This is a genomic window from Mycobacterium sp. Panama NTM2 (genome assembly GCF_054355555.1).
In genome coordinates, this window is record NZ_CM135953.1 from 1,879,095 (window position 1) to 1,993,803 (window position 114,709).

At 68.3% G+C, this 114,709-nt stretch carries 108 protein-coding genes and 4 pseudogenes (2 of these 112 only partly in view); 81 read left to right on the forward strand and 31 right to left on the reverse strand.

The features are described 5' to 3' along the window. From ACXYX3_RS08900 to car, 3 genes and pseudogenes are all read left to right on the forward strand, one after another. Positions 1-941, forward strand: the 3' portion of a protein-coding gene (locus ACXYX3_RS08900; RefSeq protein WP_458611441.1) for a DMT family transporter. Its footprint begins 52 nt before the window's first position; the window shows 941 of its 993 coding nt (coding positions 53-993); the start codon falls outside the window, past its left edge; it ends in the stop codon at positions 939-941. A gap of 107 nt (positions 942-1,048) precedes the next feature. After that, positions 1,049-2,272, forward strand: a complete 1,224-nt coding sequence (locus tag ACXYX3_RS08905) for an amidohydrolase (RefSeq protein ID WP_458612024.1) — start codon at positions 1,049-1,051, stop codon at positions 2,270-2,272. Positions 2,273-2,450: 178 nt separating this feature from the next. Next, a pseudogene (car, locus tag ACXYX3_RS08910) lies at positions 2,451-5,929 on the forward strand (carboxylic acid reductase). Between the two features lie 10 nt (positions 5,930-5,939). Here car and ACXYX3_RS08915 read toward each other — a convergent pair. Further along, complete coding sequence (locus ACXYX3_RS08915) at positions 5,940-6,851, reverse strand: ketopantoate reductase family protein (RefSeq protein WP_458611442.1); 912 nt, start codon at positions 6,849-6,851, stop codon at positions 5,940-5,942. A gap of 101 nt (positions 6,852-6,952) precedes the next feature. Here ACXYX3_RS08915 and ACXYX3_RS08920 point away from each other — a divergent pair, with 101 nt between their 5' ends. From ACXYX3_RS08920 to ACXYX3_RS08945, 6 genes are all read left to right on the forward strand, one after another. Further along, positions 6,953-7,474 (forward strand): DUF302 domain-containing protein, encoded by a 522-nt coding sequence (locus ACXYX3_RS08920; protein ID WP_458611443.1) that lies wholly within the window; start codon positions 6,953-6,955, stop codon positions 7,472-7,474. Then, the gene (locus tag ACXYX3_RS08925) at positions 7,458-8,618 is read left to right on the forward strand and encodes an alpha-hydroxy-acid oxidizing protein (RefSeq protein WP_458611444.1); all 1,161 of its coding nucleotides are present in this window, start codon (positions 7,458-7,460) and stop codon (positions 8,616-8,618) included. The genes ACXYX3_RS08920 and ACXYX3_RS08925 overlap by 17 nt, the downstream gene beginning before the upstream one ends. Positions 8,619-8,635: 17 nt before the next feature. Continuing rightward, positions 8,636-9,742 carry an enolase C-terminal domain-like protein gene (locus tag ACXYX3_RS08930; protein WP_458611445.1) on the forward strand — a complete coding sequence of 369 codons (1,107 nt, stop codon included), beginning with the start codon at positions 8,636-8,638 and terminating at the stop codon, positions 9,740-9,742. Next, the gene (locus tag ACXYX3_RS08935) at positions 9,739-10,302 is read left to right on the forward strand and encodes a TetR/AcrR family transcriptional regulator (protein ID WP_458611446.1); all 564 of its coding nucleotides are present in this window, start codon (positions 9,739-9,741) and stop codon (positions 10,300-10,302) included. The genes ACXYX3_RS08930 and ACXYX3_RS08935 overlap by 4 nt, the downstream gene beginning before the upstream one ends. A 51-nt stretch (positions 10,303-10,353) precedes the next feature. After that, a complete protein-coding gene (locus ACXYX3_RS08940; protein WP_458611447.1) occupies positions 10,354-11,445 on the forward strand; it encodes an NmrA family NAD(P)-binding protein in 1,092 nt (363 codons plus the stop codon). Between the two features lie 226 nt (positions 11,446-11,671). Continuing rightward, on the forward strand, positions 11,672-12,613 hold the full coding sequence (locus ACXYX3_RS08945) for an NmrA family NAD(P)-binding protein (RefSeq protein ID WP_458611448.1): 942 nt from the start codon (positions 11,672-11,674) through the stop codon (positions 12,611-12,613). A gap of 25 nt (positions 12,614-12,638) precedes the next feature. Here the strand turns inward: ACXYX3_RS08945 and ACXYX3_RS08950 are convergent. The 6 genes and pseudogenes from ACXYX3_RS08950 to ACXYX3_RS08975 form a co-directional block, all read right to left on the reverse strand. Continuing rightward, positions 12,639-12,884: pseudogene (locus tag ACXYX3_RS08950) on the reverse strand (transposase); the annotation flags it as partial. Next, positions 12,873-13,552, reverse strand: a pseudogene (locus ACXYX3_RS08955) (transposase); the annotation flags it as partial. The pseudogenes ACXYX3_RS08955 and ACXYX3_RS08950, both read right to left, overlap by 12 nt. Before the next feature lie 93 nt (positions 13,553-13,645). After that, positions 13,646-14,125, reverse strand: a complete 480-nt coding sequence (locus ACXYX3_RS08960) for a hypothetical protein (protein WP_458611449.1) — start codon at positions 14,123-14,125, stop codon at positions 13,646-13,648. Then, the gene (locus ACXYX3_RS08965) at positions 14,122-16,242 is read right to left on the reverse strand and encodes a hypothetical protein (RefSeq protein WP_458611450.1); all 2,121 of its coding nucleotides are present in this window, start codon (positions 16,240-16,242) and stop codon (positions 14,122-14,124) included. Before ACXYX3_RS08965 ends, ACXYX3_RS08960 begins: the two co-directional genes overlap by 4 nt. Further along, a complete protein-coding gene (locus ACXYX3_RS08970; RefSeq protein WP_458611451.1) occupies positions 16,239-17,921 on the reverse strand; it encodes a hypothetical protein in 1,683 nt (560 codons plus the stop codon). Before ACXYX3_RS08970 ends, ACXYX3_RS08965 begins: the two co-directional genes overlap by 4 nt. 34 nt (positions 17,922-17,955) lie before the next feature. Further along, positions 17,956-19,482 (reverse strand): site-specific integrase, encoded by a 1,527-nt coding sequence (locus ACXYX3_RS08975; protein ID WP_458611452.1) that lies wholly within the window; start codon positions 19,480-19,482, stop codon positions 17,956-17,958. 58 nt (positions 19,483-19,540) lie between these two features. Between ACXYX3_RS08975 and ACXYX3_RS08980 the strand changes: the two are divergent. Next, positions 19,541-19,990, forward strand: a pseudogene (locus ACXYX3_RS08980) (HNH endonuclease family protein); the annotation flags it as partial. A gap of 2 nt (positions 19,991-19,992) precedes the next feature. Here ACXYX3_RS08980 and ACXYX3_RS08985 read toward each other — a convergent pair. The 4 genes from ACXYX3_RS08985 to ACXYX3_RS09000 form a co-directional block, all read right to left on the reverse strand. Next, positions 19,993-20,262, reverse strand: a complete 270-nt coding sequence (locus ACXYX3_RS08985; RefSeq protein ID WP_458611453.1) for a hypothetical protein — start codon at positions 20,260-20,262, stop codon at positions 19,993-19,995. Between the two features lie 55 nt (positions 20,263-20,317). Further along, positions 20,318-21,733 carry a PepSY-associated TM helix domain-containing protein gene (locus ACXYX3_RS08990; protein WP_458611454.1) on the reverse strand — a complete coding sequence of 472 codons (1,416 nt, stop codon included), beginning with the start codon at positions 21,731-21,733 and terminating at the stop codon, positions 20,318-20,320. 118 nt (positions 21,734-21,851) lie between these two features. Next, the gene (locus tag ACXYX3_RS08995; RefSeq protein WP_458611455.1) at positions 21,852-22,385 is read right to left on the reverse strand and encodes a hypothetical protein; all 534 of its coding nucleotides are present in this window, start codon (positions 22,383-22,385) and stop codon (positions 21,852-21,854) included. A 19-nt stretch (positions 22,386-22,404) separates the two neighbouring features. Next, positions 22,405-23,244 (reverse strand): aldo/keto reductase, encoded by an 840-nt coding sequence (locus tag ACXYX3_RS09000; RefSeq protein ID WP_458611456.1) that lies wholly within the window; start codon positions 23,242-23,244, stop codon positions 22,405-22,407. A gap of 137 nt (positions 23,245-23,381) precedes the next feature. Between ACXYX3_RS09000 and ACXYX3_RS09005 the strand changes: the two genes are divergently transcribed. From ACXYX3_RS09005 to smc, 14 genes are all read left to right on the forward strand, one after another. Beyond that, the gene (locus ACXYX3_RS09005) at positions 23,382-24,485 is read left to right on the forward strand and encodes an alpha/beta hydrolase (protein ID WP_458611457.1); all 1,104 of its coding nucleotides are present in this window, start codon (positions 23,382-23,384) and stop codon (positions 24,483-24,485) included. Positions 24,486-24,540: 55 nt separating this feature from the next. Beyond that, the gene (locus ACXYX3_RS09010) at positions 24,541-25,308 is read left to right on the forward strand and encodes a DsbA family protein (protein ID WP_458611458.1); all 768 of its coding nucleotides are present in this window, start codon (positions 24,541-24,543) and stop codon (positions 25,306-25,308) included. Continuing rightward, on the forward strand, positions 25,305-25,940 hold the full coding sequence (locus ACXYX3_RS09015) for a vitamin K epoxide reductase family protein (RefSeq protein ID WP_458611459.1): 636 nt from the start codon (positions 25,305-25,307) through the stop codon (positions 25,938-25,940). Before ACXYX3_RS09010 ends, ACXYX3_RS09015 begins: the two co-directional genes overlap by 4 nt. 40 nt (positions 25,941-25,980) lie before the next feature. After that, positions 25,981-29,409, forward strand: coding sequence for a pyruvate carboxylase (locus tag ACXYX3_RS09020; RefSeq protein ID WP_458612025.1), 3,429 nt, complete (start codon positions 25,981-25,983; stop codon positions 29,407-29,409). Then, positions 29,406-29,972: a 16S rRNA (guanine(966)-N(2))-methyltransferase RsmD gene (gene rsmD, locus ACXYX3_RS09025; protein WP_458612026.1), complete on the forward strand. Its 567-nt coding sequence runs from the start codon at positions 29,406-29,408 to the stop codon at positions 29,970-29,972. Before ACXYX3_RS09020 ends, rsmD begins: the two co-directional genes overlap by 4 nt. Positions 29,973-30,018: 46 nt before the next feature. Continuing rightward, the gene (gene coaD, locus ACXYX3_RS09030) at positions 30,019-30,495 is read left to right on the forward strand and encodes a pantetheine-phosphate adenylyltransferase (protein ID WP_458611460.1); all 477 of its coding nucleotides are present in this window, start codon (positions 30,019-30,021) and stop codon (positions 30,493-30,495) included. 75 nt (positions 30,496-30,570) lie between these two features. Beyond that, the gene (locus ACXYX3_RS09035) at positions 30,571-31,137 is read left to right on the forward strand and encodes a hemerythrin domain-containing protein (RefSeq protein ID WP_458611461.1); all 567 of its coding nucleotides are present in this window, start codon (positions 30,571-30,573) and stop codon (positions 31,135-31,137) included. Between the two features lie 91 nt (positions 31,138-31,228). Next, positions 31,229-31,966 carry a cell division protein SepIVA gene (gene sepIVA, locus ACXYX3_RS09040; RefSeq protein WP_458611462.1) on the forward strand — a complete coding sequence of 246 codons (738 nt, stop codon included), beginning with the start codon at positions 31,229-31,231 and terminating at the stop codon, positions 31,964-31,966. Between the two features lie 63 nt (positions 31,967-32,029). Next, positions 32,030-32,620, forward strand: coding sequence for a YceD family protein (locus tag ACXYX3_RS09045; RefSeq protein ID WP_458611463.1), 591 nt, complete (start codon positions 32,030-32,032; stop codon positions 32,618-32,620). Continuing rightward, positions 32,617-33,336 (forward strand): ribonuclease III, encoded by a 720-nt coding sequence (rnc, locus tag ACXYX3_RS09050; protein ID WP_458611464.1) that lies wholly within the window; start codon positions 32,617-32,619, stop codon positions 33,334-33,336. The genes ACXYX3_RS09045 and rnc overlap by 4 nt, the downstream gene beginning before the upstream one ends. Further along, positions 33,329-34,180: a bifunctional DNA-formamidopyrimidine glycosylase/DNA-(apurinic or apyrimidinic site) lyase gene (gene mutM / locus ACXYX3_RS09055; protein ID WP_458611466.1), complete on the forward strand. Its 852-nt coding sequence runs from the start codon at positions 33,329-33,331 to the stop codon at positions 34,178-34,180. Before rnc ends, mutM begins: the two co-directional genes overlap by 8 nt. A 92-nt stretch (positions 34,181-34,272) precedes the next feature. Beyond that, positions 34,273-34,689, forward strand: a complete 417-nt coding sequence (locus ACXYX3_RS09060; RefSeq protein ID WP_458611467.1) for an OsmC family protein — start codon at positions 34,273-34,275, stop codon at positions 34,687-34,689. After that, entirely contained in the window at positions 34,673-34,957 is a 285-nt protein-coding gene (locus ACXYX3_RS09065; protein ID WP_458611468.1) for an acylphosphatase, read from the forward strand. Before ACXYX3_RS09060 ends, ACXYX3_RS09065 begins: the two co-directional genes overlap by 17 nt. Positions 34,958-34,983: 26 nt before the next feature. Further along, positions 34,984-38,571: a chromosome segregation protein SMC gene (gene smc / locus ACXYX3_RS09070; protein WP_458611469.1), complete on the forward strand. Its 3,588-nt coding sequence runs from the start codon at positions 34,984-34,986 to the stop codon at positions 38,569-38,571. 67 nt (positions 38,572-38,638) lie between these two features. Here smc and fni read toward each other — a convergent pair whose 3' ends face one another. Next, positions 38,639-39,667: a type 2 isopentenyl-diphosphate Delta-isomerase gene (gene fni / locus ACXYX3_RS09075; RefSeq protein ID WP_458611470.1), complete on the reverse strand. Its 1,029-nt coding sequence runs from the start codon at positions 39,665-39,667 to the stop codon at positions 38,639-38,641. A 39-nt stretch (positions 39,668-39,706) separates the two neighbouring features. Here fni and ftsY point away from each other — a divergent pair, with 39 nt between their 5' ends. The 4 genes from ftsY (at position 39,707) to ACXYX3_RS09095 (ending at position 45,547) form a co-directional block, all read left to right on the forward strand. Next, on the forward strand, positions 39,707-41,116 hold the full coding sequence (gene ftsY / locus ACXYX3_RS09080; RefSeq protein ID WP_458611471.1) for a signal recognition particle-docking protein FtsY: 1,410 nt from the start codon (positions 39,707-39,709) through the stop codon (positions 41,114-41,116). A gap of 171 nt (positions 41,117-41,287) precedes the next feature. Next, a complete protein-coding gene (locus ACXYX3_RS09085; RefSeq protein ID WP_241204092.1) occupies positions 41,288-42,670 on the forward strand; it encodes an ammonium transporter in 1,383 nt (460 codons plus the stop codon). A 5-nt stretch (positions 42,671-42,675) separates the two neighbouring features. Then, positions 42,676-43,014, forward strand: a complete 339-nt coding sequence (locus tag ACXYX3_RS09090; RefSeq protein WP_011779408.1) for a P-II family nitrogen regulator — start codon at positions 42,676-42,678, stop codon at positions 43,012-43,014. Between the two features lie 76 nt (positions 43,015-43,090). Then, positions 43,091-45,547 (forward strand): [protein-PII] uridylyltransferase, encoded by a 2,457-nt coding sequence (locus tag ACXYX3_RS09095; protein ID WP_458611472.1) that lies wholly within the window; start codon positions 43,091-43,093, stop codon positions 45,545-45,547. A 4-nt stretch (positions 45,548-45,551) separates the two neighbouring features. Here the strand turns inward: ACXYX3_RS09095 and ACXYX3_RS09100 are convergent, their stop codons facing one another. Further along, entirely contained in the window at positions 45,552-47,744 is a 2,193-nt protein-coding gene (locus ACXYX3_RS09100; protein WP_458611473.1) for a molybdopterin-dependent oxidoreductase, read from the reverse strand. 112 nt (positions 47,745-47,856) lie between these two features. Between ACXYX3_RS09100 and ffh the strand changes: the two genes are divergently transcribed. Genes ffh through ACXYX3_RS09115 form a run of 3 tightly spaced genes read left to right on the forward strand, consistent with a single transcriptional unit; the run spans position 47,857 to position 51,227 of the window. Continuing rightward, the gene (ffh, locus tag ACXYX3_RS09105) at positions 47,857-49,413 is read left to right on the forward strand and encodes a signal recognition particle protein (protein ID WP_458611474.1); all 1,557 of its coding nucleotides are present in this window, start codon (positions 47,857-47,859) and stop codon (positions 49,411-49,413) included. Further along, positions 49,413-50,522 carry a metal-dependent hydrolase family protein gene (locus tag ACXYX3_RS09110; RefSeq protein WP_458611475.1) on the forward strand — a complete coding sequence of 370 codons (1,110 nt, stop codon included), beginning with the start codon at positions 49,413-49,415 and terminating at the stop codon, positions 50,520-50,522. Before ffh ends, ACXYX3_RS09110 begins: the two co-directional genes overlap by 1 nt. A 30-nt stretch (positions 50,523-50,552) precedes the next feature. Then, on the forward strand, positions 50,553-51,227 hold the full coding sequence (locus ACXYX3_RS09115; protein ID WP_458611476.1) for a cyclase family protein: 675 nt from the start codon (positions 50,553-50,555) through the stop codon (positions 51,225-51,227). 4 nt (positions 51,228-51,231) lie between these two features. Here ACXYX3_RS09115 and ACXYX3_RS09120 read toward each other — a convergent pair whose 3' ends face one another. Then, complete coding sequence (locus ACXYX3_RS09120) at positions 51,232-52,068, reverse strand: D-alanyl-D-alanine carboxypeptidase family protein (protein ID WP_458611477.1); 837 nt, start codon at positions 52,066-52,068, stop codon at positions 51,232-51,234. 144 nt (positions 52,069-52,212) lie between these two features. Further along, positions 52,213-53,091, reverse strand: coding sequence for a D-alanyl-D-alanine carboxypeptidase family protein (locus tag ACXYX3_RS09125; protein ID WP_458611478.1), 879 nt, complete (start codon positions 53,089-53,091; stop codon positions 52,213-52,215). 45 nt (positions 53,092-53,136) lie between these two features. Between ACXYX3_RS09125 and ACXYX3_RS09130 the strand changes: the two genes are divergently transcribed. From ACXYX3_RS09130 to trmD, 5 genes are all read left to right on the forward strand, one after another. Continuing rightward, positions 53,137-53,568 carry a nuclear transport factor 2 family protein gene (locus ACXYX3_RS09130; RefSeq protein ID WP_458611479.1) on the forward strand — a complete coding sequence of 144 codons (432 nt, stop codon included), beginning with the start codon at positions 53,137-53,139 and terminating at the stop codon, positions 53,566-53,568. A gap of 154 nt (positions 53,569-53,722) precedes the next feature. Then, the gene (gene rpsP, locus ACXYX3_RS09135; protein WP_458611480.1) at positions 53,723-54,232 is read left to right on the forward strand and encodes a 30S ribosomal protein S16; all 510 of its coding nucleotides are present in this window, start codon (positions 53,723-53,725) and stop codon (positions 54,230-54,232) included. Positions 54,233-54,240: 8 nt separating this feature from the next. Beyond that, the gene (locus tag ACXYX3_RS09140; protein ID WP_003928628.1) at positions 54,241-54,483 is read left to right on the forward strand and encodes an RNA-binding protein; all 243 of its coding nucleotides are present in this window, start codon (positions 54,241-54,243) and stop codon (positions 54,481-54,483) included. Then, positions 54,484-55,005: a ribosome maturation factor RimM gene (rimM, locus tag ACXYX3_RS09145; RefSeq protein WP_458611481.1), complete on the forward strand. Its 522-nt coding sequence runs from the start codon at positions 54,484-54,486 to the stop codon at positions 55,003-55,005. Positions 55,006-55,016: 11 nt separating this feature from the next. Continuing rightward, positions 55,017-55,703, forward strand: coding sequence for a tRNA (guanosine(37)-N1)-methyltransferase TrmD (gene trmD, locus ACXYX3_RS09150; RefSeq protein ID WP_241204103.1), 687 nt, complete (start codon positions 55,017-55,019; stop codon positions 55,701-55,703). A 7-nt stretch (positions 55,704-55,710) separates the two neighbouring features. Here trmD and ACXYX3_RS09155 read toward each other — a convergent pair whose 3' ends face one another. Beyond that, a complete protein-coding gene (locus ACXYX3_RS09155) occupies positions 55,711-56,625 on the reverse strand; it encodes a serine hydrolase (protein ID WP_458611482.1) in 915 nt (304 codons plus the stop codon). Between the two features lie 17 nt (positions 56,626-56,642). Then, the gene (locus ACXYX3_RS09160) at positions 56,643-57,584 is read right to left on the reverse strand and encodes a serine hydrolase (protein WP_241204105.1); all 942 of its coding nucleotides are present in this window, start codon (positions 57,582-57,584) and stop codon (positions 56,643-56,645) included. Between the two features lie 358 nt (positions 57,585-57,942). On the opposite strand from ACXYX3_RS09160, the gene rplS reads away from it, so the two are divergent. From rplS to ACXYX3_RS09200, 8 genes are all read left to right on the forward strand, one after another. After that, the gene (rplS, locus tag ACXYX3_RS09165; RefSeq protein ID WP_143819229.1) at positions 57,943-58,284 is read left to right on the forward strand and encodes a 50S ribosomal protein L19; all 342 of its coding nucleotides are present in this window, start codon (positions 57,943-57,945) and stop codon (positions 58,282-58,284) included. Between the two features lie 115 nt (positions 58,285-58,399). After that, positions 58,400-59,179: a signal peptidase I gene (gene lepB / locus ACXYX3_RS09170; protein WP_241204216.1), complete on the forward strand. Its 780-nt coding sequence runs from the start codon at positions 58,400-58,402 to the stop codon at positions 59,177-59,179. A 35-nt stretch (positions 59,180-59,214) separates the two neighbouring features. Further along, positions 59,215-59,958 (forward strand): ribonuclease HII, encoded by a 744-nt coding sequence (locus tag ACXYX3_RS09175; RefSeq protein WP_458611483.1) that lies wholly within the window; start codon positions 59,215-59,217, stop codon positions 59,956-59,958. Next, on the forward strand, positions 59,955-60,260 hold the full coding sequence (locus tag ACXYX3_RS09180; RefSeq protein WP_043407609.1) for a DUF2469 domain-containing protein: 306 nt from the start codon (positions 59,955-59,957) through the stop codon (positions 60,258-60,260). Before ACXYX3_RS09175 ends, ACXYX3_RS09180 begins: the two co-directional genes overlap by 4 nt. A 2-nt stretch (positions 60,261-60,262) precedes the next feature. Then, positions 60,263-61,525 carry a lipase family protein gene (locus tag ACXYX3_RS09185; protein ID WP_458611484.1) on the forward strand — a complete coding sequence of 421 codons (1,263 nt, stop codon included), beginning with the start codon at positions 60,263-60,265 and terminating at the stop codon, positions 61,523-61,525. 52 nt (positions 61,526-61,577) lie between these two features. Next, a complete protein-coding gene (locus ACXYX3_RS09190) occupies positions 61,578-62,351 on the forward strand; it encodes an HAD-IIA family hydrolase (protein WP_241204108.1) in 774 nt (257 codons plus the stop codon). Between the two features lie 27 nt (positions 62,352-62,378). Then, positions 62,379-63,572, forward strand: coding sequence for a CoA transferase (locus tag ACXYX3_RS09195; protein ID WP_458612027.1), 1,194 nt, complete (start codon positions 62,379-62,381; stop codon positions 63,570-63,572). Further along, positions 63,569-64,387, forward strand: a complete 819-nt coding sequence (locus tag ACXYX3_RS09200) for an acyl-CoA thioesterase (protein ID WP_458611485.1) — start codon at positions 63,569-63,571, stop codon at positions 64,385-64,387. Before ACXYX3_RS09195 ends, ACXYX3_RS09200 begins: the two co-directional genes overlap by 4 nt. Here ACXYX3_RS09200 and ACXYX3_RS09205 read toward each other — a convergent pair. Beyond that, positions 64,347-66,836 carry an AMP-binding protein gene (locus ACXYX3_RS09205; RefSeq protein ID WP_458611486.1) on the reverse strand — a complete coding sequence of 830 codons (2,490 nt, stop codon included), beginning with the start codon at positions 66,834-66,836 and terminating at the stop codon, positions 64,347-64,349. The genes ACXYX3_RS09200 and ACXYX3_RS09205 overlap by 41 nt on opposite strands. 21 nt (positions 66,837-66,857) lie before the next feature. Further along, complete coding sequence (locus tag ACXYX3_RS09210) at positions 66,858-67,682, reverse strand: DUF1206 domain-containing protein (RefSeq protein WP_458611487.1); 825 nt, start codon at positions 67,680-67,682, stop codon at positions 66,858-66,860. A 142-nt stretch (positions 67,683-67,824) separates the two neighbouring features. Between ACXYX3_RS09210 and ACXYX3_RS09215 the strand changes: the two genes are divergently transcribed. The 4 genes from ACXYX3_RS09215 to ACXYX3_RS09230 all read left to right on the forward strand — a co-directional run bounded on the left by ACXYX3_RS09215 (position 67,825) and on the right by ACXYX3_RS09230 (position 71,280). Further along, positions 67,825-68,196 (forward strand): YraN family protein, encoded by a 372-nt coding sequence (locus tag ACXYX3_RS09215; protein ID WP_458611488.1) that lies wholly within the window; start codon positions 67,825-67,827, stop codon positions 68,194-68,196. Then, complete coding sequence (locus ACXYX3_RS09220; RefSeq protein WP_458611489.1) at positions 68,196-69,707, forward strand: YifB family Mg chelatase-like AAA ATPase; 1,512 nt, start codon at positions 68,196-68,198, stop codon at positions 69,705-69,707. Before ACXYX3_RS09215 ends, ACXYX3_RS09220 begins: the two co-directional genes overlap by 1 nt. After that, positions 69,704-70,855, forward strand: coding sequence for a DNA-processing protein DprA (dprA, locus tag ACXYX3_RS09225; RefSeq protein ID WP_458611490.1), 1,152 nt, complete (start codon positions 69,704-69,706; stop codon positions 70,853-70,855). Before ACXYX3_RS09220 ends, dprA begins: the two co-directional genes overlap by 4 nt. Before the next feature lie 101 nt (positions 70,856-70,956). Then, the gene (locus tag ACXYX3_RS09230) at positions 70,957-71,280 is read left to right on the forward strand and encodes an MGMT family protein (RefSeq protein WP_458611491.1); all 324 of its coding nucleotides are present in this window, start codon (positions 70,957-70,959) and stop codon (positions 71,278-71,280) included. On the opposite strand, the gene ACXYX3_RS09235 is transcribed toward ACXYX3_RS09230, so the two are convergent. Together ACXYX3_RS09235 and ACXYX3_RS09240 are read right to left on the reverse strand one after the other, a co-directional pair. Further along, positions 71,271-71,927: an enoyl-CoA hydratase-related protein gene (locus tag ACXYX3_RS09235; RefSeq protein ID WP_458611492.1), complete on the reverse strand. Its 657-nt coding sequence runs from the start codon at positions 71,925-71,927 to the stop codon at positions 71,271-71,273. The genes ACXYX3_RS09230 and ACXYX3_RS09235 overlap by 10 nt on opposite strands. Further along, positions 71,924-72,580, reverse strand: a complete 657-nt coding sequence (locus ACXYX3_RS09240; protein ID WP_458611493.1) for a TetR family transcriptional regulator — start codon at positions 72,578-72,580, stop codon at positions 71,924-71,926. Before ACXYX3_RS09240 ends, ACXYX3_RS09235 begins: the two co-directional genes overlap by 4 nt. Positions 72,581-72,703: 123 nt before the next feature. Between ACXYX3_RS09240 and ACXYX3_RS09245 the strand changes: the two genes are divergently transcribed. The 3 genes from ACXYX3_RS09245 to ACXYX3_RS09255 are packed head-to-tail and all read left to right on the forward strand — an operon-like array spanning position 72,704 to position 75,690. Next, positions 72,704-73,549 carry a siderophore-interacting protein gene (locus ACXYX3_RS09245; RefSeq protein WP_458611494.1) on the forward strand — a complete coding sequence of 282 codons (846 nt, stop codon included), beginning with the start codon at positions 72,704-72,706 and terminating at the stop codon, positions 73,547-73,549. A gap of 44 nt (positions 73,550-73,593) precedes the next feature. Continuing rightward, the gene (locus ACXYX3_RS09250) at positions 73,594-74,754 is read left to right on the forward strand and encodes a lactate 2-monooxygenase (RefSeq protein WP_458611495.1); all 1,161 of its coding nucleotides are present in this window, start codon (positions 73,594-73,596) and stop codon (positions 74,752-74,754) included. 33 nt (positions 74,755-74,787) lie between these two features. Next, the gene (locus tag ACXYX3_RS09255) at positions 74,788-75,690 is read left to right on the forward strand and encodes a tyrosine recombinase XerC (protein WP_458612028.1); all 903 of its coding nucleotides are present in this window, start codon (positions 74,788-74,790) and stop codon (positions 75,688-75,690) included. Positions 75,691-75,693: 3 nt separating this feature from the next. Here ACXYX3_RS09255 and ACXYX3_RS09260 read toward each other — a convergent pair whose 3' ends face one another. Continuing rightward, positions 75,694-76,194 (reverse strand): M23 family metallopeptidase, encoded by a 501-nt coding sequence (locus ACXYX3_RS09260; RefSeq protein ID WP_458611496.1) that lies wholly within the window; start codon positions 76,192-76,194, stop codon positions 75,694-75,696. A 275-nt stretch (positions 76,195-76,469) separates the two neighbouring features. On the opposite strand from ACXYX3_RS09260, the gene rpsB reads away from it, so the two are divergent. The 9 genes from rpsB to ACXYX3_RS09305 all read left to right on the forward strand — a co-directional run bounded on the left by rpsB (position 76,470) and on the right by ACXYX3_RS09305 (position 87,589). Continuing rightward, entirely contained in the window at positions 76,470-77,339 is an 870-nt protein-coding gene (rpsB, locus tag ACXYX3_RS09265) for a 30S ribosomal protein S2 (protein WP_458611497.1), read from the forward strand. Positions 77,340-77,349: 10 nt separating this feature from the next. Beyond that, entirely contained in the window at positions 77,350-78,165 is an 816-nt protein-coding gene (gene tsf, locus ACXYX3_RS09270; RefSeq protein ID WP_241204122.1) for a translation elongation factor Ts, read from the forward strand. A 379-nt stretch (positions 78,166-78,544) separates the two neighbouring features. Then, positions 78,545-80,035, forward strand: coding sequence for a sugar transferase (locus tag ACXYX3_RS09275; RefSeq protein WP_458611498.1), 1,491 nt, complete (start codon positions 78,545-78,547; stop codon positions 80,033-80,035). 49 nt (positions 80,036-80,084) lie between these two features. Then, a complete protein-coding gene (locus tag ACXYX3_RS09280) occupies positions 80,085-81,491 on the forward strand; it encodes an amidase (protein ID WP_458611499.1) in 1,407 nt (468 codons plus the stop codon). Between the two features lie 123 nt (positions 81,492-81,614). Further along, a complete protein-coding gene (locus ACXYX3_RS09285; RefSeq protein ID WP_458611500.1) occupies positions 81,615-82,790 on the forward strand; it encodes an FtsX-like permease family protein in 1,176 nt (391 codons plus the stop codon). After that, a complete protein-coding gene (locus ACXYX3_RS09290) occupies positions 82,787-83,353 on the forward strand; it encodes an FtsX-like permease family protein (RefSeq protein WP_241204126.1) in 567 nt (188 codons plus the stop codon). The genes ACXYX3_RS09285 and ACXYX3_RS09290 overlap by 4 nt, the downstream gene beginning before the upstream one ends. Position 83,354: 1 nt before the next feature. Beyond that, positions 83,355-84,056: an ABC transporter ATP-binding protein gene (locus tag ACXYX3_RS09295; protein WP_241204127.1), complete on the forward strand. Its 702-nt coding sequence runs from the start codon at positions 83,355-83,357 to the stop codon at positions 84,054-84,056. 15 nt (positions 84,057-84,071) lie between these two features. Beyond that, positions 84,072-85,583, forward strand: a complete 1,512-nt coding sequence (locus tag ACXYX3_RS09300) for an APC family permease (RefSeq protein ID WP_458611501.1) — start codon at positions 84,072-84,074, stop codon at positions 85,581-85,583. Beyond that, positions 85,583-87,589: a primary-amine oxidase gene (locus tag ACXYX3_RS09305; RefSeq protein WP_458611502.1), complete on the forward strand. Its 2,007-nt coding sequence runs from the start codon at positions 85,583-85,585 to the stop codon at positions 87,587-87,589. Before ACXYX3_RS09300 ends, ACXYX3_RS09305 begins: the two co-directional genes overlap by 1 nt. A gap of 18 nt (positions 87,590-87,607) precedes the next feature. Here the strand turns inward: ACXYX3_RS09305 and ACXYX3_RS09310 are convergent, their stop codons facing one another. Next, positions 87,608-88,033: a MarR family winged helix-turn-helix transcriptional regulator gene (locus tag ACXYX3_RS09310; RefSeq protein WP_458611503.1), complete on the reverse strand. Its 426-nt coding sequence runs from the start codon at positions 88,031-88,033 to the stop codon at positions 87,608-87,610. A 37-nt stretch (positions 88,034-88,070) separates the two neighbouring features. Between ACXYX3_RS09310 and ACXYX3_RS09315 the strand changes: the two genes are divergently transcribed. From ACXYX3_RS09315 to rlmN, 5 genes are all read left to right on the forward strand, one after another. Next, positions 88,071-88,760 carry a class I SAM-dependent methyltransferase gene (locus ACXYX3_RS09315; RefSeq protein ID WP_458611504.1) on the forward strand — a complete coding sequence of 230 codons (690 nt, stop codon included), beginning with the start codon at positions 88,071-88,073 and terminating at the stop codon, positions 88,758-88,760. Positions 88,761-88,867: 107 nt separating this feature from the next. Beyond that, a complete protein-coding gene (gene pyrH / locus ACXYX3_RS09320) occupies positions 88,868-89,620 on the forward strand; it encodes a UMP kinase (protein ID WP_241204132.1) in 753 nt (250 codons plus the stop codon). A gap of 43 nt (positions 89,621-89,663) precedes the next feature. After that, the gene (frr, locus tag ACXYX3_RS09325; RefSeq protein WP_241204133.1) at positions 89,664-90,221 is read left to right on the forward strand and encodes a ribosome recycling factor; all 558 of its coding nucleotides are present in this window, start codon (positions 89,664-89,666) and stop codon (positions 90,219-90,221) included. Position 90,222: 1 nt separating this feature from the next. After that, positions 90,223-91,104 carry a phosphatidate cytidylyltransferase gene (locus ACXYX3_RS09330; RefSeq protein ID WP_241204134.1) on the forward strand — a complete coding sequence of 294 codons (882 nt, stop codon included), beginning with the start codon at positions 90,223-90,225 and terminating at the stop codon, positions 91,102-91,104. Positions 91,105-91,120: 16 nt separating this feature from the next. After that, positions 91,121-92,230: a dual-specificity RNA methyltransferase RlmN gene (gene rlmN / locus ACXYX3_RS09335; protein ID WP_458611505.1), complete on the forward strand. Its 1,110-nt coding sequence runs from the start codon at positions 91,121-91,123 to the stop codon at positions 92,228-92,230. Positions 92,231-92,232: 2 nt separating this feature from the next. Here the strand turns inward: rlmN and ACXYX3_RS09340 are convergent, their stop codons facing one another. Then, positions 92,233-93,246, reverse strand: coding sequence for an NADP-dependent oxidoreductase (locus ACXYX3_RS09340; RefSeq protein WP_241204136.1), 1,014 nt, complete (start codon positions 93,244-93,246; stop codon positions 92,233-92,235). Positions 93,247-93,291: 45 nt separating this feature from the next. After that, positions 93,292-94,086, reverse strand: a complete 795-nt coding sequence (locus ACXYX3_RS09345) for an acyl-CoA thioesterase (RefSeq protein WP_458611506.1) — start codon at positions 94,084-94,086, stop codon at positions 93,292-93,294. An 88-nt stretch (positions 94,087-94,174) separates the two neighbouring features. On the opposite strand from ACXYX3_RS09345, the gene ACXYX3_RS09350 reads away from it, so the two are divergent. Beyond that, positions 94,175-95,599: a WS/DGAT/MGAT family O-acyltransferase gene (locus ACXYX3_RS09350; RefSeq protein WP_458611507.1), complete on the forward strand. Its 1,425-nt coding sequence runs from the start codon at positions 94,175-94,177 to the stop codon at positions 95,597-95,599. A gap of 1 nt (position 95,600) precedes the next feature. Here ACXYX3_RS09350 and ACXYX3_RS09355 read toward each other — a convergent pair whose 3' ends face one another. Beyond that, positions 95,601-95,855, reverse strand: coding sequence for a DUF2631 domain-containing protein (locus ACXYX3_RS09355; protein ID WP_458611508.1), 255 nt, complete (start codon positions 95,853-95,855; stop codon positions 95,601-95,603). A gap of 60 nt (positions 95,856-95,915) precedes the next feature. Between ACXYX3_RS09355 and ACXYX3_RS09360 the strand changes: the two genes are divergently transcribed. Then, positions 95,916-96,764, forward strand: coding sequence for a mycofactocin-coupled SDR family oxidoreductase (locus ACXYX3_RS09360; RefSeq protein ID WP_458611509.1), 849 nt, complete (start codon positions 95,916-95,918; stop codon positions 96,762-96,764). Here the strand turns inward: ACXYX3_RS09360 and ACXYX3_RS09365 are convergent. The 3 genes from ACXYX3_RS09365 to ACXYX3_RS09375 form a co-directional block, all read right to left on the reverse strand. After that, a complete protein-coding gene (locus ACXYX3_RS09365) occupies positions 96,761-98,095 on the reverse strand; it encodes a cryptochrome/photolyase family protein (protein ID WP_458611510.1) in 1,335 nt (444 codons plus the stop codon). The two genes, ACXYX3_RS09360 and ACXYX3_RS09365, sit on opposite strands and share 4 nt — an antisense overlap. Positions 98,096-98,239: 144 nt before the next feature. Next, on the reverse strand, positions 98,240-98,821 hold the full coding sequence (locus tag ACXYX3_RS09370) for a fasciclin domain-containing protein (protein WP_458611511.1): 582 nt from the start codon (positions 98,819-98,821) through the stop codon (positions 98,240-98,242). A gap of 36 nt (positions 98,822-98,857) precedes the next feature. Beyond that, positions 98,858-99,544 (reverse strand): fasciclin domain-containing protein, encoded by a 687-nt coding sequence (locus ACXYX3_RS09375; RefSeq protein WP_458611512.1) that lies wholly within the window; start codon positions 99,542-99,544, stop codon positions 98,858-98,860. 163 nt (positions 99,545-99,707) lie between these two features. Between ACXYX3_RS09375 and dxr the strand changes: the two genes are divergently transcribed. From dxr to ACXYX3_RS09425, 10 genes are all read left to right on the forward strand, one after another. Continuing rightward, positions 99,708-100,865 (forward strand): 1-deoxy-D-xylulose-5-phosphate reductoisomerase, encoded by a 1,158-nt coding sequence (dxr, locus tag ACXYX3_RS09380; protein ID WP_374238338.1) that lies wholly within the window; start codon positions 99,708-99,710, stop codon positions 100,863-100,865. A 20-nt stretch (positions 100,866-100,885) separates the two neighbouring features. Further along, complete coding sequence (locus tag ACXYX3_RS09385) at positions 100,886-102,121, forward strand: M50 family metallopeptidase (RefSeq protein WP_241204144.1); 1,236 nt, start codon at positions 100,886-100,888, stop codon at positions 102,119-102,121. 10 nt (positions 102,122-102,131) lie between these two features. After that, positions 102,132-103,298 (forward strand): flavodoxin-dependent (E)-4-hydroxy-3-methylbut-2-enyl-diphosphate synthase, encoded by a 1,167-nt coding sequence (gene ispG, locus ACXYX3_RS09390; protein WP_241204145.1) that lies wholly within the window; start codon positions 102,132-102,134, stop codon positions 103,296-103,298. 50 nt (positions 103,299-103,348) lie between these two features. Next, positions 103,349-104,212 (forward strand): GNAT family N-acetyltransferase, encoded by an 864-nt coding sequence (locus ACXYX3_RS09395; RefSeq protein ID WP_241204146.1) that lies wholly within the window; start codon positions 103,349-103,351, stop codon positions 104,210-104,212. Then, positions 104,212-104,886 carry a GNAT family N-acetyltransferase gene (locus ACXYX3_RS09400; protein ID WP_241204147.1) on the forward strand — a complete coding sequence of 225 codons (675 nt, stop codon included), beginning with the start codon at positions 104,212-104,214 and terminating at the stop codon, positions 104,884-104,886. Before ACXYX3_RS09395 ends, ACXYX3_RS09400 begins: the two co-directional genes overlap by 1 nt. A gap of 127 nt (positions 104,887-105,013) precedes the next feature. Next, complete coding sequence (locus tag ACXYX3_RS09405; RefSeq protein WP_458611513.1) at positions 105,014-106,837, forward strand: penicillin-binding transpeptidase domain-containing protein; 1,824 nt, start codon at positions 105,014-105,016, stop codon at positions 106,835-106,837. 33 nt (positions 106,838-106,870) lie between these two features. Continuing rightward, positions 106,871-107,449 carry a DUF1707 SHOCT-like domain-containing protein gene (locus tag ACXYX3_RS09410; protein ID WP_458611514.1) on the forward strand — a complete coding sequence of 193 codons (579 nt, stop codon included), beginning with the start codon at positions 106,871-106,873 and terminating at the stop codon, positions 107,447-107,449. A gap of 52 nt (positions 107,450-107,501) precedes the next feature. Beyond that, the gene (gene map / locus ACXYX3_RS09415; RefSeq protein ID WP_241204150.1) at positions 107,502-108,359 is read left to right on the forward strand and encodes a type I methionyl aminopeptidase; all 858 of its coding nucleotides are present in this window, start codon (positions 107,502-107,504) and stop codon (positions 108,357-108,359) included. A 20-nt stretch (positions 108,360-108,379) separates the two neighbouring features. Beyond that, a complete protein-coding gene (locus tag ACXYX3_RS09420; protein ID WP_241204151.1) occupies positions 108,380-109,042 on the forward strand; it encodes a hypothetical protein in 663 nt (220 codons plus the stop codon). A 62-nt stretch (positions 109,043-109,104) separates the two neighbouring features. Then, complete coding sequence (locus tag ACXYX3_RS09425; protein WP_241204152.1) at positions 109,105-109,668, forward strand: alpha/beta fold hydrolase; 564 nt, start codon at positions 109,105-109,107, stop codon at positions 109,666-109,668. Positions 109,669-109,684: 16 nt separating this feature from the next. Here the strand turns inward: ACXYX3_RS09425 and ACXYX3_RS09430 are convergent, their stop codons facing one another. After that, a complete protein-coding gene (locus ACXYX3_RS09430) occupies positions 109,685-110,452 on the reverse strand; it encodes an SDR family NAD(P)-dependent oxidoreductase (protein WP_458611515.1) in 768 nt (255 codons plus the stop codon). Further along, positions 110,449-111,222, reverse strand: coding sequence for an IclR family transcriptional regulator (locus ACXYX3_RS09435; protein ID WP_458611516.1), 774 nt, complete (start codon positions 111,220-111,222; stop codon positions 110,449-110,451). The genes ACXYX3_RS09430 and ACXYX3_RS09435 overlap by 4 nt, the downstream gene beginning before the upstream one ends. A gap of 152 nt (positions 111,223-111,374) precedes the next feature. On the opposite strand from ACXYX3_RS09435, the gene ACXYX3_RS09440 reads away from it, so the two are divergent. The 4 genes from ACXYX3_RS09440 to ACXYX3_RS09455 form a co-directional block, all read left to right on the forward strand. Further along, on the forward strand, positions 111,375-112,337 hold the full coding sequence (locus ACXYX3_RS09440; protein WP_458611517.1) for a hypothetical protein: 963 nt from the start codon (positions 111,375-111,377) through the stop codon (positions 112,335-112,337). A 16-nt stretch (positions 112,338-112,353) separates the two neighbouring features. Continuing rightward, positions 112,354-113,289, forward strand: coding sequence for an acetaldehyde dehydrogenase (acetylating) (locus ACXYX3_RS09445; RefSeq protein WP_458611518.1), 936 nt, complete (start codon positions 112,354-112,356; stop codon positions 113,287-113,289). Positions 113,290-113,342: 53 nt separating this feature from the next. Beyond that, the gene (gene dmpG, locus ACXYX3_RS09450) at positions 113,343-114,302 is read left to right on the forward strand and encodes a 4-hydroxy-2-oxovalerate aldolase (RefSeq protein WP_458612029.1); all 960 of its coding nucleotides are present in this window, start codon (positions 113,343-113,345) and stop codon (positions 114,300-114,302) included. A gap of 74 nt (positions 114,303-114,376) precedes the next feature. Then, positions 114,377-114,709, forward strand: partial view of an APC family permease gene (locus tag ACXYX3_RS09455; RefSeq protein WP_458611519.1) — the start only. 1,245 nt of this gene lie beyond the right edge of the window; the window shows 333 of its 1,578 coding nt (coding positions 1-333); its start codon is at positions 114,377-114,379; the stop codon falls past the right edge of the window.

Here is a 114,709-nt window from a genome sequence, read left to right on the forward strand (position 1 = left end):
TGGTTCTGTTGTGGGCCAGTGCTTTTCCCGCGATCAGGGTGGCGGTGCCCGATCTCGGTGCCGTCGGCCTGTCCTTCGCGCGGCTGGTCGTGGCAACCCTGGTTCTGCTGATGGTGGCCGTCGCGACCAGGGCGCGCATCCCGCAGCGTTGCGACCTGGGCTGGATCATCGGCTGCGGCTTCTTCGGGATGACCGCCTATCAGGTGTTGCTCAACGAGGCCGAGGTGCACGTCCCAGCGGGCACGGCCAGCATCATCGTCGCGGCGGCGCCGCTGGTGTCGGTCGCCGTGGCGCGGTTGCTGTTCGCCGAACCGGTCACCGTCTTCGTCGTCGTGGGCTCGGCCATCGCGCTGACCGGCGTTGTGGTCGTGTGTGTGGCGCGCACTGGCGCGTCGTTGTCGGCGGCGGTGTGGCTGGCGGTCGGCGCTATGGTGGTCCAGGGCATCTATCACCCGCTGCAGCGCCCACTACTGCGCACCTACACCGGCCTGGAAGTCGCCACCTACGCGATGGTGGCGGGCACGATCATGACCGTGCCGATCGCCCCCTTCGGCTGGTCGGACCTGGCCGACGCGACATGGTCTGGCTGGTTGGGCGCGGTGTACCTGGGTGTACTGCCCTCAGCGCTGGGATTCGTGCTGTGGGGTTACACGACCTCTCGGCTGCCCGTCGCCGTGTCGACGTCGCTGTTGTATCTGGTGCCACCGGCCGCGGTGCTGATCGCCTGGCTGTGGCTTGGCGAAATCCCCACAACCACCGAGCTTGTCGGCGGTCTCGTGGTGGTCGCCGGTGTCCTCACAGTGTCACAAGGACGCGCAGTCACGGCATGGCTGCAGTCGCCCGGTCTTCGGCGTGTAGCGCCGCCAAACCAGTTGAGATCTGTCACCGCTACGGCGGGACGCGATTCAGGCCAGCGGCGTCTTCATCCGGAGAATCCCTGAACAGAGAACGGATCGCGATGAATGCCACTCGTCACCCACATTCGGCAACGTCCCGCGACGTCGACCCCGAGTCGGTGAACGCCGTATTTGGCCGCTGGGCCGAGGGGATGGCTGACCGCTACGCCGCGTTCTACCGGGATCTGCATGCACACCCCGAATTGTCGGGGCACGAACATCGGACGGCCGCCGCCGTGGCCACAGCATTGCACGCACTCGACGGGACCCACGTCACCCCCGGAGTAGCCGGTACCGGCGTGGTCGCGGTGCTGGAAAACGGCGACGGGCCGGTGGTGATGATGCGCGCCGACATGGACGCCCTGCCGATGGCCGAGGCGACCGGCCTGCCGTATGCGAGTACCGATCACGGGATCCACGCAGACGGACGATTAGTCCCGGTCGCCCACGCCTGTGGACATGATGTGCACACGACGGCGCTGGTCGCGGCAGTGCACCTGCTCTCAGCAGCACGGGCACAGTGGTCAGGGACCGTGGTCGCCGTCTTTCAGCCGGCAGAGGAACTGCTGACCGGCGCCGCCGACATGATCGCCGATGGATTGTTCGAACGCTTTCCGAGGCCAGGCATCGTTCTCGGACAGCACGTCGGCGCAAGTGAAGCAGGAACGGTGCGGTACGCCCTCGGCCCGGCGATGGCAGGTATCGACTCGGCGAAGGTGACCCTGTACGGCCGGGGCGGCCATGCAGGGTGGCCGGAGCACACCGTGGACCCCCTCGTCATGGCGGCGGCTGCCGTCCTGCGCCTTCAAACGGTCGTTGCCCGGGAGGTTCCCAGCACCGAGCAAGCGGTCCTGACCGTAGGAACGCTGCATGCCGGCACCAAGGACAACATCATCGCCGACACGTCGGTCATGGGAATCACGTTGCGCAGCTACACGCCTGCCACGCGGACGTTGTTGCGTGCAGCCACCGAGCGAATCGTTCGCGCCGAGGCACACGCCAGTTCCGCTCCCCGCGACCCCGACATCGACTGGTATCAGGGTGCGCCGGCCTTAACCAATGACACCGCCGCCATGACAACCACCGTCGAAGCCTTCAGAACGCATCTGGGCGCTGGCAACGTCACCGAGGCGGCCCCCATCGCTGCCAGCGAAGACGTGGGCGCCTACGGGGCAGCGCTGTCGATCCCCACCGTCTACTGGTGGCTGGGCGGCACGGACCCCCACGGCTTCGCCGACGCTCAACGAACCGGCGAGGCGCTACCGTTCAATCACTCTCCGCGCTTCGCCCCGGTGATCGAACCGACGATCAGCACCGGAGTCAAAGCACTCGCCGTGGCCGCGCTCACCTGGCTGGGCGCACCGCGGCCAACATAAGAACTCACCGCGCACCCTGGGTGCCGACGCCGTATCGGCTAATGGCTGCGCCGTCGCACCACCCGGCTGTATATAGCCCACTATACCCAGGTGAGATTTGTCACCACGCGAAACGGGAAGCGATCAGGCCATCGATGTCCTTATCCGGAGAAAAGGCACGACACAGAGAGGACATCTCATGACCGAGCTGCTGGCACAACTGGATAGGCTGTACCACAACGACTTACAGGCCGCAGCTGCGGCACCACGACCCCAGGTGATCGCCGCCGCACGTCGGCCCGGACTACGGTTGGCTCAGGTGCTCGAGACACTGGTCGGCGGATACGCGGAGCGACCCGCGCTGGGACAGCGGACCACGACCGTGCGGGCCGACCCGGTGAGCGGGCGCATGGTCCGGCACCTGGAGCCGGCGTTCGAGACGGTCAGCTACGGTCGCCTGTGGTCGGACGTGGCGGCCATCGCCGCGGCCTGGGCCGGGGGCGACGATCCCGTCGGGCCGGGTGACTTCGTCGCCACCATCGGATTCGCCAGCTCCGATTACCTCACCATCGACCTGGTGGCCGGCTACATGGGCCTGGTAGCCGTTCCGCTTCAACATAATTCACCAGTCTCGCGGCTGCGACCCATCCTGGTCGAATCAGAACCTCAGGTGGTCACGGTCGCCGCCGACTACCTCGACCTCGCCGTCGCAGCGATCCGCGACGTGCCGTCGGTGCGGCGACTGGTGGTGTTCGATCTCGACACCAGGATCGACGACCACCGCGAAGCCCTCGAGCGTGCGCAGCAGGCACTGGCCGACACCCCGGTGCGCGTCGACACTTTGGCCGCGGTCATCGAACGCGGCCGCAGGCTGCCCACCCCGCCGCCGTACACCGGCGGGTCGGATGATCGGCTGGCCCTGATCCTGTACACCTCGGGCAGCACCGGTACACCGAAGGGTGCCATGTGGACCGAGGCGATGGTGGCGACCCTGTGGACCACCGACTTCTTCGGCAGCGCCGGTGCGCCGGTGATCGAGACCTCGTTCATGCCGCTCAACCACCTGGGCGCCCGGATCCCGCTGTCGGCGGTGTTCCAGAACGGCGGTATGAACTTCTTCGTCCCCGAAAGCGACCTGTCCACGCTGCTCGACGATTTCACGCTGGTACGCCCTACCCACCTGACGCTGGTCCCGCGTGTGGTGGACATGCTCTATCAGAGATACCAGACCCGCGTCGAACGCCTGATCGCCGACGGGAAAGACCCGGCCACCGCGGACGTCGGCGCGAAGGATGAGATTCGCGACGATCTGCTCGGGGGCCGGGTGCTCGGCGGATTCATCAGCACCGCACCGCTTCCGCGGAGATGCGACTGTTTCTGGAGTCGACGCTGGGTATCCACCTGGTGGACGGGTACGGGTTGACCGAGACCGGCGGTGTCACCAGTGACGGTGCGGTGCTGCGGCCACCGGTGCTCGATTACAAGCTCGTCGATGTCCCTGAGCTTGGGTACTTCACCACTGACCGGCCCCATCCTCGTGGGGAGCTGCTCGTCAAGACCCAGACCGCAACGCCGGGATACTACAAACGCCCGGAGGTGACGGCCGAGGCGTTCGATGCCGACGGCTATTACCGCACCGGCGATGTGATGGCCGAGACCGGGCCCGACCACCTGGTGTACGTCGACCGACGCACCAACGTCATCAAACTCTCCCAGGGTGAGTTCGTCGCGGTGGCCAACCTCGAGTCGGTCTACGCAGCAGCTGCGCTGGTGCGGCAGATCTTCGTCTACGGCAACTCCGAACGCGCCGCGTTGCTCGCGGTCATCGTCCCAACACCGCAAGCATCCGAACGCTACGCGGGCGATCCCGCAGGGCTCAAAGAGGCACTGTGGCAGTCTCTGCGCGCGACCGCGGCAGACGCCGAGTTGGCGTCCTACGAGATCCCCGTTGACTTCGTTGTCGAACCGGAGCCGTTCACCGCTGCGAACGGTTTGCTCTCCGGAGTGGGAAAGCTGTTGCGCCCCAACCTCAAGAAGCACTACGGCGATCGACTGGAGCAGCTGTATCGGAATCTCGACGATGCCCGCTCCGATGAGCTGCGCGCCCTGCACAGCGTCGCCGCACGCCAACCCGTCATCGACACCGTCATGCAGGCCGCGGCCGCACTGTTGGGCCTGCCCGGCGCGACCCCGACCCCGGAGGCGCACTTCACCGACCTTGGCGGCGATTCGCTGTCGGCGGTGAGCTTTTCGACCCTGCTCGGTGAGGTGTTCGCAGTGCAGGTGCCCGTCGGCGTGATCATCTCCGCCACCGCCGATCTGGCGACCGTGGCGGCCTACATCGACGACGCCCGGTCGACCCAGGTGCGGCGCGCCACCGCGGCGACGGTGCACGCCACCCCCGCCGATGCGGTGCTGGCCTCCGAGCTGACGTTGGACAAGTTCATCGACGAGACGACCCTCAATGCGGCACCGGAGCTTGCTGCGCCGGCCGGCCGGCCGCGCACCGTGCTGCTCACCGGGGGCAACGGCTACCTCGGCTGGTTCGTGCTGCTGGAATGGCTGCGCCGGATGGCCGCCGACGATGGCACCGTGATCGCCCTGATCCGCGGCGCGGATCGGGAGGCCGCGCATGACCGCCTCGCGCACGCCTTCACCGACACGGACCCGGCGCTGCGCCGGGAGTTCCACGCGCTGGCCCGAAAGCACCTGGAGGTGATCAATGCCGACGTCGCCGAGGACGGACTGGGGCTGAGTCGCCAGACGTGGGACCGGCTCGCCGTCGAGGTTGACCTCATCGTGCACTGCGCCGCACTGGTCAATCACCGGCTGCCCTACGACCAGCTGTTCGGCCCGAATGTGGTGGGCACCGCCGAGGTGATCCGGTTGGCGATCACCGAGCGGATCAAACCAGTCAACTACATCTCCACGGTGGCCGTCGCGCTGGGGGTATCCGGGTTCGTCGAGGACGGCGACATCCGGGCGATCAGCCCGCGCCGGGTCGTGGACGACGGCTATGCCAACGGGTACGGCGTCAGCAAATGGGCCGCAGAAGTGCTGCTGCGCAACGCACACGACCTGTGCGGGCTACCGGTGAGCGTGTTTCGCTCCGACATGATCCTGGCCCACCGCGAAGTCGCCGGGGCAATCAATGTTCCTGACCAATTCACCCGCCTGATCATCAGCCTGCTGCTGACCGGCATCGCGCCGCGCAGCTTCTACGTCGAGGGGGCCGACGGCGCCCGCCCGCGCGCGCATTATCCCGGCCTGCCCGTCGACTTCGTCGCGACCGCCATCAGCGCGATCGGATCCCGGACGCAGGGCGGCTTCCGGTCCTATGACGTGATGAACCCGCACGACGACGGCGTCTCCTTGGACGTGTTCGTCGACTGGCTCATCGACGACGGCGCGACGATCACCCGTATCGACGACTACACCGCATGGCTGGCCCGGTTCGAGGCTGCGCTGCACGCCCTGCCCGAGCGGCGCCGCCAAAGCTCGCTGCTGAACCTGCTCGACGCCTACCGCGCCCCGCAGCAACCCGTGGCGGGCGCGTTGATGCCGACGGCGGTCTTCCGCGAGGCCGTACGGTCGGCCCGGATCGATGACATACCGCACCTGGACCGCGCGCTGATCCGCAAGTACGTCATCGACCTGACCTCGCTCGCCGCGATCTGATGACCACGGCTCAGACTTCGGCGTTGTGCACCTGAATCCCCGCCAGCGCGGCATCGAGCAGCGGGGTCGCAAGCCCTGCGCCGCGAGCCAGGGCGGTCAATTCGCCCAGAACCGATGCTTCCACGCGACGGCCGGCCACGAGATCCCGGAACATCGACGGACCGAACGTCGACGTCCGATCGGTCAACGTAGCGCGCAGCGCGGCGCGTGACTGCGGGTCGAGGCCATGACCAGCCGTGTCCATGACGGCGGCGATCTCGTCGAGCAGCGTATCTGCGGTGGCGAGACCGCCCGGTGTGCGCGCGATGGGCCCGATCGTGGACCGCAGCAGACAGGTCAGTGCGGCCGTCGCCGTGATGAACGCGAACTTTGTCCACATCACCGCGACGATGTCGTCGCTGACGGTCGTGGTGACCTGCTCGACGGTCAGCGTGGTGGCGACCTCAGCGAGGCGGCCCACCGGACCGGAGTCGAGTTGGCCGATCTGAATGGTCGCACCGGGGCGGATCTCCTGGACCACCCCGGCGTCCAGCGAGGTGACCAGTTGCGCCGCGCCGCCGCAGACCCGGCGGGCGCCGAAGCGGGCGGTCAGCAGGTCCAGGTGCGCCACCCCGTTGACCACCGGCACGATAATGGAATCCGCCCCGAACGCGCCGGCAAAGTCGTCGATAGCTGCCGGCACGGCGTCGCTGCGCACCGCCAGAATCACCACATCGTAGGTCCGGTCCAGCATGTCCGCCGTGACCGCACGGACCGAGACGGACGTGGTCGTCCCATCAGCCGAGCGGATCTGGACTCCGGAACGCGTGAGTCTGTCCCGGGTTGCGGGATGGACCAAGAACGTCACCTCCCGCCCAGCCCGGGCCAATTGGGCCCCGATATAACCGCCCGTCGCGCCCGCACCCACCACCAACATCTTCATCTGCTACTCCGTCCGGTCAACCTCTATGACGATCATCATAGCCACCGCTATGACGGTTGGCATAGTCTGGAGGTACGACCCCATCCATCAAAGGAAAGATCATGAGCGACATCGACATCGACACGACCGAACACGCTATGACCCGGCTGAACATCCACACCGGGATCCCGTTCACCGAGTTCTGTACGGCGTTCGAGGCGGCCGCGCCGGCCTACGACCCGGCGGTCTTCGCGGACTGCCACACCTGGGCGAAAGTGGTCGAGACAATGCAGCGATTCGCCCCGCACGGCCTGACCGTCTACGCCCGACTGGATGCCACACCAATGCTGGCGCTGACCGGCACACCGGTCCGGTCGGTCGAATATCTCCTGGGCAACCACGTCATCGCCGAGACGATGTTCCGCCATGACCCGAATGCCCTGCTGTACGCGCCGCTGCGCGTGCTGGTGTTCAGCGATGAGCGCGGAGATGCGGTGTTCGCCATCGACCGGCCGTCGACGGTCTTCGCCGGGCTCGGCAACGACGCCATCAGCGAGACGGGGCAGCTGCTCGACAGCAAGGTCGCCGGCCTGCTTGATGCGATCGGCGTCACGATCGGTGCGGGTGATGACGAACTACGGTGACTATCAGAACGACATCTACCGCGGTGGGCTGCAGGGTCGGCTCCCGACCTACCCGGTGGACTATCCCTCGCTGGAACACAAAGCAGCACAAGCCCTCCCGGCCTCGGTGTACTCGTACGTAGCCGGCGGGTGCGGAGACGAGCACACCCAGCGCGCCAACGTCGCGGCGTTCCACCGGTACGCGCTGACCCCACGCATGCTGGTCGGCGCCGCCGACCGGGATCTGTCGGTCTCCCTGTTCGGGATGTCGCTGCCCACCCCGATCTTCCTCAGCCCGATCGGCGTCATCGGCTTGTGCGCCCAGGACGGGCACGGCGACCTGCACGCCGCGGAGGCGTCGGCGCGCACCGGCGTGCCGATGATCGCCTCCACACTGAGCCAGGACCCTCTGGAGGAAGTCTCGGCGCACACCGCGGACACCCCGACGCTCTTCCAGCTCTACCCACCCCATGATCGCGATATCGCGGCCAGCCTGATCCGACGCGCCGAACATGCCGGGTACCGGGCCATCGTGGTCACGCTCGACACCTGGGTCACCGGGTGGCGCCCCCGCGACCTCAACACCGCGAACTTCCCTCAACTGCGCGGATACGCCCTGGCCAACTACTTCAGCGACCCGGTGTTCCGGGCCCGACTCGCCCAACCACCCGAGGCCGACCCACCCGCGGCGATCGCCTACTGGAGTGCGGTGTTCGGCAACCCGCTGCGCTGGGAGGACCTGCAGTGGTTGCGCGAAGCCACGTCGCTACCGTTGCTGCTCAAAGGTATTCAGCACCCCGATGACGCACGCCGAGCCCACGACTACGGCATCGACGGCATCTACTGCTCCAACCACGGCGGCCGCCAGGCCAACGGCGGGCTGCCCGCGCTCGACGCGCTCCCGGCGGTGGTTGAGGCTGCCGGGGATCTGCCGGTGCTCTTCGATTCCGGCGTCCGCAGCGGATCGGATGTGGGCAAGGCGCTGGCCCTTGGGGCGACCGCTGTGGGAATCGGGCGGCCCTACGCCTATGCCATGGCCCTCGGCGGGGCCGACGCCGTGGTGGCGCTGTTGCGGGCGATGCTGGCCGAGCTGGATCTCTTGATGGCGGTCGACGGCTTCCCAACCCTGGCCGACCTGCGGCACGCCGGGGCGGGTCGGCTATGAACAGCGCCGAACCGCTCGTGACACACATCCGGACCCGCGGGGTGCTCGCCCCGCTCGACCGGCCGCTGCGCACCGCCGCCGGCAGTACCGACGCCGCACCGCTGGTCCTGGTGGACATCACCAGCAGTGCAGGCGTGGTCGGTCATGCCTACGCCTTCGCCTACCGCGCCGACCTGCTCGAAACAGTGACGTGCCTCGTGCGGAACCTGTCCGCGGCGCTGCTTGGCGACCCGATCGCCCCGCAGGCGGCGGCCGCCCGTCTTCGCGCGGGTCTGACGCTGCTCGGCACCGCCGGCTTGGCGCAGATGGCGCTGGCCGTCGTGGACACCGCGCTGTGGGACCTGCTCGCCCGCACGGCCGGCATGCCCCTGGTGCGGCTGCTAGGCGGTCACCCGCAACCGGTGCGCGCCTATGCCAGCTTCGGGATGGACGGCGCGGACTGCGCGGCCCGACTGGCCGTGACCGCTGCGGAGTCCGGATTCGGCAGTGTCAAGGTCAAGATCGGCTATCCCACCCTCGCGGAAGATCTGGCAGTGATCGATGCCGTGCGCCGCGAGGTCGGCGACGGCGTCGACATCATGGCCGACTACAACCAGGCCCTCACCGTGCCCGAAGCGCTGCGACGGTGCCGCGCACTCGACACCCGTGACCTTGCCTGGATCGAAGAGCCGGTGGCCGCGGACGATCTGGACGGGCACGCCCGCATCGCCGAGCAGATCCGTACACCCATCCAGATCGGCGAGAATGCTTGGGGGGCAGCCGGTATCAGTGACATCCTGAACCACCGAGCCAGTGACCTGGTGATGATCGACCTGGTCAAGGTCGGCGGCATCAGCGAATGGCTCACCGCCTCCGCGCTGTGCACAGCAGCCCGTGTCCCATACTCCGATCACTTCTATCAGGAGACCAGCGCGCACCTGATGGCACTCTCACCCGGCGCCCACCTGCTCGAGTTCTACGGCCCCGCCGACGCGATCCTGACCCAACCACTCACCGCCGTCCAGGGGCACGTTGTCCCCGGGGAAGCCCCGGGCAGCGGTGTCGACTGGGATGAAGCCGCGGTCACCCGGTATGCCCGATACGGATACGACGTCGGCTCCCCGGCGCGAAAGGTGCACACGTGAGCGACGACACCAAATCGCGGATGATCGCCTCGGCGATGTACCTGCTGGCCCGCGAGGGTTACCAGGGGACGTCGTTCACCGCGGTACTGGAGCACTCGGGTGCCCCGCGCGGATCGATTTACCACCACTTCCCGCGCGGCAAGGATCAGATGATCGCTGCGGCCCTCGATGCGACGCTGCGCCGGGGACTGGAACCGTTGGACGCCCTGCGCGGCAAGTCGTTGGCAACCGTGCTGCGCGGCATCTCCGATCACTGGCGCCACCTGCTGGAACGCAGCCAATGCCAGGCCGCCTGCCCGGTGATCGCCACTTCGGTCGGCGCGACCAATCCCGAACTGCTGGCGCACGTGGCGCAGGTGATGCGCCAATGGCGCGACCACTACCGAACAGCGCTCGAAGAGGCCGGCGTACCCCGCCGAAGCTCCGAACCGCTGGCGGCGATGCTGCTGTCCGGGTTCGAAGGCGCCCTGCACCTCGCGCGTGCCGAGGGCTCGATCGACGTCTTCGACCACACCAGTCGCGCACTGCGCCGCAGCGTCACCCTCGCCGCCGCGGCCTGACAGCCGAACCACCTGACCCACAACGCAATCCATTGGACTGGAGTGACTATCATGCCGAACTCACCGAGAATCTTCGTCATCGGCGCAACCGGTGCACAAGGGACACCCGTCGTGGCGGGGCTCGTCGCCGACGGGAAGTACTCAGTTCGCGCGCTGACCCGGGATGCTACCTCTGCCCGCGCAACCGCACTGACCGCACTGGGCGACGTGAGCCTCGTCGAAGGATCGTTCGCCGACGAGGACGTGCTCCGCGACGGGCTGCGCAGCTGCCACGGGGTGTTCGTCAACATCGATGGATTCAACACCGGCGAGAAGACGGAAACCTACTGGGCCATGCGCCTCTACGAGATCGCCATCGAGGAAGGTATCGAGTTCTTCGTGTATGGCAACCTCGACTACGTGACCAAGAAGACCGGCTATGACGCGCGGTTCCGCACCGGGCATTATGACGGAAAAGGGCGCGTGGGTGAGTGGATTCTGTTGCAGAACAACGACAACCATCAGCGGATGGGTGCAGCATTGTTCACCACAGGGCCCTACGTCCAGATGGCGCTGTCACCCAAGACGCCGATGACGCCGACCCTGGAGGACGGCATCCTCACCTGGCGAGTCCCGCTCGGAGGCGGGGCCGTCCCGCACGTCGCCCTCGATGACTGCGGTCATTACGTGCGGTGGCTCTTCGACAATCCCGAACGCGCGAACGGAATGGAGTTGGCCGTTGCGATCGAACAAGTCAGGTACGCCGACCTGGCGGCCGCCTTCGAGACGGTCACCGGTCACCCGGCCCGCTACATCGACACCGACCTCGACGACTACTGGCGCACTGGGCCGCTCGCGGCCCGCGCCGACAGTCCAGCCGGATACAACGCCGATCCCACCGACAAGAGCACCATGACCGTCCGGGAGAACTTCACCGGGTTCTGGAACAACTGGAAACACGAAACCGTCACCCGCGACTACGCGCTCCTCGACGAGATCCACCCACACCGGATACGAACCGTCGAACAATGGCTGCGACACGAAGACCAACGCGGACGCACCGACGGCAGAGGCACCCTGACCGAACGCGTATCACCCGAGAACTGGGCACATCAAATCCCAGTACTGAAAAACTCTCAAGACGGCCGACGCGGACGGCTCTAATCACACTCGCTCGCGCCTGCCACGTGACAGCCAGGTCCACCACCCTCCAGCGGTCACGACCGACGCCGACGTCACCCTCGCAACACCGACCCGCGCCGAGGGGCGGGCGAACAGTGCCACATGGGGGCGATGTCGCGCACCAGACCTTCTTCGACCGACACGAAACCGCACTGGCGCAACAACACTGAACCTCGACGACAACCACCACAAGACAAAGGAAACGATGATGGCGAACGGGAAATCACAACACGCTACGAGGATCCTGGTACTGGGTGCCAGCGGCACCGTCGGCGGCGGCGTCGCCGACGCACTCGACGCCACCGACGCCATCGCCGTGCGGGCCTCGCGCAACCATGACACCGTGGCTCTGTGGCTCCAGCAGGGTAAAGAGGCGGTATATCTCGACCTCGACAACCCCGACACATTCCCTGAGGCCCTGAGCGGCATCGACAGGGTGTTCCTGATCGCCGGCTACACCGTGAAGATGACCGAACAAGCCAAGACCATGGTCGACGCCGCCGAAGACGCCGGTGTCGACTTCATCGTCCACCTCGGAGTCTTCGGCAACGGACGATCCACCGATCAACACTTCGCCTGGCACGAGATGATCGAGCGCTACATCAAAGGCAGCGCCCTGGCCTGGGCCAACGTGCATCCACACGTCTTCATGGAGAACCTCCTCAGCGTCAACCGGCTGCAGCAGGGCGCGTTCGTCTGGGCCGCCGGCGACGTTCCCGTCGGCTGGGTCGCTGCCGCCGACATCGCCGCGGTTGTAGCCCTAATCCTTGCCGAGGGACCCACCATCCACGCCGGCAAGGACTACTACCTGTCCACAGACCTGCTCAACGCCACCGACGTCGCCGCGACCCTAACCCGAGCACTGCAGCGAGACATACCCGCCTTCATCCTCACCCCCGAGGACATGCGCAACCTGGTCCAGAGCGGCCAGGTGACACCACCAGACTTCTACGACGAGGCCTACGCGGTGAGCGCGCTGAACTGGCTGCAACAAACCTACGACGGCCGGATGAACTACTCGGCAATTACCACCGCCACCGTGGCCGAACTTCTCGGCCGCGAACCACTACACCTACATCGCTGGGCAATTGAGCATCGCGACCAACTCCTGGCCCAGCTCGGCTCGATGGCCAACGCAACGCAGAACTGACGCCGTTGGCTAAAAGGCATACTTCACGGTCACGGGGAGCTTCGATCTCGACGCCGCCGCAGGAGTCGGTGAGAACCGTCTTGGATCGGGTCGGTTGCGCGAGTTGCCACTTCCGTGACCAGCGGGGTCGTGACGGTCATACCCGAGGTGCCTAGAGAGTTTCTCATCCAAGGCGGTCTCGATGACCGTCTTGGTCATCGCCTTGAGCAGTCCGCGGGCCAGTGAGCGCGACGCCGGCTTCGCGGGCTTGGCGCACCAGATCCCGGGCCACGCGGTTGCGGAGATCGGTGAGCACGCTCATCCAGAACTTCGCGCCTTTACGGCCGGTGCCGGCCCACAAACCGAGGATGTCGCGTTCCCCGCCCAGGTTGGGTTTGGCCCCGATGGCGGCGTGGAAGGGCCACTTGGCGACTTGGCCGTCGAGGACCTCGAACCACCATCGCGTCTATGAAGATCGCCGCGTAGGGCGCATCCGGTGGCCGCACCGCCCAGTCGTTCATCTCCTGGATCACCTTGTTAGTGATCCGCTGATCGTCTCCTTGGACACCGAGGCACCGTAGATGTTGGCGAAGTGCGCGGAATCTCCCGAGCGGTACGCCCTTTGGCGTATTACGAAAACACCACTTCGTCGACCCACGGACAGCCGGCGCTGGTGCTGTTGACGATCTGCGGCCGCCCGATCCCGGGGCTCGTCGATCTCCACCGCGCCGGTGGTGTCGGTCAACACCGCCTTAGATCGGGTGCCGTTGCGGATGTTCCGTCTCCGAATCGGGCGTGACGTGTTCTTCATAGCCCAGATGCTCGGTCATCTCCTCGTTGAGAGAGGTTTCGAGCAGGTTCTTGGTGAGCTGTTCTGAGCAGCACATCAGGTCCGGTCAGAGACAGTCCCTGTTCTTGGCACAGCCGGACCAGCGTGACCGCAGGTTCTGCTGTGCGGACTGCTGAACCGCCTTCTTCTTCGCCACTCCCAGTGTCGTCATCACGGCACCTTTGTCGCGAGCGTCGCTCAGCGTGTTAGTGCCGGAAACACCACTATTTCCACAGTCCCTCTTCCTCTTTCGAAGCGTACGGTGTGGTCGTGCGGTGCGTCGTGTCGACCGCGCGTAGGCGGGTGACGGCGCTGCTGTGTTGCGAATTCTCCACGGTAAGAATGTGAATGGCCCGTGCGTACGCTTCTGCGGTTGCCTTCCATTTGCGGCGTTGGGCATTGGCTTCGGTGAGTCGTCGCTTCAGGTCTTCGATCTCGGCGCGGAGTTGGTCGGCGTCGTGTTTGACGGGATTCTGATGGTGGTCGCGCAGCTGATAGAAGAGGTCTTTGAGCTCGACGTGTTTGTGAGTGAGGTGGTGGCGCTTGAGCCCTGATTCGATCGCGACGGCGGTGATGGTGAGATCGCCGGGTGTGGCGATGACGGGTCGCCCTGATAACACCCGCACCATCGCCGCCAGTAGGCGTGCGACCACTTCGCCGGATGCATCAGGCGCGTTCGCACCGTCCGGTTCTGCCGGGCTCATTGTTCGTCGTCCTCGTGTCGCGTCCCGGCGACCGTTTCCGGCGCCGTGATAGCGCTAGCCTCGTGTGCGCCGATGGTCGCTTCGTAGTCTTGGGCACGAAGGGTGAGTCGGTGAGCAATGGGCTCTGGCGTCATCGGGTTGGCGGCCTCCTGATGGAGTCGATGCGCTTCGGCCCGCAGGTCGTTGATCTGTCGGTCCGTTCTGGCGATGTTGGGGCACGAGGCTACGCAATGATCGAGTCGTGGCTCGGTGCTGGGGCGCAGCGGCTGCGCGCAGGCCGCCCGGTCGGGATAGAACAGGCAGGTCAGATAGCGCTGCGGATTGTCATACACGCGTAGCGTGGTGTCGCGCTTGACGCGTTTTAGTTCTGCGGCGGAGAGAAACGTCGTCGAGAACTTCGGTGCCCGTTCCAAGGTGGAGATCAGCCGCTGTGCTGCCGGCCCGGAGACTCTCGGACTCACCGCGAGATCGGAGCGGGTGCGCTCGATGGAGTCGACAATGGCTTCGAGGTGCTCGGAGTCCATCATGGAGGCGAATCCGTCTGTTTTGAGGCCGGTGTAGCCCTCACCCTCGCGGATCGTGAGGTGGCCGTACTGGATGGCCAGGGCGATCTTGCCCTGTGGCAGGCGGCGAATGTGCCAGGCCAGAGTCCGGCGGAAGCGGCGCAAAGTGATCGCCCCGGCCGGGTCGGCGGGGATCTTGTAGGCGTCTGGCAGGCCTAGACGTTCGCCGATCGCGTTGGCTGTGGTTACCAGTGTCGCGATCCGCTTGGAGGCGTTCACCGGGTCGAGTGCGTGATCGTCGTTGCGCCACATGGAGAAGAGGAACTTCTCGTTGGGGAACGCCTTCTCGACGGTGGCGATGGCAGTCGCGACGGGTTTGATCGTGGCCCATGTGCGTGCGACGCCCTCGGGATCCGACTTGCCGTCGCGGCGAACGCGCTTGTATTTGCGTCCGTTGATCGTGTAGACGACGGTTCCACCGTCTCGGGAGGTGAGGCAGCATCCGGGTTCGAGCGCAAGCGCCTCGTGCGGGCGCATGCCGGTCAGGTAGCACACCAGCACTAAGCAGGCGGCTTGAACCGAGCGCTGCAGCGCTATCAGATCCCGGTAGTCGATGTACTCACACCACGGGGCACCGTCGATCGTGGCGGTGATGGGGCTGCCCACTGGGCGCGGGGCGTTCAGATCAAGAGTGAAGTCGTGGCCGACGTCGCGCAACGCCCGTGATAGATCGCTGGGATTCATGTTGTTGTGCAACGCGCTTAGGTACTGGACATCCCAGCAGGGCTGGCCCTGGTACATGCGAGCGGGCAACGATTTCTTTCCACTGTTGATCCATTCATGAACCAGACCTATCGCGCGGATCGTCGCGTCGAGTGTCTCAGAGGGCGGTACCTGAGCCAGGCGCTCGTTCCACCATGTGGTGGCGGCGGCGATGTCGTCGGCCATGGTCAGGAAGCGCTGTGCCCACAGCAACAATGGGGCCATCGTCGCCGGATGGATGATTCGCGTGCGGTTCTCGCCTCGCCGGTCTTGTGCGAGCAGTTCGTATCCCGAATCGTCGTCCCATGGCGGTGCGGGGATTGCGTCCTCGGCCGGCAGGTGCGGGGCGTGGGCCCATAGACGGGTCAGTGAGCGCAACGTGCGTGACTTGGTGCCGGCGCCGATGTCCTTGTTCTGGAGGTGGCTGACGAAGTGCTCGAGGTCGCCGGTGGTGAGTTGGCTGAGCGTCTCGAACCCGCTGTCGTCGACCCACTGTGCGAAGTTCAACCAGTCGTACATGACGGTGGTGCGGATGGTGCTGGCGCTGAACCACTCGACGCCGCTACTTCCGGGACGATTGATCGTGTACTCGGGTGCCTCGGTGTTGATGAGCAGCCAGGCAGCACGACGGAACGCGCCCTGAAACTTCTGCGGGAATCGCGTCCAGGTCAGCACGCCGGGCTTGACGGCGGCTGGCGACCCCATCGCGGCCAGCGGCCACCGCGCATCGCTGTATCGGGCAACGGCTGCGGCGGGGTCGTGTACCCGCTGAGGCTCGATGGATGGCGATTCCGGTTGGTGGTGCCGGATCTGCTGGGTCGTCACCGACAGCGGTGATGTCTGTTTCGTCATGCGGAGAACTCGCCGCCGAGGAGCCGCTTGACGAGCGCTCGGTCGCTGTCGGGAGCGTTGGACAATGCCAAGCCCCGCTCAGCGGCGGTGGTGTTGCGTTCGAGTACTAGCGATAGGCGTCGGTAGTGAACGTCCCAGCGGGCGCTCCATTCGTCGTTGGTCAACGTGCTGCGAAGTTCATCCAGAGCAGCGTGCAGCACCATGAGTCGGCCAAGGTGTCGGGGCGTAGCGATTGAGTTGGCGCAGCTGAGGCAGTCGAGAAACGAATCGGTGCAGGTTTCCTGAGTGTCGGGGTGGTGGTGATAGTCGGTGCAGGCGGCGATGGCGGTATCGGCTTTGGCCGATCGAACGCGTTCGTCGACTGATTGCTCGGCGACGATCCGTAACTGTACGTATTCCTCGGCGGCCAGTAACGCTGAATTCAGACCCTGCTCGATAACCGGGCGGACACCGTCACGCGTACCAGCGTCGTTGAGCACGTAGACGTCGTCGTGGGTGGCACGGGTGTTCTGCGTTGGGCTCCGGTCGAACAGCACCTGGCGCGTGCGGCGCAGACGTTGAAGTGAGATGGGATTGATTGGTGCCCAAGGCGATCGGGACCGAACAGTACTCGTCTTTGGGAAGTCGAGGGCGAACCGATTGTCTGCGGTGTACCCCTTGTAGCGCCCGTAAACGATCAGCCGGTCCGTTGGCTGCCCGATCGACGCCAGAACGTCTCGGGCAGGGTCGGTGGCGTCCCGAACCCACTTGATCGCGCGGCCCGCTTCCGAGGTGGGCGCCACGATGAACGTGTTGGTGCTGTGCCGATGGGGGCCGCGACGGGGTTTGTCTATCCTCATCGTGAACACGTCCACATCCTCACCGGCGCCAGCGGTGGTGTCTGGGATGGCCATCTCCTGAGTAACGGATGGGTTCCAGCCGGTCTCGGCGGTCAACAGCACCGTGCATGCCCAGGCTTCGTGCGGCGTGAGGAACAACTGCGCTTGGGCATCGCGGCGAAGCGGCTGACCGCGTTGCCAGGCGGACAGCTGCTTGCAGACATCCACTGAAATGGCCATGCCATAGTAGGCGAGCTCGTCGAGAGCCCAGCCGACCCCGTCATCCTGCTCGCTTGAATGCCCGCTGCGGTAGCGATACAGGATCTCATTGTTGGCGGCTATCCTCTGTGTTGCCTGATGAACGATCTTCCTTGCAGCTCTGCGTATCTGGCGGAAATCGTCGCGAGAGTACGACTCCTGCGGTCTCGGCGCACTCTTGCCGGTGCGACGGGCCAACGCCGCGTTCAGCGACTCCTGCAAGTCGGGGACGGCAAGCAAGATCTGACGCATGATCCGTAATCGATTGGCGCCAGCAGCAGTTGATGCACCACCGTTGTGCAGGATCCACCGCATCCATAGAGCACCGTCAACGGCGGCGATGGACTCCGGCTGCTCACCCACGTCATCGAGCCACCGCAGGAAGAACGATACCGAGTCTCGGGCACCGAGCACGGTGTCGATGGAGCGCCACCCGCCGCGTGGTCCGTTCAGCCGTGCCATGGCGGTGATGAGGTCGAGCTTCAACCGGTCAGACCCCGGCAGTCTCTCTAGGCTGACGACCGCGTGCTTCGTGCCGTTCTCATTCGACGCGGTGAAGGAAATGCCAGATTCGTCAATGGCATTGACAGGAACGTCGAACACACCGGGTGGCAGGATCTCAGCGCGACTTCGTCGGTTAGCCATGGGCCGTCTGCCCGATGTCCAGGACGCGAGGGTCAAGCAGAGCCAGCCCGCCCAGCGCCCGCTGCATGTCGCTCTCGCCGATCAGTGATCGAAGCCGGACACCGTTCAACGGTGCGAGATAGCGCTCCCGGGTGGTGCTTTCATGCCGGTGTCCCAGAAGATCTCGCACTGTCTCCCAAGCCATACGATAACGCTCCTCGTTGTATCCGTCGCTGGGGGTATGGCCCGCGCGGGTGTCGATGGCGTGATGCAGCGCTATGAGCATGTACAACGCAAACGAGTGCCGAAGACTGTGCGGACTGAGCCGGGGAGCTCTGGTCTTGGCGTCCATGTGACCATTCGTGCGGGCTCGCTGGAACGCGCCATGCACTCGATCGTTGCCGTCTGACATGACGTCAGACCAGGCAGCCACAGGAAGCGGCATCCCTGACTCCGACAGCCATAACCAGAGCGGTTCGGGGCCGTTCTCACCGTCGATGAACAGACGTCGACGGTCCGCAATCTCGATATCGTCGTGTGAACGCCATCGGCCCGAGTGCTTGAGTTTTATTGTGTCGGAGCCAATTCGGACTTCCGTCACCATCAATCGGGGGGTGTCGTTGTATCGTCCCGTCCGCTGGGCCCGATCTATCGAGGCCATCCTGGAAGTGCGGACGTAGCTGTCTACCAGCGACGTTGCGTCATCGAACAGATACCACATGCGCGGATGGCGACCCTTTGTGATTGCGGCAGGCAGGTGCGCCTCGTTAAGTCCAGCAGCGTGAGGGGAACTCGCCGGCAACTCGAGGGTCAACAACGAGGCGCCTTCAGTGATTCGCAGGCCAGACGAAAACAACAAATCCGCCATTGCCCTGTTGCGCAGAGAGTTTCGGCCGCGAAAGGAGGGATCGCGAACACCTTCAAGGGTGTAGCCCTCGATACCGACACTTCTCCAGAGCCGATACGTCCGGGGCGTCACCCACTTGACCCGTTCTGCAACTACATTGCGAGACCGCACCGGGGAACCCTGGGTCCTAATCGAGCGCGGTGACGCCAAGAACTCGCGTTCGACCGGATTGAAGGGAACGTGTGCGCGGGAGCGGTGCGAAGCCCACCTGTACAACAGCGTGATTGCCGCCAGTTCTCGATTGATCTTCGACCCACTCACGGCCTTTTCATTCACGTCACGACGCGAGCGCCACAACCAATAGGTATCGACATCAGACGAAGAGGCGTCGCTCCACGTTTTCCCCCGAGAAGCCAAGTATTCTAGCCACATTCGAATATCGCTTGCGTAAGAGGTCCTGGTCGAGAGACTGAGTCTGGAAAAGTGTGGAGACCTGAAGAACTCAGATAGCCGAATATCGCATCGACCATCGGGATCTATCAGGATGGGGACATTACGGCCGATGTCGGACGCGAGCTCGCGCTCAGCAAGATCGGTGAACCCCGCCAGCAACGGGTCGAGGCCGATGTCCAGCGGCGAGCCGTTGGTCCATACAAGTGTCCAGTCGGTTCTCACATCTAGCGGTTCTGTCACCGTCGCAGAGTAGGACCTGCCGCCACAAAATCGCCGTGCAACACGGCAAAATCCTGAGGAAACGCGAAACGACATCCTCGAACGGGACCTGAGTGAGAAGACGTACGTGGCGATCAAACGGTGCCCCACAGCGGTGGCGACCGGCACCCTGCTCGACCCCTACACCAGCACGGTCGTGGCCTTCACTCGCGGCAATCAGATCGGCGCGGCGGTCCAGATCGACCACATCGTGCCGCTGGCGCTGGCCTGGGATCTCGGGGCCCGCGGGTGGCCGGACGATCTGCGCACCCGATTCGCCAACGATCCGGCCAATCTGCTCGCGGTCGACGGGCCGGCGAATCAGGACAAAGGGGACAAGGAGCCCGCGCTGTGGATGCCGCCGAACGCGGCGTTCCACTGCCAGTACGCGATGCAGTTCATCGCGGTACTGCGCGGGTACGGGCTACCGGTCGATGCGCCGTCGGCGCCCGTGTTGCGGTCCGCGGCTGCCACCTGCCCCACCGGCTGAGGTCATGAGGTGGAGCCGGAACCTGTTCCGGCGCGGTTGAACTGACCAGGGCCGGTCACCGACGGATCCCAGGGTCCGCCCGACGAGGGGCCCGAGGTCCCACCCGTCGTCGATGACCAGTCGCAGTGATACGAACCCCACGCGAACGGTCCCCAGCAGCCGGGGTCCCACGGCTGCTGGGCGACAGTTCGCTCTCCGGCCGCGCAGGGCAGCAGCGCCGCACCGATCGTGACCGCGGCGAGCGCGGTGGTGACGAGAACCCGTGTCGACATGATGGTCCCTTTCGCCCGAGCGTGCTCTCATTCCACCGCGTCGCGGCCGCCTGCGCTAGAGGCTTTTGACCGCCACCCGTCGTTTCGTCACTGCGAGCAGGACATCGATCAGCACGAAGCCGGCCAGGGTCGCACCCAGCAGCGGCAAGAACCACCCGACGGCGAGGGCACCGGCAACGACGACCGCGGCGACAGCGGGATGGACCGCGCGCAGGCCACCCCTGGTGGGTGGCCGCCCGAGTGCCCACGCGGAACCACGAGTCGGCCTGCGCTGCCACCACATTCGGTATCCGCGCGCGATGACGGTCAGCAGGCCCACCGCGACAGCGAAGAGCAGTAGCTGGTTGAGTACGCCGAACAGGAACCCCATGTGGGCCCGGATGCCCCAGTCGGCGAGCTTCGCCATGGTCGAGTAATCCCGCCAGTAGTCGACGACGCTGCGCACCGACAGGTCGCCGGGGTCCACCGCGGCCGCGTTGGTGGTCCAGCGGAACGGCGCGTCGACCTCCGTCACCGTGGCGGCCTGACCCGGCTCGGCGGGCATCGTGATCTCGACCGGCGCCACCACGCCGTGCGCGGCGGCCGCGCTCACCACGCCGGCGTAGTCGAACTCGCCGACATCCGGCGATGCACCGGTACCGTCGGCCATCCCGTGATGCCCGGCGTGGGGATCTGCTGCTGTCGTATCCACCTGCGGCCGTTGCCAATCGAACGCCGCGCGAATGTCGGTGACGTGAGCGCCGGCGTACGTCGACCACGTGATGCCGGTGGCGGACAATAACAGCAGGCCGCCCAGCAACCAGATGCCCAGCACTGCATGCCAACTCATCGTCCGGGATCGTCCGGTGGAGGAGCGGTCCAGGCCGAGGATGCGGCCGCGGCGGCCGCGGCGCCGGTCCCGCGCGGCCTTGCTCACCCACAGCGCGGTACCGCCGAGCGCCACCACCCACAGCCACGACGCGGCGATCTCGCTGTAGATGCGGCCGGGTTCGCCGAGCTGCAGATGGCGGTGCATGCCGTCGAGCCACGTGCTGACGGGCAGGTATCCGAGCCACGTCACCTGCTCGCCGCGCACGACGCCGGTGCCGGGGTCGACGAAGACGGTGCGTGAGTGATCCTGTGGCAGCGACGGATCGGTGAACGAGACGCGGGTCGTCTCGCCGTCGGAGGCTGCCGGGCGGACGGCGGCGACCGTGAGATCCGGGTGAGCGGCCGCAGCGCTGCGCACCTGCTGGTCGAGGGGGATCGCTGTATGCGGCTCGACGGTGAGGAGGTCGCGGTAGACGACGCGCTCGATGCTGGGTGCGAGCGCGTAGAGGGCGCCCGTGACCGCGGCGACGATCAGGAACGGCCCGACGAGGACGCCGGCATAGAAGTGCAGACGTATCAGCAGCGGGCGCCAATCGTGCCGGGCGGGTGGGGGCGGGACAGTGGGGGACAGGGGTTCGACGGTGTCGTCGGACAAGGTCATGACGATGCTTTCGGATCAGCGCAGTGCATGCGCGGAAGCTGGGGAGCCGCGCTGACGGATCAGCGCGCAACGGACACGCACGTGGCGCGTCGGTGAGGTGAAGAGACGAGGGTGGCCGCTAGCCGGCCGGCGACAGGCGCAGCGAGACAGCAGGCGGGGCCCGCATACCCGTTCCGCCGATCGGGACGGGCCGGGGCCGTGCGACGGCGGCGCGATACCGGATGCGGGGTGCGGATGGCCGCGGCGCCCGCATGGCGAACAACCGCAGCCAGCACAGAACGGAAACGCAGACGGCATAGAGGAATTCGACGGAGGTGATCGCCGCGGCCACCAGCAGCGCGGCACCGAGGTGCGCCGCGGCCATCGACCACCCGAGCGTGCCGTGGTGATGTCCGGCCAGCGTGAGCGCGAGGTGACCCGTCAGCTGCGCGCCACACAGAGCCGCCGCGGTCACGGCGTACGCCCCGCGGTCCGACCGCGCCGAGCCGGCGAGCGCGCCCGCGGTGAGGCAGATCAGCAGGACGACGACGAGCGCGGGACCACGGGGGAGGCCGCCGCCGGCGGCGCCGTGCGCACCCGCGGTCGTCAGCGCCGAGGCCACCGCGATCAGCGCGCCACGAAGCCGCCGTGCGCGTGCCGCGGGCCTGTTCACGCCAGCACCCTATCGCGGGCTAGGAACCGGTGTAGGTCTCCGGATCCGGACGGAAGCGGGTTCCGTCGTTCAATCCGTTCAGCGACGTCATCTGCTCGTCGGTGAGCTCGAAGCCGAACACGTCGATGTTGGCCTCGATGCGCTCGGGAGACGACGAGCGGGGGATCACGATGTTCCCCAGCTGGATGCTCCAGCGGATCAGCACCTGCGCCGGTGTCCGACCCTGCGCCTCGGCGATCGCCGCGACCGCGGGGTGCTCCAGGAGCCGGCCGACACCGAGGGGGCCGTAGGCCTCGGTGGCGATGCCGTGCTCGGCGTTGACCGCCCGCAACTCCGCCTGATTGAGCAGCGGGTGCAGCTCGATCTGATTCACCGCCGGGGTGAAGAACGACAGGCTGATGATGTCGTCGAGGTGGTGCTCGTGGAAGTTGCAGACCCCGATCGACCGGGTGTCGCCGACCTCTTTGGACTTCATGATGCCGCCCCAGCTGTCGACGTACTTGCCCTCCTCGCCGGCCGGCCAGTGAAGGAGATAGAGGTCGACGTAGTCCAGGCCGAGCCGCTGCAGGCTGGCCTTCAGTGCGTCCTGCGACGACTGGAAACCGAACTCCTCAGGGGACAACTTCGTGGTGACGAACAGCTCCTCGCGCGGCACGCCCGAGGCCGCGATCGCGCGTCCGACGGCCGCCTCGTTGCCGTAGGCGGCGGCGGTGTCGATGAGGCGGTAGCCCGCGTCGAGCGCCGACCGCACCGATCGCTCGGTCTCGGAATCCGTCAACTCGCCCACACCGAGACCGAGGACCGGCATCGTGTTGTCGTCGTTGAGCGTGACGGTGGGAATTGCGGCCGCCGAAGTCATGTCACCTTCTTTGCTGAAGTGGGTCGGGCTTGGGTTTGGCGAGACTGACTATATTGCCGCAGTATTACCCCGCCTAATCAGCGCCATGCCGTACGGCCTGCGCGCGAATGCGGTTCCACCGGCGAAAGGGCCAAGCCATGACCGACACGCTCACCCCGATCGGGCGGCCCCGGGTCCGCCGTCGTGACCTGGTGGTCAACACGATCGCGGGGATGACGCTGCGCAGCCTGCCCCGCATCCCCGAACCTGTGAAACGGGCCATGGTGGGCGGGCGGTCGATCGTGCTCGACGGCAACACCCTGGACACCACCCTGCAGGTGATGCTGGCCGGACAGAAGGCCATGGGGCTCGAGGGGCTGGTCGCCGATCACATCGGCGGCGACGTCGCGGCGGCGCGCGCGCAGCTCGAACTGCTGTCTGCGAGCTTCGCGCGCCGCATCCCGGTGACCCAGGTGAGCGACCTGACGGTGACCGGGGCGGCTGGGCCCATCCGTGCCCGGCACTACCGCACCGCCGAGCCCGGGGCGCCGCTGCTGGTGTTCTTCCACGGCGGGGGCCATGCCATCGGCAGCCTGGACACCCATGACGACCTGTGCCGGGAGATCTGCCGGTCCGGCGCGGTCCACGTGCTGTCGGTGGATTACCGGTTGGCGCCCGAGCACAAGGCGCCCGCCGGCGCCGACGACGCGTATGCGGCGTATCTGTGGGCCCGGGACAACGCCGCGTCCCTCGGCGCCGACCCGCAGCGGATCGCGGTGGGCGGGGACAGCGCGGGAGGCAATTTGTCGGCGGTGGTGGCGCTGCGCGCCCGTGCCGACAACGCGCCGCAGCCCGCGCTCCAACTGCTGCTCTACCCGGTCACCGATCACGGCGCCCAGACCCGGTCGCGCACCCTGTTCGCCAACGGGTTCTTCCTGACCCAGCGCGACATGGACTGGTTCACCACCCGGTTCCTCGACGGTGCCTCGGTCGGCGGTGACCACCCGGATGTGTCCCCGCTGCTCGCCGACGACCACTCCGGGCTCGCGCCTGCTCTCATCGCGACCGCCGGTTTCGACCCGCTGCGCGACGAGGGCCGGCACTACGCCGAGGCGCTGCGCGCGGCCGGCACCCCGGTCGACTACCGCGAGTACGGCTCCGTCGTGCACGGGTTCGCGAATTTCTTCACCCTCGGCGGAGCCAGCGCGGCGGCGACCGCCGACGTCATCTCGGCGATGCGGGCACATCTGAGTCGCGTCTGACCCTCCACGGACGAGGGCACCACCCCGTTCACCGAGCCGCCGGTACTCTGTCCCCGTGGCCACGAAACCCAAGAAGAACGCGCGGTACGACCTCAAGGCGGCCGACCGCAAGCGCAACCTGCTCGTGCAGGTCGGTCTGACCTCGGTCGTCGTCATCTTCGCGGTCGTCTTGGTGCTCTACATCGTCATGTCCGCCGACGAACAACCGACGGCCGGTGAAACCCAGTCCATCCGGGTCGCCTCGGCGAGCGTCATCAAGAAGGAAGGCACCGACGAGCCCAAGGCCGTGGTCTCGATGTACGAGGACTTCCTGTGCCCGGCCTGCCGGAATTTCGAGATGCAAATCGGCCCGACGATCAACAAGCTCGTCGACGCCGGAGTTCTCGCCGCCGACTACTACATGGTGTCCATCCTGGACCGTCCCCAGAACCAGAACTACTCGTCGCGCTCCGGCGGCGCGGGCTACTGCGTGGCCGAGGAATCGAACGACGCCTTCCGGCGATTCCACGCCGCGCTCTACGCGCAGCAGCCCAGCGAAACGGGCACGAGCTTCCCGGACAACGCGCGCCTGGTCGAGTGGGCCCGTCAGGCCGGTGCGGCAGGCACGGTGCCGGAGTGCATCAACAAGGGCCGCTTCGTCGACATGGTGAAGGGCCAGGCCGCGGCCGCGGGCATCAAGGCCACCCCGACCATCAAGATCAACGGTGAGGACTACCAGCCCAGCACCCCTGAGGCTTTCGTCGACAAGATCCGCAGCATCGTCGGGGACGTGCCCGGACTGCAGGCTGCGCCGCCCGCCACCGAACCGGCGCCGGCGTCATGACCGTCACCGCGGCAGGCCCCGTCGATCAGGCCGATCCGTCGGCCGGCGGCTCGGGTGGTGTCGCGGTGTCGCGTGCCAGCGCGTGGTGGGTGCTGATCGCCGGAGTCATCGGGCTGGTGTCCGCGCTGACGCTGACGATCGAGAAGATCGAGATCCTGATCAACCCCGACTACGTGCCGTCGTGCAGCATCAACCCGGTGCTGTCCTGTGGGTCGGTGATGATCACCCCGCAGGCGTCGGTGTTCGGGTTCCCCAATCCGATTCTCGGCATCGTCGGCTTCACCGTCGTCGTGGTGACCGGCGTGCTGGCCGTCACCCGGGTGTCGCTGCCCCGGTGGTATTGGGTGGGTCTGGCCGCGGGATCGGCGCTGGGCACGGTGTTCGTGCACTGGCTGATCTTCCAGAGCCTCTACCGCATCGGGGCTCTGTGCCCGTACTGCATGGTGGTCTGGAGCGTGACGATCCCGCTGCTGGTCGTCGCCACGTCTATTGCGGTGCAGCCGCAGCGCAGCTCGAACGCGCTGGTGCGGGGCATCCACACGTGGCGCTGGTCCCTGGTCGCGCTGTGGTTCACCGCGGTCGTGCTGCTCGTCCTCGAGCGGTTCTGGGACTACTGGTCGACCTTGATCTGACCTGCACGCCTGCGGGTTAAGGTGAACCGTGCCCGGCCAGATAACCAAAGTCCTCGTCGCCAATCGCGGTGAGATCGCCATTCGGGCGTTCCGCGCCGCCTATGAGATGGGCATCGCCACCGTCGCGGTCTATCCGTACGAGGATCGCAACTCCCTGCACCGGCTCAAGGCCGACGAGTCCTATCAGATCGGGGAGACCGGCCACCCGGTGCGTGCGTACCTGTCGGTCGACGAGATCATGCGGGTGGCGCTGGAAGCCGGTGCCGACGCGGTCTATCCCGGCTACGGATTCCTTTCTGAGAACCCCGAACTCGCCGCCGCGTGCGCGGCCGCCGGTATCACGTTCGTGGGACCCAGCGCCGACGTCCTGGAGCTGACCGGCAACAAGGCCCGCGCGATCGAGGCCGCGCGGGCCGCGGGCCTGCCGGTGCTGGCGTCGTCCGCTCCGTCGTCGTCGGTGGACGAGCTCGTCGCCGCGGCGCGCGACATGGAGTTCCCGCTGTTCGTCAAGGCCGTCTCGGGCGGCGGCGGACGCGGCATGCGCCGGGTCACCGAGTTCGACGCACTGGCCGAAGCGGTCGATGCGGCGAGCCGCGAAGCCGAATCGGCGTTCGGTGATCCGACGGTGTATCTGGAGCAGGCGGTCCTCAACCCCCGCCACATCGAGGTGCAGATCCTCGCCGACACCGACGGCAACGTCATGCACCTGTTCGAGCGCGACTGCAGTGTGCAGCGCAGGCACCAGAAGGTCATCGAACTGGCGCCGGCCCCGAACATGCCTGCCGAGCTGCGGCAGCGCATCTGCGACGATGCGGTCGCGTTCGCCCGCGGCATCGGCTACTCGTGCGCGGGCACCGTGGAGTTCCTGCTCGACGAGCGCGGCCACCACGTGTTCATCGAGTGTAATCCGCGAATCCAGGTGGAGCACACGGTGACCGAGGAGATCACCGATGTCGACCTGGTGGCCAGCCAGCTGCGCATCGCCTCGGGCAAGACGCTCGCCGACCTCGGGTTGGGGCAGGACACACTCACCGCGCCCCGCGGGTTCGCGCTGCAGTGCCGGATCACCACCGAGGACCCCGCCAACGGGTTCCGGCCCGACACGGGCCGGATCACGGCGTACCGGTCGCCGGGCGGCGCAGGCATCCGCCTCGACGGCGGTGCCGTACTAGGCGCGGAGATCGGTGCTCATTTCGACTCCATGTTGGTCAAATTGACTTGTCGCGGAAGGGATTTCGACACCGCGGTGGCTCGGGCGCATCGTGCGCTGGCCGAGTTCCGGGTGCGAGGCGTCTCGACCAACATCCCGTTCCTGCAGGCCGTCATCGACGACCCCGACTTCCGGGCCGGTCGGGTCACGACGTCGTTCATCGACGAGCGGCCCTACCTGCTCACGGCGCGTTCTCCCGCCGACCGCGGCACCAAGATCCTCAACTACCTGGCCGACGTCACGGTCAACCAGCCGCACGGTCCGCGGACGTCGTCGGTGTACCCGCACGACAAGCTGCCGGCGATCGATCTCGACACGATGCCGCCGCGAGGCAGCAAGCACCTGCTGACCGAGGTCGGGCCCGAGGGCTTCGCGCGGTGGATGCGCGAGTCGAAATCGGTGGGCATCACCGACACCACGTTCCGGGATGCGCACCAGTCGCTGCTGGCCACCCGAATCCGCACGTCCGGCCTACTGATGGTGGCGCCCTACATCGCCCGGCTCACCCCGCAGCTGCTGTCGATCGAGTGCTGGGGGGGAGCGACATACGACGTCGCGCTGCGGTTCCTCAAGGAGGACCCGTGGGAGCGACTCGCGGCGCTTCGTGAGGCGGTGCCCAACATCTGCCTGCAGATGCTGCTGCGCGGTCGCAACACGGTGGGCTACACCCCCTATCCGGAGTCGGTGACGCACGCATTCGTCCAGGAGGCCACGGCAACGGGTATCGACATCTACCGGATCTTCGACGCCCTCAACAACGTCGACTCGATGCGGCCCGCGATCGACGCCGTGCGCGAAACCGGCACTGCCGTCGCGGAAGTCGCGATGAGCTACACCGGTGATCTCTCGGACCCGGGGGAGAACCTCTACACGCTGGACTACTACCTGAAGCTCGCCGAGCAGATCGTCGACGCCGGGGCGCACGTCCTCGCGATCAAGGACATGGCCGGGCTCCTGCGACCGCAGGCCGCCGCGATGTTGGTGCGCGCGTTGCGCAGTCGCTTCGACCTGCCGGTGCATGTGCACACCCACGACACGCCGGGCGGACAGTTGGCCACCTATCTGGCGGCCTGGCAGGCCGGCGCCAGTGCGGTCGACGGGTCCTCGGCACCGCTGGCGGGCACCACCAGTCAACCGGCGCTGAGCTCCATCGTGGCGGCGACCGCGCACACCGAGTTCGACAGCGGCCTGTCGCTCGCGGCGGTCTGCGAGCTCGAGCCCTACTGGGAGGCGCTGCGAAAGGTGTACGCGCCCTTCGATGTCGCCAAGGCCGGGCCGACAACGCCGACGGGCCGGGTGTACACCCACGAGATTCCCGGCGGGCAGCTGTCGAACCTGCGCCAGCAGGCGACCGCGCTGGGGCTCGGCGACCGCTTCGAGGAGATCGAGGCTGCGTACGCCGGCGCCGACCGCATCCTGGGCCGGCTGGTGAAAGTGACGCCGTCGTCGAAGGTGGTGGGCGATCTGGCCCTGGCGCTCGTGGGTGCGGGGGTGACGGCCGACGAATTCGCCGCCGAGCCAGATCGTTTCGACATCCCCGACTCTGTCATCGGGTTCCTGCGTGGCGAACTCGGTGATCCGCCGGGCGGCTGGCCGGAACCGTTGCGCACCAAGGCTTTGGCCGGCCGGGCCGAGCCGAAGCCGGCCGCCGACCTGAGCGCCGATGACGAGAAGGCGCTGGCACAGGAGGGCCCGCAGCGGCAGGCGACACTGAACCGGCTGCTGTTCCCCGGTCCCACCAAGGAATTCGAGGCGCACCGCGAGCAGTTCGGGGACACCTCCAGCCTCTCGGCCAACCAGTTCTTCTACGGTCTGCGCCACGGCGACGAGCACCGCGTCACCCTCGAGCGCGGCGTGGAGCTGCTGATCGGGCTCGAAGCCATCTCCGATCCCGACGAGCGCGGAATGCGCACCGTCATGTGCATCATCAACGGACAGCTGCGGCCCGTCGTCGTCCGCGACCGCAGCGTGGCCGCCGATGTGCCGACTGCCGAGAAGGCCGACCGCGCCAATCCCGATCACGTCGCCGCACCGTTCGCCGGCGTGGTGACCGTCGGGGTTGCTGAAGGAGACACCGTCGACGCCGGCCAGACCATCGCGACGATCGAGGCCATGAAGATGGAGGCCGCGATCACCGCACCGAAGGCCGGCACGGTCGCCCGCGTCGCCGTTTCGGCCACCGCCCAGGTGGAGGGCGGGGACCTGCTGGTGGTCGTCGGCGGGGCGGGACGGGGCGAGGTCAGCGAGGAATCCCGCTGACCCGGATCATCGCCGGCGCCTACGGCGGGCGTCGAATCGTTGTGCCGCAACAGAAGTCGGGACGCGGCACGCGGCCGACCACCGACCGCGTGCGGGAGTCGATGTTCAACATCCTTCTCGCCCGGGTCGGCTTCGACGGGATCGACGTGCTCGATCTGTTCGCGGGCTCCGGCGCGCTCGGACTCGAGGCGCTGTCCCGCGGGGCGCGCTCGGCGCTGTTCGTCGAATCCGATGCCCGCGCTGCCACCGTCATCGAGCGCAACATCACCGCGCTCGGGGCGAGCGGAGGGCAGGTGCGGCGCGCGCCGGTGGCGAACGTGATCGCGAGTGCGGCGCCGCGGCCCGTCGACCTCGTGCTGGCCGATCCGCCCTACGAGGTGTCGACCGACACCGTAGAGGCGCTGCTGGCAGATCTGCTCGCACACGGCTGGACAGCCCCCGGCACGGTCGCGGTCGTCGAGCGCCCCACCAGTGCGGCCGACATCGCCTGGCCCGCCGGGTGGTCGGCGGACAAGCCCCGGCGTTACGGGGACACCCGGCTCGAAATCGGCACGGCGGACTGACGACTCGAGGGTCTGAGATGTCGAGCCCCTGCTAGCGTCGTCGTCCATGAGCGGAGCTGTCTGCCCCGGTTCCTTCGATCCGGTGACGCTGGGCCACGTCGACATCTTCGAGCGTGCCGCCGCACAATTCGACGAGGTCGTCGTCGCGGTGCTGGTGAATCCGGCGAAGAAGGGCATGTTCGCCGTCGAGGAACGCATCGAGATGATCGCCGAGACGACCTCGCATCTGCCGAATCTGCGGGTGGAGTCGGGCAGCGGCCTGGTCGTCGACTTCGTCCGGGAACGCGGCCTGACCGCGATCGTCAAGGGTCTGCGTACCGGCACCGATTTCGAATACGAGCTGCAGATGGCGCAGATGAACAAGCACGTCGCCGGTGTCGACACGTTCTTCGTCGCCACCACGCCGCGGTACTCGTTCGTCTCGTCGTCACTGGCCAAGGAAGTCGCCACGCTGGGTGGGGACGTGTCCGACCTGCTGCCCGCCGCCGTCAACACCCGGTTGCAGGCCAAGTTGCGCGGTTGAGGCCGCCGACCGCGGGTAGGGAGAGTGCAGGCGCGACAGCCCGCGCGCCGCATCCCGTTGACGGAGGTACCTGCCGTGGTTGAGACATTCGTGCAATCGACCGACGACGTCGTGGCTTTCCTGCGCGACCAGCACAACCTGATCAAGGATTTGTTCGAAGAGGTGCTGCACGCCTCGGAACCGAAAGCGCGCGAGGCGGCGTTCGTGGAACTGCGCCAGCTGCTCGCCGTGCACGAGACAGCCGAGGAGATGGTCGTGCACCCGCGCGCCCGCAACGAGGGTGCGGCCGGCGACGAGATCGTCGACGCGCGGCTGCGCGAGGAGCACGAGGCCAAACAGCAGCTGTCGAAGCTGGAGTCGATGGACATCGCCTCGGACGAATTCCTCACCGAGCTCACCGCGTTTCGCGAGGCGGTGCTCGAGCACGCCGAGCGCGAGGAGACCGAGGAGTTCACCAAGCTCGAGCGTGACCTCGACGAGGGCGAGCTCAAGGGCCTCGCCGCCGCGGTGCGCGCCGCCGAGGCGATCGCGCCCACGCGCCCGCACGCAGGCGTCGAATCGGCCAAGCTGAACTTCGCGGTAGGGCCGTTCGCCTCGATGCTCGACCGCGCCCGGGACGTGATCAGCGCCGCGCTGCGCTGAACTCACAGCGACACACCGGACAGCAAAACCCAGTCACAGGCGTAACACCAGGCACACTGGTCACTAACAACTACGCCTGGAGGGTGTCGCCGTGTACCGAGTTTTTGAAGCGCTCGACGAGTTGGGTGCCATCGTCGAAGAGGCCCGCGGCGTTCCGATGACCGCCGGCTGTGTGGTGCCCCGGGGCGACGTCCTGGAACTGATCGACGACATCAAGGACGCGATCCCCGGCGAGCTCGACGACGCCCAGGACGTGCTCGATGCCCGCGATGCGATGCTGCGCGAAGCCAAGGAGCACGCCGAATCGACGGTGTCGACGGCCAACGCCGAAGCCGACTCGATGGTCAACCACGCCCGAGCTGAGGCCGATCGGTTGCTCGCGGACGCAAAAGCCCAGGCCGACCGCATGGTCGCCGAGGCGCGCCAGCACAGCGAGCGCATGGTGGGTGAGGCCCGCGAGGAGGCCGCGCGGATCTCGGCCACCGCCAAGCGCGAGTACGAGGCCAGCACCGGTCGCGCGAAGTCCGAGGCGGACCGCCTGCTCGAGAGCGGCAACCTGGCGTACGAGAAGGCCGTCCAGGAGGGCATCAAGGAGCAGCAGCGGCTGGTCAGCCAGACCGAGATCGTCGCGACGGCCACCGCGGAAGCCACCCGGATGATCGACTCGGCGCACGCCGAGGCCGATCGCCTACGCGGCGAATGCGACATCTACGTCGACAGCAAGCTGGCCGAGTTCGAGGACTTCCTCAACGGCACGATCCGATCGGTCGGCCGCGGCAGGCATCAGCTGCGCACCGCCGCCGGGACCCACGACTACGTGTCCCGGTAGGGGCACGTCCGCCCTGCCGGTACGCCTGTATGGGCCGTCTGGCCCGCGACTACGATGCATGACATGGCGACACGCGTTGACAGCTCGGCTCGCCGGGGGTCGCGGTCGCCGTTGGTCATCGACATCTCCCGGCTGGGCCGGCGCCCGGGCTCGATGATCACCGTCGACGAGACGGTGCCGAGCCCTTTCCGCATCGGGCTGGATCTCATTGCCGTCCCGCAGGATGCGCCGTTGCACCTCGACCTGCGGGTGGAGTCGGTGTCCGAAGGCGTGCTGGTCACCGGCACGGTCTCGGCGCCCACACAGGGTGAGTGCGCCCGCTGCCTCACGCCGGTCACCGGAGACGTCGCGATCGACCTGACCGAGCTGTACGCGTACCCCGACAGCACCACCGAGGCCACCACAGAGGAAGACGAGATCCCGCGTGTCGGCCGCGACGGCGGCAGCGACACCGTGGATCTCGAACAGCCGATCATCGACGCCGTCGGTCTCGCGCTGCCGTTCTCCCCGGTGTGCACCCCTGATTGCGCGGGCCTGTGCCCGGAGTGCGGCGTGAGGATGGCCGACGCCGAGCCCGGGCACCACCACGACCAGATCGACCCGCGCTGGGCCAAACTCGCCCAGTTCCGCGAGCCGACCGGAGACGAGTCGTGACGGTCGATCGCGAACCGCTGCTCGACGCCCTCGGTGTGCAGTTACAACCCGACCTGCTCACCATCGCGCTGACCCACCGCAGCTACTCCTACGAGAACGGCGGGCTGCCGACCAACGAACGCCTGGAATTCCTCGGCGATTCGGTGCTCGGACTCACGATCACCGAGGAGCTCTACCACCGTCATCCCGAACGGTCCGAAGGCGACCTGGCCAAGTTGCGGGCGAGCATCGTCAACACCCAGGCGCTCGCCGACGTCGGCCGCCGGCTCTCGGACAAGGGCCTCGGAAGCTACCTGCTGCTCGGCAAGGGTGAGGAGAACTCGGGTGGCGCGGACAAATCCAGCATCCTCGCCGACGGCGTCGAATCCCTGCTGGGTGCCATCTATCTGGAGCACGGTGCCGTCGTCGCCCGCGAGGTCATCCTGCGTCTGTTCAGCGAATTGCTGGACACCGCACCGACATTGGGTGCCGGTCTGGACTGGAAGAGCAGCCTGCAGGAGCTCACGGCGGCGCGGGGACTCGGCGCGCCCTCCTACATCGTCAGCTCAACCGGGCCGGACCACGACAAGGAGTTCACCGCCACCGTCGTGGTCGCCGAGCGCGAGTACGGCAGCGGTGTGGGCAAGACGAAGAAGGAAGCCGAACTCAAAGCCGCTGCGGCCGCGTGGAATGCGCTGACCTCGGAGAGCGTGCCGAGCGAAGAGCGGGATGCCTGAACTCCCCGAAGTCGAGGTGGTCCGGCGCGGGTTGGCAGCGCATGTCACCGGCAAGACCCTCACCGGCGTGCGGGTGCACCACCCGCGTGCGGTGCGCCGTCACGAGGCAGGTCCGGCAGATCTGGCCGCGCGTCTGCTGGACATGACGATCACGGGCACGGGGCGGCGCGGGAAGTACCTGTGGCTCACCCTGTCCGACGGCTCGGCCGTGGTGGTGCACCTGGGCATGAGCGGGCAGATGCTGCTCGGCCCCGTGCCGAACGAGAACCACCTGCGCATCGCCGCGCTCCTCGATGACGGGACCACCCTGAGTTTCGTCGACCAGCGCACCTTCGGCGGCTGGATGCTCGCGGACATGGTGACCGTCGACGGCACCGAGGTGCCGGTGCCCGTCGCACACATCGCACGCGATCCGCTCGATCCCGACTTCGATCGCGACAGCGTGGTTGCGGTGTTGCGGCGCAAGCACTCCGAGATCAAGCGTCAGCTGCTCGACCAGACGGTGGTGTCCGGGATCGGCAACATCTACGCCGACGAGGCGCTGTGGCGCGCGAAGGTCAACGGTGCCCGGCTGGCGTCGGGCCTGTCGAAGGCGAAGCTGGCCGAGGTGCTCGACGCGGCCACCGTGGTGATGACCGATGCGCTGGGCCAGGGCGGCACGTCCTTCGACTCGCTCTATGTCAACGTCAACGGAGAGTCGGGCTACTTCGACCGCTCGCTGGACGCCTACGGTCGCGACGGCGAGCCCTGCCGGCGGTGCGGGGCGATCATGCGGCGGGAGAAGTTCATGAACCGCTCCTCGTGCTACTGCCCGCGCTGCCAGCCCCGCCCGCGCACCCGCTGAGATCCCCGGACTCACCACCGCCCAAACCGACGTTTGGGCGCTCTGAACAGGGGTTTTTTCGCCCAAACGTCGGTTTGGGCGAAGATGGGGGCATGACAGAACTGTGGGTGGAGCGCACCGGCGTGCGGCGCTACACGGGACGCAGCACGCGCGGCGCGGAGGTCCTGATCGGCTCGGAGGACGTCGACGGCGTCTTCACGCCGGGCGAACTGATGAAGATCGCGCTCGCGGCCTGCAGCGGCATGTCCAGCGATCAGCCGCTGCGGCGCCGGCTCGGTGACGACTACCAGACCACGATCCGGGTGTCCGGGGCGGCCGACCGCGACCAGGAGCGCTACCCGCACCTGGCGGAGTCCCTGGAGATCGACCTGTCCAGCCTGTCGGCCGAGGAGAAGGCTCGCCTGCTCACCGTTGTCGAGCGGGCCATCGACTCGGTGTGCACAGTGGGGCGCACGTTGAAATCGGGTACTGAAGTGACATTTGAGGTGAAAGATGTTGGGGGAGAGTGACGTCCGCCTCACCGCATGGGTGCACGGGCACGTCCAGGGGGTGGGTTTCCGCTGGTGGACACGGTCCCGAGCCCTCGAACTGGGGCTGACCGGGTTCGCCGCGAACAAGGCCGACGGGCGCGTCCACGTGGTCGCCCAAGGCTCGCGTGAGGCCTGCGAAAAGCTGCTCGACCTGCTCGAACACGGTGACACGCCGGGGCGGGTCGACTCCGTGATCGCCGACTGGTCCGCGGCCTCCGACGCGCTCTCCGGCTTCACCGAGCGCTGACGTTCGCGGCGGTAGGGTAACGCGTCATGCATCTGAAGAGTCTGACGCTGAAGGGCTTCAAGTCCTTCGCCTCGCCGACGACTCTGCGGTTCGAGCCCGGCATCACGTGTGTGGTGGGTCCCAACGGCTCCGGCAAATCCAACGTCGTCGACGCGCTGACCTGGGTGATGGGAGAGCAGGGCGCCAAAACGCTGCGCGGCGGCAAGATGGAGGACGTCATCTTCGCCGGCACGTCGTCGCGAGCACCGCTCGGGCGCGCCGAGGTCACGCTCACCATCGACAACTCCGACAACGCGTTGCCGATCGAGTACTCCGAGGTGTCGATCACCCGGCGGATGTTCCGTGACGGCGCCGGTGAATACGAGATCAACGGCAGCCGTTGCCGTTTGACCGATGTGCAGGAGCTGCTCAGCGACTCCGGCATCGGGCGCGAGATGCACGTGATCGTCGGCCAGGGCAAGCTCTCGGAGATCCTCGAGTCGCGCCCCGAAGACCGGCGGGCCTTCATCGAGGAAGCCGCCGGTGTGCTCAAACACCGAAAGCGCCGCGAGAAGGCGGTCCGCAAGCTCGATTCGATGGCGGCCAACCTGGCCCGGCTCACCGACCTCACCACCGAGCTGCGTCGCCAGCTCAAACCGCTGGGCCGGCAGGCCGAGATGGCCCGGCGCGCACAGACCATCCAGGCCGACCTGCGCGACGCCCGCCTCCGGCTGGCCGCCGACGATCTGGTGACCCGCAAGTCCGAGTTCGACGACACCAACCAGGCCGAGACCACCCTGCGTCGCGAGCACGACGAACTCACCACGCGGCTGGAGACCTGCTCTCTCGAATTGGACGCCCACGAGACGGCGGTGGCCGACCTCAGCGAGCGCGCCGACGCCGCGCAGCAGCGGTGGTTCCGGCTGTCGGCGCTGGCCGAGCGAGTGGCAGCGACCGTGCGCATCGCGAACGAACGCGCCCAGTACCTGGACGCCGAGCCCGAGCGGTCCAGCGGGCCCGATCCCGACGAGCTCGAAGCCCAGGCCGACGAGATCGCCGAGCAGGAGCGTGCGCTGCTCGAACAGCTCGAGGAGTCGCGAGAGCGGCTCGACGGGGCGCGCGCCGAGCTCGCCGAACGCGAACAGATCGCCGCGGACGCCGAACGCGCCCACATGGCGGCCGCGCGGGCCGAGGCCGATCGCCGGGAGGGCCTGGCGCGCCTCTCGGGTCAGGTCGACACCATGCGCACCCGCGTCGAGTCCATCGACGAGACGGTGGCACGGCTCAGCGCGGGCATCGACGAGGCGGCCGCTCGGGCCCAGCAGGCGCAGGCCGAGTTCGAGACGGTGCAGGCTCGCGTCAGCGAACTCGACGCCGGTGAGGTCGGCCTCGACGAACACCACGACCGCACCGTGACCGCCCTGCGCCTGGCTGACGAACGCGTTGCCGAACTGCAGACCGCCGAACGGGCCGGCGAGCGCCAGGTCGCCTCGCTGCAGGCACGCATCGACGCGCTTTCCGTCGGCCTCGACCGCAAGGACGGAGCTGCCTGGCTGCAGCAGAACCACAGCGGCGGTGGGCTTTTGGGCTCGCTGGCGGCAATGGTCAAGGTGGCGCCCGGCCATGAAGCAGCGATCGCTGCCGTGCTGGGCGCGGCCGCCGACGCGCTGGCCGTCGACGGGATCGGCAGCGCCGAAGGTGCTTTGCGCGCCCTCAAGGACTCCGACGGCGGCCGGGCGGCACTGGTACTCGGCGACTGGCCGCACACGTCGTCGGAGGCCGGCGGCGCACTGCCCGCCGGCGCGGTGTGGGCGGCTGAGGTGGTGGAGCCTGCGCCCCGGCTGCGGGGCGCGGTGATGGCGATGCTCGCCGGGGTCGCCGTGGTCGACGACCTGCGTACAGCATTGGAAATCGTTGCGGCACAACCAGATCTGCGCGCGGTGACGACCGATGGTGACCTCGTCGGCGCGGGCTGGGTCAGTGGCGGCTCGGACCGCAAACCGAGCACGCTGGAAATCCAGTCCGAAGTGGACAAGTCGCGTGCCGAACTCGCCGATGCCGAACGTCAGACCGCCGAACTGTCCGCCGCCCTCTCCGGCGCGCTCGCCGAGCAGGCGAGCCGGCAGGATGCCGCCGAGCAGGCGCTGGCTGCGCTCAACGAGTCGGACGCGGCCATCTCGGCGATCTACGAGCAGCTCGGCCGCCTGGGCCAGGAGGCCCGCACTGCCGACGACGAATGGCAGCGGCTGATCACCCAGCGCGACGAGCTGGAGGCCGGACGCAACCGCACCATCGCCGAGCTCAGCGAGCTCGAGACCCGGCTGCATCACGCCCAGCAGGAGCCGATGTTCAACGCCGAGCCCGTCGACCGCCAGGAATGGACGGCTGCGGCCGAGGCCGCGCGGGCTGCCGAGGTGGAAGCGCGCCTGGCAGTGCGCACCGCCGAGGAACGCGCGAATGCTGTTCGCGGACGGGCGGATTCGTTACGTCGAGCGGCGTCGGCGGAACGCGAGGCCCGGGTGCGTGCCCAGCATGCACGGGAGGCGCGGGTGCGGACCGCCGCTGTGGCGGCCGTCGTTGCGGAGTCCGGAAGACTGGTCGCGCAGCGGCTGAGCAGTGCGGTAGGGGTGGCGTCGCGGGTGCGCGACGAGATCACCGCCGAACGTCAGGTCCGCGCGGCGGCGCTCGGCACGGCCCGCGACGAGGTCTCCGAACTCACCGCGAGGATCTCTGCACTCACCGACGCGCTGCACCGCGACGAGGTCGCCAAGGCGCAGGCGGCCCTGCGCATCGAGCAGCTCGAGGCGCAGGTCCTTGAGCAGTTCGGGATGGCGGCGGCCGATCTGGTAGCCGAGTACGGACCCGACGTCGCGCTGCCCCCTTCCGAGCTGGAGATGGCCGAATACGAGCAGGCCCGTGAACGCGGTGAGCAGGTGACCGCGCCGGCGCCGATGCCGTATGACCGGCCGACCCAGCAGCGGCGCGCCAAGAGGGCCGAGCGGGAGCTGGCCGAACTGGGCCGGGTCAACCCGCTGGCGCTCGAGGAGTTCGCCGCGCTGGAGGAACGCTACAACTTCCTGTCCACGCAACTCGAGGACGTCAAGGCCGCCCGCAAGGATCTGCTCGACGTGGTCGCCGAGGTCGACGCCCGCATCCTGCAGGTCTTCACCGAGGCGTACACCGATGTGGAACGCGAGTTCTCTCAAGTGTTCTCGACGTTGTTCCCCGGGGGTGAAGGCCGGCTGCTGCTGACCGATCCCAGCGACATGCTGACCACCGGCATCGAGGTCGAAGCGCGGCCGCCGGGCAAGAAGATCAAGCGGCTTTCGCTGCTGTCGGGTGGGGAGAAGTCGCTGACCGCTGTGGCGATGCTGGTCGCGATCTTCCGGGCCCGCCCGTCACCGTTCTACGTGATGGACGAGGTGGAGGCCGCGCTCGACGACGTCAACCTGCGGCGGTTGATCAGTCTGTTCGAGCAGCTGCGTGAACGTTCCCAGCTGATCGTCATCACCCACCAGAAGCCGACGATGGAGGTCGCCGACGCCCTCTACGGCGTGACGATGCGCGGCGACGGCATCACGACCGTCATCTCGCAGCGGATGCGGGGGCAGGAGCTGGTCACCAGCCCGGCCTGACCCGCGCCGAGATCGACGTTCTGGCGCGTTCTTCTCGTACTTTCCCGCCCAAACGTCGGTTTGGGCGTCAGAGGAGTTCGACGACGCCGCCGGCGCGCAATGCCGCCAAATCGGCCGCGCCGCTGCCGTGCAGGCAGATCAGCAGCTCCTCGAGGAACACCTCCAGCCAATCGACCACGGCGGCAACCGATTCGATGGCGGGCGCCAGCAGCGGCCGCGCGATCGCGACCACCTGGGCGCCCATCGCGAGCGCTGTGGCGGCGTCCATGCCGGTGCGAATCCCGCCCGAGGCGACCAGCGGCATGCCCGGCAGCACCTCGCGCACCTCACGCAGCGCCTGCGCGGTCGGGATGCCCCACTCGGCCAGTGCGGGGTGGCGGATCTCCCCGTAGCGGACGAACTGCTCGATGCGCGCCCACGACGTGCCGCCCGCACCCGCGACGTCGACGGCGGCGACCGGGTACTGCGTCAGTTCGGCCGCGGCGACGGCGCCGATGCCGTGCCCGACCTCCTTGATCATCACCGGGTAGTCGAGCGCGCCGATGACGTCGCCGAGGCGGCCCAGAGACCCGGAGAAGTCAGTGTCGCCCTGGTGCTGCATGGCTTCCTGCAGGGGGTTGGTGTGCACCGCGACGGCGTCGGCGCCGACGCGTCGCAGCGCGGCTGCCAGCCCGGGCACCATGTCCGGGGACACCTGGGCCAGCCCCATGTTGCCGATGACCAGCACGTCGGGCGCCACCTCGCGCACCGCGAAGCTGGCCGCGGCGCCCTCGTCGTCGACCATCACCCGCTGCGATCCGAGCATCATGCCGATACCCAGCTGCTGCGCCGCGGCGGCCAGGTTGCGGTTGATGATGCCGGAGAGCTTTGCGCCGCCGGTCATCGCGCCGATCAGCACCGGCGCCTTCAGGCGCCGGCCGAGGAATTCGGTGTCCAGGTCGATGGAACGCAGGTCGGTCTGCGTCAGCGCGTTGTACGGCAGTCGGTAACGCTCGAAGCCGGTGGTCACCGTCTGGTAGTCGACCGCCTCGGTGAGGCAGACGTCGATGTGGCGGCGCTTGCGGTGATGGACCGCCGAGCCGGGGTTGACGCTCACCGGCTGTGGCCCGATCGACGCCCCTGCGACAATGGCCGGGTGAGTGAGGGTCTCTGGATCGCTGTAGCGGTCATCGCCGTTCTGCTGCTCGTCGCGCTCGTGGTGGGCCTGGTGCGGTACCGCAAGCGTCGCATCAGCCTGTCCGCTCGAGACACTGCCACTCCTGTCGATCGGTCGGGCGGCTACAAAGCCGCCTCGGGCATCACGTTCTCGGCGTCAGCGCCCACCGAGACGCCTGAGAAGGCGCCCGAGCGGGCGCCGCGCCCTCCGAAGGCGCCCGAGCGTATCGACACCACCGGACTACCTGCCGTCGGCGATGATGCCACCATCCCGCGCGATGCACCGAAACGGCGCATCTCCGACGTCAGGCTGCCTGACCCGGTCACCGAGGCCCCGCCGGAGCCGCGGATGGATGCGCCGGCCCCGCCGCCCGCCCCGGCGCCCGATGTGGTCGTCCCCGAGGAGCCGCCTGCCCCGGCCCCCGAGGCGACCCCGGCCCCCGAGATCACCCCGGAGATCGATGCCATTGCGCCGGCGGAGGGCCGGTTGGACCGCTTGCGCGGCCGCCTGGCGAAGTCACAGAACACGCTGGGCCGCAGCATGCTGGGTCTGCTCGGCGGTGGCGATCTCGACGAGGACTCCTGGGAGGAGATCGAGGACACCCTGCTGATCGCCGATCTCGGCCCCGTGGTGACCGAATCGGTGGTCAGCGCGCTGCGCTCCCGGATGGCCGCGGCCAACGTCCGCACCGAGGCCGACGCCCGCGCGGTCCTGCGCGATGTGCTGATCACCGAACTCAAGACCGATCTGGATCGCTCGATCAGAGCGCTGCCGCACGAGGACAAGCCGTCGGTGCTGCTGGTCGTCGGCGTGAACGGCACCGGGAAGACCACCACGGTGGGCAAGCTGGCCCGCGTGCTGGTGGCCGACGGCCGCCGCGTGGTCCTGGGCGCGGCCGACACGTTCCGTGCGGCCGCGGCGGATCAATTGGAGACGTGGGCCTCCCGGGTGGGCGCGCAGGTGGTCCGCGGCCCCGAGGGGGCCGATCCGGCATCGGTGGCCTTCGACGCCGTCGACACCGGGATCGCCTCGGGTGCCGACGTCGTGGTGATCGACACCGCGGGCCGGCTGCACACCAAGACCGGTCTGATGGATGAGCTCGGCAAGGTCAAGCGCGTGGTGAGCAAGCGTGCCGCGGTCGACGAGGTGCTGCTCGTCCTCGACGCGACGATCGGTCAGAACAGTCTGCCGCAGGCCAGGGTGTTCGCCGAGGTCGTCGAGATCACCGGCGTCGTGCTCACCAAACTGGACGGCACCGCCAAGGGCGGCATCGTGTTCCGTGTGCAGCAGGAGCTCGGGGTCCCGGTGAAACTGGTGGGTCTGGGCGAGGGTGCCGACGACCTCGCCCCGTTCGAACCGGCTGCCTTCGTCGACGCACTCCTCGGCTGATACGCCCTGAATCGCGTGATGTAACAGCAGCGAAACGTGACCGGCCCATCCGTTCACACGGGCGAAACACCCGCGCGTCTTTGCTGAAACAACCACTGCGCATTGTCGTCATGTCCCAGGCAACGGTCGTCATTTCGCGCGGCTGTGGCATGACGAAGGAGGAATCTGCGAGTGGACCAATTCCCGACGATGGGTTTACCGGACACCGGTGACACCGCGTGGATGCTCGCCAGCGCCGCGCTGGTGTTGCTGATGACGCCCGGCCTGGCGTTCTTCTACGGCGGCATGGTGCGCGCCAAGAGCGTGCTCAACATGATCATGATGAGCATCTCCGCCATGGGTGTCGTCACCGTGCTGTGGGTGCTCTACGGCTACTCGATCGCCTTCGGCAATGACGTCGGCAACCTCTTCGGCAACCCCGCCCAGTACTTCGGGCTCAAGGGTCTGCTCGGGGGCAACGCTGCGGCAGCGGTGGTCGCCGATCCGGCTGCCGGCGTGGAAGCCGTGGACGCGGTGAACATCCCGCTGGTCGGCACGATCCCGGCGACGGTGTTCGTCGCGTTCCAGCTGATGTTCGCGATCATCACCGTCGCGCTGATCTCCGGCGCGGTCGCCGACCGCATCAAGTTCGGCGGGTGGCTGCTGTTCACCGCGCTGTGGGCCACCGTCGTGTACTTCCCGGTCGCACACTGGGTCTTCGCGTTCGACGGCGTCACCGGGGAGACGGGCGGCTGGATCGCCAACAAGCTCGCCGCCGTCGACTTCGCCGGTGGCACCGCGGTCCACATCAACGCGGGTACCGCCGGTCTGGTGCTGGCCATCATCCTGGGGAAGCGCCGCGGCTGGCCGGGCACCCCGATGCGCCCGCACAACCTGCCGTTCGTGATGCTGGGCGCCGGCCTGCTGTGGTTCGGCTGGTACGGCTTCAACGCGGGTTCGGCGGTGTCCTCCGGCGGACTCGCCGGGTCGACGTTCGTCACCACCACGGTGGCCACCGCGGCGGCGATGCTGGCCTGGCTGCTCACCGAGCGCATCCGCGACGGCAAGGCCACCTCGCTCGGTGCCGCCTCGGGCATCGTGGCCGGCCTGGTCGCGATCACCCCCTCCTGCTCGTCGGTGAACGTGGTCGGCGCGCTCGTCATCGGCGTGGTCGCAGGTGCACTCTGTGCTCTCGCCGTCGGCCTGAAATACAAACTGGGATATGACGACTCGCTCGACGTGGTGGGTGTCCACCTGGTCGGCGGCATCGTCGGCACCCTGCTCGTGGGGCTGGTGGCCGCGCCCGAGACCGGCGCGGGTGTCGCCGGTCTCTTCTACGGCGGTGGCGTCGATCAGCTGTGGCGCCAGGCCGTTGGTGCGGGGGCGGTTCTGCTCTACTCGGCCATCGGGACAGCTATCTTGGCTCTGATAGTGAAGTACACCGTCGGACTTCGGCTCAACGAGGAGGATGAATCCACCGGGGCTGACGAGTCGGAGCACGCGGAAACCGCCTACGACTTCGCATCGGTCGGCGCGGGCTCGGCACTCGGTCGTCACCCAGGCGTGGAGGGATAAGGGATATGAAGCTGATAACTGCGATCGTCAAGCCGTTCACCCTCGAAGATGTCAAGACCGGTCTGGAACAGACAGGCATCCTCGGCATGACCGTCAGCGAAGTTCAGGGCTACGGTCGGCAGAAGGGACACACCGAGGTGTACCGCGGGGCGGAGTACTCGGTGGACTTCGTGCCGAAGGTGCGCGTCGAGGTCGTCGTCGACGACGCTGCCGTGGACAAGGTGGTCGATGTCATCGTCCAAGCCGCCCGCACCGGCAAGATCGGTGACGGCAAGGTCTGGGTGAGCCCGGTCGAGACCGTGGTGCGGGTGCGCACCGGCGAGAGGGGAGCCGACGCTCTCTGACAGAGAAGTCGAACACCGAGTCGTCTCCCGGCCAGCGCCGGGTGCGCTGGATCATCACGTGCCGGGAGGACAACTCATGACAGAGCAGAAGCCGCGACCCGCCGCCGGCGCACCCCGTTGGGTGCGTCCGGCGGCGGGATCGTCAAGTCCGGCAACTGATCTGACGGCAGCCGTCGAGCAGCTGCGGGCCGGGGGAGCCCGACTCGACTCGGCTGCCCTGCGCAATGCCCTTCGCGATCTCTACGACTTCTGGCTCACCACCAAGGCCAACGACATCGGCATCACCGCCAGCAGCGGGTTCGCCATCGTCGCCACCGGGGGTCTGGGCCGCGGTGAGGTCCTCCCGTATTCCGACCTCGACCTGATGCTGCTGCACGACAACATGCCCGCCGACATCGTCGGCGAGGTCGCCGAGCTGCTGTGGTATCCGTTGTGGGACGCCAACATTCGCCTCGATCACAGCGTGCGTACGGTGCCCGAGGCGTTGCGTGTCGCCGCGGAGGACATCTCGGCCGGGCTGGCGATGCTCGAGGCCCGGCACATCGCCGGCGACGCCGACCTATCGGCGCTGCTGATCGGGGGTGCACGGCGGCAGTGGCGCACCGGAATCGGCTCGCGCTTCACCGAACTCGTCGAGCACACACGTGCCCGTTGGCATCGCAGCGGTGAGATCGCACACCGCGCCGAACCCGATCTCAAGTGCGGTCGCGGCGGCCTGCGTGACGTTCAGCTACTCAACGCCTTGGCGATCGCACAGTTGGCCGACGTCTATCCCAGCCGATCGCTGGCCTCTCCCACCGAAACCCTCGGCGAGGCGCATCTGGCACTGCTGAACGTGCGCACAGAACTGCACCGTGTCGCGGGCCGCGGGCGTGAGCTGCTGCTCGCCCAGCACGCCGACGAGATCGGGGCGTCGCTGCGCATCGGCGACCGATTCGACCTGGCCCGGATGCTCTCCGACGCCGCCCGCACGGTCAGCTACTACGTCGATGCCGGCATCCGCACGGCAGGCAACGCGCTGCCGCGCCGCGGCCTGTCGGCGCTGCGCCGCCCGGTGCGCCGACCGCTGGACGAGGGCGTGATCGAGTTCAACGGCGAAGTCATCCTCGCCCGCGACGCCCGCCCCGAACGCGACCCCGGGCTCATCCTGCGGGTGGCGGCCGCGTCGGCGACCACCGGTCTGCCCATGGCGGCGTCGACGCTGAGTCGTCTGGTGGAGACCGCGCCCGAACTGCGCACGCCATGGCCGCGGCAGGCGCTCAAGGACCTGCTGGTGATGCTCGCCGCCGGACCCTCGGCGGTCGCCACGATCGAGGCGCTCGACCGCACGGGCCTGTGGGGCCGGCTGTTCCCCGAGTGGGGCGCGGTGCGCGACCTGCCGCCCCGCGACGTCGTGCACATCTGGACCGTCGACCGTCATCTCGTCGAAACGGTCTCGCGGGCAAGCGCTTTGACGACCCGCGTCGCCCGACCGGATCTACTGGTGCTCGGTGCGCTGATCCACGACATCGGCAAGGGGCGCGGCGGGGACCACAGCGTGATCGGTGCCGAACTCGCGCATCAGATCGGCACGAGGCTCGGATTGTGGCCGTCGGACATCACGATCCTGTCCGCGGTCGTGCGGCATCATCTGCTTCTGCCGCACACCGCGACCCGGCGCGATCTGCAGGACCCGGCCACCATCTCCACCGTCGTCGAGGCGATGGGCGGGGACCTGACGGTGCTCGAGCTGCTGCACGCCCTGGCCGAAGCCGATTCGCTGGCCACCGGGCCCGGTGTCTGGGGTGACTGGAAGGCCTCCCTGCTGGGTGACCTGGTCCGGCGGTGTCGGCTGGCGATGGCGGGGGAGCCTCTGCCGCAACCGGATCCGATCGATCCACGCTTCCTGGACATGGCGGGTCAGCCGGGCGTGGCGGTGGAGCTCGCGCCCGGCGACAGTCCGCACATCTTCACCGTCACGATGATCGCGGCAGACCGGCGGGGACTGCTGTCGAAGGCCGCCGGGGTGCTCGCCCTGAATTCGCTCCGGGTGCATTCGGCGTCGGTCAACGGTCACAACGGTTCGGCGGTCAACACGTTCGTGGTCTCGCCGCATTTCGGCTCGCCGCCGGCGGCAGAGCTGCTGCGCCAGCAGTTGATCCTCGCCCTCGACGGCGATCTCGACGTGGCCTCGTCGCTGGAGAAGAAGGGCGATCCGCAGGCGGCCCGCGCCGGCGACGTCCGTCCGGCAGTGCCCATCCACGCACCCGCCGCGCCATCGCGTGTGCTGTGGCACGACGCCGACGACGCCGGGCGCACCGTCCTCGAGATACGCACCACCGACCGCGCCGGACTGTTGAGCGCGCTGACCGCGGTGTTCGAGCGCAACGGGGTGGACATCGCCTGGGCGAAGGTGACGACGCTCGGCTCGTCGGTGGTCGACGCCTTCGGCGTGGTGCTGCCTCAGGACAGCGCCGCGGTGCGGCAGACGCTGGACCGGGAGTTGTTCGCCGTGTTGCCCGCACCGGTACCGGCCGTCGAAGAGGCCAGCTAGACGGTCACTGCGCGGCCGTGACCGACACCCAGGTGCCGTTGACCGCCGCCGTGCCGGTGAACGAATCGACGAGACGCGGGTCGTGCAGGGCATTGACGTTGGCGCCGGCCAACGTCCTGGCGTGGCGCCACCCGGTGTCCTGATGGCCCCAACCGTGCGGTATCGAAACGGTTCCGGCTCGAATGTCGTCTGTCACGTCCACCGGCACCTCGATCTCGCCGACGGGCGAGGCGATACACGCGGTGTCACCGTCGGCAAGGCCGCGCGCCGCCGCGTCGTCGGGATGCATCAGCACCGTGCACCGGTTGCTGCCGCCCGTCATCGTCGCGACGTTGTGCAGCCAGGAGTTGTTGCTCCGCAGCTGCCGGCGGCCGATCAGCTGCAGGTCATAGGCGTCAGCTGCGGCCGCGTCGCCGTCGCGCAGATGCGCCTGCGTCGCCGCGACGAACTCCACCGGTGCCAGCTGCACACGCCGATCCTTGGTCGCGATCACCTCACGCAGCCGGGGGCGCAGCGGTCCGAGATCGACACCGCCGGGGCTGGAGCGGATCTGACGCATCGTGATGCCCTTGCGGCCCTTACGAAGTCGTCCGTGCGGCCCGGTGGCCACGGCCAGCGCCGCCAGCCGCAGCGGATTGATCGCCGAGACCACCCGCGACCGCAGCGGGCCGGGCAGCGACCGCAGCGGCCGCGGCAGCAACTCGAGAGCCAAGCGGGTCAGGATCTCCCAGTCCTCGAGGCCGCCGGACGGCGGGTCGAACGAGCGGTGTTGGAAGCGAACGGTGTTGCGCACCTGGAATACCGGCGTGAGCAGGCTGACATCGTCGCGCTCCAGCGGTGATACCGGGGGCAGGATGAAGTCGGCGTGCCGGGTGGTCTCCGTGATGTACATGTCGACCGCCACGTACAGGTCGAGCGACGCCAGGGCATCGTCGAGCCGGCCCCGCTGGGGGATCGACGAGACCGGGTTACCGGCATAGGTGATCATCGCGCGGATCTGGCCGGGGCCGGGGGTGAGGATCTCGTCGGCCATGACGACTGCGGGTAGCTCCGAGCGGAACGAGCGGTAGCGGCCCGATCGGTCGGTGAAACGGCCGGGCCGGAACGGTATCCGCTTGGCCAGGCGCGGCACGTCCGCCACGGGCGTGGTGAACATGGTGCCGCCCGCGCGGTCGAGGTTGCCCGTCACGGTGTTGATGACCATCACCAGCCAACTGACCAGCGTGCCTGTCGGCTGCTGACAGATGCCGATGCGCGCGTAGATCGCCGCCGACTCCGCCGCCGCGTGCTCGCGGGCGAGCGTTCGGATCGTCTCCGCGTCCACCCCCGCCCGCGGGGCCATCGCCTCCGGCGTCGCACCGGCGACCAGATCCGCCAGCTCGGCGATGCCCGTCGACTGTTCAGCGACAGCCCTTGTGTCGCAGAGCTTTTCGGCGAGTAGAACGTGCAGCATGCCGAGCAGCAGGAACAGGTCACCGCCGGGGCGCACCGCGACGTGCTGGTCGGCCAGCCGCGCGGTCTCGGTGCGGCGCGGGTCGACCACGACGACGGTGCCCCCGCGGTCGCGGATCGCCCGGATCCGTCGTTTGGCGCCGGGCATGATCGACAACGATCCGTTGGACACGGCGGGATTGGCGCCCAGGATCACCAAACGCTGGGTGCGGTCGATGTCGGTGACGGGGATCAGGGCGTTGGACCCGAACACCTTCCACGCGGCGAACTCGTGCGGCATCTGGTCGATCGACGACGCGGTGAAGAAATTCGGCGTACGCAGCGCCCGGCTCAGCAGGAAGCCGTAGGCCGCCCCGGAGCTGTGCGCGGCCGGGTTGCCGAGGTACATGCCCAGCGAGTTGCTGCCGCTCCTGGCCCGCACCGCCCTCAGCCGCCGCCCGATCTCGGCGAACGCCGCGTCCCAGCCGATCGGTTCGAACCGGTCCCCGACACGGCGCAGCGGGGCGCGCACCCGGTCGGGATCGTGGTGCAGTCCGCCCATCGCGGTGGCCTTGGGGCAGATGTAACCGTGAGACAGCACGTCGTCGGGATTGCCCTCGATACGGGTGACCTGACCGTCGGCAACGGTGACGTGCAGTCCGCAGTGCGCCTCGCACAGCGTGCACTGGCTGATGTGGGTGACGTGGTCGAGCGGGCCGGACGGGTCCCGGTGCGCGGTGGTCAAGGGCAAGTCGACAGCTGTCATCGGACCTCCGCGGGCTTGTCGGATGGCTCATACGCTAATGGGTGTGCACCGGGGGCGACCAGAGGTCAGCGCGGCTTTCTCGCTGCAACGCACCGACCGTTAGGCTGGCGAGGTGTTTGAATCCCTGTCCGACCGGTTGACCGGTGCCCTGTCGGGCCTGCGCGGCAAGGGCCGGCTCACCGACGCCGACATCGATGCCGTCGCGCGCGAGATCCGCCTGGCACTGCTCGAGGCCGATGTCTCGCTACCCGTGGTCCGCGCGTTCATCGCCCGTATCAAGGATCGCGCCAAGGGCGCCGAGGTGTCCGCCGCGCTCAACCCGGCCCAGCAGGTCGTCAAGATCGTCAACGAGGAGCTCATCGCGATCCTCGGCGGTCAGACGCGCCAGCTCGCGTTCGCACGCAACCCACCGACGGTCATCATGCTGGCCGGCCTGCAGGGTTCGGGTAAGACCACACTGGCCGGCAAGCTCGCCAGGTGGCTGAAGGGTCAGGGGCACACGCCGCTGCTGGTGGCCTGCGACCTGCAGCGCCCCGGTGCGGTCAACCAGCTGCAGATCGTCGGTGAGCGGGCCGGGGTGGGCGTGTTCGCCCCCCATCCGGGCACCGCGCCCGGCGCCGCCGAGGTCAAGGGCACCGCCGACCCGGTGGCCGTCGCCGCTGCCGGTCTGGCAGAGGCCAAAAGCAAGCACTACGACGTCGTCATCGTCGACACCGCCGGCCGGCTGGGTATCGACGAAGAGCTGATGAGTCAGGCCGCCGCGATCCGCGACGCCGTGCAGCCCGACGAGACGCTGTTCGTCCTCGACGCGATGATCGGTCAGGACGCCGTCACCACGGCCGATGCCTTCCGGGAGGGTGTCGGCTTCACCGGCGTCGTGCTCACCAAGCTCGACGGTGACGCTCGTGGTGGCGCTGCGCTGTCGGTGCGCGAGGTCACCGGTGTGCCGATCCTGTTCGCGTCCAGCGGCGAGAAGCTCGAGGACTTCGACGTCTTCCACCCCGACCGGATGGCCAGCCGCATCCTCGGCATGGGCGACGTGCTCACGCTCATCGAGCAGGCCGAGCAGCATTTCGACGCTGAACAGGCCGAGGCCACGGCCGCCAAGATCGGCAGCGGCGAGCTGACCCTCGAGGACTTCCTCGAGCAGATGCTGATGATCCGCAAGATGGGGCCGATCGGCAATCTGCTGGGCATGCTGCCCGGCGCCGGGCAGATGAAGGACGCCCTGGCCGCGGTCGACGACAGCCAGCTCGACCGGGTGCAGGCCATCATCCGCGGCATGACACCGGCCGAGCGCGCCGACCCGAAGATCATCAACGCCTCCCGGCGGCTGCGCATCGCCAACGGCTCCGGGGTGACCGTCGCCGAGGTCAACCAGCTGGTGGACCGGTTCTTCGATGCGCGCAAGATGATGTCGCAGATGGCCGGGCAGATGGGAATGCCGTTCGGCCGCAAGAACACCCGCAAGGCGGGCAAGGGCAAGAACAAGCAGGCCGGCAAGAAGAAGGGCGGGCGCGGGCCGACGCCGGCGAAGAACCGAAACCCGCTCGGCGCCGGAATGCCCGCCGGTTTCCCCGACCTGTCCAACATGCCGAAGGGACTCGACGAGCTCCCGCCGGGTCTGGCCGGCATCGACCTGTCGAAGCTGAAGTTCCCCAAGAACTGATGGCGCCGGCGCTGCACGTCCGCGGGCGTGGGCTGCCCGACGGCGAACCCGTCGAGTGGTGGATCGTCGATGAGGGTTCGCCCGAAGAGGGTGGGCGGGGCGGGCGACTGTCCGCCGAACCCGTGGCGGGCGCCGAGACCGTGTTCGAGAGCGGCTGGATCCTGCCTGGTCTCGTCGACGCCCACTGCCACGTCGGGCTGGGACCGGACGGTGAGATCCCGCTGGACGAGGCGATCCAACAGGCCGAGGTCGAGCGCGGGGTCGGCGCGCTGCTCCTGCGCGACGCCGGATCTCCCACCGACACGCGCATTCTCGACGAGCACCAGGACCTGCCGCGGATCATCCGGGCCGGGCGACACATCGCCCGGCCGAAGCGCTACCAGCGGGGGTTCGCCGCCGAGCTCGCCGACGAAGCGCAGCTGCCCGCGGCGGTGGCCGAACAGGCGCGTCGCGGGGACGGCTGGGTGAAGATCGTCGGGGACTGGATCGACCGCGACACCGGCGACCTGGCTCCGCTGTGGTCCGACGACGTCCTGGACGCGGCGATCGATGCCGCGCACGCCAACGGCGCCCGGGTCACCGCCCATGTGTTCAGCGAGGACGCCCTACCCGGCCTGATCCGCGCCGGCATCGACTGCATCGAACACGGCACGGGACTCACCGAGGACAGCATCGACCTGATGGTCGAGTACGGCACCGCGCTGGTGCCGACGCTGATCAACATCGAGAACTTCCCCGACATCGCCGCCGCGGCGCACAAGTACCCGCGCTATGCGCAGCACATGCGGGCGCTGTATGCGACGTGCAGCGAGCGTATCGCCGCGGCCCGGGAGGCCGGTGTGCCCATCTACGCGGGCTCGGATGCGGGCAGCGCCGTCGCGCACGGCCGCATCGCCGAGGAGGTGGATGCGCTCAAAGCGATCGGCATGACGCCGACCGACGCGCTGGGCGCGGCGTGCTGGGACGCCAGGGAGTGGCTGCGCCGGCCAAGCCTCGAGCACGGGGCATCCGCCGATTTCGTCTGCTACGCCGACGATCCCCGCACCGGTGCCGACGTGCTCGCCCATCCGACGCTCGTCGTGCTGCGCGGAAAGGTCTACCGCGGTTAGCTCCGTCGCTGCCCGTCCTAGGATGGCGCGGTGTCCACACGCCGCGTCGTCGACCTCAGTCATCCGATCCGCGCCGGCCTGATCACCTATCCGGGACTGCCCGCCCCTGTGATCAGTCCGTATCTGACGCGCGAACAATCCCGTGAGAAGTACGCGCCCGGAACGGAATTCGCGATGGACCTCATCACGATGATCGGCAACACGGGTACCTACCTCGATTCACCGTTCCACCGCTACGGCGACGGCGCCGACCTGGCCGGTCTGGACCTCTCGACGCTCGTCGGGATCCCCGCCGAAGTGGTTCACCTCGATCCCGACCACGCTCGGGCGATCACCGTCGACGATCTCGCCGACCGGGACGTCCGGGGTGCGGCCGTGCTGCTGCACACGGGCTGGGATCGTCACTTCGCAACGCCGGCCTACGGGGTGGGGGCGCCGTTCCTGAACGAGGAAGGGGCGCAACACCTCATCGACAGCGGCGCTGTGCTGGTCGGCATCGACTCGGTCAACATCGACGACACCGAATCGGGCGGCAGTCGTCCGGCCCACACGATGCTGCTCGGGGCCGGAGTGCACGTCGTGGAGCACCTCACGAACCTGGGGGCGCTACCGCAGCGTGGTGCCCGGTTCACGGCGGCCCCGCCGGCGATCGAGGGTTTCGGCACGTTTCCCGTGCGGGCGTTCGCCGAACTGCCCGGGGATTGACGACTCAGGGCTGGCTGAAGCCGTAGTCGAACAGGTCGATCGCCTGTCCGTAGAGGTCACCGCTGCCGTACATCTGGACGACCACCAACCGCCGGGAGCCGCGTTGGGCCGCACCGACGTAGGTTTTGCGGGCGAGATTGGTGAAGCCGGTCTTACCGGCGATGTCGCCGGGATAGCGGCTCAGCAGTTCGTTCTGGTTGTGCAGGGTCTTGCCGGGAAAGGGCGCCGTCGGCGATCGCATGATGGTAGCGATGAGCGGGTACGTCAGCGCCGCACGCAGGATCACCGCGAGATCGTGCGGCGTGGTGATCGACTCCCAGCCCGGCCCGTCGAGGCCTGACGGGGACGACGCCCGGGTGCTGCGCGCACCGACGAGCGCGGCCTTACGGTTCATCGCTGCCACCGCTGCCTGCTGCCCGCCGAGCATGTCGGCGAGCATGTTCGCCGCGTCGTTGCCCGAGACCATCAGTAGTCCGGAGAGCAACTGCGTCGTGGTGTACGCCTGCCCGGGTTCGATTCCGACGCAGGAACATTCGACGTCGTCATGCGACGAGTTGGCCCGCGCGAAGTTGTCCGGCCGCAAGTGATCGAGCACCACCATCGCCAGCAGGACCTTGATGGTGCTGGCGGGTGCGTAGCGGCCGTACGGATCACGGCTGGCCAGCACCCGGCCGGTGTCCAGATCGGCGACCAGCCAGGCCTGCGCCGGTCCCTGTGGAAGTGCTTGTGCTGCAGCGGGTTCGGCGCCGGGTTGAGCAACGGCTTGCGGTGTTGCGACGACCGTCACCGCGACCATCGTCGTACTGACGGCGTACACCAACCCCGCGAATCCACGCCGCACGTGGAGCGACGCTACCCATGGGAGGACTCGGTCAGATCACCGTCGGGTAGCGATTTCGCGCCGTAGCGACGCTCGAGACTGCGGGGAGATCGCATACCGGCGCCGACATGCGATCTCCCCGCAGTCTCGGCCCGAGTGGCGCCGCTAGAGCGTGGCGATACCGGCGTTCGGTCCCAGCGCGAAGCCCCAATCGAGGAGCGCAGCCGCCTGATCCCAGTAGGTCGGCCCGCCTTCCCTGACCAGACCGTGCATCAGCGCCACGACCAGGTGGCGGCCGCCGCGCTCGGCGCCGCCGACGAACGTCTTCTGCGCGAGATCGGTGTAGCCGGTCTTGCCGCCGAACGTGCCCGGGTAGCGGTGCAGCAGCTCGTCCTGATTGACCAGCACGACTTCTCCGGTGCCCGTCGGGAAGACGGCCGTGGGCTGGGAGGTGAGCTGGGCGAATACCGGGTTGGCCATCGCGGCGCGGAAGATCACGGCGAGGTCGTGGGGCGTGGACCAGATGTCGATCCCGGGGCCGTCGATGCCCGACGGTGAATCGGCGGTGGTGCCGCGCGCGCCGATGCTGATTGCCTTCGCGGTCATCTTGGCCGTGGCGACGTCGCGACCGCCCAGCATGGTCGCCAGCGTGTTGGCCGCGTCGTTGCCCGACACCAGCAGCAGCGCCTCGAGCAGCTGACGGGTGGTGTAGGTCATGCCCGGCGTCACGCCCGCGCAGTTGCATTCGACCGCGGTGTCGGGCTCGTTGGCCACGACCGTCGCGTCGAGAGGCAGCTCGTCGAGCACGGTGAGCGCCAGCAGCACTTTGATCGTGCTCGCCGGCGCGAACCGGGTGTTCTCCTCGCGGCCCGCCAGCACCGCGCCGGTGTCCATGTCGGCGACGATCCACGCCTCTGCGGGGCCGGCCGGGATCGGGACACTGCCGGCGGGCTGGCTCACCCCGGCCACCGGAGTCGCGACCGCGTGTGGCGCCGTCACGCCGCCGACCAGAAGCACCGCCAGGCATGCGAGAAGCCTCATCATGGCGGCCGAGCCTAACGGGATGTCGCGATCGTGTTCAATCGAGGAATGTTGAGCCTCGAGGAGATCTCCGATCGGCTGGAGATCCAGCAGTTGCTGGTCGACTATTCGACTGCGATCGACCAGAAGCGCTTCGATGACCTCGACGCGGTGTTCACCCCGGACGCGTACATCGACTACAGCGTCGCCGGCGGCATCGAGGGTCGGTTTCCCGAGGTCAAGGCGTGGTTGAAGGAGGTGCTGCCGAACTTCCCGATCTACTACCACATGTTGGGCAACGTCGACATCCGCATCTCGGGCGACACGGCGACATCACGCGCGATCTGCTTCAACCCGATGGTGATGGGCAGTGATCCCGACAAGAACCCCGCCCAGGTCTATTTCGTCGGGATCTGGTACGTCGACGAGTTCGTGCGCACCGACCACGGGTGGCGGATGAGCAAGCGGGTCGAGGAGAAGTGCTTCGACAAGCTCCTGTGACGATTTCTGTTCCCGCCCAGCGCTCTGGCACAATGGGCGGCTGTCTGTCCGGGACTCAGGCCCCGCGGCGGTCACACACGTGAGGCAAAACCGGATCGGGCAATCCGCCCGCATCGCCGAATTGCAGCGTGGCAATCCACAGGAGTAAATCTTCATGGCTGTCAAGATCAAGCTGACCCGTCTGGGCAAGATCCGCAATCCGCAGTACCGCATCATCGTCGCCGACGCGCGCACCCGCCGTGATGGTCGCGCCATCGAGGTGATCGGCCGGTACCACCCCAAGGAAGACCCGAGCCTCATCGAGGTCGATACCGAGCGCGCCCAGTACTGGCTGGGTGTGGGCGCTCAGCCCACCGAGCCCGTGCTCGCGCTGCTCAAGATCACCGGTGACTGGCAGAAGTTCAAGGGTCTGCCCGGCGCCGAGGGCACGCTGAAGGTCAAGGAGCCCAAGCCGTCCAAGCTGGACCTGTTCAACGCCGCACTGGCCGAAGCCGACGGCGCCCCGTCCACCGAAGCCACCACGCCCAAGAAGAAGAAGGCGCCGGCCGCCAAGAAGGAAGCCTCCGACGTGGAGGCGACCGCCGACCCGTCCGGCTCCGCGGACAAGTCCGAGGCCGCCGCTGAGGGCGAGGACGCCACCGTCGCCGGCGCTACCGAGAGCTGAGCGACACAGTGAGTTCAGTCGTGGTCGACGCGGTCGAGCACCTGGTGCGCGGGATCGTCGACAATCCCGATGATGTTCGCGTCGACATGGTGACCAACCGCCGGGGTCGCACCGTCGAGGTGCACGTGCACCCCGACGACCTGGGCAAGGTCATCGGGCGGGGCGGGCGCACCGCGACCGCGCTGCGCACCCTGGTGGCCGGTATCGGTGGCCGCGGTATCCGCGTCGACGTGGTGGACACCGACCAGTAGATGGACCTCGTGGTCGGGCGTGTGGTCAAGGCGCACGGCGTGACCGGCGAGCTCGCCGTCGACGTCCGCACCGACGACCCGGAGGGCCGATTCGTCGCCGGCGCCACCCTGCGCGGCCGTGCGCCGCGCGGGGGAGCCGAGCGTGAGTACCGGATCGAGTCGGTGCGTAGCCACGGCGATCGGCTCCTCGTTCGCGTCGACGGCGTGGCCGACCGCGACGCCGCCGACGCGTTGCGCGGCACGCTGTTCCTCGTCGACGCATCCACCTTGCCCCCGATCGAGGACCCGGACGAGTACTACGATCATCAGCTCGAAGGGCTCACCGTCTCGACCGTCGGTGGCACCGTCGTCGGCAGGGTCGCAGAGGTGTTGCACACTGCCGCAGGCGAATTGCTGGCGGTGACGCGCGACGACGGAGCCGAGGTGCTCGTACCGTTCGTGTCCGCGATCGTGATCTCGGTGTCGCTGTCCGAGCAATCCGTGGTGATCGACCCGCCCGAGGGTCTGCTCGACCTGAGCTGAGGGGCACCGGCATGCGCATCGATGTGGTCTCGATCTTTCCGCAGTTCCTCGAGCCGCTGCGGCAGTCGCTGCCCGGACGGGCGATCGACGCCGGCATCGTCGACGTGGCGGTGCACGATCTGCGGCGGTGGACCCACGACGTCCACCGCTCCGTCGACGACGCCCCCTACGGTGGCGGGCCCGGCATGGTGATGCGGGCCCCCGTGTGGGGCGAGGCGCTCGACGAGATCTGTTCTGCCGACACCCTTCTCGTGGTGCCGAGCCCGGCCGGTCGGCTGTTCACCCAGAAGGTGGCGCAGCGCTGGAGCGCCGAGAAGCATCTGGTCTTCGCCTGCGGCCGCTACGAGGGCATCGATCAGCGGGTTATGGACGACGCGGCCCGGCGCATGCGGGTCGAGGAAGTGTCCATCGGCGACTACGTGCTGCCGGGCGGCGAATCCGCGACCGTGGTCATGATCGAGGCCGTGCTGCGGCTACTGCCCGAGGTTCTCGGCAATCCGGAGTCGCACCGCGACGATTCGCATTCCGAGTCGGTCGGCGGGCTTCTCGAGGGCCCGAGCTACACCCGGCCCGCGGTGTGGCGCGATCTCGAGGTTCCGGAGGTGTTGCGGTCGGGTGATCACGCCCGCATCGCCGCGTGGCGGCGCGAGCAGGGCCTCGAGCGCACGCGGGAACGGCGCCCCGACCTGCTGCAGTGACGGTCGTCTAGATCCTGCCGCCGGGAAACATCGTCTTGACGGCCTGGGTGATGTCCTGGCGCGCGGCTGCCTCGCTCGTCGGATCGAGTGAACTGATCGCCATCACGTACCGGCGGTCGGCGCCGATCACCCCTGTGGACACATGGAGCTGATTGCCGCCGTTCCAGCAGCAGAACCAGCCCTGCTTGACGGCGACCGGCTCGGCGTAGAGGCCCTCGGGGATGCCGAAGCGCTGCGGATATCCATCCGTGCCGGTCGGGGTGGACTTCGCCAGGTTTCCCATGATGATGTCGGCCTGCTCGGGCGGCAACCCGCCACTGCCGTCGAGCAGCTTGGCGTAGTAGCGAACGAGGTCGTTCGCCGTACTCTGCGTCACGTCCCAATGCCCGTTGTACGGCGCTGTGGTGCCGGTCAATCCGTAGCGGGCCACCACCCGCCCGATGATCGCGTTGCCGCCGCTGCGATCCCAGAAGTTCTGCGCGGCGCTGTCATTGGAGGAGCGCAGCATGATGTCGAGCTGCTGCCGGTCGCTCGGCGACAGGGTGGTCTTGCCCTCGGCCACCTGCAGAAGCAGATCGTCGGCGATGAACAGCTTCACCACCGAGGCGATCGGGAAGCGTTGGTCGCCACGGTCGGACACCACCTGCCCCGTGGTGCGGTCCATCACCACGGCCGTCATGGCGGCGCCGGTGGCGGACGCGGCATCATCGGTGGCCCGCTGCATGCGGGCGTCGAGGTCGACCAGCCCGGCCGACGGCTGCGCCGGGGGAGCGGCGGGCAACGGCACCGAGTTGCTCTGCGGCGCCACCGCAGACTGCTGGGTGCGTTGGGGTGGGGGCGACTGCGCCTGGCATCCGGCGGCGACCAGCACGGCGGCACACAGCACGGGGGCCGTCACGCGGCGCCGGGACCAGCTCTGCATATCTCTCCTCGGGGTCGTCATATCCGGCCGTCCGGAAACATCGTCCGGACCGCGTCGGTGATGGTCTTGCGGGCGGTCGCGGCATCGGTGGACTGCATCGAACCGATCGCCATCACGTAGCGGCGGTCGGGACCGATCACACCGGTGGACAGGTGCATCCAGTCGGAGTTGACGCAACACATCCATCCCTGCTTGACCGCAACGGGGTCGCCGGGCAGGCCCTCCGGAATGCCGAACCGCTGGGGGTACACCCCGCCGGGCACCATGCCGTCGGGGGCGGTCGGCGTCGACGCAGCGAGGTTGGACAGGATGACGCTGGCCTGCTCACCAGGCAGCCCCCCTCTGCCTGCCAGCAGCTTGTCGTAGTAGCGCACCAGGTCTACCACCGTGCTCGTCGTGTTGAACCACCTGCCGTTGGTGGGCGGGCGGGTGGCGGTCAGTCCGTAACGGCCGACCACGCGATCGATGATCGCGCTGCCACCGCTGCGGTTCCAGAACACCTCGGCTGCGCTGTCGTCAGACGAGCGCAGCATCACGTCGAGCATCTCGCGGTCATCGTCGGAGAGCGCCGTCTGGCCCCTGGCCACTTGAAGAAGGAGATCGTCGGCGATGAACAGCTTGACCACCGAGGCGATCGCGATCGGCCGGTCATTGCCGTTGGTCACGAGTTCACCGGTGTTGCGATCCAACACGGCTGCGGTGATGTCGGCACCCTCGACGGCGGCGGTGGCGGTCGCCTGGCGCTCGCGGTCGGCGAGCCCGCGGAAAGCGGCCGGCGGTTGATCGACGGGCTGCTGGGGGAGCGCCGCGGCCGTCCCCACCGGGGCGATCACCGTCAGCTGCGGACCGTCCGGACGCGCCTGCGAGCCGAACACCTCGGCCTGGCAGGCGCCGAGGGCCACAGCCACCACACCCATGCTGGCTGCGGTCTTGGCCAGCCGCCACGGCCGCCGTCGCATCGCTCGTCCTCCCGGATGTGGGCCTGCCCTGATGCTGTGAACGGGCCAGCGTTCGGCGCGCCCGTACCATTCAGCGTAACGGCTGTGTACCCGCTGGGCATTGCTCGGTAAGCCCGCCGCCAACCCGGCGTCATCACCGTGTCAGTATCGGCCGCCGCCCGACGGACCCACCCGTGCACCAGCCGCGACGCCGATTTCAGAGATCGCGGCTCCGTCTGGCATGATTGGGCAGTTGTCTGTGCACGGCCGGCACACCGTCGCCGCGCTGCACGACAGGCCCCAGACGCCCGAACCACCAGGCTCTGCGCGCGTCATCGCGACGCCGCCAGCAGCCGCCGACACCGAGGAAGTGTGACCGATGAACACGCTGGATTTCGTCGACCAGACGTCGCTGCGCGACGACGTCCCGGATTTCGGTCCCGGTGACACGATCAACGTCCACGTCAAGGTCATCGAGGGCTCCAAGGAACGCATCCAGGTCTTCAAGGGTGTCGTGATCCGCCGCCAGGGCGGCGGGATCCGCGAGACCTTCACCGTCCGCAAGGAGAGCTACGGCGTGGGCGTGGAGCGCACCTTCCCGGTGCACTCGCCCAACATCGACCACATCGACGTCGTCACCCGCGGTGACGTGCGTCGGGCCAAGCTGTACTACCTGCGTGAGCTGCGCGGCAAGAAGGCCAAGATCAAGGAGAAGCGCTGACAGCGCTTCGCCCGCCCGTGCTCGGCGCGGTGTCGAGCCGGCTCCTGGCTACGCTGATCTCGTGACCGGACCCAGGGACACCCCCGAAACCGACGACACGTCCGCCGACGAGGCGATCGACCAGTCGGAGGCCGCCGGGGACCATCCGGAGGACAAGCCGGAGAAGAAGAAGCGCGGAGCGCTGCGCGAAGCGGCCATCCTGATCACCGTTGCGGTGGTGCTCTACTACGTCATGCTGACGTTCATCGCGCGGCCCTACCTGATTCCCTCGGAATCGATGGAGCCTACGCTGCACGGCTGCAACGGGTGTGTCGGCGACCGCATCATGGTCGACAAGCTCACCTACCGGTTCTCCCAACCGGAACCCGGTGACGTCATCGTGTTCAAGGGGCCGCCCAACTGGAGCATCGGCTACAAGTCGATCCGATCCGAGAACCCGGCCATCCGCACCGTGCAGAATGCGCTCTCGTTCATCGGCTTCGTCCCGCCGGACGAAAACGACCTCGTCAAGCGCGTCATCGCGGTCGGCGGTCAGACCGTCGAATGCCGGGTGACGACCGGGCTGACGGTCGACGGCAAGAAGCTCGACGAGCCGTACCTCGATCCGAACACCATGAACGCCGACCCGGCGGTGTACCCGTGCCTGGGCAACGAATTCGGTCCGGTGACGGTGCCCGACGGGCGACTGTGGGTGATGGGCGACAACCGCACCCACTCGGCGGACTCGCGCGCACACTGCTCGAACGAGCCGGCCGACGTGCAGCGCGGCATCCTGTGCACCGGCGACCCGGTGGCGGGAACGATCCCCGTCGACAACGTGATCGGCAAGGCCCGTTTCATCGCCTGGCCGCCGTCGCGGTGGGGCGGTGTGAACTCGGTGGATCCGCAGAGTTAGCGGGAGGCTCGACAGTGCCGGCGTGGCCTCCGAGGATGGTGATCCGCAGGTCGTCTGGTCTGCGCACCCTCGAATCGGCGCTCTACCGGGCCGGACTCGGTCCGGTGGCCGGCGTCGACGAGGTGGGCCGGGGCGCCTGTGCGGGCCCATTGGTGGTGGCGGCCTGCGTGCTCGGATCCAACAGGTTGGAGAGCCTCGCCGCACTCGACGATTCCAAGAAGCTCGGCGAGGTCGAGCGCGAGCGGCTGTTCCCGGTGATCAAGCGGTATGCGCTCGCCTACCACGTGGTCTTCATACCCTCGGTGGAGGTCGACCGCCGCGGTGTGCACGTGGCGAACATCGAGGGAATGCGACGGGCGGTCGCCGGCCTGCCGGTGCGCCCGGGCTACGTGTTGAGCGACGGTTTCCGCGTGCCCGGACTGCCGACGCCCTCCCTGCCGGTGATCGGCGGAGACGCCGCGGCGGCCTGCATCGCCGCCGCCAGTGTGTTGGCCAAGGTCAGTCGCGATCGGCTGATGGTCGCGATGGACGATGAACTTCCCGGCTACGGTTTCGCCGAGCACAAGGGGTACAGCACACGGGCGCACGGCGCCGCGCTGGCCCGGCTGGGGCCCTCGGCCCAACACCGCTATTCGTTCATCAATGTGCGACGGCTCGTATCGGGGGAACCCGAGGGGCAGGTCGACGATGACGGCCGAGACGATTTTGACAGGATGAGTTCACTGGGTTCAGTGGACTCGGAGTTGTACGACCTACGCGAAGGACAGCTGAGCCGATGAGTGCCGAGGATCTCGAGAAGTACGAAACCGAGATGGAGCTCTCGCTCTACCGGGAGTACAAGGACATCGTCGGGCAGTTCAGTTACGTCGTGGAGACGGAGCGGCGGTTCTACCTGGCCAACAGTGTGGAGATGGTGCCCCGCAACGCCGACGGCGAGGTGTACTTCGAACTGCGGCTCGGGGATGCCTGGGTGTGGGACATGTACCGGCCCGCCCGGTTCGTCAAACAGGTCCGCGTCATCACGTTCAAGGACGTCAACATCGAAGAGGTCGACAAGCCCGAGCTGCGGCTGCCGGAGTAGGCGTGGAAGTGGGGCAGGACGCAGGGGGCCGAACAGGCCCGACGTCGTCAGTGCCCGAGCCGGGCGAGGACCCGTTCTACGACCCGCCGCCGGGCCTCGCCGACGTGCCACCGGGCACGGTCGTTCGGTCGCGCCGCGTGCAGCTGGCGTTCTTCGGCCGAATCCGCCGTGGCGCAGCGACCCAGCTGATGTACCGCAGCACCGACGCCCACGGCCGGCCCGAGGCCGCGGTGACCACGGTCGTGGTGCCGAAGGGACGGGACCCTCAGAACTGCCCGCTGCTGTCCTATCAGTGCGCCATCGACGCCGTCGCCGCGCGCTGCTTCCCGTCGTATGCGCTGCGCCTCGGTTCGCGGCTGGTCGGGGCGTCGGTGCAGGCCGAATTCCTGTTCGTCGCCGCGGCACTCGCGCGCGGGTGGGCGGTCTCCATCCCCGACCACGAGGGGCTGGCGGGCATGTGGGGTGCTCCGTACGAGGCGGGCTTCCGCGTGCTCGACGGGCTGCGTGCCGCTGTCTCACACGAGGCACTCGGCTTGTCGCCGGACGCCCGTATGGCGATGTGGGGATATTCGGGCGGAGGGCTCGCCACCGGGTGGGCCGCCGAGGCGGCTGCGGACTACGCGCCTGAACTCGACATCGCCGGCGCCGTGCTGGGCTCGCCCGTCGTCGATCCGGAAAACGTTGCGCGACGGTTGAATTCGACCACCTGGGCAGGCCTGGCCGCGTTGATGATCGCCTCCCTGGTCCATGTGTTCCCGGAGGCGCGCGCGGTGGTCGACACGCACGCGACCGACGAAGGCAAGGCGTTGCTGCGCGAGATCGAGGAGATGTCGACCGGCTCGGCGATCCGGCGGCTGCGCAACAAGGACATCTCCGACTACGTCGACCTCAGCTTCGACGAACTGTTCGCCCTGCCCGAACTGCGGTACATCTTCGACATGACCAGGCTCGGCCAGGCGATCCCCAGCATGCCGGTCCTGGTGATCCAGGGTGTGCACGACCGCATCGTCGACGTCGGCGACGTCGACGGTCTGGTGCGCCGCTACACCGAGGGCGGTGCGACGGTGCGCTATCACCGCGACCCGCTGGCCGAGCACCTACTGCTGTACCCGTTCGCGGTGCCGATGAGCCTGCGGTGGTTGGGCAATCGGCTAAACAAGGAGCACCGGGGCGGTCGCAGCACGTGGCCCGCAGTCCTTGATACCGGCACCTATCGCGATCTGGCCGGCGCGCTGCCGCGACTGCGGCGTCGACGCCACGGCTGAGCGTTCTCCCGGCCCGTGCCCGGACACGCCGCGCGCCTGACAGACTGGGGGCATGCGCACCGCACCGCAGTGCTGGCTGACCGACATGGACGGCGTTCTGGTCCGTGAGGAACACGCGCTCCCCGGGGCCGCGGAATTCCTGCAGACCCTCGCCGACCGCGAGCGGCCCTTCCTGGTTCTCACCAACAATTCGATCTTCACCCCGCGAGATCTCGCGGCGCGGTTGGCCCGCTCCGGTCTGACCGTGCCCGAGTCCGCGATCTGGACATCGGCGCTGGCGACCGCCACGTTCCTGGCCGACCAACTGCCCGGCGGCTCGGCATACGTCATCGGAGAGGCCGGCCTGACCACCGCGCTGCACGAAGCCGGCTACACGATGACCGACGTCGAGCCCGACTTCGTGGTGCTGGGCGAGACCCGCACGTATTCCTTCGAGGCGATCACCAAGGCGGTGCGGCTGATCCTCGGCGGCGCCCGCTTCATCGCGACCAACCCCGACGTCAGCGGCCCGTCGGCCGAAGGGCCGCTGCCGGCCACCGGCTCGGTGGCCGCGATGATCACCAAGGCGACCGGCCGGGAGCCCTACTTCGTCGGCAAACCCAACCCGATGATGTTCCGCAGCGCGCTCAACCAGATCGAGGCCCACTCGGAGAACACGGTGATGGTGGGGGACCGGATGGACACCGACGTCGTCGCCGGCATCGAGGCGGGACTGGAGACGATCCTGGTGCTCACCGGCTCGACGACGATCGAGGACGTCGAACGCTACCCCTTCCGCCCCAGCCGGGTACTGCCCTCGATCGCGGAGGCGATCGAGCTGATCTGAGCTCTCCCTACACTTGGCGCCGTGACTGTGACTGTGGACCCGACACGGCCGTTGGCCGGGGTGCGGATCGTCGAGATCTCCAGCTTCGTCGCGGTACCGCTGGCGGGGATGACGCTCGCACAGCTCGGCGCCGATGTGGTCCGCGTCGACCCGATCGGCGGCGCCGCCGACTACCACCGCTGGCCGCTGACCGACGCCGGCGAGAGCATCTACTGGGCCGGCCTGAACAAGGGCAAGCGGTCGCTGGCCGTCGACATGCGATCGCAGGACGGGCGCGACGTCGTGACCCGGCTGATCACCGACAGCGGGGTGTTCCTCACCAACGTCACCGGCCGGGATTGGCACGCCTACGAGACGTTGCGTGCACGACGACCCGATCTGATCCAGGTCGAGGTGTCCGGCCGTGCCGACGGCGGCACCGCGGTCGACTACACGGTCAACGCCGGTATCGGCTTTCCGCTCGCGACCGGCGCGCCGGAGTCCGCGGCCCCGGTCAACCACGTGCTGCCGGCCTGGGACGTCAGCTGCGGGCTCTACGCCGCGCTGGCAGTGGTGACGGCGCTGCGTCACCGCGACAGCAGCGGTGCCGGACAACACGTCTCGATCCCGCTGGAGAACGTCGCGCTGGCCACGGCGAGCAACCTGAGCCTGCTCACCGAGGCCATGGTCTGCGGCACGTCGAGGGCGCGGATCGGCAACGCCGTCTACGGCACCTACGGGCAGGACTTCACCGGCAGCGACGGCTCCGTGTTCATGGTGGTGGCGTTGACCAACCGGCACTTCCGCGACCTGACCGCACTCACCGGAACCGCCGATGACGTTGCCGCGCTTGCAGATTCGTTGGGCGCCGACTTCACCGACGAGGGCCAGCGCTACGCGCACCGGGACGCGCTGAGCGCACTGTTCGCCGGCTGGTTCGCCCGTCACACCGGGGAGGAGATCACGGCTGCACTGGCCGACACATCGGTGCTGTGGGAGCGCTACCGCACGTTCGCCGAGGCTGCCGACCGCGTCGCCGACAACCCGCTGTTCACCGTGCTGCAGCAACCTCGGATCGGCCGGTACGCCGCGACGGGTGTTCCGATGGCGATCGACGGGACGTATCCGCCGCCGGCCGTCGCGCCGGCGCTCGGTGACGACACCGCCACGGTGCTCGGCGACTGGCTGGGTTTCGACGCAGGGCGCATCGACGCCCTGCGCGCGGCGGGAGCCGTCGCGTGAGCCGGCTGCTGGAGCTGCTCGATGTCACCGCTCTCGACGACGACCGATGGCGCGGGCCGGCGAGCGGTCCGGACGGCAAGCGTTCCTACGGCGGTCAGCTGGTCGCGCAGAGTCTCGCCGCGGCGGCGCGCACCGTGGAGATCGCGAAGGCCCCGACCGCGCTGCACCTTCAGTTCCTGCGAGGCGGGGACGCCGGAGCCGCCGTCGACTACCGGGTGCAGCGGGTGTTCGACGGCCGCACGGCGGCCTCCCGCCGCGTGGATGCGACCCAGGACGGGCGGCTGCTGACGACGGCGACGGTGTCCTTCGCGGCGGCGCTGCCCGGCCCCGAACACGGCACCGCGGATGTCGGTGCCGGCCCGGAAACGTTGCCGCGCACCGGTCCTGCCGGCCCGGCGCCGTCGATGCCGCTCGACGAACTCGACCTGCGGACCGTCGACACCGGTGCCGGCGAAGAATTCGTCCGGAGACTGTGGTGGCGCGCCGATGTGGACCTCGGCGACGATCCGCTGCTGCACACGCTGGTCGCGGCCTACGTCACCGACGTCTATCTGATCGACCCGGCGCTGCAGGTCCACGGCCACTCGATGCGCTCACGCACGCACCGCAGCGGCACCACCGATTCGTCGATGTGGTTTCACCGCAAGCTGCGGGCCGACGACTGGAATCTGCTCGAATGTCGCTCGCCGGCGGCCGCCCGGGGCCGGGGCGTCGTCACGGCGTCACTCATACGACGTGACGGCGTGATCGCCGCCACGCTGACCCAAGAGGGCCTCATCGCAGAGCGGGAGCCCGCGCCGGATTCCGCGTCGTGACGCGACGGTCCCGCATCCGCTGCCGCACCTGGGTGATCACCGCGGTCAGTGCGATGCCGATGACGATGGAGGCGATCACGCCGTAGAGCTTGTGGGTGCCGAACAGCGGATACACCTGGAAATGCGTGAGATAGATGTAGAGCGACGCTTCAGCGATCACACCCGCCGCGGCGGCCACCACGGCGGGGCACCGCACCGTCGGCAGCCAGATCAGCAGCACCAACCCCGTCGTGACCAGGGCCTCTCGCACGGTGTTGCCGAAATAGCCGTGTACGCCAACGACCAACACCACCGTCACCGCGAGTCGCTGAAGGCCGGTGCTCGCCTTCGCCGCCGCCCAACCGATGGCGAAGAACCAGAACGCGAGCATCGTGAACCACGCATCGTGGCCCAAGCCGAAGCCCGGCAGGTCATAGCGCAGCGCCACACCGCCGGCGAGGAACACTGCCGCGAACGCGAAGGGGAACCTCCGTTCCGCCCGATCGGCCACGGGTGACCACAACAGCAGGGCCAGCGCCACCAACGTCCACACCAGCACTTCGACGAACCACAGCCGCCCCGCCGTCATGCTGTCGTGCGGGCCGAGAAACTTGTTGGCCAGCAACAGGTTCGATGCGTGATAGTCGTCGGTCAGCACCAGTGCGACGGCGATCCACGCCACGGCGGGCACAGCGATCCATCCGATCGTGGCGCCGAGGTGGCGGACGCGCACCTCGCGGGGCAGCGGGGTCAGGCAGAACCGGGCGAAGTTGTATCCGGCGATGCCGAGCAGGATGTGCGCGCCACCCCACATCTCGAACAGCTCGGCATGCGACGCGACAACTAGGATGATCGCCAGCGCACGCAACGCCACACTGGTTTCGATCGTGCTGCCCCAGGATCGCCACCAGCGGGGCCGCGGCGCGGGCCGGTGCCGGAGTTCGCGGATCGGCACCCGTGGCCAGTCGGCTGGCAGGTGGCCGAGTATCCGCTCCAGCCGCACCGACATCGTCACGTAGGTCAGGGAATTGCCGCCGAGGTCGACGAACGTGGCGTCGTCGGCAATGTGAGCGGGGTCCAGGTGCAACACGTCGGCGAACACGCCCGTCATGTCGTCGTCGGTCTGCGCGCGGGGCGCGACGAGGGTGCGCGCCGTCGGGTAGTCGGGCTTACCGGAGGGCAGCAGCGGCAATTCGGGCACGGCGACGGCGTCGACCGCGCCCACCGGCACGGCGGCCGTGTCGGCGACCAGTCTGCGCACGTCGGCCGGATCGTGGGTGCCCTCTGCGACGACCACGAGCCGCTCATCGGCATCGGTGCACAGGGCGGTCACGCCACGTTCGGCCAGCGTCCGCTCGAGCCGCTGCAGGTCGATGCGGAGCCCGTACATCTTCGCAAATCGGCTTGTCCGCCCGACGATCTCGAAGAGCCCGGGCCCGCTGCGGCGGGCCACGTCTCCGGTGCGCAGCTCCTGCAGTGAGGGGCCTTCGGCCAGATCCTCGATCCGCTCGGCGTATCCCATCATCACGTTCGGTCCGCGGAAGGTGAGTTCGCCGGCCTCGTCGTCGGGCCAGCCGTCGAGCGGTTCCAGGCTCAGGGAGCCGCCCGGGATGGGGACCCCGATGGCGTGCGGATACGTCTGCGCCAGATGCGGTGGCAGGTAGGCCATTCGAGCGGTGGCTTCGGTCGCGCCGTACATGACGAACAGCTCCCAGCCGCGGCGCTGTCCGAGCGCGGCGTAGCGTCGCACGCGCTCGGGCGGCATCGGTCCGCCGGCCTGCGTCAGGTAGCGCAGATGCGGCAGTTCCCTGTCGGCGAAGCCGGCCCGGTCGAGAAGTTCGAACGTGTAGGGCACGCCGGCGAAGGTGGTGCCGCGGTGCCGCACGAACAGGTCCCAGAACGGTTGTTCGGACACCGACAGCTCGGTGAGGATGAGTGCCGCTCCGACGAGCAGATGGCTGTGCACCACCGAGAGTCCGTAGCAGTACGACATCGGCAGCGTCGTCGCAGCGCGGTCGGTGTCGACGATGCCGAGATAGTCGGCGATGGCGTGGGCGTTGGACACGACGTTGGTGTGGGAGAGCCGCACGAGTTTCGGGGAGCCGGTGCTGCCCGAGGTCGACATCAGCAGCATCAGATCCGGGTGCAACGCATGTCCGCCGGTGTCGCGGAGATGGACGCCGGTCCGGTCGATCACGACATCGGGCCGGTAGGTGGCGGTCAGCGCGGTGGTGTCGCCGCCGGCCGGCACGGGCAGCACGACATGGCCGGCGGCCAGCGCCGCCAGATAGTGCGTCAGCGTCTCGATGTCGTTGGCGACCTCGAGCAGGACGAGAGCGCGGAGTCGCGGCAGCGTCAGTGCGCACGATTCGACGCGATCCGCGAGGTGTCCGTAGGTCAGTTCCGTTGTCTCGGTGAGGATGGCCGTGCGGTCCGCGAACCGGCGCAGGTGGTCGATCAGCGGCCGCATAAGGGCGACCTTACCTGGGCCTCACATGCGGTTGTACTTGCTCCGGATGAAGCTGTAGGCGCCGAACGCGGCGATCCCGAGTGCGGCCAGGATCAGCAGGGATTTGCCGAACGGGGCCTGGCCCAGTGTTTTGACCGCCGCGTCGAGGCCGCTGGCCTTGGCGGGGTCGGCCTGCAGCGTCGCGATGATGACCAGCACGCCCGCACCACCGAGCACCAGGCCCTTGGCGACGTAGCCGGCGACGCCGGTGGCGGTGACGAGGCGTCCACCGGACACCGTCAACTCGTCGAGGAACTTCTCGGAGGCGCCCTTGTACACGTGGTAGCCGCCGACGGCGATGACGCCGATACCGATCGCGATGAGCAGTAGCTTGCCGCCGCCGGACTGCATGAGCTGAGCCGACATGCCCGCGTTCTGCTGGCTGCTCTGCTGGCCGCTGCCCATTGCGAACTTGGCGGCCGAGAACGCGATCGCGAAGTTCACCACGGCCATCGCGAGCGATTTCGCCCGCTTCCACCCGGGGTTGTCCCCGCGGCGGCCCGCGGCCTCGCGAGGTTTGGCGCCCATGATGGCTTCGGCCACCCGCCAGAGGCCGAGAGCGGCCAGCCCAACCGCGGCGACCCACAACGCGATCTTGCCGCCGGACTGCGCGGCCAGCGTGGCCAGCGCGCCGGACTGATCGGCGTTGCCGCTCGCGCCGGTGAACGCCAGCTGCGCGATGATGTACGCGACCAGAAGATGGAGCACGCCACTGGCGGCGAACCCGGCGCGAGCTGCGTATTCGAAGGCGTCGCTGCCGGTCGCGCGGTGTGCGACGCCGTGCAGATTCGCGGGGCTGCTGGTCATGATGTGTCCTCCGGGGCCGACGGTGGTTCTCCGGTTCCCCGGTTTTGACGCTGCCGAAACCGGTCTGTGGATGGATTCGGCTCTGGGGATGAACGGCCCTACGCGGGGCCGGTGTGTCGGCGGGCCTGTTCAGGGTGGCGGCATGACGAAGACACACAGTCGCGCCGAGATCGGGGCGCTGGGAGAGCAGCTCGCCGTCGATCATCTGCGCGGGCTAGGGCTGACGATTCTGGATCGCAACTGGCGATGCCGGTACGGCGAATTGGATGTGGTGGCTGCCGACGAGGACGCCCGGGCGCTGGTGTTCGTCGAGGTGAAGACCCGCACCGGCGAGCAGTTCGGCGGGCCGCTGGCGGCCGTGACGCCGGTGAAGCTGCGGCGTCTGCGCCGCCTCGCGGGCCTGTGGCTGTCCGCACGCGGCGGCAGCTGGGCGCAGCTGCGGATCGACGTCGTCGCGGTGACGCTCGGCCGCACCCGCGCTCCTGAGATCACGCACCTGCAGGGGGTGGGGTGATGGCGCTCGGGCGGGCGTTCTCGGTGGCCGTGCGTGGGGTGGAGGGACACATCGTCGAGATCGAGGCCGACATCTCGAACGGTCTGCCCGGCGTCCACCTCGTGGGCTTGGCCGACGCCGCGCTGCAGGAATCCCGAGACCGGGTGCGCGCGGCGATCAACAACTGCGGGTTCAGCTGGCCGCAGACCAGGCTGACGCTGGCGCTGTCACCGGCGACGCTGCCGAAGATGGGGTCGGTCTACGACCTGGCTCTGGCCACGGCAGTGCTCGCGGCCGAAGGCAAGAAGACGTGGCCGAAACTGGAGAAAGCGGTCCTGCTGGGGGAGTTGGCGCTCGACGGTCGCGTGCGGCCGGTCAAAGGCGTACTGCCCGCCGTGCTGGCGGCCCAGCGCCACGGCTGGCCGACGGTCGTGGTGCCGGTCGAGAACCTGGCGGAGGCCAGCCTGATCGACCGTGTCGACGTATGGGGCGTCAGCACGCTGGGCCAACTGCATGCGTGGCTGGCCGGCAAAGGCGACTTGCAGGCTCGCATCGACCACCCCGACCAGGCGCCGGAGGTGTCGGTCGACCTCGCCGACGTCGTCGGCCAACCGCAAGCGCGTCGGGCCATCGAGGTGGCCGCAGCGGGCGGCCACAACCTGGTGATGACGGGCCCGCCCGGGGTGGGCAAGACGATGCTGGCGCAGCGGCTGCCCGGATTGTTGCCGCCGCTGTCGCAGCCCGAGGCGCTCGAGGTCACCGCGATCCACTCGGTTGCCGGCCTGCTGACCGGCGATGCCCCGCTGATCACCCGGCCCCCGTTCGTCGCGCCGCACCACACCTCCAGCGTGGCCGCGCTCGTCGGCGGCGGCTCGGGCATGGCGCGGCCGGGCGCGGTGAGCCGGGCGCACCGCGGTGTGCTGTTCCTCGACGAGTTCGCCGAGATCAACAGCTCCGCGCTCGAGGCGTTGCGAACACCGTTGGAGGACGGCGTGATTCGGTTGGCCCGCCGGGAGGGTGTGGCGAGCTACCCGTGTCGGTTCCAACTCGTGCTGGCGGCCAATCTGTGCCCGTGCGCGCCGCCCGATCCCCGTGACTGCGTGTGCGCGTCGGCGGACCGGCGCCGGTACCGCAGCAGGCTGTCGGGTCCGTTGCTGGACCGGGTGGACCTGCGGGTCGAGATGCATGCGTCGCGGGCGGGGACGTTCGCCGACGACGTCGGCGAATCGACAGCGGCGGTACGGGAGCGGGTGTGGGCCGCCCGGGCGGCGGCCCAGGAGCGATGGCGGGCGCACGGGGTCAGCACGAACGCCGATGTGAGCGGGGCTCTGCTGCGCCGAAGGTACCGGCTGGGTGCAGAAGCGATGAAGCCGCTGAAGACCGCCGTGGACCGCGGGCTGCTGAGCATCCGGGGTATGGATCGCACGCTGCGGGTCGCGTGGACGTTGGGCGATCTGGCAGGTGCGGTGTCGCCGTCTCGGGAGCACGTGGTCGCGGCGTTGTCCTACCGACAGGTGGGGGAGCGGTCATGACCGAGGATGAGCGGCGGGCCTGGGCGTACCTGTCTCGGGTGGCCGAGGCGCCGAATCCGCGAATCGCTGCGTTGGTGGAAACCATGGGTGTCGAGGAGGCGGCTGCGCGGGTGCGCCGCCGCGATCTCCCGGATGCGAAGTTGCTGGCCGCGACGGAGGTCCGGCACGGGATCGACTGTGCACGTGAGGATCTGGAGGTGCTGGACCGTCTCGGCGGGCGGTTGGTGACCCCGCACGACGAGGAGTGGCCGGTCACGGCGTTTGGCAGTTTCGACGGGGTGGAGAAGGCCAAGAGGCCGCAGGGGTATGCGCCGCTGGCGCTGTGGGTGGTGGGCCCGTCATCGTTGGCCGAGGTCCCCGCGCGGGCGGCAGCCTTGGTCGGCACCCGGGCGGCGACTGACTACGGCGAGTTCGCCGCGGCGGATCTGGCGGCCGGTCTGGTGGAGCGTGACGTGGCCGTGGTGTCGGGCGGGGCGTACGGCATCGACGGTGCGGCGCACCGGGCGGTGCTGTCGTGCGATGGGGTGACGGTGGCGGTGGTGGCGTCCGGGGTCGACGTGCCCTATCCGTCGGGGCATTCGGCGTTGTTGCACCGGGTGGCTCGTCATGGCGTGGTGGTGAGCGAGTATCCGCCCGGTAGCAGGCCCTGCCGGCGTCACTTCCTGGCGCGCAACCGGCTGATCGCCGCGCTGTCGGGAGCGACCGTTGTGGTCGAGGCGGGGATTCGCAGTGGGGCGGCCAACACCGCGGCGTGGGCGAAAGCGCTGGGCCGCAGCGTGTGTGCGGTTCCGGGGCCGATCACGTCGGCGTCGTCGGTGGGCTGTCACGAGTTGCTGAAGAACGATAAAGAAGCTCATCTCGTGACACGGGCCGAAGAGATCGTCGAATTGGTCGGCAACTACGGGGAGTTCGCGGGTGAGCTTCCGCGCCCGCCTAGCGAGGTGGACGGGCTGAGCGCTGAGGAGCTCGTGGTGTACGAGGCGTTGCCGGGCCGGGGGTCGCGGTCGGTGGATCAGATCGCCGTGGCGGCCGGTATGCCCGAGCCCGAGGTGATCGGACAGCTGACCATGCTCGACATCCGCGGACTGGTCACCCAGCAGGATGGCGAGTGGAAGCTCATGCGACGCAACGGGTCTCAGTTGCAGTGACATCTACCCTCGTCGCCAACCGCCACGGCCGTCCATCCCGGTGAGCACGTGCCTGCCCGGCCTCCGACTCGGCTCGGAGACTACGGCAGTACGCTTCGCCGGTGAACGACGCTCACGAGCAGTTCGCCGCAGCCGTACTCGAGGTCGTCGACCGCATTCCGGCCGGTCGGGTGATGACCTACGGCGACATCGCCGAGTGCCTGCAGCGCGGTGGGCCGCGCGGCGTGGGCGGCGTGATGGCGCGCGACGGCGCGGCGGTGACCTGGTGGCGGGTCGTTCGCGCCAACGGGACCCTGCCCCCACACCTGATGATCGAAGCGCAGACGCAGTGGCACCACGAGGGCACGCCGTTGCGACGCGGGATAGTCGACGTTGCCGCGGCGCGGTGGTGGCCCGACGAGCGGGCCGGCGACGATCACACCTGACGGAGTGCGTCCACCACTGATCCGAACATCGTGTTCTTGATGGCTCCGAGCGTGCCACGATCCTTGCCGACCAGCGGGCGCAGCAGATCGACTGCGGCAGGGGTGACTTCGCCTTCAGCGGCGGTGGAGTCGACGATGCCGTACGCGTGAGCGTCCGCCCCGCCGAAGCGGCGTCCGGTCGTCATCGAGGCAACGGCCGCCGCCGGCGTCAGCTTGGCCTGGATCAGCGCCGCCATGCCGGGATGGAACGGGATGCGGATGTCGACCTCCGGCAGGCAGAAGAACCCGCGATCGGTCCGCATCACTCGGAAATCGTGCGCCAGCGCCAGCATCGCTCCGGCGCCGAACGCATGACCGACCACGGCGGCTGCGGTCGGCACCTCCAGTGTGAGGACGCGGGCCAGCAGGCGGTGGACCCGCCCGACATACCACGTCCCCTGATCGCTGTGGGCACCGAGCCACTCGAGATCCAGGCCGTTCGAGTAGAACTTCGCCCCGGCCGTGGTGACGAGGGCCTGGGCGCCGTCAGCCAGCGCTCGATCGAGGGCTTGGTCGATGTCATCCAAAAACTCTGGAGAGAAACGGTTTTCGCCGTCGCCCAGATCGAGGATCGCGATGCTGTCGTCGGAAGTGATGGTCACGCTCATGGTCGTCGTCCTTGTTTTCGGTGATCAGGTCGTTGGAGCTCGGGTGGGGGGATGGTCAGCACTGCGCGCACGGCGGCCCGCAGTTGGTCTCGCGCCGTGGGCGAGTCGAGGCGATCGCGACGCAACACCAGGGCTGTCGGCAGGTCGACGATGCACGCGGTGATGACGTCGACGGCTGCGGCGTCTCTGCGGTTCCACATCGCGTCGGCCAGCCGCACCATCAACGCGATCAGTTCGGTGTCGAGGTCGCGCAGTGCATCGCCGACCGTGGCCGGCAGCGCTCCCGCCAACAGCTCGTCGCGGGGTACGTGCAGCAGCAGCGCGGCCGAGTCGGGATGGCGTTCGGCGAACGCGATCGGTGCGTCGGCGGCGGCCACCACCGCCTCCACCGCGGGCTCGGGGGCGCCGGTGTGCGGCTGCAGCGCGCTGTCGACGAGCGTCGTCTGCGCCGCCAGGAATCGTCGGCCTGCCCGCAGCCATGCGTGGGCCATCAGCCCATTGCGCGACGAGAACGTGTGATAGAGCGCCCCATTGGACACCCCGATCGCCGCACTGACCGCGCGGATCGACACCGCTTGGGGCCCCGATCGGCTGACCAGGTGCTCGACGGCGTCGAGCACGGAGTCGGGGTCGTGCACCCGCGGCCTCGGCATGGCAACACCGTAACAGAGCGTTTGCTCTGTTATTCGGAAGGGACGGCCCTGCGTCGCCGGCACCACTCGTATAGTCGAGGGGGCGCCACCCGGCGCACGACATGAACGCAGGAAGGCGGTCAGGTGGCAGGACGTCCGGTGCACACCTTCGAGGTGGTGCGGACCGAGCAGATCAGTCCCCACATCGTGCGAGTGATCCTCGGCGGCAACGGTTTCGACACGTTCACGCCGAACGACTACACCGACGCCTACGTCAAATTGGTGTTCGTCGACGATGCGGTGGACGTCAGCACGCTCGACCAACCCCTGACGCTCGACAGTTTCACCGCGCTGCCGTCGGAGCAGCGGCCCACCGTCCGGACCTACACGGTGCGACGGACGGACGCCGAGCGGCGCGAGATCACCATCGACTTCGTCGTGCACGGCGAGCACGGCGTCGCGGGTCCGTGGGCCGCCAATGCGCAGCCGGGTCAACGCTTGTTCGTGATGGGGCCCAGCGGCGCATACGCCCCCGACCCGGCCGCCGACTGGTACCTGTTCGCCGGCGACGAAGCGGGGTTGCCTGCCATTGCCGCAGCATTGGAAGCGTTGCCCGACACTGCGATTGGCCAAGCGATCATCGAGGTGGCGGGCCCCGAGGACATGCTCGAACTGACCGCGCCCGACGGCGTCGACATCCGCTGGGTGTATCGCGGCGGCCGCGCCGACCTCGTGCTCGAGGACCAGGCCGGCGATCATGCGCCACTGATCACCGCCGTCAAGGAAGCGCCGTGGCTGCCGGGACAGGTCCAGGTGTTCATCCACGGCGAAGCGCAGGCGGTCATGCACAACCTGCGGCCCTACATCCGCAAGGAACGCGGCATCGACGCGAAATGGGCGTCGTCGATCTCCGGGTACTGGCGGCGCGGCCGCACCGAGGAGACGTTCCGCGAATGGAAGCGTGAACTGGCCGCGGCAGAGGCCGGGTAGCGAAACCGACGGCCGACGTCCCAGACCGATGGCAGGGTGGGTCCATGACCTTCGGCAACTACCAGTACGAGATCTATCTGCAGGGCCTCTCGGGCGTGCAGCCGACCCTGCCCATGGATTACGCCGGCTGGGAGGCCAAGGCCGAAGTCGCCATGCCGCCGTCGATCTGGTCCTACGTCGCGGGCGGCGCGGGTGACGAGAACACCCAGCGGGCCAACCGCACCGCCTTCGACCGCTGGGGCCTCATGCCCCGCATGCTGGTCGGCGCGACGGATCGCGATCTCTCCGTCGACCTGTTCGGGCTGAGCCTGCCGTCGCCGATGTTCATGGCGCCCGTCGGCGTCATCGGGATCTGCGCCCAGGACGGGCACGGCGATCTCGCCGCCGCGCGAGCCGCGGCCCGCACCGGCGTGCCGATGGCGGTGTCGACGCTCACCGAAGACCCCCTCGAAGACGTCGCTGCCGAGTTCGGCGACACCCCCGGGTTCTTCCAGCTCTACACCCCGACCGACCGGGATCTCGCCGCCAGCCTCGTCCACCGCGCCGAGGAGGCCGGCTACAAGGCGATCATCGTCACGCTCGACACCTGGATTCCCGGCTGGCGTCCCCGCGACCTGTCCACGTCGAACTTCCCGCAACTGCGCGGCCGCTGCCTGGCCAACTACATGAGCGACCCCGTCTTCCGAGCAGGCCTGGCCCAGCCGCCCGAGGAGAACACGCAGGCTGCCGTGCTGAAGTGGGTGGGTCTGTTCGGTAACCCGTTGACCTGGGACGACCTGCCCTGGCTGCGATCGCTGACCGACCTTCCGCTGGTACTGAAAGGAATCTGTCACCCCGACGACGTGCGCCGCGCCAAGGACGGCGGCGTCGACGGCATCTACTGCTCGACCCACGGCGGCCGCCAGGCCAACGGCGGCATACCGGCGATCGACTGCCTGCCCGACGTCGTCGACGCTGCTGACGGGTTGCCCGTGCTGTTCGATTCGGGCATCCGCAGCGGCACCGACATCGTCAAGGCGCTCGCGCTGGGCGCCACCGCGGTCGGCGTCGGCCGGCCCTACACCTACGGCCTGGCCATCGGCGGCGAGGAAGGCCTGGTGCACGTGCTGCGTTCGCTGCTGGCCGAGACCGACCTGACGATGGCCGTCGACGGCTACCGCAGCCTGGCAGATCTCACTCCGGACACGCTGCGGCGCGTCCTGTAGAGCCGGCGCCGGTCCGATGTCACCGTGACCGGCGTGGAGGCCATTCTCGCCGAATTCGACACCTACCTGGCGCTGGAGCGTGGCCGCTCCGAGCACACCCGGCGGGCGTACCTGGGTGACCTGCGCTCGCTGTTCGACTTCCTGACCCGTCGTCACCCCGGGACGGGGCTGCGCGGGTTGACCCTGCCGGTGCTGCGCTCCTGGCTGGCCGCGCAAGCCTCGGCGGGCGCGGCGCGGACCACGCTGGCCCGGCGGGCGTCGGCGGTCAAGATCTTCACCGCATGGGCGGCGCGCCGCGGCCTGCTCGACGAGGACCCGTCGGTGCGCCTGCAGGCGCCGAAGGCGCGCCGGACGCTGCCGTCGGTGCTGCGTCAGGATCAGGCGATCGACGCGATGCACGCGGCGAGCTCCGGTGCCGAGCAGAACGACCCGATCGCCCTGCGGGACCGGCTGATCGTGGAGATGCTCTACGCCACCGGCATGCGGGTCAGCGAGCTCTGCGGTCTCGACATCGACGACATCGACACCTCTCGGCGGGTGCTGCGGGTGCTCGGCAAGGGAAACAAGCAGCGCACCGTCCCCTACGGCGGTCCGGCGCACACGGCTCTGATGTCCTGGCTGTCCGACGGGCGGCCGGCGCTGGCGACCTCTGCGTCGGGCCCGGCGTTGCTGCTCGGGGCGCGCGGCGGCCGCCTCGACCCCCGGCAGGCCCGCACCGTCGTGCATCAGACGATGGCCGCCGTGAGCGGTGCTCCGGACATCGGCCCGCACGGGTTGCGGCACAGCGCAGCCACCCACCTCCTCGAGGGCGGCGCCGACCTGCGAGTCGTGCAGGAACTGCTCGGCCACTCGACGCTGGCCACCACGCAGCTCTACACCCACGTCACCGTCGCCCGGCTCCGCGCGGTGCACGACCAGGCGCACCCCCGCGCATGATGCTCACCGCAGCGGCTTGAGCCGGATCGGCGTCGTCGCCACCAGCGCGACCGGGTCGACGTAGTCGGCGCGCGCCGCGGGACCCCACATGGCGCCCCAATGCAGGCACGCTGCCGAGGCGCACCCCGCGTGACCTGGCTGCAGCGCACCGATGGCAGCGCCCGCGCCGACCGTTTGACCCGGGCGAACCGCTGCCTGCACGGGCTCGTAGCTGGTGCGCAAGCCACCCGGGTGGGCGATCGACACCACCGGCCGGCCCGCGAGTTCCCCGGCGAACACCACCGTGCCGCCCGCCGCGGCGTAGACGACTTGGCCCACCGAAGCAGCGAGGTCGACCCCGCGATGCCCGCGCTGCCAGTTGCGTTCGGGCGCATCGAACGCTCGCACCACCGCCGGGCGCGGCCGCAACGGCCACTCCAAACGAGTACCGTCTGCCGTCGCTTGGGCCTGCGTCGCCCCGGCCGCGATCGAGACGCACAGCAGAAGAGCCGCCGGCATACGCATCTCCAGAAGTGCACCCGAGCAGACGCCCGCATTCCAGCCCCAGTTCAGCGGTTGGGGATGGCGCCTCGGCGTGGTCAAACCACCCGTTCCGAGCGTGTAAACTTCTCTGCGCAGCTCGCTTGCGCGGGCTGACTTCGCGCGTCTGCACGAACCTCACGGTTCGTCACCTGTATGCCGGGCGGTCCCGATGACTCGGGTCCGGCATCGAAGCAGTCGCCAGGGTCCGGCTCACCCGATGCCGGACGACAACCGACAACTCAAAGGTACGGACAACCATGGCTGTTGTGACCATGAAGCAGCTGCTCGACAGCGGCACCCACTTCGGGCATCAGACCCGGCGCTGGAACCCCAAGATGAAGCGGTTCATCTTCACCGACCGCAATGGCATCTACATCATCGATCTGCAGCAGACGCTGACCTACATCGACAAGGCCTACGAATTCGTCAAGGAGACCGTGGCCCACGGCGGCTCCATCATGTTCGTCGGCACCAAGAAGCAGGCGCAGGAATCGATCGCCGAAGAGGCCACCCGCGTCGGCATGCCGTATGTGAACCAGCGCTGGCTCGGCGGCATGCTCACCAACTTCTCCACCGTGCACAAGCGCCTGCAGCGCCTCAAGGAGCTCGAGGCGATGGAGCAGACCGGTGGCTTCGAGGGTCGCACCAAGAAGGAAATCCTGATGCTGACCCGCGAGAAGAACAAGCTCGAGCGCTCGCTCGGCGGTATCCGCGACATGCAGAAGGTGCCGTCGGCGATCTGGGTCGTCGACACCAACAAGGAGCACCTGGCCGTCGCCGAGGCGCGCAAGCTCAACATCCCGATCATCGCGATCCTCGACACCAACTGCGATCCCGACCTCGTCGACTACCCGATCCCGGGCAACGACGACGCGATCCGCTCGGCCGCGCTGCTGACCAAGGTCGTCGCCTCCGCGGTCGCCGAGGGTCTGCAGGCTCGCTCCGGTGCCGGTAAGGCCGAGGCCGGCCAGGACGGCGCGGGCGCCGAGCCGCTCGCCGAATGGGAGCAGGAGCTGCTCGCCTCCGCAACCAGCACTGCCACGGCGTCGCCCACCGCGGCCGGTGCCGCGCCGGGAACGCCCGAGGCCGACATCCAGACCGAACCCACCCCCGCACAGAACCCCTAGGAACACATCTATGGCTAACTACACCGCTGCCGACGTCAAGCGCCTGCGGGAGCTGACCGGTGCCGGAATGATGGACAGCAAGAACGCGCTCGTCGACGCCGAGGGCGACTTCGACAAGGCTGTGGAGCTGCTGCGCATCAAGGGCGCCAAGGACGTCGGCAAGCGCGCCGAGCGCGCGACCGCCGAAGGTCTGGTGGCCGCCAAGGACGGCGCGCTGATCGAGCTCAACTCCGAGACCGACTTCGTCGCCAAGAACGCCGAGTTCCAGGCCGCCGCCGACCAGATCGTGGCGGCTGCCGTCGCGGCCAAGGCGACCGACGTCGATGCGCTCAAGGCCGCTCAGGCGGGCGACACCACCGTCGAGCAGGTCATCGCCGACCTCTCGGCGAAGATCGGCGAGAAGTTGGAGCTGCGCCGCGTGGCGTACTTCGACGGCCAGGTGGAGACGTACCTGCACAAGCGCGCTGCCGACCTCCCGCCGGCCGTCGGTGTGCTGGTCGAGTACACCGGCGACGACAAGTCGGCCGCGCACGCTGTGGCCCTGCAGATCGCCGCGCTGAAGGCCAAGTACCTCACCCGCGAGGACGTGCCCGAGGACATCGTCGCCAACGAGCGTCGCATCGCCGAGGAGACCGCGAAGGCCGAGGGCAAGCCCGAACAGGCGCTGCCCAAGATCGTCGAGGGTCGCGTCACCGGCTTCTACAAGGACGTCGTGCTGCTCGACCAGCCGTCGGTGTCCGACAACAAGAAGACCGTCAAGGCTCTGCTCGACGATGCCGGCGTGACCGTGACCCGGTTCGTCCGGTTCGAGGTCGGTCAGGCCTGACCCCAGCGTCACCGCGCAGCCCCCGGAACTCCTGTTCCGGGGGCTGTGTGCGTTGTAGGCGATGTTCGGCGATGTTGCAGCACCGAAAGTTGCTCGTCGACGGCAACCGCTCGAACCCGGACCGATCTTTGCCACGATTGCAAAAATGAGACGACAAATGGCGTTGACGACAATAACGCCGTGTTCCGCCCGTTGCCGTCAGCGACGAGTGTCGACGTCATTGTTTTGCCGCGACCGCTGACTAGACCGGATCAGCAAAGTTTCTCCTGATGTTGTCGAGGTCAGCTAAGTGCTGACGTTCAGGTCAAATCCCGCGATGAGACCGGCTATAGAGTTAATCTTTCCCTGTGGAGCAATGGGTAGTCGGGGGAGGTCAGCAATGACCGGTGTGATCGACGCTCCGCAAACGGCAAAGACTGATGCCGTCGACCGCCAGTTTGAGCTGCGGATGCTGTCCGGCGTCTCCCCGGCCCGACGCCGCAAAGCATGGTCGCCCGTCGTCGCGATGGCGGTCGATCTGACGACCGCGTCGGCGGCGGTCGCGATCGGCATGACGGTCGCCAACTACCGGCATCAGCAGCTGCCGCCGTGGCAGATGATGTGTTTCTTCGCACCCACGGTGGTCGGGCTGTTCGCCATCCGCGGTCTCTACAAACGGTCGTTGGACCGTTCGTTCCTCGACGAGCTGCCGAAGATCGAAGCGCTCACCGCGGTCGCAGCGATGCTGCTGATGACCGGGCTCGTCCTCAATCCGGACATCGAGGGATCGCGCAGTACTGCGGTGGCCCAGGTGTGGGTCTGCGCCGCGGTGCTCATCCCCCTGGGGCGGCTGCTGTGGTTCGCCGCCCGAACCCGCCTGATACGCCGCGACAAGATGATCTCGCCGACGCTGATCGTCGGTAACGGCAGGATCGCCGCGAAGGTGGTGGAGCGGCTGGAAGTCACCCCGGGTTACGGGTTGCGGCCCATCGGCCTGATCGACGACGACCTCCCGTCCATGGGGGTGGATCGCGACAAGCCGGCAAGCATCCCGTATCTCGGCAAGCTGGACACTCTCGAAGACGCCATCGACCGGACCAACGCCCGATGTCTGATCGTGGCCTTCTCCCGCACCCGGGACGAGGCCATCACGGCGGCGGTCAAGGTCGCGCATCGGCGCGGACTGGCCGTGTGGATCGTGCCGCGGGTCTTCGACACCATCGGCGTGCATGCCAGTATCGACCACATCGGCGGACTTCCGCTGATCTCGGTACCCAGCACGGACCCGCGCGGCTGGCAGTTCGCGGTCAAGCACTTCTCGGATCGCCTGGTGGCGACGATCGGGCTGGTATTGATCTCACCGCTGTTCCTGTCGCTGATGCTGGCGGTGCGCTTGAGCTCGCCGGGGCCGATTTTCTTCGGCCAGGCCCGGGTCGGCCGTGACGGGCGCGTCTTCGACTGCCTCAAGTTCCGGTCGATGCGGCCGCCGAGCGAGGCCGACGCCTCGTTCGAGCGACGCGCGGACAGCGCGCCCGGCGGCGTCGAGGGGGAGGACCGGCGCACGCGGATCGGCAAGATCATGCGTTTGACCTCGCTCGACGAGCTGCCGCAGCTGATCAACGTGATCCGGGGCGAGATGAGTCTGGTCGGCCCACGCCCGGAGCGGCCCGAGTACGTCGACCTGTTCAACGCCCAGATCGCGCGATACGGCGACCGGCACCGCGTGAAGGCGGGGATGACCGGGTGGGCGCAGGTGCACGGCCTTCGTGGCCAGACCTCGATCGCCGACCGCGCCGAATGGGACAACTTCTACATCGAGAACTGGTCGCTGTGGTTGGACTGGAAGATCCTGGCGATGACCGTGGGCGCGGTGCTGCAGCGCGCCGAATGATGACCTCGTGACGGCCTGAGCCATCGGTACGCTCTGGTACCGTCGCGCCATGACCCGCATCGACGCCTTCACCGACGACGCCCTGGGCACGCTGGACGCGGTCGGTGCCGCGGAAGCCCTTCGCGCGGGCGAAGTCTCGGCGGCCGAACTGGTCGACGCCGCCATCGCACGCACTGAGGCCGTCAATCCGGCGCTCAACGGCCTGGCCTATGAGGCGTTCGACCGCGCGCGCACGCGGGCCCGGCTGGCCTACCCCTACGGCGGCTACTTCGACGGCGTGCCCTCGTTCATCAAGGACAACGTGGCGGTGGCCGGCATGCCCACCCGGGAGGGGACCGACGCATGGGAGGCGCGGATCGAACGGAGCGACGGTGACTTCGCGAAACCGTACCTGGCCACCGGGTTGATCCCGCTCGGCAAGACGCAGTTGTCCGAGTTCGGGTTCAGCGCCTCAGCCGAGCACCCGCGGCTGGGGGCGGTGCGCAACCCGTGGCACACCGACCACACCGCGGGCGCCTCCTCGTCGGGTTCGGGCGCGTTCGTCGCCGCGGGTGTCGTCCCTATCGCGCACGCCAACGACGGCGGCGGCTCCATCCGCATCCCTGCGGCGTGCAACGGCCTGGTCGGCCTCAAACCCTCCAGGGGTCGGCTTCCGCTGGATCGCAATGTGCGTCAGATGCCGCTGCAGATCGTGCACAACGGGGTCCTCACCCGGACGGTGCGCGACACCGCCGCCTTCTACCGGGAGATGGAACGCGTCGTCGCCCACCCGAAGCTGCCGCCTGTCGGCGACGTCCGCGCCCCGGGTGTCGAGCGCCTGCACATCGCCGTGTGCACGCAGTCGATCGCGCGAAACTCCGCACCGGAGGTCACCGATCTGACACTGCAGACCGCGGCACTGCTCGAGGAGCTCGGTCATCGAGTCACCGTGGTGGACAACCCGATACCGCGACGCTTCATCGACGACTTCCTGCTGTACTGGTCGTTCCTCGCGTTCGCGTTGGTGCGCGGTGGTCGGCGCACCTTCGGTGAGACGTTCGACCGCACCCGGCTGGACAGCCTCACCCTCGGGCTGGAGCAGCACGCTGCTCGCAACCTGGCGCGCCTGCCCGCGGCGCTGGTGCGGCTCGCCCGCACCCGGCGAATCACGGCGCGGCTTCAGGCCACCTACGACCTGCTGCTGACCCCGACCCTCGCCGACGTCACGCCGCGCATCGGGCATCTCGATCCGACCGCTGATTACCAGCAGGTGATCGAGCGGCTCATCGACTGGGTGGCGTTCACGCCGCTGCAGAACGTGACGGGAGAACCGGCGATTTCGCTTCCGTTGGCACGGTCGGCGTCGGGGTTGCCGGTCGGCATGATGTTCTCCGCACCTCTGGGCCGCGACGCCCGGCTGCTGGAGCTCGCCTACGAACTCGAGCAGGCGCGACCGTGGCCGACGATCTCGGGGTGACGGGTCGGCAACGAAATCCGTTGCCTTCGCGACACCCTGCTGTAACTGAGCCCCTGGCGTATTAACACCGACGACACCACCGGCGGCCCTGGGTGTTACGTGTGACTCCCACCATCATGTCTCGTGGAGACGAAGCAGGTCGGCGATTCGTCGTCGGTGATGCGCTCCGAACGGTTGCCCGTCGGCTCGCAGAACACGGTGATGTGCCTCATCCGGTTCGCGCTGGCCACCATCCGGCGCCGGCCGGAACGCTTCGTGTTGTCGGTGCTCGGCATCGCGCTGGCCATCGCATGCGTGACCGTGGTGCGCACGGTGTCGGCGAGTTTCGCGATCACAGGCCAAGATTCGGTCACCGACGTGCTCTCGGGCGGCGCCCTGTGGGTGGTGCCCGCCGACGGCGTGCGCTACGACCCCGACGTGGAGGCTCTCGTCGCCAACGGTCCCGCGCCCGACATCGACGTCCCCGCCGGATGGACGGTCACCCGCACGCTGTCCGGGGTGACGGAGGTGAACGGCCATCCGGTGTCCCTGCGCGGTCGCGACGACGTTGCTGCAGGCGAGGCGTCGGTGGCCTCCGGCGCGGCCGAGCGTCTCGGTCTGGCCGATGGCGACCGTGTCACGATCGGCGGGCAGAGCCTGCTGGTCCGGACCGGCGGCGACGGTCAATCCATGGCCGTTGCTACGTCGCTGGCCAAAGCCATTGTCGGAGAGGGCGGTTGGTGGGTGGTCTCGGCTCCTGCCGGAGCCGAGAAGCGCCGTGATGTGGCGCAGACGTTCGGCGCCGAGGTGGGATTGCCGGTCACCGCCGATCCGTCCGTGCAACCGGACCCGAAGGGTGCGGGACTCATCTACGACACCGTCGGCGGCTCGGGCCCACTGACCTTCGAGCAGAAGTTCTCGGCACTGTTCTCCGGCGAGGTGACCGGGTCGACGCTCGGCCTGATCTCGACCGTCGGTCTCGGGTTGGGCTTCGTCATCGCGGTGTCGTCGTTTCTGGCGTCGGTCACCGAGCGGCGCCGCGAGTTCGGCATCATGTCGAGTATCGGACTGGCCGACGAAGTCCTCTATTTCTTCCTGGTCGAGTCGGCGATCGTGTTCGTGACCGCCTATGTGTTGGGTATTGCCGCCGCGGGAATCGCTGTGGCGCTGGTCATTCCGGGAATCGCCACGGTGACGTCCTGGCTGCAGGGCATCGCGATGACTGCGATGTTCCTGCCTGCTATGGCCATCGTCGGAGCCCTGGTGCCGGTACACCGGCTGCTCCAGCAGCGTCCTGTCGAACTGCTGGGTGCGCGATGATCGCCAAGGGCTTGACCTACGGATGGCTCGCCGCCCGCCGCCGCGTCCGGGAGATGGTGCTGCCTGCCGTGACCACCGCCACCGGGGCGTACCTCGTGGTGCTCGTCTTCGGCATGAGCGACGGAATCCGTAGTCAGTCAGCGGTGTTGGGGCACGCCGACGAGATCGGGCACGCGGTCACGCTGATCGCCGTCACGGTGCTGCTGGTCGGTGTCGCCGAGGTCGCGGTGGCGACCACGAGAACCGTCACGCAACGCACCCGGGAGCTCGGCGTGCTCGGCGCCAACGGGGTGCCTCGGCCACCGGTCGTCGCAGCCCTCCTCGTCGAACCCGCGATCGCCGCCGTGGTGGGTGCCGTTGCCGGCGCGCTGCTGGCGGCGCTGACAGGGGTGGCCCTGGCCGTGGCCGGGGTGGTCGGCACCGGTGTGTCGGTGGCCGGATCGGCAGTCGGCGCTGCGGTCGCAGTCGGCGTCAGCATCGTGGCCGCCCTGGCGACCAGCATCGTGCCGACGTGGAAGGCGGCCTCACGTCCTCCGATTCGTTCGTTGACCGAAGGAAGCTGACATGACCGCATCCGCGCCCGCCCCCGCACCTGCGCCCGTCATCGAGATCTCGGATGTCTGGAAACTGCACAAACTCGGCGACGAGGTCGTCAAGGCGTTGATGGCGGCCGACCTCACCGTCATGCCGGGCGAGTTCGTGTGCCTGATGGGCCCCAGCGGTAGCGGAAAGTCCACGCTGCTCAACATCATCGGCGGACTCGACAGGCCGACGAAGGGGTCCGTGACCGTCGCGGGCCAGGACACCGCCGCCCTGACAGAAAGCCAATTCGCGGCGCTGCGGCACGACAAGGTCGGCTTCATCTTCCAGAGCTACAACCTGATCCCGTTCCTGTCGGCGGTCGAGAACGTCGAGCTGCCACTGATGTTCGAACCCTACGATCGCGACGCGCTGCGCCGGCGGGCGGTCGAGCTGCTCGAGCTGGTCGGTCTCGGTCACCGGATCCACCATCAGCCGACCAAGATGTCGGGCGGCGAGCAGCAACGCACCGCGATCGCCCGCTCGCTGATCAGCAACCCGGCCCTCGTATTGGCCGACGAACCGACGGCGAACCTCGATCACCGCACCGGCGAGACCGTCGTGCGCATGCTGCGCGAGCTCTGCTCGACCATGGGCGTCACCGTGGTCGCCAGCACCCATGACCCCACGGTGGCCGACGAAGCGAGCCGTGTCGTCCGCATGAAAGACGGACAGATCGTCAACTGAGTTGGGAGACAACCTATGACGCAGACCGAACCCGCGCCACCCCAGGGGCGCGACGCGCTGATGACCACGGAGCTGGTACCTGAACAGATCCTGCCCAAGGTGATGACGACGTTCGGCCTGACGGCGGCCTACGTGTTCATCATCTGCTGGGTCACCGGGTCGTCGGTGATGGCCGCGGGCGGCTGGACGGCGATCCCGATGTGGGTGCTGGGGATCCTGACGTTCCTGATCCCGGCCGGTATGGCGGTCGTGGAGTTGGGAAACCTCTGGCCCGGCCAAGGTGGTGTGTACATCTGGGCCACCCGCACCATGGGGGAGACGTGGGGCTTCATCGGCGGCTATCTGTCGTGGGTACCGGTGATCCTCAACGCCGCGTCGTCGCCGGCGGTCGTGTTGCAGTTCCTGTTGCTCGCGTTCCATGCCGAACTCGGCCTGACCACGAGCATCATCTTGCAGCTGGTGATCCTCTGGACGGTGATCGGGCTCGCCCTCGCGAAACTGGCTGCGAATCAGAAGATCATGAACATCGTCTTCGTGGTGTACGGCATCCTGACCCTGACGATCTTCATCTGCGGCCTTCTCTTCGCGGTCAACAACGGATCGGGCACGCCGTTCAGCTGGGCCGAGGCCACGATCCCCAACTTCGCCGTCGCCGGCTTCCTCTACGGCACCGTGCTGCTGTATCTGCTCGGTGTGGAGACCCCGTACAACATGGGTGCGGAGTTCCTCTCGGTGCGCAAGAGCGGGCCGAAGATGATCCTGTGGGGATCCGCCGCTCTGGTCGCGATCTACCTGCTGACCACGCTGGGCACGATGATGGCCCTGCCCAGCGATGAGATCGACCCGGTCACCGGGGTGATCGGCATGCTGGATGTGGCCGGCTTCCCCGGTCTGATGGAGGTCTGCGCGGTCGTGCTGGCGTTCATCATCATCGTGGCGTTGATGACCTATCAGGTCGCCTACTCCCGGCTGATCTTCGTCTCCGGCCTGGAACGGCACCTGCCGCGGCTGTTCACCCATCTCAATCCACGCACCCGTAATCCGGTGACAGCCATCCTGATCCAGGGTGTCATCTCGTCGCTGATCCTGGTGGGCCTGTACTCACAGAGCAGCATGGCCAACGTCACCATCTATCTGCAGGGTGGGTTGTCCACGGTGTGGCTGCTGTCCGGATTCTTCTTCCTGTTCCCGGTCGTGATCGCCCGGCGCAAGTACGCCGATCGCTATGCCGCAGAACAATTCTGGCGAATCCCCGGCGGTATGACCGGCGTCTGGATCGCCGTCGTCGTGGGCACCGTGGGGACTATCGGCGGCGTCTACTACTCGTTCGTCACGCCGTGGATCGACGTGCCGTCGGCGACCTGGATGTCCTGGGTCGGCGGCATCAGCGTGGGCATGTTCGCACTCGGCCTGATCGTCTACGTCTTCGGCAGGCGTTCCGCGCACAAGATCTCCCAAGAGGATTCGTTGGCCCACCTCGCGGTCTTCGACCTCACCGACAAGGACAAGGCGGAAGGTAGCGTCTGATGACACTGGAGGACACCCGCACCCAGCCCGCCGACACCGTCGGGCGGTATCCGCTCGATCCGCTCACCGGGGCCGAGATCGAAGCCGCGGCTGCTGTCGTGCGCTCGAGTCAATACGACACGCCGACATTGAAATTCGTCATGATCTACTTGGCGGAGCCGGCGAAGACGGAGACGCTGACCTTCGCGGGCACGGATGTGCCACGGTGTGCATTCGTCACGATGTACGATGCCGCGGCCAAGATGGTGTACGAGGCCGTCGTGAACCTCGACGCCCGGCTCCTCGAGACGTGGACACCCGTGCCCGGCCGCTTCCCGTCCTATCTCGTCGAGCACATGACCGGGGTGGAGGAGAAGGTCCGAGAGGATCCGCGCTGGCAGGACGCGATGCGCAAGCGCGACGTCACCGACTTCAGCCTGGCGATGATCGATCCGTGGCCGGCCGGCTATTACGGCAGCGCAGACCATTACGACAACTCGGCTCTGATCTGCCGGCCGCTGACGTTCATGCGTGCCGCGCCCTCGGAGCACGGTTACGCCCGCCCGGTCGAGGGGTTGATCGTCACGTTCGACCTCGACGCCATGACGGTGCTCGACGTGGAGGACCACGGGGTGGTGCCGTTACCGCCGACGGCAGGCAACTACTCCGAGAAGTTCATGTTCGATGCGAACAACCGACCGGCGTTCACGCAGTTCCGCGACGACGTGAAGCCGATCGAGATCACCCAGCCCGACGGGCCCAGTTTCACCGTCGACGGCTGGAACGTCACCTGGCAGAAATGGTCGCTGCGCATCGGCTTCAATCCACGTGAGGGCGTCACCCTGCACGAGGTCACCTACACCGACCGCGGCGTCACCCGACCGATCCTCTACCGCGCATCGCTGTCGGAGATGGTGGTGCCGTATGGGGACACGTCGCCGACGCACTGGAACAAGAACGTCTTCGACATGGGCGAAGTCGGGATGGGGTTCTCGGCCAATCCGCTGACGCTGGGATGTGACTGCCTGGGCGAGATCTTCTACTTCGACGGCACGGTCAACGATTCGAGCGGCAACGCGGTGACGATCCCGAATGCGATCTGCATGCACGAGGAGGATTACGGGATCTCGTGGAAGCACACCGATTTCCGCACCGAAGAGGTCGAGGTCCGACGGTCCCGCCGGCTCGTGATTTCGATGATCTGCACCGTGGGCAACTACGAGTACGGCTTCTTCTGGTACCTGTACAACGACGCCTCGATCGAGGTCGAGGTGAAGCTCTCCGGTGTGCTGACCACCGGGGCCGTCGCCGAGGGCGAGACGCCGCGCTGGGGCAAGATGGTCGCCCCCGGCATCTACGGCCCGAATCACCAGCATTTCTTCAACTTCCGGCTCGACATGAGCGTCGACGGGCCGAACAACAGTGTCTACGAGGTGGATTCGATACCGGAACCGGATCCGGAGCTCAATCCGCACCACAACGCGTGGATCGTGCGGGACACGCTCGTGGAGTCGGAGGCCGACGGGGCGCGCGACTGGAACTGGTCGACGGGGCGGTACTGGAAGGTGACCAACCCGGCGAAGGTCAACGAACTGGGCAGCCCGGTGGCCTACAAGCTGGTGCCCAAGGACATCGTGCCGGTGATGGTGCAGGAGGGTTCCCACATCTACGACCGTGCCCGGTTCGTTCAGCACAACCTGTGGGTGACCCGCTACGACCCCAAGGAGATGTTCGCCGCCGGTGACTACATGTATCAGTCAGCGGACATGCAGGGTCTGCCGGAGTTCATCGCCGACGACGCGCCGCTGGAGAACACCGACGTGGTGCTCTGGTACACGCTGGGGGCGCACCACGTGGTCCGGCCGGAGGACTGGCCGGTGATGCCGTGCGCCTACGCGGGCTTTCATCTCAAGCCCATCGGGTTCTTCGACGGCAATCCGGCGTTGGACCTGCCGCCGTCTCCGCCCAAGGCATGCCACCAGAACCACGCAGGTCTGCCGGTGGCCGAGCGCGCGATGGAATCCTGACCGGAAAGAGTGACCAGGTCAGGTCAGTGCGGTGAGGATGCGCCGCAACTCGCGGCGGTCGCGCTCGGACAGCGAGCCCAGCACCCGCTGCTCGGCGTCCCGGATTCCGTCATCGGTGCGTGCGAGCAGGGCCCGCCCCTGGCGGGTCAGCTCGGCGGGCAGCGCGCGGCCCGACGCGACCGCCGCGGGCCGCGAGACCAGGCCACGTTCCTGCAGGCTCCGCACCACCATGTTCATCGCCTGGGGAGACACCATCACGTCACGGGCCAGTTCGGCGTTGGACCGTCCGGGCTGTCGCGACAGCAGCCGCATGCAGATGTACTGCGGGAAGCTCAGATCCAGGGGCTCGAGCACCGCACCCGTGACGTCGGCGCGCAACGCGGACGCCAAGCGGTGCAGCAGGTAGCCCAGCGGGGTGCCGTCGCGCTCGCCCATGTCAACCATCTTGACGCATATCAATCTCATTGATACCAAAGATGGTATGACGAATCCCAGTGACGCGATGTTCGACGCCGCCTACCGCGGTGAAGCCGAGGAGATGGGCGCAGGCACTCGGCCACCGTGGAGCATCGGCGAGCCGCAGCCCGAGATCCGCGCGCTGATCGACGCCGGCATCTGTCACGGTGACGTGCTCGACGCCGGGTGCGGCGAGGCGGCGGTGTCGATGTACCTCGCCGAACGCGGCTTCAACGTCGTCGGACTGGACCAGTCGCGGACCGCCATCGACCTGGCACGAGCCGATGCCGCCCGGCGCGGGCTGGGCAACGCGACCTTCGAGGTCGCCGACATCAGCGCATTCACCGGCTATGACGGCCGATTCGGCACGATCATCGACTCGACACTGTTCCACTCGATGCCGGTGGAGCTGCGCGACGGCTACCAGCAGTCGATCGTGCGCGCCGCGGCGCCCGGCGCGACGTACGTCGTGCTCGTCTTCGACCGGGCCGCGATGCCCGAGGGCGGTCCGGTCAACGCCGTCACCGAGCCCGAGCTGCGCGACGTCGTCGCCCGGTACTGGACGATCGACGACATTCGCCCCGCCCGCATCCACGCCGATGTGCCGGAGTCCTTCGCCGCCGGATTCGCGACGTTCGCGGGCGCCGACATCCGCGACGAGGCGCCCGGCCGCAAGTCGGTGGGTGCCTGGCTTCTCACCGCGCACGCCGGCTGACACACCCGGGCGCCCCTGAGCGACGCGCGCGGCCTGCGATGAGGCAGGATGGGGGAGCCGTCTGCGGCATTCTCGGGGGCGGCCAAGCGCGAGCGAGAAGGAGTCGGATGGCGGACGGCACAGCCAACGGGGGCCCGACATCGTCGATCAGGCCCGCTTACAGCCGCGTACTGCTCAAGCTGGGCGGTGAGATGTTCGGCGGAGGGCAGGTCGGTCTCGACCCCGACGTCGTCGCGCTCGTCGCCCGCCAGATCGCCGAGGTGGTGCGCAGCGGCGTCCAGGTGGCGGTCGTCATCGGCGGCGGCAACTTCTTTCGCGGTGCCCAGCTGCAGCAGCGGGGCATGGAGCGCACCCGCTCCGACTACATGGGCATGCTCGGCACCGTGATGAACAGCCTTGCGCTGCAGGACTTCCTGGAGAAGGAAGGTATCCAGACGCGCGTGCAGACCGCGATCACGATGGGTCAGGTCGCCGAGCCCTACATCCCGCTGCGCGCGCAGCGGCACCTGGAGAAGGGCCGTGTGGTGATCTTCGGCGCCGGGATGGGACTGCCCTACTTCTCCACCGACACCACCGCCGCGCAACGGGCCCTGGAGATCAGGGCCGATGTCGTGCTGATGGCCAAGGCGGTCGACGGGGTGTTCACCGCCGACCCGCGCACGGATCCCGATGCCACGCTGTTGACGTCGATCACGCACCGCGAGGTCATCGATCGCGGCCTGGCCGTGGCGGACGCGACCGCGTTCAGCCTCTGTATGGACAACAAGATGCCGATCATGGTGTTCAACCTGCTCACCGACGGCAATATCGCCCGCGCGGTCGCAGGTGAGAAGATCGGCACACTGGTCACCACCTCGTGATCGGTGATGTGATCGGCGAGCGAAGCGACGGGAGAAGATTCAGGTGATCGACGAGACGCTCTTCGATGCCGAGGAGAAGATGGAGAAGGCCGTGTCGGTGGCCCGAGACGACCTGGGGGCGATCCGCACCGGACGGGCCAACCCCGGCATGTTCAACCGGATCAGCATCGACTACTACGGCTCCGCGACCCCGATCACGCAGCTGTCGAGCATCAACGTCCCCGAACCGCGGCTCGTGGTGATCAAGCCGTACGAGGCCAACCAGTTGCGCAACATCGAGGACGCGATCCGCAACTCCGACCTGGGCGTCAACCCCTCCAACGACGGCAACGTCATCCGTGTCGCGATTCCTCAGCTGACCGAGGAGCGCCGCCGTGACCTGGTCAAGCAGGCCAAGGCCAAGGGTGAGGACGCGAAGGTCTCGGTGCGCAACATCCGCCGGAAGGCCATGGAGGAACTGAGCCGGATCAAGAAGGACGGCGACGCCGGCGAGGACGAGGTCACCCGGGCGGAGAAGGATCTCGACAAGACCACTGCGCAGTACACGACCCAGATCGACGAGCTGGTCAAACACAAAGAAGGCGAGCTGCTGGAGGTCTGAGGTGACCGATCAGCAACCGACTCCCGTGGCAGACAAGCCGGTCGATCCAGCGCCGACCCAGAAGAAGTCCCGCGCCGGACGCAACCTTCCCGCAGCGATCGCGGTGGGTGTGGTGCTCGGGGCGATGGCGATCGGCACGCTGCTGTTCGCGCCGATCTGGTGGTTGCCGCTGTTGGCGGCGGCCATTGCGATCGCCACCCACGAGGTGATTCGTCGCCTGCGCGAGCACGGCTACGTGCTACCGGTGATCCCGCTGCTGGTCGGCGGCCAGGCGATGATCTGGCTGACGTGGCCGTTCGGCATGGCGGGACTGCTGGGCGGTTATGCCGGCACGATTGTCGTCGCCATGGTGTGGCGACTGCTCGGGCAGGGGCTGGGCAGCCAGCCCGTCAACTATCTCCGCGACATCGCAGCGTCCGTGCTGCTGGCCACCTGGGTGCCGATGTTCGCGGCGTTCACGGCGCTGCTGATCTTCGCCGACCACGGCGGCGTGCGCGTGTTCACGGTGATCGCCACGGTGGTGTTCGCCGACATCGGCGGCTATGTCGCGGGCGTGCTGTTCGGCAAGCACCTGATGGCGCCGGCGATCAGCCCCAAGAAATCCTGGGAAGGCCTCGGCGGATCGCTGGTGTTCGGCACCGCCGCCGCGGTGTTGTCCGTCACGTTCCTGCTCGACAAGCCGGCGTGGGTCGGTGTCCCGCTGGGTGTGATGCTGGTGATCACCGGAGTGCTCGGTGACCTGGTGGAATCGCAGATCAAGCGCGATCTCGGCATCAAGGACATGGGCACGCTGCTGCCCGGTCACGGCGGTCTGATGGACCGCATCGACGCGATGCTGCCGTCCGCGGTGGCTGGATGGATCGTCCTGACCCTGTTGGCCTGAGATACTGGCTGCAGTCATGTCTGGTTCTGCCGGGGCTCCGTTGCCCCTCGTCTTCGATGCCCCGCGTCGCGCGATGCCGCCGCGGCACTTCGCCGATCTCGATGACGGCGGCCGGGCGGCCGCGGTCGCCGAGCTGGGGTTGCCGGCATTTCGCGGCAAACAGTTGGCCAACCAGTACTTCGGCCGGTTGATCGCCGACCCGACGCAGATGACGGACCTGCCGGCCGCGGTGCGTGAGCAGGTGGGCGAGGCCCTGTTCCCGACACTGTTCGCCGCGGCCCGGGAGATCGAATGCGATGCGGGGGAGACCCGCAAGGTGCTGTGGCGGGCGGCGGATCAGACGACGTTCGAGTCGGTGCTGATGCGCTACCCCGACCGCAACACCGTGTGCATCTCCTCGCAGGCCGGCTGCGGGATGGCGTGCCCGTTCTGCGCGACCGGGCAGGGCGGCCTCAAACGCAACCTGTCGACGGCCGAGATCCTCGAGCAGGTCCGGTCGGCGGCCGCCGAGCTGCGGGAGCGCGACGGCTCACGGTTGTCCAACATCGTGTTCATGGGCATGGGCGAGCCGCTGGCCAACTACAACCGCGTCGTCGCCGCCGTCCGGAAGATCACCGCACCCGTGCCGGAGGGCTTCGGCATCTCGGCGCGGTCGGTGACGGTGTCGACCGTCGGGCTGGCCCCGGCGATCCGCAAGCTCGCCGACGAGAAGCTCAACGTCACGCTCGCGCTGTCGTTGCACGCCCCCGACGACGAGCTGCGCGACACCCTGGTGCCGGTGAACAACCGCTGGAAGGTCAGCGAGGCGCTCGACGCCGCACGCTACTACGCCGACGCGACCGGGCGCCGCGTGTCGATCGAGTACGCGCTGATCCGCGACGTCAACGACCAGCCGTGGCGGGCCGATCTGCTCGGCAAGAAGCTGCACGGGGCGTTGGGTCCGTTGGCGCACGTCAACCTGATCCCGCTGAACCCGACGCCGGGCAGCAAATGGGATGCCAGCCCGAAGCCCGCGGAGCGGGAGTTCGTGCGACGCGTGCGGGAGCGTGGGGTCTCGTGCACGGTGCGCGATACACGCGGCCGCGAGATCGCCGCGGCCTGCGGCCAGCTGGCGGCGCAGGGCTGAGATCAGCTGAGGCGGACCAGGGTCTTGCCGATGTTCGCGCCGGTGAACAGCCCGTTGAGTGCGTCGACGCAGGACTCGATGCCCTCGTAGACGTGTTCGCGGTGCACCAGCAGGCCTTCGGCGTCCCAGCGCCGCAACGCCGCGAACGCCTCGTCGAATCGGCCCCACTCGTCCAGGGCGTTGAAGCCCTGCATCAGTGCGGTCTTGGCGAGCAGGTTGACGTAGTTGCTCGGGCCCGGGTGCTCGCCGGTCAGATAGCTGGAGATGACCCCGCACAGCACCACCCGCGCCTTGTGGGCGAGCCTGCCGAGCACCGCGTCGAGGATGGGTCCGCCGACGTTGTCGAAGTACACGTCGACGCCGCGGGGACAGTGCGCCTTGAGCGCAGTCGGGAGGTCGTCGGTGCGGTAGTCGATGCAGGCGTCGAAGCCGAAGTCCTCGACCACTGCTCGGCACTTCTGCGGTCCTCCCGCGATGCCCACCACCCGGGCTCCGGCGATGCGCGCGATCTGACCCGCCACCGATCCGGTTGCCCCGCCTGCCGCCGACACCACGACGGTCTCCCCGGGCGCGGGCTTGCCGATGCCGGTCATGCCGAAATATGCGGTCGCGCCCGTCGGCCCGTACAGCGACATCACCGCGCGCTGGTCGACCTGATCGCCGGGACCCGGCACCGGGGTGGTGAACAGGTCGTCGCGCACGATCGTGTACTCCGAGAATCCGGTCAGCGTGGTCACCACGTCACCGACTGAATATGCCGGACAACGGGATTCGACGACCACGCCGATGCCTGCGGCGCGGATCACCTCACCGAGCGCCACCGGCGGCAGATAGCTCGGTTGGTCGTCGAGCCAGGTGCGTGCCGCGGCGTCGATGCCGACGTAGGTGGTGCGCACCAACGCCTCGCCGTCGGCAGGGGTGGGCGCAGTGCCTTCGACGAGTTCGGTGTCGTCCGGAGCGACGAGCCCCTGCGGTCGGCGGCGCAGCACGATCTGGCGGTTCGTCAGCGTGGGCACGTCGGTGAACCTACCGAAGCAGCAGCCGCGCCGGACCCGGTTGCGTCAGGGACGCCACAGCGCCTCCTGGGTGGTCGACGCGATCAGCACCCCGTCCCGGTCGTAGAGCGAGCCCATCACCAGCCCGCGGGAGTCGTTGTGGTTGCGCTGAACGACGTCGTAGAGGTGCCAGTCATGCGGGACGAAGGGTCGGTGGAACCACACCGAGTGGTCCAGGCTGGCGGCGAAGCCGGCGCCGGCGGCGAGCGTCACGCCCGACGGCCGGGCCGCGGGTACGGGACCGAAATCGGACAGGAACGCCAGCGTGCACGCCCGCAGCAGCGGATCGTCGTCGACCGGCATGCGGGAACGAATCCAGAACGGCGGCAGCGCAAATGGGCTGTAGTTCCCGGCGGTGCGGATCTCCAGCCGGTCGGTGTACTCCAGGCCCGCCACCTCGTGGTGCGCGTCGGCCAAGTCGAGCGGTAGCACCGTCACAGGCTGCTCGTCGGCCCCGGGTTCGGGGATGTGGAACGACGCGATCATCTCGAGGATGACCGCATCGTGCTGTACGGCGGTGACGCGCCGGGTGTCGAAGGACCGTCCGTCCCGGGTCCGTTCCACGCGGAACTCGACCTGCTCCCCGTATCTGCCCCCGCGGACGAAATAGAGGTGCAGCGACTGGGGCAGCTTGGCCGGATCGACGGTGGCGCCCGCGGCGGCCAGTGCCTGCGCGGCGATCATCCCGCCGAACAAGGACACCCCCGGTCCGGAGTCGGGCGCGGTCAGGACGAAGACGTCGCCGTCGCGGCGATCGAACGTCAGCAGCTCGGCGATCCAGCTCTTCTCGACACGTGTCATCGGGGGTGAACGCTATCGTGATGTGCCGTCATCGCACGGAATGGGTATGGGGTCCGGCAACGGTTCGCGGGTGAGGGCGGGTGAGTGAGTGAAGCGGCTCAACGGTGTGGACGCCATGATGCTCTACAGCGAGACTCCCGAGATCCACATGCACACCCTCAAGATCGGGGTGCTCGATGTGTCCCGGGTGCCCGGCTACGATTTCGATCTCTTCCGGAAGCTGGCGCTGCCGCGGTTGCACGCGCTGGCGCCGCTACGGTGCCAGCTGGTCGACATCCCGTTGAAGTTGCACCATCCCATGTGGGTGCAGAACGCCGAGATCGACGTCGACTATCACATCCGCCGCGCCCGGGTCCGTGCGCCGGGAGGGCGTCGCGAACTCGACGAGCTGATCGGTGAGATCGCCGGCACACCGCTGGACCGCTCGCGGCCGCTGTGGGAGATGTACGTGGCAGAAGGGTTGCCCGACAACAAGATCGCGGTGATTCACAAAGTGCATCACGTGCTCGCAGACGGGATGGCCTCGGCGAATCAGATGGCGATGGTGATCGGAGCGGAGGAGCCCGACGTGCGCGGCGCACTCGCCGAGGCGCGAGCCGATTCGACCGCCCCGCTCAACCTGCTGCGCGCCGCGGGCCGCGACCATGTGCGCGGGTTGCGCAGGGTGCCACGGCTGTTGGGCGAGACCGCGGCGGGCGTCGCGCGCGTCCGCCGCAGCGCCCGTGAGCGCGGACCCCACCCCGACTTGGCGCGCAACTTCGCCCCGCCACCGACGTTCATCAATCACGTCGTCTCCCCGGTGCGGCGCTTCGCCACCGCGCCGCTGGCTCTCGCCGATGTCAAGGACACGGCGCGTCATCTCGGTGTGACACTCAACGACATCGTGCTCGCCACGGCGGCGGGTGCGTTGCGCCGGTTGCAGCTGCACTATGACGGCGCCGCCGAGGCGCCGCTCATCGCCGGCGTTCCCGTCAGCGTCGACACGTCTCCTACCCGCGTGATGGGGAACGAATTCACCTACATCACACCGTCGTTGCCCGTGCACGTCGCGGATCCGCTGGAGCGGGTGCGGTTGACGGCCACCGCCACGGCGATCGCCAAGGAGAACCACAGGCTGCTCGGCCCCACCCTGCTGCCCTCGTGGTTGTCCTACCTGCCGCCGGCGACCACGCCGCGCATCTTCCGGCAGCAGGCGCGGCGCCTGGAGTCGTCGCTGGTGATGAATCTGACGATCTCGAACGTGCCCGGTCCGCGGGAACGCGGCCTCGTGCACGGTGCGACGGTCAGCGAGATCTATTCGGTCGGCCCGATCGTGGCGGGCAGCGGCATGAACATCACGGTGTGGAGCTATGTGGACCAGCTGTCCATCTCGGTGCTCACCGACGACCGCACGCTCGACGATCCGCACGAAGCCACCGATGCGCTGCTGGGCGCATTCGCCGAGATCCGTGCCGCCGCCGGACTGCCGGAGACGTTGACGCCGGTCGAAGGCGCGTTACCGCTGGCCGTCTGAGCTAGCGGGTGTCGCGGTTGCGGTGCAGGTACCAGCTGCGCGCGACGTAGCCGAACAGCAGGGCCGCACCGGCGACCAGGAACCAGTCCTCGACGTGGCCCTGATGGTTGCCGTGCATCATCAGCAGCAGGAACACCCCTGCGAAGAGTCCGCCGATCTGCTGCAGCCGGGGGCTCTCCTTCGACCAGCCCCACTCGGCGGACGGCACGTCCTCGACGTCGACACCTGTGTGTCGTTCCACCTCGGTGCTTGCCACAGCTGCTCCTCTGGTCTCGGTGTTGGGGCCATTCTGACACAGGCCGTAGGCTGCCCGTCCATGGCAAGCCAGCAGTCGGACCGGCCCTTCGCCGACCGGGTGGTGTTCGTCACCGGCGCCGCCCGCGGGCAGGGCCGCGAACATGCGGTCCGGTTCGCCGAGGCGGGCGCCGACGTCATCGCGGTCGATGTGTGCGAGCAACTCGACAGCGTGGCCTACCCGATGGCGACCCCGGAGGATCTCGCCGAGACCGTGGCGCTGGTCGAGAAGGCGGGCCGTCGCATCGTCGCCGAGCGCTGCGACGTCCGGGACCGTGACCGGCTGACGTCCGTCGTCGCGCGCGGCGTCGACGAGCTGGGGCGGTGCGACTTCGTGCTCGCCAACGCCGGCATCATGCCCGCCACGGGTGCGCAGGGCCGCGACATCACCGCCTACATCGACGCCGTCGACATCATGCTCAACGGCGTCTACTTCACCGTCGACGCCGCGCTGCCGGCGCTGCTGGCCAACGGCGACGGCGGGGCGATCGTGATCACGAGCTCGGCCGCCGGGCTGAAGTCGGTCAGCACCGACCTGGCCACCATGACCCACGGCGCCGCGGGCTACACGGCGGCCAAGCACGGCGTGGTCGGCTTGATGCGGCACTTCGCCACCTCTTTGGCCGCCCGCAACATCCGGGTCAACTCCGTGCACCCCGGCGGTGTCGCGACGCCGATGGTGCTCAACGAGGCGATGGCCGGGTTCATCACGGAGAACCCGTCGTTCGGGGAGTCCCAGATGCCGCTGATGACGCTGCCGATGATGGAGTCGGCCAGCGTGACCGACGCGATCATGTTCCTGTGCGGCCCGTCCGGGCGCTACATCACCGGCGTCGCGCTGCCGATCGATGCGGGCCTCCAGCTGCGTTAACCGAGGTTGCTGTACCGGCGCAGCGCCTCCGCGCGCTCCTGGCTGTGATCGACGATCGGCTCCGGGTAGTCGGCGGGCCGGTCGCCGTCGAGCTTGTGCACGTTGTCCACGTCGGCCAGTTCGGGCACCCAGCGCCGGATGTACTCGCCGTCCGGGTCGAACTTCGAGCCCTGCGTGGTCGGATTGAACACCCGGAAGTACGGCGCCGCATCGGTTCCGCACCCCGCCGCCCACTGCCAGCCGTGCTGATTGTTGGCCATGTCGCCGTCGACCAGCTGTTCCAGGAACCACCGGGCGCCCCACTGCCACGGCAGGTGCAGATCCTTGACCAGAAACGACGCCACGATCATCCGGACCCGGTTGTGCATGAAGCCGCTCTCGGCGAGCTGACGCATCCCGGCGTCGACGATCGGGAAACCGGTACGACCCGCCTTCCACGCCTCGAACGCCCCCTGTGCGTCCTTGCCCTCGTCCACCTCCATCGCGTCGAACGCGGAGTTGAAGTTCCACCAGACGCTGCGCGGCCATTCCCACACCACTGATGCGTAGAAGTCGCGGAAGGCGAGTTCCCGCAGATATGCCGTGGCGCCCTTGCCCCGGCCGAGGTCGGCGGCCATCGTGCGGGGATGGACGGCGCCGAACTTCAGGTGGGCCGACATCCTGCTGGTGGCGGCGAGATCCGGTCGGTTGCGGTCGTCGGCATAGCCGGACACCCCGTCGGAGAGGAACTCCTTCCATTGGCTGCGAGCGGCCTTCTCACCTGCCGGCAGGTCGATCTCGGCGTCACCCTTCGGGATGGTCACCGTCTTCGCGCCCTTGACGTCGCCGGGGTCGATCCAGCTCGCGCTCGTCGCGCTCGAGTCGGCCGGCGCCCGCCAGCCGTGCTTGCGCCAGGCGTTGAAGAACGGCGTGAACACCTTGTACGGGTCGCCGTCGCCCTTGGTGACGCGCCCGGGGGACACCAGATAGGGCGATCCGGTGGCGACGAGATCGACGTCACCGAGGGCGTCACGCACCTTCTCGTCACGAGTCCTGCCGAACGGCGTGAAGTCGTCGGACACGTGGACTGCGCTCGCGCCGACGGCGTTGGCCAGCTGCGGGATTCGCGTGTGGGGCGCTCCGCGCGTGACCAGGAGGCGGCCGTCGAGACTCTCCTGGAGATCCCGAAGCGCGTCGTAGAGGTAGCGCAGCCTGCGCGGGCCTGCGGACTTCTCCAACCGGGGGTCGAGAACGTAGCAGGCGAGGACGTCGCCGTCCTCGTCGGCGGCGGCCAAGAGGGCGGGGGAGTCGGCAAGCCGCAGATCGCGGCGAAACCACAGGACGGCGGGCATGTCTTGATGCTGCCCTGTGCGGCTGCGGCCGACGCCGAAACGAGGTTGACGGATCGGTGACGGTCCCGAACGACGCAGGCCCTGTGCCGTCAACGAGCCGGGCCCCCCGCCGAAAACGACGAGGGGCCCGGTCTTGAGAACGGGTCAGGCTGCCGGTGGCATCAGGACCGTGTCGATGAGGTACACGGTCGCGTTGGCGGTCTTGACGCCGCCGCACACGACCGAGGCGTTGTTGACCATCAGGTGATCGGGCGTGCCCGTCACTGTCAGGTCGGCGCCCTGCACGGTCTTGTGGGTGCCCACCACCTGCGCGGGATCGGCCTGGCCGGGCACCACGTGGTAGGTGAGGATGCTGGTCAGCAGCGGGGCGTCGGTCTTGAGCTTCTCGATGGTCGCCGGGTCGATCTTGGCGAACGCCTCGTCAGTCGGGGCGAACACCGTGAACTCGGCGCCGTTGAGGGTGTCGACGAGATTCACCTGCGGATTGAGCTGACCCGAGACGGCTGCGGTCAGCGTCTTGAGCATCGGGTTGTTGGAGGCTGCTTCGGCCACCGGGGCCATCGACATGCCCTGGACCGAGCCCGGCCCGGTGGGTACCTCCGCGGCGTAGGCCGCGCATCCGGGGCCGACGGGCTGGGCGGCCGCCGACGGGGCGGTTCCCAGGACCAGGCCGGCAGCGGCGGCGGCGGTGAAACCCAGGGTCGCTGCGCGTCGTGCTGTGTTCATGACGTGTCTCCTGTCTGCAGGGGTGTTGTGGCCGGATCAGGCAGCCGGGGGCATCAGGACGGTGTCGATCATGTAGACGGTCGCGTTGGCGGTCTTCACCCCGCCGCAGACCAGCCCGGCGTCGTTGACCTTCAGGTCGTTCCCGGCGCCGGTCACCGTCAGGTTCGCGCCCTGGACGGTCTTGTGCTCACCGGCGACCGCGTCGGGCGCGGCCTGGCCGGGCACCACGTGGTAGGTGAGGATGCTCGTCAGCAGGTCGGAATCGGTCTTGAGCGTCTCGAGGGTCGCGGCGTCGATCTTGGCGAACGCGTCGTCGGTCGGGGCGAAGACGGTGAACTCGCCGCCGTTGAGGGTGTCGACGAGATTGACGTTCGGGTTGAGCTGGCCCGACAGCGCCTGGGTCAGCGTCTTGAGCATCGGGTTGTTCGACGCGGCGACCGTGACCGGGGCGGCTGCCATACCGGCGACCGAGCCCGGGCCGGACGGCACCTGCTCGGCGTAGGCGGCGCAGCCCGACCCGATGAGGTTGGCGGCCGGGTCCGCGGCGGCGCTCGAGGTCGGGGAGGTCGAGGTGCCGGTCGCCGATTCGACGGCCGACGAGGCGGCGCTGGTTGCCGACGACGCCGTGCTGGCGGCCTCCTCGCTGGAGCACGCGGCGGCTCCGAAGATGGCCACGGCGGCCAGGCTCGCGGCGGTGACGGTCTTGCGCTTTACGGTGATCATCACGTGTTCCCTTCGGTGGGGCGGGCGTCGGTGCCCGTCCTTGGCTGACGCGGGTTATTCACCGCTGTTCGCGATGTGGATCGGTGCGGACGCCCCCCGTCACACTTGCGTCACAGTCACCTCACAGGTCCGGGTGCGGTCTGCGGCACGGCACAATGAACCCGTGACGCGACGCGTTCTGATCCTCGGCAGCACCGGATCGATCGGCACCCAGGCCCTCGACGTGATCGCCGCCAACCCCGATCAGTTCGAGGTCGTCGGGCTGGCCGCCGGCGGCGGCAACCTGGATCTGCTCGCCGAGCAGCGGGCGCGCACGGGGGTCACCACCATCGCCGTCGCCGATCCCGCCGCGGCGGAGAGGCTCGGTGACGTCACCCACAGCGGGCCGGACGCGGTGACCCGCCTGGTGCGCGAGACCGAGGCCGACGTCGTACTCAACGCGCTCGTCGGTGCCCTGGGATTACAGCCGACGCTCGCGGCGCTGGAGACCGGCGCGCGACTGGCATTGGCCAACAAGGAATCCCTGGTGGCGGGAGGTCCGCTGGTGGTCAAGGCTGCCGCGCCCGGCCAGATCGTGCCGGTGGACTCCGAGCACTCGGCGCTGGCGCAGTGTTTGCGCGGAGGCGCCCCCGACGAAGTGGCGGCGCTGGTGCTCACCGCCTCGGGCGGTCCGTTCCGCGGCTGGTCGGCAGAGCAGCTCGAGTCGGTCACCCCGGAGCAGGCGGGGGCCCATCCGACCTGGTCCATGGGACCGATGAACACACTGAATTCGGCGTCGCTGGTGAACAAGGGGCTCGAGCTCATCGAGACACATCTGCTGTTCGGCATCGACTACGACCGCATCCAGGTGGTGGTCCATCCACAGTCGATCGTGCACTCGATGGTCACGTTCACCGACGGCTCGACGCTGGCGCAGGCCAGCCCGCCGGACATGAAGCTACCGATCGCCCTGGCATTGGGTTGGCCGGCCCGCGTCGCGGGAGCTGCCGCCGCCTGCGACTTCACCACGGCGTCGACCTGGGAGTTCGAGCCGCTCGACGACGACGTGTTCCCCGCCGTGCAGCTGGCCCGTGAGGCCGGCCGGCGGGGTGGTTGCCTGACCGCGGTGTACAACGCCGCCAACGAGGAAGCCGCCGCGGCGTTCCTCGACGGCAGGATCGGATTCCCGGCGATCGTGCGCACCATCGAGGCCGTGCTGCGCGCTGCCGACCAGTGGGCCGCCGAACCAGCTACCGTGGATGACGTCCTCGACGCGCAGGACTGGGCGCGGATGCGTGCCCGTCGCGCCGTCGAGCACGATTTCGCAGGTAGCAGGGACTAGCAGGAGTAGAGGCCCACCAGATGATGTTCGCGATCGGCATCGTGCTCTTCGCACTCGCCATCCTGCTGTCGGTGGCCCTGCACGAGTGCGGCCACATGTGGGTCGCCCGCGCGACCGGGATGAAGGTGCGCCGCTACTTCGTCGGCTTCGGGCCCACGCTGTGGTCCACCCGTCGCCCCAACCGGCTGGGCTCCACCGAGTACGGCGTCAAGGCGGTCCCGCTGGGCGGCTTCTGCGACATCGCCGGCATGACCTCGGTCGAGGAGCTCGACCCCGAGGATCGCCCGTATGCGATGTACCGGCAGAAGACGTGGAAACGCGTCGCGGTGCTCGCGGCCGGGCCGGGGATGAACTTCGTCATCGGCCTGGTGCTGATCTACGCGATCGCCGTCGTCTGGGGGCTGCCCAACCTGCATCAGCCCACCAACGCGATGGTGGGGCAGACTGCCTGCGTCAAAGACGAAGTGACACAGGGCAACCTGGGGGAGTGTGTTACGGCCAGTCCGGCCGCGGCGGCCGGCATCCAGGCCGGTGACGTCATCGTCGCCGTCGGTGGCACCCCGGTGGCCAACTTCGACGAGATGTCCACCGCCGTCCGGAAACTCAACGGTCCGACCCAACTCACCGTGCAACGCGACGAGAACGGGCAGACTCGCGAGTTCGTCACCACCGTCGACGTCACGCCGAGCCAGCGGTTCGTGGCCAAGGACGGCGCGGACCCGACGCCCACGCAGGTCGGCACAATCGGCGTCGCGGCGGCCAGCTTCGGTCCCACGCAGTACAACCCGCTCTCCGCGGTCCCGGCGACATTCGCGTTCACCGGGGACCTGGCCGTCGAGCTGGGCAAGTCGCTGGCCAAGATCCCGACCAAGGTCGGGGCGCTCGTGCAGTCCATCGGCGGTGGGGAACGGGACCCGGAAACCCCGATCAGCGTCGTGGGAGCCAGCATCATCGGTGGCGACACCGTCGAGGCGGGGCTGTGGGTGGCGTTCTGGTTCTTCCTCGCTCAGCTGAACTTCGTGCTCGGCGCGGTCAACCTGGTGCCGCTGCTGCCGTTCGACGGTGGCCACATCGCGATCGCACTGTATGAAAAGGTGCGCAATCTGTTCCGGTCCGCGCGCGGCAAAGTGGCCGCCGGACCGGTGAACTACCTCAAGCTGATGCCGGCCACCTACGTGGTGCTGGTGTTGGTGGTCGGCTACATGCTGCTGACCGTGACCGCCGACCTGGTCAACCCGATCAGGTTGTTCCAATAGGAAAGCTCTGATGACCTCCATCGGTTTAGGAATGCCGGCCGCGCCGGCGCCCGTTCTGGCCCCGCGTCGTCCCACCCGTCAGTTGATGGTGCGTGATGTCGGGGTCGGCAGTGACCATCCGATCTCGGTGCAGTCCATGTGCACCACCAAGACCCACGACATCAACGCCACGCTGCAGCAGATCGCCGAGCTGACCGCGTCGGGGTGCGACATCGTCCGGGTGGCGTGCCCTCGGCAGGAAGACGCCGATGCGCTGCCGGCGATCGCGAAGAAGTCGAAGATCCCGGTGATCGCCGACATCCATTTCCAGCCCAAGTACATCTTCGCCGCGATCGACGCGGGGTGTGCTGCGGTGCGGGTGAACCCTGGCAACATCAAGGAATTCGACGGGCGCGTCGCCGAGGTGGCCAAGGCCGCCGGCGATGCCGGCATCCCGATCCGCATCGGCGTCAACGCCGGTTCCCTGGACAAGCGGTTCCTGCAGAAGTACGGCAAGGCGACGCCCGAGGCGCTCGTGGAGTCCGCGCTGTGGGAGGCCTCGCTGTTCGAGGAGCACGGCTTCGGCAACATCAAGATCAGCGTCAAGCACAACGATCCCGTGGTGATGGTCGAGGCCTACCAGCAGCTCGCCGCCCAGTGTGACTATCCGCTGCACCTCGGTGTCACCGAAGCGGGGCCCGCTTTTCAGGGCACGATCAAGTCGGCCGTCGCCTTCGGGGCGCTGCTGTCCCAGGGGATCGGCGACACCATCCGGGTGTCGCTGTCGGCGCCGCCGGTCGAAGAGGTCAAGGTCGGCAATCAGATCCTCGAATCGTTGAACCTGCGGCCCCGTGGACTGGAGATCGTGTCCTGCCCGTCGTGCGGTCGTGCGCAGGTCGACGTCTACACCCTGGCCAACGAGGTCACCGCGGGCCTGGAAGGCATGGACGTTCCGCTGCGTGTCGCGGTGATGGGCTGTGTGGTCAACGGACCGGGCGAAGCACGCGAGGCCGACCTCGGGGTGGCATCCGGCAACGGCAAGGGCCAGATCTTCGTCAAGGGTGAGGTGATCAAGACGGTGCCCGAGGCGCAGATCGTCGAGACGCTCATCGAGGAGGCCATGAGGTTGGCGGCCGACATGGACACGTCGGAAGGTTCCGAGGATGCCAGCGGTTCACCGGTTGTGACCGTAAGCTGAGCGCAAGGTCCCGTTAGGGCTGCACAAGGGTCGTCGCAGAAAGAGTCCAGATGTCGGCTCCTCCGCTTTTTCGCCTCGTTGACGAGCGAAGGGTGTCGGTGGTGCGCGACATCCGGGACATGACCGCCGTCCGGCAGGTTCTCGACGACGATCCGGTGGCCTCGTGCATGGTCGCCTCCCGGGTCGCCGAACACGGCATCGAGCCGGCGGCCATCGGCGGCGAGCTGTGGACGAGGCGGCGTGCCAGCGAATCCCTCTGCTACGCCGGGGCCAATCTGATTCCGCTGCGCGGTGCAGCCGGTGATCTGAATGCGTTCGCGGACAAGGCGATGAGCACGTCGCGGAGGTGTTCGTCGCTGGTCGGGCGCGCGGAACTGGTGCTGCCGATGTGGCAGCGGCTCGAGCCGGTCTGGGGCCCGGCGCGCGACGTCCGAGCCCATCAGCCTCTGATGGCGCTCGCCACCGCCCCGGCCTGTGCAGTCGATCCCGCGGTCCGGCAGGTGCGCATGGACGAACTCGACGCCTACCTGGTCGCGGCGATCGACATGTTCATCGGCGAGGTCGGTATCGATCCCCGCATCGGTGACGGGGGCCGCGGGTACCGCCGTCGGGTCGCCGGACTGATCGCGGCGGGCCGGGCATGGGCACGTTTCGACCGGGGGCAGGTCGTCTACAAGGCGGAGGTGGGTTCGCAGTCGCCGGCCGTGGGGCAGATCCAGGGCGTGTGGGTGCATCCGGATCTGCGGGGCCGCGGTATCGGAACCGCGGGCACCGCCACCGTCGCGGCGGCCGTCGTGGCGAGCGGGCGCATCGCGAGCCTGTATGTGAACAGCTTCAACACGGTCGCGCGCGCCACCTACGCGCGGATCGGGTTCACCGAAGTCGCGTCTTTCGCCACGGTGTTGCTGGATTGATGCCCGATCAGGACGCGGCGCAGCGGACGATCATCGCCGATGCGATGGTGCGCGCATTGGAGCGTCGCCACGACGTGCTGGACGCGGTGGTGGCGTCCGAGGACTACGACGCCGCGATCGAAGCGCTGGAGGAACTGCTCGACACGAGTGCCGAGGCGGCCGAGGCCGTGCTGCGGTTGTCCTTCGACCGGCTGACCCGCGTGTCGCGGCGCCGGATCGCCGCGGAGCTGGACAGCCTGACGAGTCAGGTCTCGGAGAGCCCGGTCGAGCACGCGCCGGGGTCGGCCCGCCGGCTGCGGCTGCGGCCGTTCCGCGCGGACCTCGACGCCGACATCTTCGCCGCCCGCACCGGTGACGTCCGCGCTGCCGGCGACGGCACGGACTCGCCGCCGCGCGAGCTGGCCGACGAGATCCGCGACGCCGTGGCCCGGGTCGCGGCCGAGGAAGCGGCGTGGCTGGTCGCCGAGGTCGGCGGTGGCAAGGCCGGCACGGTCAAGGTCGGCATGGTGTTCGGTGAGCTGTGCGGCGGTGAGGTGGACGTGCGGATCTGGATTCACCCCGACCACCGCAAGCAGGGCTACGGCACGGCGGCGCTGAGGACCTCGCGTTCGGAGATGGCCGCGTATTTTCCCGCCGCGCCGCTCGTCGTGCGGGCCCCCGCCGCGGGCGCGTAATCCCCGCGCCGAATTCGACGAAATGGTCGATCTCTCTCGAACTTGTGCGCCCGAACGTCGGTTTGGGCGGTGACGCCGCGGTGCGCCTGCAGCGATATCGGATCGTGACTTCTTAACATCAGTCCCAATGGTCACAAGAGTCTCTTCCGCATCAATCACATCGCGTGTGGCGGCCGTCGTCACGGTCCTGACGGTGGTGCTGGCGTTGAGCGCATGCACACCGCGACCCGACGGCCCCGAGCCCACCGCCGAAGCGTTCTTCGCGGCGCTGGCCACCGGCGACACCAGCGCCGCGGCCGCGCTGGCCGACCATCCCGACGCGGCCCGCGAAGCACTCAACGAAGCGTGGGCGGGTCTGCAGGCCAAGGCTCTCGACGCCCAGATATTGAGCGCCAAGTACGCCGAGGACACCGGCAGCATCACCTACCGCTACACCTGGCATCTGCCCAAGGACCGGAGCTGGACCTACGACGGGCAGCTCAACATGATCCGCGAGGAGGGCCGCTGGCAAGTGCGCTGGTCGGCCACCGGCCTGCATCCGCGCCTCGGCGAGAACCAGACGCTGGCGCTGCGCGCCGAGGCTCCGCCGCGGGCATCGGTCAACGAGCGCAGCGGCACCACCGTGCTGGTGCCCGGCTTCCGCTACGGCTTCGCGCTGGACGCCAAAGCCGCCGGCGAGCAGCTGATGCCGACCGCGCGGGCAGTCGCCGACGCGCTGCGCCGCTTCGACAACACCCTCGATCCCCAGCGCCTCGCCGAGCAGGCCAGCTCGACGGCCGGGCCGCTCAACCTGATGACACTGCGCCAGGCCGACCGCGACGCCGTCGCCGGCGCGATCGGCGCGCTACCCGGAGTGGTGATCACTCCCCAGCCCGAGATGGTGCCCACCGACGAGCATTTCGCGCCGGCACTGATCAACGAGGTGAAGAAGACCGTCTCCGACGAACTCGACGGCGCGCCGGGGTGGCGCGTCGTCACGGTCAACCAGAACGGCGTGGACGTCGACGTGCTCAACGAAGTGGCGGGTACACCCGCCCCGTCGATCACCATCAGCCTGGACCGGTCGGTGCAGAACGCGGCGCAGAACGCCGTGGACGTCACCGGCAAACAGGCCATGATCGTGGTCATCAAGCCGTCGACGGGCGAGATCCTCGCCGTGGCCCAGAACAGCGCCGCCGATCAGGAGGGCCCGCTCGCCACGATGGGTCTCTACCCGCCGGGATCGACGTTCAAGATCGTCACCGCGGGCGCCGCGATCGAGCGCGACATGGCCACTCCGAACACGCTGCTCGGATGCCCGGGCCACCTCGACATCGGACATCGCACGGTGCCCAACTACGGCGGATTCGACCTGGGCACCGTCCCGATGTCGCGGGCGTTCGCCAGCTCCTGCAACACGACGTTCGCCGAACTGGCCAGCCGCATGCCGCCGCGTGGGCTCACCCAGGCCGCGTCCCAGTACGGCATCGGGCCGGACTACAAGATCGCCGGATTGTCCACCGTCAGCGGCTCGGTGCCGCCCACGGTCAATCTCACCGAGCGCACCGAGGACGGCTTCGGCCAGGGCAAGGTCCTTGTCAGTCCGTTCGGCATGGCGCTGGCCGCCGCGACCGTCGCGGCCGGTCACACCCCGGTGCCGCAGCTGATCGAAGGGCGCGAAACCGAGATCAGCGGCGACCGGCAGCCGATTCCGTCCGACGTGGTCGACAACCTGCGGCCGATGATGCGACTGGTCGTCACCAACGGAACCGCCAAGGACCTACAGGGCGCGGGCGATGTACGGGGCAAGACCGGGGAAGCCGAGTTCGCCGGCGGCTCGCATTCCTGGTTCACCGGGTACCGCGGCGACATGGCTTTCTCGGCGCTGATCGTCGGCGGCGGGAGCTCGGAGTACGCGGTGCGCATGCTCAAGGGCATGCTGGACTCTCTGCCGCCCGACTACCAGGCCTGACGGGCGGCGGCCCGGCGGTACGGTGGAACCGTCATGACCGATATCGAGATGCGGATCTCCGATGCCGACCGCAACGGCACCCTGCGCCGCCTGCACAACGCCGTCGCGCTCGGCCTGATCGACATCGCCGAGTTCGAGGAGCGCTCGGCGATGGTGTCGCGGGCGCGGTTGCCGTCCGACCTCGACGCCCTCGTCGGTGATCTGCCCGGCCCCGGCGCGATCGTGGCCTCGGCCGCCGACCGCGTGGAGCTGCGCGGGGTGTTCGGCTCGCTCAAGCGGCAGGGCGAATGGGTGGTGCCGACCCGGCTGGCGCTGTACCGCCGCATGGGCTCGGTGGAGCTCGACCTCACCAGGGCGCGGTTCGCCGGACCGATCGTGATCATCGAACTCGACATGAAGTTCGGCGGTTTGGAGCTGCGGCTGCCCGACGGCGCCAGTGCCTCCATCGACGACGTCGAGGTCAACGTCGGCAGTGCCACTGATCATCGCAAAGAAGCGCCGGCGGAAGGCAATCCGCATGTCGTGCTGACCGGCAAGGTGGTGTGCGGGTCGGTCGACATCCGCGGCCCGCAGAAATCGTGGCGGGTCGGTCTGCCCCGGCGTGGCCACTGATCAGCTGACCGCTGCACCGTCGAGGGCGAGCCCGGCGACTACCATCGACCTCATGTCTGTCCGGACCGCCCTGCGCCCCGGCACCGTCTCTCCGACGCTGCCGGTGCCCCCGTCGATTCCCCGCCCCGAGTACGCCTGGAAGCCGACCGCGCAGGAGGGCAGCGAACCATGGGTGCAGACGCCCGAGGTGATCGAGAAGATGCGGGTGGCCGGCCGGATCGCCGCCGGTGCGCTCGCCGCCGCCGGTGAGGCTGTCGCACCGGGGGTGACCACCGACCAGCTGGACCGGATCGCTCACGAGTACATGATCGACCACGGCGCGTACCCGTCGACGCTGGGTTACAAGGGCTACCCGAAGTCGTGCTGCACCTCGGTCAACGAGGTCATCTGCCACGGCATCCCGGATTCGACGGTGCTCGAGGACGGCGACATCGTCAACATCGACGTGACCGCCTACATCGACGGCGTGCACGGTGACACCAACGCGACGTTCCTGGCCGGCAACGTCTCCGAGGAGCACCGGTTGCTGGTCGAGCGCACCCACGAGGCGACCATGCGTGCGATCAAGGCGGTCAAGCCCGGTCGTGCCCTGTCGGTGATCGGGCGGGTCATCGAGGCCTACGCGAATCGGTTCGGCTACAACGTCGTTCGTGACTTCACCGGGCACGGCATCGGAACCACCTTCCACAACGGCCTGGTCGTGCTGCACTACGACCAGCCCTCCGTGCAGACCGTCATCGAGCCGGGCATGACGTTCACCATCGAACCGATGATCAACCTCGGCTCGCTGGACTACGAGATCTGGGACGACGACTGGACCGTCGCGACCACCGACAAGAAGTGGACCGCGCAGTTCGAGCACACGCTGGTGGTCACCGACTCCGGCGCGGAGATCCTCACGCAGGTCTGAGGCGTCGGTAGCCTGATGCCATGACCTGGCGTGCCGGCTTCGCGACCGTGGTCGCGCTGTTGCTGGTGGGTGGCTGCGCGCCGACGGTGACCGGGACGGCGACGTGGCCGGGAGCACGGCTGGACCGGGCGCTGCTCACCGCCGCCGACTTCCCTCCCGGTGTGCACTACGAGCGCATCGACAAGGACCCCGGCGCGGCGGACGGGGCGGGCGGTCCACCGCCGATGCTGTCGAAGCCCGAGGGCTGCACCGACGGCTTGACGCGGGACATCGCGGCGACGGCCGAGCGTGGGCCCGGCAGCGCCGCCGAATACGTGGCGGCCTACAACGGGGCGCGCATGGTCATCACGGTGCTGACGTGGCCGCTCGATCTGGCTCGGCTCGCCGCCACCGCCGAGCGCTGCGCGACCTTCGAGACATTTTTCGCTCCCAGCGATCCGGGTATTCCGATGACCACCACCCGCCTGCAGACCGACCGCACCGACGCTCTTGTCTACGAGCAGACGATGCACCTCGCCGGCGCCGACAGCACCGTCTACTTCTCGTTCGAGAACCTGGGTGCCACAGCGGTTTTCGGGATCGCGTTCCCGACGCGCGATCCGTCGATCCCGGCCGAGGGCACGTTGCCGCAGACCTTCCTGGACACGGTCGACCGGCAGGCCCAGCGCGCCGCGGCGGCATGACGCATCGGTCAACCGCAGGCAAATCGGCCCGCCGACTCAGGTGTGGACGGTAGCGTGGCGCAATGCCCGCTCCCATGATCACCGTCGACGGCGTCGGGGTGCCCGTCGAGGTCGCCGGTCCCGAGAACGGCTCGGTCGTGGTGTTGCTCGGCGCTGCCCAGAAAGCGCCCGCCGCATACGAAGCCGTGTGCCAGCGGCTGCACACCGCGTCGTTGCGCACGGTGGTCATCGGGCCCGACCCCCGGCTCACGGCGAAGTCGGTGATCGACATCCTGGACAAGCTCGACGTGCGGTGGGCGCTGCTGGTGGGGGACAGGCTCGGGGGTGAACTGGCCTGGGAGCTGGCCGCGACGCGGCTGGACCGCTTCATCGGTCTCGTCGTCATCGACCGCGGTCATCCCCGGGTGCCCGATCTGACGGGCGCCGTGCGTGACGACAGCTGTCCGCCGGTCGAACTCAACACGACCGCATTGGTGAGCACCCCGGCGGCGCGGGCGGTGGCGAAGGCGAGTCAGCGTTTCGTCTACGGGGAGTACCGGATCGTCGATCTCCTGGGCCGCAAGCAGGCCGCCGACTCGACCGCGCAGCTCGCGGCCGAGATCGTGATGCGCACCAGCACCTGGTGACGCCCGCGAGCGCCTGTCACCGTGCGGTGTAGCCCCCGTCCACGGCGATCGTGGTCCCCGTGACATACCGTGCGTCGTCCGAGGCGAGGTAGGCCACGGCGGCCGCCACATCCTCCGGAGTTGCCAAGCGGTGCAACGGGATATCGGCCAACACCTCGGCCGCGGTGGTCTCCCGGCCTGGAATGCGGGCGAGCCAGTCGTCGTAGAGGGGGGTGCGGGTCATCCCGGGCGCGACGTCGTTGACGCGAATTCCACGCGTAGCGAGTTCGACCGCGACCGAGCGCGTCAACGCGTGAATCGCGCCCTTGGACGCCGCGTAGATCCCCATGGTCGGCACGCCGACGGTCGCCAGCCTCGACGTCACGTTGACCATCGCCGCGCCGGACCGCATGACGCGCGCCGCGCTCTGCATCATCGCGATGGTGGAGAACGTGTTCACCTCGAACACCCGGCGGACGGAGTCCATGGAGCTCGTCGCGAAGTCGCCGGTGTGGTCGAGACCCGCGTTGTTGACGAGCACATCCAATGCGCCGAACGACTCGAGACAGGCGTCCGCGAGCTGGTCGGCGGTCTCGGGGGCGGTGAGATCCGCGGCGACGAAAACGATTCTCTCGCCCAGAGATTCGACGAGTTCGCGGCCACGCCTTCGGTCACGGCCGGTGGCCAGGAGCTGCGCGCCCTCGGCATGGAGCCGCGCTGCGATCGCCGGCCCGATGCCCGATGTCGCTCCGGTGACCACGGCTGCGCGCCCGTCGAACCGGCCCGGCGCCTGCGAGGCCGTCACGGCAGCTTCTTGGCGATCTCCTGCGCCCCCGCGATCACCTGGGCGCCGGCATGCTCGAGGCTCTCCGGGGTCAACCGGTGCGTCAGGAAGCTGATGCTGAGTGCGTAGCGCGACGCACCGCCGTCGGAGGTGGGGATCGCCGCGGCCACGCACGTCAGCTCCTCCGCGGCCTCCTCCCGGTCCACCGCGAACCCCTGCTTGCGGATCTCCTTGATCTCCGCGTCCATCTTCTTCATGGTGGTGATCGTGTGGGGCGTGAGCTCCGGAAGGCCCGTCGAGGCGACGATGTCGCGCCAGACACTGTCGGGCATGGTGGCCAGAAGAGCCTTTCCCAGCGCGGAGGCATGCCAGGGATCGGACTGCCCGACATCGCTGACCTTCTTGACCGCGCGCCGACCCTCGACCACCTCGAGGATGACCACGCTGCGCTCCTTGTGCGCCGCGAAGTTCACGGTCTCGTTGAACTCGTGCATCAACCGCTCCATGGTCGGCAGGACCACCTCGGAGGGCACCTGGCCGGAGAACGCGCGCTGCCCCAGCCGGAACACCTCCCAGCCGAGCCGGTACTGGGTGGCGTTGAAGCGTTCGATGTAACCCAGTGCCGCGAGGCTGTTCAGATACCGCAGCACCGTGGCCTCGTTGAGCTCGGTCCGACGCGAAATCTCGGTCAGATTACCGACATTCGCGTCGGCCACCGCGCTGAGCACCCGCGCCGTGCGCTCGACGCCGATCAGGGTCGAGCTCTTCTCCGGACGATCCTCCGTTTTCACCCAGTGAAGGCTACCAGCGCCCAGTGCCGGCACGCCGATGGTGCGTCCTGTTGACGGAGCAGTGGGCCTGGGTTAGATTTCATTCAGCGCATAATAGTTTCACTGAATGAAATACGGCGCCATCATCGATCCAGGTTCGAGAAGGAGACGCAATGCCCACCGCAGCCGACAGCCGCTCATCGAGGGTCGACGGGGCCGCCATCCTGGCGTCCCAAGGCCTTCTGTCGGCCGATGACTACTCGCTTGCCACGTCGACCAAGTCATTCGACGACGGCGGCCAGTATCGACTCGAAATCTCTGGTGTAGAACGTCTTTCGACGCTGCAGGTGATGCTGGACGAGGCCGCGAAGCAGGATGTCTTCATCCACCGCGTGATCGCCTTCGGCGGCGGCACCACGCTGCTCAACACCAGTGAACTCAGCGATGTTGCCGCGTTGGCCGCCGAGAACCACATCGAGCTCATCGCCGTTCCCGGCCCGCGTACCGGGTGGGATCTCGGCCGGCAGGCACTGAGCACCGAGGGGACGGCCGGCGGCCGCCGCGTCCGCGGTCTGGACAACGTGCGCTACTTGCTCGACGACTACCTGCGGATGTTCTCCACCGGCATCCGCGGTGTCCTGGTGTGGGACGAAGGGGTCCTCGACATCCTGAACAAGGCGCGCGACGCCGGACACATCCCGGCCGACGCCAAGTTCAAGATCTCGGTCTACGCCGGACATGCCAACCCGGCCTCGATCCGGATACTCCAGGATCTCGGTGCAGACAGCGTGAATCCGGTGGGTGACCTCAGTCGCCCGATGCTCGCTGCGATCCGCCGCTCTGTCGATGTGCCGCTGGACGTCTGGGCCGAGACGTTCGAATCGTTCGGAGGAATGAATCGGCTGTGGGAGGCCGGTGACATCGCCCGCGTCGCGGGTCCCGTCTACTTCAAGATCGAGCCGGGCGAATCCGAAGCCGTCATGTACAACGGCTGGGTGCGGCCCGAGTTCCACGAGGAACTCATCCGCCACAAGGTGCGCCACGCAGCGATTCTCAACGAGCTCGCCCGCTCGAGCGCTCCGGACGTCGTCGTCTCCCCGCAACCGCGCGCGGCCAGTCCCGCACTCGCCAACTGAGTCGACGAGCAGACACATGGGACACCACGCCGCCGTCATCGGCTCGGGCAACATCGGCACCGACCTGATGTACAAACTGCGCAGATCGACGATGCTCGACATCGCCGCGATGGTCGGGATCGACCCGGACAGCGACGGTCTGGCCCGCGCGGCCGCACTCGGGGTGCCGGTGACGGCGGCTGGGGTGGACGGACTACTGGCGATGCCTGCCTTCGACGACGTCGACGTCGTCTTCGACGCCACCAGTGCCGCAGCTCATCGTCACAACGACGCCGCGCTGAGCGCGACCGGTCGCCTGGTCGTGGACCTGACCCCGGCGGCCATCGGGCCCTTCGTCGTACCAGCTGTCAACATGGCCGACCTGACCGGGCAGCGCAACCTCAACATGGTGACCTGTGGTGGCCAGGCGACGGTCCCGATCGTGGGTGCGCTGTCGTCGGTGACCCGGGTGCACTACGCGGAGATCGTGGCCTCCATCTCGTCTCGCTCGGCGGGCCCCGGCACCCGCGCCAACATCGACGAATTCACGCAGACTACTGCGCGGGCGCTCGAGACGGTGGGCGGCGCGGCCCGCGGCAAGGCGATCATCATCCTCAATCCCGCGGAACCGCCGATGATCATGCGTGACACTGTCAGCGCGTTGGTGTCGGCTGTCGACGAGACGGTGATCGCCAGCGCGGTGGGGGACATGGTCGACGCGGTGGCCCAGTACGTTCCCGGCTACCGGCTGCGTCAGAAGGTGCGGTATTCGCCGGTACCGCAGCATGATCGGCGCCGACGGCTCATCGACACGGCGGTGGACGTGGCTCAGGTGACGGTATTCCTCGAGGTGGAGGGTGCTGGGGACTATCTGCCTGCCTATGCGGGCAATCTCGACATCATGACCGCCGCTGCGGTCCGGGTCGCCGAGCAGGCCGTCATGGCGGGGCAGTCCGAAAGTGTTGCACGGTGAACACCGATCGACCCACCGAGATCTACGTCCAGGACGTGACGTTGCGCGACGGCATGCACGCCGTCGGCCATTCGCTGGGCCTGTCCGACACCCGCCGCATCGCCCGCGCACTGGATCAGGCGGGCGTGGCCGCCATCGAGATCGCGCACGGTGACGGCCTGGCCGGCGGCAGCCTCACCTACGGGGCCGGGGCGCACGAGGACCGCGAGTGGATCGCGGCGGCCGCCAACGTCATCCGCACCGCGCGGCTCACCACGCTGCTCATCCCCGGTATCGGGACGCTCGACGATCTGCGCGCTGCTGTCGACGTCGGCGTCACGTCGGTGCGGATCGCCACCCACTGCACCGAAGCCGACATCGCGCGCCAGCACATCTCGACCGCACGCAGCCTCGGCCTCGACGTGGCGGGTTTCCTGATGATGTCCCACCTCACCGATCCCGATCATCTGGCGGCGCAGGCCAAGGTCATGGAGGAGGCCGGCGCGCTGTGCGTCTACGTCACCGACTCCGGTGGCCGGCTCACGATGACCGACATGCGCGACCGCGTTCGTGCCTACCGTGATGTGCTCGCGCCCACCACGACGATCGGGGTGCACGCTCATCACAACCTGGCGCTCGGTGTCGCCAATTCCGTTGTCGCAGTGGAAGAAGGAGTGCACCGCGTCGACGCGTCGCTGACCGGTCTGGGCGCCGGTGCCGGGAACTGCCCCCTCGAGGCTTTCGTCGCGGTCGCCGAACTCCACGGCTGGGCGCACGGCTGCGACCTGTTCGCGCTGATGGACGCCGCCGAGGATCTGGTCCGGCCGCTGCAGAAGCGCCCCGTGCGGGTCGACCGGGAAACCCTCACCCTCGGGTACGCGGGGGTGTACTCCAGCTTTCTGCTGCACGCCGAGCGCATCGCCGCCGAGGTCGATGTCGACACACGCGACCTGCTCGTCGAAGCCGGCCGCCGTTCGATGGTGGGCGGCCAAGAAGATCTGCTCATCGACCTCGCGCTGGATCTGAGGGGGTGAACAGTGATCATCCGATGCGTTCGACCGTTTCCGGTTCGGCGCCTGGACACGAAGTGCCCTTGTCAGAAAACATCGTGAACCACGAGAGACGGACCACCATGGAGAACATCCCCACCCTGTCGCCACCCCAGCGGCGGCTCGGCCTGCGCCGGCCCGCCAACCCGACCGCCGCCGATCCGGCCGGCAGTCGGCGCCTCAACCACGGGCTGAAGAAGAACAGCCTCGGGGTTCCGAGCATCTTCTTCTACATCATCGCCGCCGCATCGCCGCTGACTGTCGTCGTCGCGCTTTACCCGATCATCATCGGCGCGGGCAACGGCATCGGCATGCCCGGTGCGTTCGTGATCGCCGCGGTCGTGCTGATGATCTTCGCCGTCGGTTATGTGGCGATGAGCCGCCACGTCACC

Bases quoted from the DNA above. Each gene is read 5' to 3' on its own strand.
- tsf (WP_241204122.1), top strand. From the start codon at position 77,350: ATGGCTAACTACACCGCTGCCGACGTCAAGCGCCTGCGGGAGCTGACC.
- ACXYX3_RS09095 (WP_458611472.1), top strand. From the start codon at position 43,091: ATGACAGAGCAGAAGCCGCGACCCGCCGCCGGCGCACCCCGTTGGGTG.
- ACXYX3_RS09345 (WP_458611506.1), bottom strand. From the start codon at position 94,086: ATGACACGTGTCGAGAAGAGCTGGATCGCCGAGCTGCTGACGTTCGAT.
- ACXYX3_RS08945 (WP_458611448.1), top strand. From the start codon at position 11,672: ATGGCGAACGGGAAATCACAACACGCTACGAGGATCCTGGTACTGGGT.
- ACXYX3_RS09305 (WP_458611502.1), top strand. From the start codon at position 85,583: ATGACACTGGAGGACACCCGCACCCAGCCCGCCGACACCGTCGGGCGG.
- ACXYX3_RS09365 (WP_458611510.1), bottom strand. From the start codon at position 98,095: ATGCCCGCCGTCCTGTGGTTTCGCCGCGATCTGCGGCTTGCCGACTCC.
- ACXYX3_RS09155 (WP_458611482.1), bottom strand. From the start codon at position 56,625: ATGCAGAGCTGGTCCCGGCGCCGCGTGACGGCCCCCGTGCTGTGTGCC.
- ACXYX3_RS09215 (WP_458611488.1), top strand. From the start codon at position 67,825: ATGACGAAGACACACAGTCGCGCCGAGATCGGGGCGCTGGGAGAGCAG.
- ACXYX3_RS09220 (WP_458611489.1), top strand. From the start codon at position 68,196: ATGGCGCTCGGGCGGGCGTTCTCGGTGGCCGTGCGTGGGGTGGAGGGA.
- ACXYX3_RS09015 (WP_458611459.1), top strand. From the start codon at position 25,305: ATGACCGTCACCGCGGCAGGCCCCGTCGATCAGGCCGATCCGTCGGCC.
- ACXYX3_RS09405 (WP_458611513.1), top strand. From the start codon at position 105,014: ATGGTCACAAGAGTCTCTTCCGCATCAATCACATCGCGTGTGGCGGCC.
- rpsB (WP_458611497.1), top strand. From the start codon at position 76,470: ATGGCTGTTGTGACCATGAAGCAGCTGCTCGACAGCGGCACCCACTTC.
- ACXYX3_RS09240 (WP_458611493.1), bottom strand. From the start codon at position 72,580: ATGCCGAGGCCGCGGGTGCACGACCCCGACTCCGTGCTCGACGCCGTC.
- ACXYX3_RS09290 (WP_241204126.1), top strand. From the start codon at position 82,787: ATGATCGCCAAGGGCTTGACCTACGGATGGCTCGCCGCCCGCCGCCGC.
- coaD (WP_458611460.1), top strand. From the start codon at position 30,019: ATGAGCGGAGCTGTCTGCCCCGGTTCCTTCGATCCGGTGACGCTGGGC.
- ACXYX3_RS09210 (WP_458611487.1), bottom strand. From the start codon at position 67,682: ATGACCAGCAGCCCCGCGAATCTGCACGGCGTCGCACACCGCGCGACC.
- pyrH (WP_241204132.1), top strand. From the start codon at position 88,868: ATGGCGGACGGCACAGCCAACGGGGGCCCGACATCGTCGATCAGGCCC.
- ACXYX3_RS08905 (WP_458612024.1), top strand. From the start codon at position 1,049: ATGGCTGACCGCTACGCCGCGTTCTACCGGGATCTGCATGCACACCCC.
- ACXYX3_RS09280 (WP_458611499.1), top strand. From the start codon at position 80,085: ATGACCCGCATCGACGCCTTCACCGACGACGCCCTGGGCACGCTGGAC.
- mutM (WP_458611466.1), top strand. From the start codon at position 33,329: ATGCCTGAACTCCCCGAAGTCGAGGTGGTCCGGCGCGGGTTGGCAGCG.
- ACXYX3_RS09400 (WP_241204147.1), top strand. From the start codon at position 104,212: ATGCCCGATCAGGACGCGGCGCAGCGGACGATCATCGCCGATGCGATG.
- ACXYX3_RS09110 (WP_458611475.1), top strand. From the start codon at position 49,413: ATGGCGCCGGCGCTGCACGTCCGCGGGCGTGGGCTGCCCGACGGCGAA.
- ACXYX3_RS08915 (WP_458611442.1), bottom strand. From the start codon at position 6,851: ATGAAGATGTTGGTGGTGGGTGCGGGCGCGACGGGCGGTTATATCGGG.
- ACXYX3_RS09425 (WP_241204152.1), top strand. From the start codon at position 109,105: ATGCCCGCTCCCATGATCACCGTCGACGGCGTCGGGGTGCCCGTCGAG.
- rimM (WP_458611481.1), top strand. From the start codon at position 54,484: ATGGACCTCGTGGTCGGGCGTGTGGTCAAGGCGCACGGCGTGACCGGC.
- ACXYX3_RS08985 (WP_458611453.1), bottom strand. From the start codon at position 20,262: ATGTCGACACGGGTTCTCGTCACCACCGCGCTCGCCGCGGTCACGATC.
- ACXYX3_RS09300 (WP_458611501.1), top strand. From the start codon at position 84,072: ATGACGCAGACCGAACCCGCGCCACCCCAGGGGCGCGACGCGCTGATG.
- rlmN (WP_458611505.1), top strand. From the start codon at position 91,121: ATGTCTGGTTCTGCCGGGGCTCCGTTGCCCCTCGTCTTCGATGCCCCG.
- ACXYX3_RS09310 (WP_458611503.1), bottom strand. From the start codon at position 88,033: ATGGTTGACATGGGCGAGCGCGACGGCACCCCGCTGGGCTACCTGCTG.
- ACXYX3_RS09375 (WP_458611512.1), bottom strand. From the start codon at position 99,544: ATGATCACCGTAAAGCGCAAGACCGTCACCGCCGCGAGCCTGGCCGCC.
- ACXYX3_RS09125 (WP_458611478.1), bottom strand. From the start codon at position 53,091: ATGATGAGGCTTCTCGCATGCCTGGCGGTGCTTCTGGTCGGCGGCGTG.
- ACXYX3_RS08940 (WP_458611447.1), top strand. From the start codon at position 10,354: ATGCCGAACTCACCGAGAATCTTCGTCATCGGCGCAACCGGTGCACAA.
- ACXYX3_RS09370 (WP_458611511.1), bottom strand. From the start codon at position 98,821: ATGAACACAGCACGACGCGCAGCGACCCTGGGTTTCACCGCCGCCGCC.
- rpsP (WP_458611480.1), top strand. From the start codon at position 53,723: ATGGCTGTCAAGATCAAGCTGACCCGTCTGGGCAAGATCCGCAATCCG.
- ACXYX3_RS09160 (WP_241204105.1), bottom strand. From the start codon at position 57,584: ATGCGACGGCGGCCGTGGCGGCTGGCCAAGACCGCAGCCAGCATGGGT.
- ACXYX3_RS08965 (WP_458611450.1), bottom strand. From the start codon at position 16,242: ATGACGAAACAGACATCACCGCTGTCGGTGACGACCCAGCAGATCCGG.
- ACXYX3_RS09395 (WP_241204146.1), top strand. From the start codon at position 103,349: ATGTCGGCTCCTCCGCTTTTTCGCCTCGTTGACGAGCGAAGGGTGTCG.
- ACXYX3_RS09005 (WP_458611457.1), top strand. From the start codon at position 23,382: ATGACCGACACGCTCACCCCGATCGGGCGGCCCCGGGTCCGCCGTCGT.
- ACXYX3_RS09410 (WP_458611514.1), top strand. From the start codon at position 106,871: ATGACCGATATCGAGATGCGGATCTCCGATGCCGACCGCAACGGCACC.
- ACXYX3_RS09440 (WP_458611517.1), top strand. From the start codon at position 111,375: ATGCCCACCGCAGCCGACAGCCGCTCATCGAGGGTCGACGGGGCCGCC.
- ACXYX3_RS09250 (WP_458611495.1), top strand. From the start codon at position 73,594: ATGACCTTCGGCAACTACCAGTACGAGATCTATCTGCAGGGCCTCTCG.
- ACXYX3_RS09445 (WP_458611518.1), top strand. From the start codon at position 112,354: ATGGGACACCACGCCGCCGTCATCGGCTCGGGCAACATCGGCACCGAC.
- ACXYX3_RS09205 (WP_458611486.1), bottom strand. From the start codon at position 66,836: ATGCGGCCGCTGATCGACCACCTGCGCCGGTTCGCGGACCGCACGGCC.
- ACXYX3_RS09000 (WP_458611456.1), bottom strand. From the start codon at position 23,244: ATGACTTCGGCGGCCGCAATTCCCACCGTCACGCTCAACGACGACAAC.
- ACXYX3_RS08960 (WP_458611449.1), bottom strand. From the start codon at position 14,125: ATGAGCCCGGCAGAACCGGACGGTGCGAACGCGCCTGATGCATCCGGC.
- dprA (WP_458611490.1), top strand. From the start codon at position 69,704: ATGACCGAGGATGAGCGGCGGGCCTGGGCGTACCTGTCTCGGGTGGCC.
- ACXYX3_RS09235 (WP_458611492.1), bottom strand. From the start codon at position 71,927: ATGAGCGTGACCATCACTTCCGACGACAGCATCGCGATCCTCGATCTG.
- ACXYX3_RS08925 (WP_458611444.1), top strand. From the start codon at position 7,458: ATGACGAACTACGGTGACTATCAGAACGACATCTACCGCGGTGGGCTG.
- ACXYX3_RS09180 (WP_043407609.1), top strand. From the start codon at position 59,955: ATGAGTGCCGAGGATCTCGAGAAGTACGAAACCGAGATGGAGCTCTCG.
- ispG (WP_241204145.1), top strand. From the start codon at position 102,132: ATGACCTCCATCGGTTTAGGAATGCCGGCCGCGCCGGCGCCCGTTCTG.
- ACXYX3_RS09295 (WP_241204127.1), top strand. From the start codon at position 83,355: ATGACCGCATCCGCGCCCGCCCCCGCACCTGCGCCCGTCATCGAGATC.
- smc (WP_458611469.1), top strand. From the start codon at position 34,984: ATGCATCTGAAGAGTCTGACGCTGAAGGGCTTCAAGTCCTTCGCCTCG.
- ACXYX3_RS09315 (WP_458611504.1), top strand. From the start codon at position 88,071: ATGACGAATCCCAGTGACGCGATGTTCGACGCCGCCTACCGCGGTGAA.
- ACXYX3_RS09385 (WP_241204144.1), top strand. From the start codon at position 100,886: ATGATGTTCGCGATCGGCATCGTGCTCTTCGCACTCGCCATCCTGCTG.
- ACXYX3_RS09420 (WP_241204151.1), top strand. From the start codon at position 108,380: ATGACCTGGCGTGCCGGCTTCGCGACCGTGGTCGCGCTGTTGCTGGTG.
- ACXYX3_RS08990 (WP_458611454.1), bottom strand. From the start codon at position 21,733: ATGACCTTGTCCGACGACACCGTCGAACCCCTGTCCCCCACTGTCCCG.
- dmpG (WP_458612029.1), top strand. From the start codon at position 113,343: ATGCACGCCGTCGGCCATTCGCTGGGCCTGTCCGACACCCGCCGCATC.
- ACXYX3_RS09260 (WP_458611496.1), bottom strand. From the start codon at position 76,194: ATGCGTATGCCGGCGGCTCTTCTGCTGTGCGTCTCGATCGCGGCCGGG.
- ACXYX3_RS09360 (WP_458611509.1), top strand. From the start codon at position 95,916: ATGGCAAGCCAGCAGTCGGACCGGCCCTTCGCCGACCGGGTGGTGTTC.
- ACXYX3_RS09100 (WP_458611473.1), bottom strand. From the start codon at position 47,744: ATGACAGCTGTCGACTTGCCCTTGACCACCGCGCACCGGGACCCGTCC.
- ACXYX3_RS09045 (WP_458611463.1), top strand. From the start codon at position 32,030: ATGGCGACACGCGTTGACAGCTCGGCTCGCCGGGGGTCGCGGTCGCCG.
- ACXYX3_RS09275 (WP_458611498.1), top strand. From the start codon at position 78,545: ATGACCGGTGTGATCGACGCTCCGCAAACGGCAAAGACTGATGCCGTC.
- trmD (WP_241204103.1), top strand. From the start codon at position 55,017: ATGCGCATCGATGTGGTCTCGATCTTTCCGCAGTTCCTCGAGCCGCTG.
- ACXYX3_RS09130 (WP_458611479.1), top strand. From the start codon at position 53,137: ATGTTGAGCCTCGAGGAGATCTCCGATCGGCTGGAGATCCAGCAGTTG.
- ACXYX3_RS09060 (WP_458611467.1), top strand. From the start codon at position 34,273: ATGACAGAACTGTGGGTGGAGCGCACCGGCGTGCGGCGCTACACGGGA.
- ACXYX3_RS09190 (WP_241204108.1), top strand. From the start codon at position 61,578: ATGCGCACCGCACCGCAGTGCTGGCTGACCGACATGGACGGCGTTCTG.
- ACXYX3_RS09090 (WP_011779408.1), top strand. From the start codon at position 42,676: ATGAAGCTGATAACTGCGATCGTCAAGCCGTTCACCCTCGAAGATGTC.
- ACXYX3_RS08920 (WP_458611443.1), top strand. From the start codon at position 6,953: ATGAGCGACATCGACATCGACACGACCGAACACGCTATGACCCGGCTG.
- rplS (WP_143819229.1), top strand. From the start codon at position 57,943: ATGAACACGCTGGATTTCGTCGACCAGACGTCGCTGCGCGACGACGTC.
- map (WP_241204150.1), top strand. From the start codon at position 107,502: ATGTCTGTCCGGACCGCCCTGCGCCCCGGCACCGTCTCTCCGACGCTG.
- ACXYX3_RS09175 (WP_458611483.1), top strand. From the start codon at position 59,215: ATGGTGATCCGCAGGTCGTCTGGTCTGCGCACCCTCGAATCGGCGCTC.
- ACXYX3_RS09065 (WP_458611468.1), top strand. From the start codon at position 34,673: ATGTTGGGGGAGAGTGACGTCCGCCTCACCGCATGGGTGCACGGGCAC.